Source organism: [Actinomadura] parvosata subsp. kistnae (assembly GCF_900323885.1).
Lineage (GTDB): Bacteria > Actinomycetota > Actinomycetes > Streptosporangiales > Streptosporangiaceae > Nonomuraea > Nonomuraea composti.
In genome coordinates this window covers 1-112,835 of record NZ_OOHJ01000008.1, presented here as the reverse complement: position 1 = coordinate 112,835, position 112,835 = coordinate 1, and the positions used below count along the sequence as shown (strand labels likewise).

Here is a 112,835-nt window from a genome sequence, read left to right as displayed (position 1 = left end):
TAGTTGTTGCGGATCGGCATCACCCGGTCGCCCACCCGGAACACGGTCGCCCCCGACCAGTGCTCGGGCTTGTCGTCGGCGGCCGGGTTGAGCTGGTCCTGGATCAGCCGGCCGAGCGCGGTGGCGCCCGTCTCGCCCTTGCGCATCGGGCACAGCACTTGCACCTGGTCCGGCTCGACGTTCTGCTTGCGGGGGATCGCCACCATCGCCAGGTGCGCCACCCGCCGCGCCACCTGCTCCGGGTCGTCGAGCTCCTCGAACCAGAACCCGCCGCCGCCCGGCACCGCCGGCAGCCGGCCCGCGCGGATGCGGTGGGCGGCGTCGATGATGCCGCTGCCGCCCGCCTGACGGAAGACGTGGGTGAGCTGGACGCGCGGGACGGCCGTCACGCGCAGCAGGTCGGCCAGGACGTCGCCGGGCCCGATGCTCGGGAGCTGGTCGCCGTCGCCGATGAGCAGGAGGTGGCTGCCCGGCCGGACCGCCGAGGTGAGCCGGGTCGCCAGGTGCAGGTCGAGCATGGACGCCTCGTCCACCACGATCAGGTCGGCCTGCGACGGCCGCTCGTCGAACAGCGTCTCGGGGTCGGGGTCGGGCTGCTGGGCGAGCATGCGGTGCACGGTCATCGCGGGCAGCCCGGTCAGCTCCGACAGCCGCTTGGCGGCCTTGCCGGTGGGGGCGGTGAGCGTCACCGAGCCGCCCGCCGCGCGCACGGTGGTGGCGATGGCCTTGACCGTGTGGCTCTTGCCGCACCCCGGGCCGCCGGTGATGATCGAGACGGTGCTGGTCAGCGCCATGGTGACCGCGGCCCGCTGGTCTTCGTGCAGGTCGGGGTCCTCCCGGTAGGCGCGCAGCGGCAGCGTGGAGCGGGCGTTCATGAGCGCCGTGAGCTGCGCGGTGAGCGCCACCTCCCGGCTGTGCACGTGCTTGAGGTAGGCGACCACCTGCCCCGGCTGGTCGGGCGCCGTCTCCAGGACGAGCCGCCGGTCGGCCGCCAGCGCGTCGACCATCGGCCGGATGACGTCGGAATCCTGCTCGATCAGCTCGGCCGTCTCCCTGACCAGCGTGGAGACCGGCACGTAGCAGTGGCCGTCGCGGCTGCCCGCCGCCTCCAGCCGGTCGAGCAGCGCCGCCTTGACCCGCTCGGGGCTGCGCTCGGGCACCCCCGACTGCAGCGCGATGCGGTCGGCGATGCGGAACGCGATGCCGCGCACCCGCCCGATCAGCCGGTAGGGGTCGGTGGCCAGCACCTCGTCGGCGTCGGCGCCGAACACCTGGTAGATCTTGGCGGCCAGCAGCGGGCTGACCCCGAGGCCCTGCAACGTCACCATGAGCGCGGCGATGGCCTTCTGCTCCTGCCACGCCTGCACGATCTGGCCCTGCCGCTGCGGCCCGATGTTGACGACCTCGGTGAGCCGCTCGGGCTCGCTGTCGATGACCTTGAGCGTGGCCTCGCCGAAGTGGTCGACGATCGCGTACGCCAGCCGCGGCCCGATGCCCCTGATCAGCCCCGAGCCCAGGTAGATGCGGATGGCCCGGACCGACGACGGCGTCACCCGCTCGCAGCCGGTGACCGCGTAGCGGCGGCCGTAGCGCGGATGGCGGCTCCAGTCGCCGAACAGGCGCAGCGTCTCGCCCGGCTGGATGCCGGCCAGCGCCCGGCCCGTGGCCACGAAGTCGGGCACGCCGTCGGCGCTCATGCGCGCGACGGTGTATTCGTCCTCCCGGACGTAGACGAGCTGCTCGACGGACGCCTCCACACGGGAGATCAAACCATCCGCGACCGACAAACGCCTCACATGGCCGTCGGATAGGTGCGGACTCCGCTACCGGCGGTGGCCCGCTGGACGCGGAGCACCGTACGTCTCCGGCTCCACGTCGCCCCACGGCTCGCCGTGCAGCGGGTGCACGGCCCTGGTCTCGTCCAGCCACAGGAACGCGTCGTAGCGGCGGCCCACGACCGTCGGCACGTAGTTGCCCCACCGTTCCCGGTCCGGGTGGTACACGACGCCGATCGCCCGGTGCCCCATCGGCTCGTCGTACCAGTCGGCCCGCAAGCCGGGCGGCGGCACCAGGAACAGCGCGTCCCGGCCGGGCAGCGCCTCGTGCAGCAGCGATTCCAGCGAGGCGGGCCGCGCCGGCGGCACCCGCATGACGTGGTGCTGGGCGCCCCACCGGTCGCCGGCCACGACCGTGCCGTGGTGGGTGCCGAAGCCGACGAGCACGACGTCCTCGCGGTGCCGCTCGCGGGCGAGCTGCCCGAGGTTCGTCATGCCGGCGGCGGCCATGTCGGTGGCGCGGGCGTCGCCGACGTGCGTGTTGTGCGCCCACACGACCCCCTTCGCCGGCCCCTTCGCGGGCCGGCCGGAGGCGTGGTGCTCGGCCAGCCGGTCGAGGGTGTCGGCCATGTGCACGTCCCTGATGTTCCACGACTCGGGGCCGCCGCGCACCATCGCCCGGTAGTAGCGCTCGGCGCCGGCGACCACCTCGGCGTTCTGCCGCACCCCGAACTCGTCGCCGCCCAGCGCGGCCAGCAGGTTCACCACCTCGTCCTCGCAGGTGTCCGGCACGAGCCGGGTGGCCAGGCCGTACTGCTGCGGGTCGTGGCCGTAGGACTCGAAGCAGTACAGGGCCCGCAGCACGCTGTCCATCTGCCCCGGCAGGTAGGTGGCGGCGTAACGGCGGATGGCGCGCAGCGAGTCCCAGAGGCTGTAGACGTCCAGGCCGTGGAAGCCGCACCGCTCGCCGGGCGGGCGGCCGGCGTTCCAGCCGCGCAGCCAGCGGCAGAACGCGACGACCTCCTCGTTCGCCCACATGAACGTGGGCCAGCGCTCGAAGCCGTACAGGGCGTCGTACGGGTCGGCGCCGGTCGTGACGGCGCGGTCCACCCGCTCGCAGTCGGGCCAGTCGCCCTCGACGGCGACGAAGCCGAAGCCCTTCTCGGCGATCAGCCGGCGGGTCAGCTCGGCCCGCCAGGTGTAGAAGTCGTGGGTGCCGTGGCTGGCCTCGCCGATCAGCACGAACCTGGCCTCGCCCACGCGGTCGAGCAGCGGGCCGAGGTCGCCGGGCGCGGTGAGCGGCAGCGCCGAGCGGCGCACCTCGTCGACGTTCGTCATAGGTCCTCCTCGGCCGGCAGGGACTCCTCGGGCAGGGACTCCTCGGGCAGGGGCTCCTCGGGCATCGGCTCCTCGGCCAGCGCCGCCAGGCATTCACGGGCGAGTTGCAGCTCCTCGCGTACCTGGACCACCAGCACCGGGACGGCCGCGCCTTCCGCGCTGACCGGCCCGTCGTCGGAGCGGTTGCCCAGGACCGGCGGCTCGACGCCGAGCAGGCCCAGGCGGCGGCAGACGGCCTCGCGCACCTCGGGCTGGTCCCATCCGATCTCGCCGGTGAACACGAGCGCGTCCAGGCGCCGCAGGGAGGTGGCCGCGGCGGCGATCTCGCGGCTCACGCGGTGCGCGAACACGCGCAGCGCCAGCCCGGCCGCCTCGTCGCCGTCGCGCTCGGCGGCGACCAGCTCCCGCGTGTCGCCGGACCGGCCCCTGGACAGCCCCAGCAGCCCCGACCGGCGCTCCAGCCCCTCGGCCAGCTCGTCCAGCGACAGCCGCCCCAGCAGCCACACCAGCATCCCCGGGTCCACGCTGCCCGAGCGCTTGCTCATGGGCAGCCCGTCCAGTGGCGTGAACCCCATCGAGGTGTCCACGCTGCGTCCGCCCGACACCGCGGTCACGGAGCATCCGCCGCCGAGATGGGCGAGCACGAGATCCAGCTCGTACGCCGGCCGCCCCAGCAGCTCGCAGGCCCGGTCGGCGGCCCACGCGTACGACAGGCCGTGGAAGCCGTAGCGGCGCAGGCCGTAGCGGTCGCGCCACTCGGCGGGCAGGGCGTACACGGCGGCCTCGTCGGGCAGCCCGGCGTGGAAGGCCGTGTCGGGGCAGAGCACGTGCGGCACGGCGGGAAGCTGCTCGCGGGCCGCCTCCAGCAGCGCCAGCGCGGGCGGCAGGTGCAGTGGCGCCAGGTCGGTGAGGCCGCGCAGCGCCTCGGCCGTCTCGTCGTCGGCCACCGTGGGCGCGCGCACGACGTCGCCGCCGTGCACGAGCCGGTGCGCGACCGCCCTGATGTCGCGGTCGAAGTGGCCGCCGAGGAAGGCCGACAGCTCCTCCCTGGCCGACCCGGGATCGACGGCCCGCTCGGCGTGTGCGCTGTCGATGACGCTGCCGCCCTGGACGAGGTCGAGGCGCAGGCTCGACGACCCCGCGTTGACGGTGAGTACCGCCGCCGACTCCAGCACCTGCTCGTCCATGCCCGCCCGGCTACCCCACCCGATTCCGACAAAACGGGCGGATGCTCTTTGCCGCGCTCAGGGGTTGTCTCTCCGGAAGCTCGGGTAGTCGTGCCAAATGACTATCACCTTGCAGGTGAACGGCGTGCCGCGCACGGTGGACGTGGACCCGCGGATGTCGCTGCTCGACCTGCTGCGCGAACGGCTCGGGCTCATCGGCGCGAAGAAGGGCTGCGACCACGGCCAGTGCGGCGCCTGCACGGTGCTGATCGACGGCCGGCGGGCCAACGCCTGCCTGGCGCTGGCGGTGGCGGTGGACGGCCGCGAGATCACCACCGTCGAGGGGCTGGCCACGGACGGGGAACTGCACCCGCTGCAGAGCGCGTTCATGGAGCACGACGCCTTCCAGTGCGGCTACTGCACGCCCGGCCAGCTCTGCTCGGCCGCCGGGATGCTGGGCGAGCCGGGCCCGAGCGCGGTCACCGAGGACCTGCTCGACGACCCCGACCTGACGCCCGAGGAGATCAGCGAGCGCATGAGCGGCAACCTGTGCCGGTGCGGCGCGTACGTCGGCATCGTCGCCGCGATCGGCGAGGTGGCCCGATGAGACCCTTCGAGTACGCCCGCGCCGGCAGCACCGCCGAGGCCGTCCGCCAGTTCGCCCCCGGCACCATGTACCTGGGCGGCGGCACGAACCTGGTGGACCTCATGCGGCTGGGCGTGGCCGAGCCGGAGCGGCTGGTGGACGTCAGCCGCCTGCCGCTCGACGCCGTCGAGGAGCAGGGCGATCGGGTCCGCGTCGGCGCCACCGTGCGCAACACCGACCTGGCCGCCCACCCGCTGATCCGCGCCCGCTACCCGATGCTGGCCCGCGCCGTGCTGACCGGCGCGTCCGGCCAGGTCCGCAACGTCGCCACCGTGGCCGGCAACCTGCTGCAACGCACCCGCTGCACGTACTTCCAGGACGTCACCCGGCCCTGCAACAAGCGCCGCCCCGGCTCGGGCTGCCCCGCCATCGCCGGCGACCACGGCAACCTGGCCGTGCTCGGCACCTCCGACGCCTGCGTGGCCACCCACCCCTCCGACATGGCGGTGGCGCTGGCCGCGCTGGACGCCCAGGTGCACGTCACCGGGCCGGGCGGCGACCGCATCATCCCCATGCCGGGCCTGCACCGCCTGCCCGGCGAGGAGCCCGAGCGCGACACCGTGCTCGCGCCCGGCGACCTGATCACCGCCGTCGAGCTGCCGCCCCCGCCACCCGGCGCCTCGCTCTACCGCAAGGTCCGCGAGCGGGCGTCGTTCGCGTTCGCGCTGGTGTCCATCGCCGCCGCGCTCGACGTCGGCCGGGACGGCACCGTGACGAGCTGCCGCATCGCGCTCGGCGGCGTCGCCCACGCGCCCTGGCGGGCCGAGCGCGCCGAGCGGGCCCTGATCGGCGGCCCGGCGACCGGCGAGGCGTTCCTCCAGGCGGCCGAGGCCGAGCTGGAGCAGGCCCGGCCGCTGCCGCGCAACGCCTACAAGGTGCCGCTGGCCCGCAACCTGATCGTCGCTACGCTGGAGGAGCTCGCGCCGTGAACCGCATCGAGGGCCGCGTCAAGGTCACGGGGCTGGCCACGTACGCCGCCGAGTACCCGGCCGAGAACGTCGCCTACGCCTACGCCGTGCAGGCGCAGATCGCCAAGGGCCGCGTCAAGCGCGTGGACGCCGCCGCCGCGCTGGAGCTGCCGGGCGTGCTGGCCGTGCTGTCCTGCGAGGCCGCGCCGCGCCTGCCCGAGGACGCCGATCCCGAGCTGGCCCTGTTCCAGCGCCGCGAGGTGGCCTACCGGGGGCAGATCGTGGCCGCCGTCGTGGCCGACACGTACGAGATCGCCCGCGACGCCGCCGCGCACGTGCGCGTCGACTACGACGCCGACGACCACGACGTGCGCCTGAGCGGCGACCACCCCGGCCTCTACCAGCCCGAGGTGGTCAACCCGAACTTCCCGTCCGACACCGACAAGGGCGACGTGGAGGCGGGGCTGGCCGCCGCCGCGACCACCGTGGACGTCACGTACGAGACGCCCGTCCTGCACAACAACCCGATGGAGCCGCACGCGGCGCTGGCCCTGTGGGACACCGAGGGCCGGCTGCTCGTGTACGACACGGCGCAGGGCACCAGCGGCAGCCGCGACACCATCGCGAAGACCCTGGGCCTGCCGCCGGAGCAGGTGCGCGTGGTGTCCAGGCACGTCGGCGGCGGCTTCGGGTCGAAGGGCACGACCCGGCCGCAGGCGATCCTGGCCGCGCTGGCGTCCCGGATGGTCGGCCGCCCGGTCAAGATCGCGCTGACCCGGCAGCAGATGTTCGACGTCACCGGCTACCGCACGCCCACGATCCAGCGGCTGCGGCTCGGCGTGGACGGCGACGGCCGGCTGACGGCGCTGGAGCACCTGGCGTACGAGCAGAGCTCCACCCTGGTCGAGTTCGCCGAGCAGACCGCGACGCCCACCCGCGTCATGTACGCCAGCCCCGCGCTGCGCACCGGCCACCGCCTGGTCCGGCTCGACGTGGCCACCCCGTCGTGGATGCGCGCGCCGGGGGAGTGCCCCGGCATGTACGCGCTGGAGTCCGCCATGGACGAGCTGGCCTGCGCCGCCGGTCTCGACCCCGTCGAGCTGCGTATCCGCAACGAGCCGGAGACGGAGCCGTTCAGCGGCGTGCCGTTCAGCTCCCGCAACCTCGTGGGCTGCCTGCGTGAGGGCGCCCACCGCTTCGGCTGGCGGCACCGCGACCCGCGCCCGGGCGTCACCCGCGAGGGGGAGTGGCTGGTCGGCACCGGCGTGGCCGCCTCCACCTACCCGGCCAGGCGCTCGCCGTGCCAGGCCGTGGCCACGATGCGCGACGGCGACGTCCTCGTCCAGGTGGCCGCCGCCGACATCGGCACCGGCGCGCGCACGGCGCTGACCAGGATCGCCGCGAACGCGCTCGGCATCGCGCCGGAGCGCGTGCACGTCGAGCTGGGCGACAGCGACCTGCCGCGGGCGCCGGTGGCCGGCGGCTCGGCGGGCACCGCCTCCTGGGGCACCGCCGTCGTCCGCGCCTGCGAGGAGCTGCGCCGCGACGGCAAGGAGGGCCGCGCCGACACCACCGACGAGGTCAAGGCCGACGCCGAGCTGGCCAGGCACGCCTTCGGCGCCCAGTTCGCCGAGGTGCGGGTCAGCGCGGTCACCGGCGAGGTCCGCGTGTCGCGGCTGCTGGGCGTCTTCGCCGCCGGGCACATCGTGGACGAGAAGCTGGCCAGGTCGCAGTTCCTCGGCGGCATGACGATGGGCCTGGGCATGGCGCTGATGGAGGAGACGCTCACCGACGAGGAGTTCGGCGGCTTCCTGCACCGCGACCTCGCCCAGTACCACGTGCCCGCCTGCGCCGACGCCCAGCACGTCGAGGCGGTCTGGCTGGAGGAGGAGGACGGCGAGCTCAACCCGATGGGCAGCAAGGGCATCGGCGAGATCGGCATCGTCGGCACCGCCGCCGCGATCGGCAACGCCGTCCACCACGCGACTGGCCACCGCTTCCGCGAGCTGCCGATCACACCGGCGAAGATCCTCACGGCCAGGTTTTAGCGGCGCTTTGCAAGGAAGAGGAAGTCTCTCGTGGAACGGCGGGAGGCATGGTGAAGAACGAGGTGCGGCCGGAGCAGGACCACTCACGGCGGGAACGGGAGGAGTCGCGGCAGGAGCGGGCGGATCGCAACTTCGTCGAGCTGCTCCAGGGCGCGCGCGTCGCGGTCACCGGGGTGCAGGTGCTGTTCGCGTTCCTGCTCACGGTGCCCTTCTCCTCCGGGTTCTCCCGGCTGGACCAGACGGACCGGTGGTTGTACTACGCGGCGCTGGTCAGCGCCGCGATCGCGTCGATCTGCTACATCGCGCCGACCGCGCAGCACCGCGTGCTGTTCCGGCAGGGACGCAAGGAGACGCTGGTGCACCGCTCCAACTCCTACGGCATCCTCGGCGCCCTCGCCCTGGTCGTGTCGATGACGACGTCCACGATGTTCGTCATCGACTACCTGTTCCAGGCGCCGGTGGCGTGGATCACCGCGGGCCTGCTGGCCGCGCTGGCGATGTGGACGTGGTTCGGCCAGCCGGCGATGGACCGTTCGGACCGCTCCGCCGATCAGTCCGCCGATCAGTCCTCGGAGGAGGGCAGCTCGGTGTCGTCGCCGGACGACTGACGGGTGTAGGCGGCCCGCGCCACCATGTAGGCGGCCACCGACACGGTGATCACCTGGGAGACGCCGATGAGCAGCAGCGGCCCCGCGTACCCCCAGGTGGGCCGGTGCAGCCACATCGCGAGCAGCACCAGCAGCACGCCGAGCACCTGCGGCTTCGTGCCGGCGTGCATGCGGTCGAGCGTCGTGCGGAAGCGCATCAGCCCGACCCCGGCCGACAGCGCCAGCGCCGAGCCGAGCAGCAGGCACCCGGCCGCCGCCGCGTCCAGCGCCGTCATCGCGACCTGCCTGCGAAGAACCGGGCCAGCGACACCGACCCCACGAACCCCAGCAGCGACAGCACCAGCAGGATCGGCAGGTCCGAGTAGTCGTCCCGGGCCACCGCGAACGCGCCGGCGCCGCACATCGACAGCGACGTGAACACGTCGAGCGCCACGGCCCGGTCCAGCATCGAGGGCCCGCGCGCCAGCCGGTAGAACGAGGCCGCCGCCCCGCACCACAGCAGCGCCACCGTCGCCAGGTAGACGGCCGTCATTCCAGCTCCTCCCGGTCCCGCCGGGTGCCGAACGCGCGCACGATGCGCGACTCCAGCCCGGCCACCTCCGCCCGGATCTTCGTCGTGACGTCCCCGGTCACGCCCAGCACGTGCACGACGAGCTCCCTCCGGTACGCCTCCACCACCAGCGACCCCGGCACCGTGGAGACCGCGATCATCACCAGCACGGTCATGGCCTCGGACGACGTGCGCAGCGGCACCCGCACGATCCGCGTCGGCGGCGGCCCCGGGTGCGCCACCCAGAACACGACCCGAGCCGTCGAGATCACCATGTCCCACGCGAACCACAGCAGGAACCTGACCAGGGCCAGCGGCCACACCCTGATGCCGGGGTCGAGGATGGGCAGCGGCAGCAGCCACGTCACGACCAGCCCCGTCACGAGCCCGCCGAGCACGTTGCCCGCCGTCAGGTCGCCCCACAGCGTCACCCACACCGCCGCCAGCCAGGCCACCAGCGGCAGCGGCACCCGCCGCCCGAGCAGCCGCGGCGCGAGCCGGTCCCGCTTCACGGCCGCCCGCCCAGGACGGCGGTGACGTACGGCTCGCGGGCCATCAGCTCGGCGGCCGCCCGGTGCGCCAGTGCTCCCAGCGGCCCGGCCAGCACGGTGAACGACAGCCCGAGCGCGACCAGCGCCGCCACCGACAGCGGCAGCGCCGCCGGCAGGGCGGTGGTGGTGATCGTCGGGTCCTCGCCGGTGTGCTCCTCGCTCTCCACGACCTGGCCCACCCGGTCGGGCCGGGGCGCCCGCCAGAACGCCTTGCCCCACGTCTTCGCGACCGCGTACAGGGTGAGCAGGCTCGTCACCAGCCCTCCGGCCACCAGCGTCACCGGCAGCCACCCGCCTTTCGCGAGGCCCGCCTGCACCAGCATCAGCTTGCCCAGGAAGCCCGACATGGGCGGGATGCCGGACAGGTTCATCGCGGGGACGAAGAACAGCACCGCGAGCAGCGGCGACGCCCTCATCAGCCCGCCCAGCCTGGTCACCGACGTCGTGCCGGTGCGCCGCTCCACCATCCCGCACACCAGGAACAGGCTCGTCTGCACGGTGATGTGGTGCACCACGTAGAACACCGCCCCCGCCAGCCCCGCCACCGTGGACAGCGCGACCCCGAACACCATGTACCCGATGTGGCTGACCAGCGTGAACGACAACATCCGCTTCATGTCCGTCTGCGCGACCGCGCCCAGCACCCCGGCCAGCATCGTCGCCAGCGCCACCCACATCAGCAGCGTCGAGACCGGCCCGCCGGGGAACAGCAGCGCCTCCAGCCGGATGATCGCGTACACGCCGACCTTGGTGAGCAGGCCCGCGAACACCGCCGTCGCCGGGGCGGGCGCGGTCGGGTAGGAGTCCGGCAGCCACGCCGACATGGGGAAGATCGCCGCCTTGATCGCGAACGCCAGCAGCAGCGTCAGCTCCACCAGCAGCTTCACCTGCTCCGGCAGTGTGGCGAAGCGCTCGGCGAGCTGCGCCAGCGACAGCGTCCCGGTGGCGCCGTAGGTGATGGCCAGCGCGATCAGGAACAGCATCGACGAGGCCAGCGCCATCAGCGTGTACGTGGCGCCCGCCCGGATCCGCGACTCGGTGCCGCCGAAGGTGAGCAGCACGTACGAGCCGCTCAGCAGCAGTTCGAACGCCACGAACAGGTTGAACAGGTCGCCCGACAGGAACGCGTCGGCCACCCCCGCCACCATCACCAGGAACGCCGGATGGAAGACCGCCATCGGGGCGTCGTGCTCCTGCTCGTCGTAGGCGTTGACGACCGAGTACACCATGACGCAGAACGTCACCGCCGACGACACGACCAGCACCAGCGTCGAGAGCCGGTCGGCCACCAGGCAGATGCCGATCGGCGACGGCCAGCCGCCCAGCTCGGTCACCAGCGGCCCGCCCGTGTCGGCGGCGACCATCAGCACCACCGACACGGCCAGCGAGATGCCCAGCGTGACCAGGCTGATCAGCGACTGCAGCCGCCGCAGCCGGCCGCCGATGGCCAGCTTCACCCCGGCGGCCAGCAGCGGCAGCAGCACGGGCACGCACACCAGGCTTGCCAAGGAGCCGTTCACGCGTCGTCGCCCTCCAGTTCGGGGTCCTGCGCGAGCGCCTGGCGCTCCCGCTCTTCCCTGATGGCCGTGCGCATCTGCCGGCGTGCCTCCCGCTGCCGGGCCTTCAGTTTCCTGCGCAGCTCCCGCTCCCTGGCCGCCTGCTCCGCCCGCCCCCGCCGGTGCTCCTCGCGCAGCTGCTCGATCCGCTCCGCGTTCGACAGGGCGCCGGGGTCCTCGCGCAGCCCCACCTCCTCCAGGCGGGTCTGCAGCTCCTCCTCCGATAGGCCCTCGTAACGCAGCTCGCGCATCCACTGGCCCAGCTCGTCGTGCACGCGGGAGATGCGCCGCTCCAGGTCGGCCTCCTCCAGCCGCTCCCGCTCGGCCTGCTCGGCCTCCAGCCTGGCCAGCTCGGCCCGCTGCTCGACGACCAGCCGCCGGTAGGCGTCCTGCCGGGCCCGTACGGCGTCGCCCAGCTCGCCGCGCCGCGAGCGCAGCCGCACCCGCCGGTCCTCGGTGTCGTCCTGCACCTCGTCGCTGCCGGTGAGCTGCCACGAGCGGTGCACCAGCGCCAGCAGGAACGCGGTCACCCCGAGCGTGATCACGATCGCGGTGAGCACCATGGCCTGCGGCAGCGGGTCGGCCAGGCCGGAGTTCCCCACGAAGGGCGGGCCGCCGGCGTCGCCGCCGGAGGTGACGATCAGCAGGTTCACCCCGTTGCCGAGGACGATGACGCCGGCCAGCACGCGTACCAGGCTGCGCTCCAGCATCAGCGTCACCCCGCAGGTGATGAGCACGCAGCAGGCGGCGAACGGCACCAGGGAGACGCTGCTCACTCGGCGGCCTCCTGGTCGATCTGCCGGTCCAGCTCGGCCCCGAGCGCGCGCAGCACGTCTTGGACCATGCCGACCACCGACACGTACACGCCCAGGTCGAACAGCAGCCCCGTGGACACGTGCACGTGCCCGGCCAGGGGCACGCTCACCTCCGTGGCCAGCATGTCCAGCGCCGCCCGCCCGAACAGCAGCCCGGCCAGCGCCGTGCCCGCCGACAGCGTCAGCCCGACGCCCATCAGCACGCCCGCGTGCACCGGCACCGCCGCGGCCAGCTCGTTCCTGCCGCCGGCCAGGAACCGCACGGTGATCGCCAGCCCGGCCACGATGCCGCCCGCGAAGCCGCCCCCGACGCCGCTGTGCCCGATGAACAGCAGGAACACCGACAGCGCCAGCACGGTGTGGAACGTCAGCCGGGCCGCCACCTCGAACGCCAGCGCCCGCTGCCCGCGCGGCAGCGTGGCCGCCAGCCAGTGCGTGCGCCCCTCGGGCCGGTGCCCGCCCTCGGCCCGCTCGATCGCGTACGACCGGCGCCGCAGGAACACCAGGCTCGTCACGCCCAGCGTCAGCACGATGAGCACGGCGCTCTCGCCCAGCGTGTCCCAGGCGCGGATGTCGAGGATGATGGCGCTGACGATGTTGCGGGCGCCGGCCTGCCGCGCCGCCTCGTCCATGAACGCGCCCACCGGCTCGGTGCCGCGGGCCGCCATCGCCAGCATGCCCGCCCCCGTGGCCACCACTCCGACCGCGAGCCCGAGGCCCAGCCGGAACGGGAACGCCAGCCGCCCCTTGTCGGGCTGGACCGGCAGCCGCCGCAGCACGAGCGCGAACACCACCAGGCTCAGCGTCTCGGCCAGGAACTGGGTCAGCGCCAGGTCGGGCGAGCCGTGCACGAGGAACAGCAGCGCCGTGCCGTACCCGGTCAGGCCGATGACCAGGGCCAGGAGCACGTACGCGCGGGAGAACAGCACGAGGATCGCCGCGGCCGCGAGCAGCACGGCGATGACCGGCTGCTCGGGCCGCTGCCAGGCGACGATCGGCACGTCCAGGTGCGGCCGGCCCCCGTAGATGACGGAGAACAGCCCCACGCCGACCGTCGCGAGGAGTGTCAGCGTCAGGTAATCGGGCACCGAGCCCCGCTGGATGAGGCCGGTGAGCTGGATGGCGAACCGGTCCAGCCGCCGGATCATCGCCCAGAACACCTGCCCGGAGTCCACGACGTGCAGCGCCACCCCCGCCCGCGCCACCGGCTCCCTGGCCAGGAACAGCGCCACCCCGCCCGCCAGCGCCGCCGCCGACAGCAGCAGCGGCACGGACGGGCCGCTCCAGGCCGCCAGGTGGGCGTGATAGCCCGGATCGCGGAACGTGCGCAGGTAGGGCGCCATCACGCCCTCGAACCACGGCGCCAGGGGCCCCGCCAGCAGTCCCAGGACGGCCAGCAGCGCGGCGGGCACGAACAGCACGGCCGAGACGGGGTGCGCCTCCCGCGTTCCGGCCCCCGGCTTCGGGGCGAAGGCGCCCCACAGGAACCGCAGCGTGTAGGCGGCCGTCAGCGCCGAGCCCGCCACCACCCCCGCCAGCACGAGCGGCGCGTCCAGCAGCGCCTCCAGCGCCGCCTCCTTGCCGGCGAACCCCATCAGCGGCGGCAGCCCCGCCATCGACGCCCCCGCCAGCACCGCCACCCCGCACACCCACGGCATCAGCCGCCACAGCCCGCTCAGCTCCCGCAGGTCCCGGGTGCCCGCCGCGTGATCGACGATGCCCACCACCAGGAACAACGCCGCCTTGAACAACGCGTGCGCCAGCAGCATCCCCACCCCGGCCAGCGCCGCCCCCTCGGTGCCCGCCCCGAACAGCACCACCAGGAACCCGAGCTGCCCCACCGTCCCGTACGCCAGCAGCCGCTTCAGATCGGTCTCCCGCAGCGCCCGCCACCCGCCCAGCACCATCGTCAGCACGCCCAGCGGCACCGCCACCGCCCGCCACAGCGCCAGCTCGCCGAACAGCGGCCCCAGCCGGGCCAGCAGGTACACGCCCGCCTTCACCATGGCCGCCGCGTGCAGGTACGCCGACACCGGCGTCGGCGCCGCCATCGCCGCCGGCAGCCACGTGCTGAACGGGAAGACGGCCGACTTCGACAGCGCCCCCGCCAGCACCAGCAGCACCGTGACCGGCGCCAGGTCCGCCGGGCGCAGCTGCGAGATCTGGTACGTGCCCGCCTGCTGCCCCAGCAGCACGAACCCGGCCAGCATCGCCAGGCCGCCGAACGTGGTGACCGTCAGCGCCTTCATCGCGGCCTGGCGGCTCATGCGGCTCTCCGGGTCATACCCGATGAGCAGGTAGGAGAAGACGGTGGTCAGCTCCCAGAAGACGTACAGGAGCAGCAGGTCGTCGGCGGCGACCAGGCCCAGCATGGAGCCGGCGAAGGCCACCATCGCGCCGCCGTAGCGGCCGAGCCCGTCGTCGCCGCGCGGGAAGTAGCGGGCGCTGTAGCACAGCACGAGCACGCCGACCCCGGTGACCAGCGCCATCATCAGCACGGACAGCGGGTCGGCGCGGAAGGACAGCTCCATGCCCATCGCCCAGGGGCGGCTCTCCCGCACCGGCAGCGGCTGCGCCGCCAGCCAGGCCGTGTAGCAGAGCCCGGCCGCCGGCGGCACGGCCAGCACGGCGAAGCAGGCGCGACCCAGGCGGGCGGCCAGCCAGGGAGCGCAGGCAGCCGCGACCGCGTGCAGGATCAGCAGCGACTCCATGGGCTCCTCGGGCGGACTCGGGCGGCGTCTCGCGTCGGGACGTTGACCGGAGCCGGTGGGAATTTCCGGCTACGTCCGCCCAATCTCTCCCGGGGCCGCTCCGCGCACCGCGCAGGCACGACCGTTGTTGACCCGAACGTCACCAGCCCCACACCTGCGCGAGGTGCGGGGCTGGTGAAAGGAGCGGAGCCGATCGGCCTTGCGCCTTGCCGGCGGAGGCGCCGGATCAGGCTTTGGGGCTCGGGTCAGGCTTTGGGGCTCGGGTCAGGCTTTGGGGCTCGGGTCAGGCCTTGGAGTCCGGGTCAGGCCTTGGGGTTCGGGTCAGGCTTTGGGGTTGACGTCGCGGCAGGTTCCCGGCCGCGGGGCGGTGCCCGTGATCAGGTACTGGTCCACCTTGCGGTCCAGGCAGGCCGACCCGCGGCGGTAGCCGGTGTGCCCGTCGGCGTCGCGCGTCAGCAGCACGCCGTGCTCGAGCTGCCCCGCCAGCGCCTTGGCCAGCTTGTACGGCGTCGCCGGGTCCCGCGTCGTGCCCACCACCACGATCGGCGGCGAGCCCTTCGCCCGCACCTTCTTCGGGTACCTGCTGCCCTTGACCGGCCAGTACGGGCACGGGTTCTCCGGATGGTCCACGCAGTTGATGGCCATCAGCGCCTCGAAGCTGTTGTCGTAGCGGCCGTCGGGCCGGCGCCCGTTGCCCTCGTCGGCCAGCAGCAGCAGCTTCGTGCCGTCGCCCTTGAACCCCGCCGCCAGCGCCTGGCGCAGCCTCGGCCACGTGTGGACGTCGTACATCGAGTAGTCCACGGCCGCGCTCACCACGGCCTCGGTGACCTGGCGGCCGTCGTACTCGTTGCGCAGCGGGGACCGGTCGGCGCGCGCGTACAGCTCGTCGAGCTGCTCCATGCCCGCCTCGACCGTGTGCTCGCGGAACGGGCAGCCCTTGACCCTGAAGCAGTCCTTCAGGAACGACTTCGTCGCCACCTCGAACCCGCGGTCCTGGTCGGCCACCAGGTCATCGCCGTTCTGCGAGGGGTCCTCGGCGCCGTCGAGCACCATCGAGCGGATCCGCGTCGGGAACAGGTCCGCGTAGACCGCGCCCAGGTAGGTGCCGTAGGAGAAGCCCAGGTACGTCAGCCGCCGGTCGCCCAGCGCGGCCCGCATCACGTCCATGTCACGCGCCGAGTCGGCCGTGCCCACGTGCGCCAGGAGCTCTTTCCCGGAATTCTTCGCGCAATATTTTGCGAAAGCCTGATCCCAGCTTTCCGCTTTCTTGACCTCCGCCTTGGTGTCGGGCGTGGGATCCAGCGCGAAATACGCGTCGAGATCCAGGGTACCGAAACACCGCACCGGAGACGATGCGCCGACGCCGCGCGGATCGAAACTCACGACGTCGAACCGCTTGCGGATGTCCGCCGAGACGACGTCCTTGCTCGCCTTGAGCGAATCCACGCCGGAGCCGCCGGGGCCGCCGAAATTGAGCACGATCGAGCCGATCTTCGGGCCCGTCGCGGGCAGCCGGACCATGCTGATCTTAATCCGCTTGCCGCCGGGCTTCGAATAGTCGAGCGGCACCGCCAATTTCGCGCACTCGTACCCGTTGCCGCAGCCGGACCAGGCCGGCCGCTGGCCGTAATAGGAGTCGAGCCGGCCCGGGGCAGCGGCCACCGCCGTCGCGGAGGCACCCGTGACGGCGATGAGCCCGGCCAGGACCGGCATCAGGATTTTGCTTGCACGTCGCATAGGAGAACATTCGTTGGCAATACTTGCGGCGTTCTTTATAGGCGCTGTAATAGATCGAATGCAAACCGGAATAGATCCACTGCGAGAAGCGTTTCCCAAAGGGCAGTGACGTGGGGTGACCTGTACGCCTTATCCACGGGGGAGCGAGAGCCCATGTCGCAGCAGAACCGCCCGGTTCGGGGAGACCATCCGTACGAGCAGGAGATCACCTCGACGGACGAGCACGAGGAACGCGCCGGCCGCAGCCTCATCACCACCGACCACGACGTCATCCGCCGATGGGCGGAGGAACGCCAGGCCCGCCCCTCCACGGTGCCGGGCACGGAGCATGACGGAAGGGCGGGCGTGCTCCGCTTCGACTTCCCGGGGTACGGCGGGGGCGACCTGGAGGAGATCTCCTGGGACGACTGGTTCAGGACGTTCGACGAGCGCGGCCTGAACTTCATCTACCAGGAGCACCGCAAGGACGGGAAGCCCAGCAACTTCTTCCGCCTGGAGAACCCGGACCGCGAGGACGCCTGACGCAAGCGACCGTCACCACCGGCGCCTCGGTGGTGACGGTCCCAGGGGCAGGGCGAGTGGTCAGCCGGCGTCGGACACGCGCCGCTGCACCTCGTCGGCCAGCCGGTCCAGCGACCGGTCCAGCAGCTCCCGCACCTCCTCGGCCCGGCCGCCCGACTGGGCTTCGTCCAGCAGGCTGATGTGGACCGTCACCTCGCTCGTGCCGGCGGCGGAGTCGGCCACCTGGAGCCAGCCCGAGTAGTCGGGGTGGTCACGGCCGCCCCACTCCACCCTGAGCTGGTCTTCCGAGGCGCGGAACAGGCCCTCGTGCCGGCCGTCGCCCGGCACCAGCGAGCCGTCGGCCTCCACCGTGCCGGGGCCGCTGCCGTGCACCGACAGGCCCTGGGGCAGCCAGCGGTCCATGATCTCCACGTCGGACGCGACCCCGAAGACCACCATGCTCTCCGCCGGCATCCCGCGCGTCGCCTCGAACTCCGCCATGACCGCCCCCCAGAAGGCTCTCCGGACTCCAATGCCAGCGCCGTACCCCTGTGATCTGCTCGCAAACAGCGGTCGCCGCGAGGCCGTTCCCCGCTACGGTTGCGGTGCGTGAGGTAGTCGTTACGGCGAGGGGAGAGCGGGGCGATGGCGCAGCCGCCACGGGTGCCGCCGGAGATGTTCCGGTTCACCAGCACCGAGCGGGCAGACCTGCACACCGCGGTCCTCCACGCGTTCGCCGAGGCGGGGGAGCGGCTGGAGACGGCGCCGGCGGTGGAGGAGGTGCGCGAGCGGCTGCGCGCGACCGGCTGGTACGCGCCGGTCTCCGAGCAGGACCTGGCCGCGACGCTCAAGCAGCTCGCCGGCTGGGGGCTGCTCGACGTGATCTTCGACCACGGGGGCAGCTTCGCGACCGCGGAGGAGTACGAGCGCAGGAACCTGCGCTACGCGCTGACCAGGCGCGGCGAGGCGGCCGTCGCCGGCGTGCGGCACGCCATGGCGATGCTGGCCTCCGGCGGGGCGCTGCGGGCCGCGTCGCTGGACGCCATCGCCGAGCGGCTGGAGGAGCTCGACGGGCTGCTGCGCGACCCCGACCCCGGCCGCGACCGGCGGATCTTCGCCTGCCTGCGCGAGCTGGAGGAGCACTTCGACGGGCTGCGCAGCGACGTGCGCCGCTTCAACGGCGAGCTGCAGCGGCTGCTGCGCGCCGACGGCGCGGACCTGGCGACGTTCCACGAGGTCAAGGCCGCGACGGTGGCCTACTTGCAAGAGTTCGTGACCCGGCTGGAGCAGCGTGGCGAGCGGATCGCCGCCGCGCTGGAGGCGGTGGCCGGCCACGACGTGGAGGTGCTGCGCGCCCGCGCGCTCGGCGGCGCCGACCTGCCGCGCTGGCCCGGCACCGACCACGTCGCGCCGTGGCTGGCGGCGCGGGCCGAGCGGTGGGAGGGGCTGCGGGCGTGGTTCGCGCCCGAGGACGGAAGTGAGCCGCGCGTGCGGCGGGTGCACGACGTGGCCCGGCGGGCCATCGTGTCGCTGCTGGAAGTGCTCGACCGCGTCTCCGAGGCGCGCCGCCGCTCCTCCAGCGCCGCCGCCGACTTCCGTACGCTGGCCCGCTGGTTCGCCGCCGCGCCCGGCGAGGACGACGCCCACCGGCTGTGGGACGCGGCGTTCGGGCTCGGCTCCGCCCGGCACGCGCACCTCGGGCACGCCGACGCGGAGCTCGTCCCGGCGGGCGTGCCGTGGGCGGAGGCCGCGCCGGTCGAGGTGTCGGCGCTGCTGCGCTCGCGCGGGCGCACCGAGCGGATGGGCCGCACCGGGAAGGTGCGGGACGTGGCCGCGCTGAAGGCCGCCCGCCGGGAACGCGCCGAGAAGGAACGGGCCGAGCTGGAGGCCGCCTGGGCGGCCCTGGCCACCACCGGGCCGCTGCGGCTGTCGCAGCTCGGCCAGCTCGGCCACGACACCTTCGGGCGGCTGCTCGACCTGCTGGGCCGGGCGCTGGCCGAGCGGCCCGACTCGACCGGGTTCCGGCGGGCGGTCACCTCCGACGGAAGGGTGGAGATCGTGCTGCGGGCGCCCGACGACGGCGCGGTGGCGGTGCTGCGCACCCCCGAGGGCTGGTTCCGCGGCCCGACTTCCTCATCGACGTGCGCACCCTCGGCGAGCCCTGGGCGCACGGGCGGGCGGCGGGCGCATGAGCAGGCCGGCCAACCAGCTCGTCAGGGCCGAGAAGGAAGAGATCGCGCGGGCGATCAGGACCCTGCTCGGCCGTCCCCTCATCTCCGCCCACGACGACCCCGCCGCCTTCGACCTGATCAGGAAGCGGCGGGGGCCGCTCGTGCAGTGGTTCGACTACTTCTGCGGCTGGCGGCTCATCGTCGAGCCGCGCCAGGGGTACGCGCGCCTGGTCAAGGCGGGCCCGCCCGGCCCGCGCTCGGCCACCAGGCCCGCGCGGCGGCGCCGCACCACCCGCGCCCCCTTCGACCGCCGCCGCTACACGCTGCTGTGCCTGTGCGCCGCAGAGCTGCTCGCCTCGCCGGTCACCACGATCGGGATGCTGGGCCGGCGGGTCGCGCAGGCGGCCGCGGTGGAGCCCGGCGTGCCCGCCTTCGACCCGGTCAGGAACGAGGAGCGGGCCGCGTTCGTGGACGCGCTCAAGCTGCTGGAGCACTACGGCGCCGTCACCGCCATGGACGGCGACACCGAGACCTACCTGGGCGACGAGGACGCCAAGGTGCTCTACCGGGTGGACACGACGCGGGTGATCCGGCTGCTGGCCGCGCCGGTCCCGCCCTCCAGGGTGACCGCCACCGACGGTGCCCGGGTGCTCGACGAGCTGACCGCCGAGCCCCGGTACGGCGGCGACGAGCCGACCGGCATCCAGCGCGCCCTGTGGGCCCGCCACTCCCTCATCCGCCGCCTGCTCGACGAGCCCGCCGTCCACCACGACGAGCTCACCCCCGCCCAGCGCGCCTACGCCGGCTCCCTGACCGGCCGCCGGATGCTGCGCAGGGCCGCGGAGGAGGCCGGGTTCGTGCTGGAGGAGCGGGCCGAGGGGTTCCTCCTGGTGGACCCCGACGCCATCGCCACCGACACCAGGTTCCCCGACGACGGCAGCCACGCCAAGGTGGCCGCCCTGCTCCTGCTCGACCTGCTCGTCACCGCCGGCCCCGTCACCGCCGCCCGGCTCGACGCCGAGGCCGCCCGGCTGCTGCGCCGCTTCCCCCAGTGGGCCAGGGCGTACCAGTCCGACGGTGGCGGGCCGCGCCTGGCCGCCGACGCGCTGGAGGTGCTCACGCAGTTCGGGCTGGCCCGCCGTAGCGGCGACCGGATCGCCGCCCTGCCCGCCGCGGCCCGCTACCGGGTCGGGCGCGCCGTACAGGAGGAATCGTGACAGTCACCGAGCTGGCCTTGCCGCGTGCCGCGCACGGGGTGGACGCCCGCTGGACGCCCGTCCGCGCCGGGATCGTGAACGTGTGGCGCTACTACGACGAGGTGTTCGAGTTCCACCGGGGCAGGCTGCTGCTGCGCGGGCCCAACGGCAGCGGCAAGTCCAAGGTGCTGGAGCTGCTGCTGCCGTACGTGCTGGACGCCAGCCTCAAGCCGAGCCGGCTGTCCACGTTCGGCGGCACCGAGCGCACCATGCACTGGAACCTGATGGGCGACGGCGCCTCGGGCGCCACCCGGGTCGGGTACGTGTGGCTGGAGTTCCGGCACTCCGACGGCCGCTGGTTCACCTGCGGGGCCCGGCTGCAGGCCACCGTCCACACCAAGAACGTCACCGCCGCCTACTTCACCACCGAGGCGCGCGTCGACACGCCCGACGGCATCCGGCTCACCGGCGAGGCCGGGCAGCCGCTCACCAGGGCGCAGCTCGCCGAGGAGCTGGGCACGTCCGGCGTGGTCCACGAGTCGGCGGAGTCGTACCGCACGGTGGTGCGGCAGACGCTCTACCGGGCGCTCAGCGAGCAGCGCTACGACTCGCTGCTCACCGCGCTGCGCCAGCTCCGCACGCCCAAGCTGTCCGAACGCCTCGACCCCGGGCTGCTGTCGGAGCTGCTGTCGAGCGCGTTGCCGCCGCTCGGCGAGGGCGAGATCCACGAGATCGCCGACGGGTTCGAGCGGCTCGACCGGCGGCGCGAGGAGCTGCGGCTGCTCGACCGCGACGTGGAGGAGGCCGACCGGCTCGCCGAGCGGCAGCGCGGGTACGCCCGCCGGGTGCTCGGCGCCGCCGCCGCGGCCGTCACCTCCGCCGCGCACACCCTGGAGACGCTGACCGCCGAGGTCAAGGGCAAGCGGGAAGCCCTCAAGGAGGCCGAGCGGGAGCTCGACGCGACGACCGTGCGGCTGGGGGAGGAGGAGGCGCAGGAGCTGGCCCTGGCCGCGCGCATCGACGGGCTCAAGGAGAGCGAGGCGTACCGGGCGGGCGGCGACCTGCACCGGCTGCGCGCCGAGGCCCAGGCGGCGCACGAGGTGGCGGCCCGCATGCGCGACCAGGCGGGGCGGGCGGCGCGGGCGGTGACGGCCCGCCAGGAGGCGGCCGCCCTCGCCGCCGCCGACGCCCGCGCGGCGGCGGCGCTCGCCGACCGCGCCCGCGCCGACGCCCGCCACGCCGCCGAACGCGCCGGCCTCCTCACCGCCCACGACGAGACGGAACGAGCGGCGAACCCGGAACACGCGGCGGCCTCCGAACGAGCGGGGGCGCCAGGTCGCGCGGCGCCGCCGGGACGGGCGGCGGATCCGGGTCGCGCGGCGGATCCGGGTCGCGCGGCGCCGCCGGGACGGGCGGTGCAGCCGGAGGACGGGGCGGACGGCGAGGCGGCCGTGCGGCGGGCGCGGGAGTTGTTGCGGGCCGCCGTCACCAGCCGGGCCGCCCAGATCAGGGAGGTCAGGGCGGGCGCGGCCCGGCACGACGAGGCGGTCGAGCGCCGCACCGCCGCCGAGCACGACCGCGACCAGGCCAGGGACGACCTCGCCACCGCCCAGGAGGCCCACGACCGGGCCGAGCGGCTGCGCGACGACCGGGCCCGCGACCTGGCCGCCGCCCTGGCCGACTGGGCGGCCGGCTGCACGCAGCTCCAGCTCGAACCGGCCGTGCTCGCCGGGCTGGCCGAGGACTTCGAGCGGGCCGACGAGCTGGTCTGCACCGCCCGCACGATGGCCGCGGTCGAGCTGGCCGCCCGCCAGCAGCACCTGACGGCCCTGCGGGAGCGGCTGGCGGCCGAGCGCGCCGGCCTGGCCAGGGAGCGTGACGGCCTCGACGACACCTCCGTGCCGGAGCCGCCCGCCCCGCACACCCGCGGCGCCGCCGCCCGGCGGGAACGCCCGGGCACCCCGCTGTGGCGGGCCGTCGCTTTCAGGTCGGGGCTCGACCCGGTGGCGCAGGCCGGGGTGGAGGCGGCGCTGGAGGCGTCGGGGCTGCTCGGCCTGTGGTTGCGGCCCGACGGCGGGTTCGACGCGGGGGAGCACGACGCGTTCGCCGTGGCCGCGCTGTCGCGGCCCGCCCCCGGCTACAGCCTGGCGCACGTGCTGTTCACGGAGGCGGGCTCGCCGGTCTCGGCCGACACCGTGCTGAGCGGCATCGCGTTCGCCCCGACCGCGATCGGCGTCGACCATCCGGCCGTCGTCGGCGCCGACGGATCCTGGCGGCTGGGCCCGGCGGCCGGCCGGTGGGTGAAGCCGGAGCCGTCCTACATCGGCGCCACCGCCCGTGAGCGGGCCAGGCGCCGCCGCGTCGCCGAGCTGGACGACCGCCTCGGCGAGCTGGCGGGGCGGCTCGCCGAGTGCGACCACCAGCTGGCCGTGGTGGACGCCGACCGCGACACCCTGGCCGCCGAGCTGCGGCGCAGGCCCGACCGGGGCCCGTACGCCGAGGCGGTCCAGGCGCTCGACGGCGCCGTGCGGCGGGTCGCGCTGCTGGGGGACCGGCTCAGGACCGAGGAGGGGCGGCTGCGCGAGCGCGAGCAGGACGTCACCAGGTGCCGGCGCCTCCTGAACGAGCTGGCCGGCCGGCACGCCCTGCCCGCCGCGCCGGCCGCGCTCGCCAACCTGGAGGAGGCGCTGCGCGCCGCCGAGACGGCGGGCGCCGTCTGGCACGACCGCCGCGCCGACGCCCGCGCCGCCCGCGAGCGCGCCGCCCTGGCCGCGGAGACCGCCGCCGGGTACGAGCAGCTCGCGATCGAGGCCGTCGAACGCGCCGAGGAGGCGGCGGCCGCCGCCGTCGTGCTGGCCGAGCGGCTGGCCGCGATCGAGCCGGCGGCCGGCGGCGAGCACGAGGCCCTCCTGGAGCAGCTCCAGCAGGCCCAGCACGCGCACCGCGCCTGCCGCCGCCTGATCAGGTCGGTCAACGACGACCTGGCCCGGCTCAACGCCACGCTCGGGCGGCTGCGCGGCGAGCTGGCCACCGCCGAGGACAGGCAGGCCGAGGCGGGCCGGGCGCGCGACGAGGTGTGCGGCCGCTTCCGCCGCCTGGTGGCCGGGCACCTGCCGGTGGACGCCGGGGTGCGCGTCCAGCTGCCTCCGGAGGCGGGGGCGCGGGCCGTCCTGGAGGCAGCCAAGGGGGTGGCCGGGCAGCTCGCGTCCGTCCCGTGCGAGCACAAGAACGTCAGGGAGGCCGAGGCGCGCCTGCGGGACGCCTTCCACCACGCCAGGGAGGTGCTGTCCGGGCGGGCCGACCTGGAGCTGGCGCCCGACGAGGACGTCCAGGTGCTGACCGCCACCGTGCACGGCGTGCGGGCGGGGGCGGCGGCGCTGCGCGACGCGTTGCGCGAGGAGCGCGACGAGCGGCGCCGCGCCATCACGGAGGCGGAGCGGGACCTGTTCGACCGGACGCTGGCCGGCGACACGCGGCGGCACCTGGCCGACCGCATCAGGCAGGCGAGCGCCCTGGTGGAGGGCATGAACCAGCGCCTCGAACGCGTCCGCACCGCCTCGCGGGTCGCGGTGCGCCTGGTGTGGCAGGTGGACCCGGCCCAGTCGCCCGGCACCCGCGCGGCCCGCGACCTGCTGCTGCGCGACCCGGCCGGGCTGTCGGAGTCCGACAGGGAGGCGCTGTACGCGTTCTTCAGGGACCGGGTGGAGGAGGCGCGCGCCGACGACTCCTCGGCGAGCTGGGAGGACCAGCTGATGAAGGTGCTCGACTACACGGCCTGGCACCGGTTCGTGGTGCGGCTCGACCGGGGCGACGGGCAGGGCTGGCAGGACCTGACGAGGAAGCTGCACGGAGCGCTGTCGGGCGGGGAGAAGGCGATCGCCCTGCACCTGCCGCTGTTCGCCGCCGTGGCGGCGCACTACCAGAGCGATCCCGGGTGCCCGCGGTTCATCCTGCTGGACGAGGTGTTCGTGGGGGTGGACCGGGCGAACCGGGGGCAGGTGTTCGACCTGCTGGTGGATCTGGGGCTGGACCTGGTACTGACGTCGGACCACGAGTGGTGCGAGTACCGCGAGCTGGACGGCATCGCGATCCACCAGCTCATCACGGGCGACGGCGACGACGCGGTGACGACGGCCCGTTTCGTGTGGAACGGCTACCGGACGGTCCCGGCCGAGTAAAGAGCATAAATCGATTTAAAATCATCGCTCCAATTCGCCAACCTACGCGTTGCCGTGTCGAGGCGTCAAGGGCCGATTTCCCCGGCCCGGCAAACGCTTTCCTCCGTTGACACGTTACACGCCGCCGTTTTACGTTCTGGACACCTTAAAACGTTTTGCCGAAACGTTGGCCGGAGGGCACATGAGTGAACCACCTCCCATCCTTTCGCTGCGTGACGTGAGCAAATCCTTCGGCGCCGTGCGAGCACTCCAGAACGTACGGCTCGACCTCTGGCCCGGCGAGGTCCACGGCCTGGTGGGCGAGAACGGCGCCGGCAAGTCCACCTTGGTGAAGATCCTGGCCGGCGCCCATCAGGCCGACACGGGCACGTTGACGGTGGACGGGAAGGAGCTGAGACTCACCGGCCCCGGTGACGCGCAGGCGGCGGGCATCGCGGTGATCTACCAGGAGCCCACGCTGTTCCCCGACCTGTCCGTGGCCGAGAACATCTTCATGAGCCGCCAGCCCCTGCGCTCCCTGCGCCGCATCGACGCCAGGGCCATGCGGGCCGCGACGGCCGAGCTGTTCGCCAGGCTCGGCATCCAGCTCGACCCCGACCGGCCCGCGCGCGGGCTGTCCATCGCCGACCAGCAGCTCGTGGAGATCGCCAAGGCGCTGGCGTTCGACGCGCGCATCCTGATCATGGACGAGCCGACGGCGGCGCTGTCGGGCGTGGAGGTCGAGCGGCTGTTCTCGGTGGTGGCCTCGCTGCGCGAGGCGGGCGCGGCGGTGCTGTTCATCTCCCACCGCTTCGACGAGATCTTCGCGTTGTGCCGGCGCGTCACGGTCATGCGGGACGGCCGCTGGGTCTCCACCGGGCCGGCCTCCGAGCTCACCGTCGAGGAGCTGGTCCGCCGGATGGTCGGCCGCGAGGTGTCGTCCCTCTACCCCAAGACCGCGACGGCGCCAGGGGAGGCCCGGCTGGAGGCCCGGCTGGAGGTGCGGGGGCTGACGCGGCACGGCGCCTTCACCGGCGTCTCCTTCACCCTGCACGCCGGCGAGATCGTGGCGCTGGCCGGGCTGGTCGGGGCCGGGCGCAGCGAGGTGGCCCGCGCCGTGTTCGGCGTGGACCGCTACGACGAGGGCGAGGTGCTGGCCGGCGGGAAACCGCTGCCGAAGGGTGACACGGCCGCCGCGATCGCCGCCGGGCTGGCCCTCGTCCCCGAGGACCGGCGCCAGCAGGGCCTGGTGATGGAGCTGTCCGTCGAGCGCAACGCGACCCTCACCCGGCGCTGGTCGCTGAGCCGGCTCGGGCTGCTGCTCGGCGGCGGCGAGCGGGCGGCCGCCCGCGAGTGGAGCGAGCGGCTGCGGGTCAAGACCGCCCGGCTCACCGACCCCGTCTCCACCCTGTCGGGCGGCAACCAGCAGAAGGTGGTGCTGGCCAAGTGGCTGTCCACGCAGCCGCGGGTGCTGATCGTGGACGAGCCGACGCGCGGCATCGACGTGGGCACCAAGGCCGAGGTGCACCGGCTGCTGTCGGAGCTGGCCGGGCAGGGCGTGGCGGTGCTGATGATCTCCAGCGAGCTGCCCGAGGTGCTCGGCATGGCCGACCGGGTGCTGGTGATGCACGAGGGCCGCCTGGCCGCGGAGATCCCGCGGGCGCGGGCGGACGAGGAGTCGGTCATGCTCGCCGCGACGGGCCAGCGGGGCGTCGTATGAGGGCCCGGTCGGTGCGGTGGCGCAGGGCGGCCGGCGTGCGGGGAGGCGGGCGATGACGGCGGTCGGGGTGCTCGGCGGGGCCGAGGAGCGCACCCGGCTGGTGCACCGCGTGCTGGTGATCAGGGAGCTGGGCATCGCGGTCGCGCTGGCGCTGCTGGTCGGCGTGACGGTGCTGGTCAACCCGCGCTTCCTGACCGCGCAGGGGATCAAGGACCTGCTGCTCGGCTCGACCATCCTCGCCGTGCTCGCGGTCGGCCAGAGCATCGTGGTCATCACCCGCAACGTGGACCTGTCGGTCGGCTCGGTGCTGGGCCTGTCGGCGTTCGCGACGGGCAGCCTGTTCGTGGCGAACCCGGGCCTGCCCGTGCCGCTCGCGCTGGCCGCCGGCGTGCTGCTCGGCGCGGCCTGCGGGGTGGTCAACGGCGCGCTGATCGCCGCCGCCCGCGTCCCCGCGTTGGTGGTCACGCTCGGCACCCTGTACGTCTTCCGCGGCATCGACTACACCTGGGCGACGGGCCGCCAGATCAACGCCGCCGACATGCCGCCGGGCTTCCTGCGCATGGGCAGCGCCACGGTGCTGGGCGTGCCGGTGCTCGCGTTGTTCGCCGTGGTGGTGCTGGTGGCGGCCGGCTACTACCTGCGCACGTACCGCGGCGGCCGGGAGCTGTACGCGATCGGCTCCAGCCCGCCCGCCGCCCGCCTGGCCGGCATCCCGGTCGGTAAGCGGGTGTTCGCCGCGTTCGTCGCCAGCGGCGCCCTGGCGGGCCTGGCCGGAGTCCTGTACGCGGCCCGCTTCGGCACCCTGGACGCCAACGCCGGCACCGGCTTCGAGCTGAACGTGGTGGCCGCCGTCGTGGTCGGCGGCGTGGCCATCTTCGGCGGCAGCGGCTCGGTCTACGGCGCCGCGCTCGGCGCGGTGCTGCTGACCACGATCAGCAGCGCGCTGCCGGTGCTCGGGGTGAGCCCGTTCTGGCAGCGGGCGGCCGTGGGGGCGCTGATCCTGGCCGCGATCGGCCTGGACCGGGCGCTGGCGGTCCGCCTGGCCCGGTCCCTGAGAGGAAGGAACGGCAATGGCTGAGCGCGCGACGCGGGCTCCGGGAAGGGGCGAGCGCGCGACCCGCCTGCGCGCCGTGGCCGGCTCCTGGGACGCCGTCCTGCTCGTCGCGCTGGTCCTGGTGGTCGGGGTGGGCGCGCTGGCGATCGAGGGGGTGGCCAGCCCGCGCTTCTGGCGGTTCGTCACGCTGGAGGTCATCCCGATCGCGTTGATCGCGCTGCCCATGACGCTGGTGATCGTCACCGGCGAGATCGACCTGTCGGTGGCCAGCGTGCTCGGCCTGACCTGCACGGTCATGGGCCAGCTCTGGTTGTGGGGCGTCACCTCGCTGCCGGTGCTGGTCGCCGTCGCGCTGCTGCTCGGCGCGCTGCTGGGCGCGGTGAACGGCCTGTTCGTGACCGCGTTCGGGCTGCCGTCGCTAGCGGTCACGATCGGCACGCTCGCCCTGTACCGGGGGCTGGCGTACGTGGTGCTCGGCGACCGCGCGGTGGCCGACTACCCGCCGGAGTGGACCATGGGGGCGATCGCCCCGATCCCGGGCCTGACCATCCCGTGGATGATCATCGTGGTGGCGGTGCTGGCGGTCGTGTTCGGCCTGGTGCTGCACGCCACCCCGATCGGCCGCGGCCTGTACGCGATGGGCAACAACGCCGAGGCCGCCCGCTTCACCGGCATCGACGTGGCCCGCACCAAGTTCTGGCTGTTCGTGGCCACGGGCGCGATGTCGGCGCTGGCCGGGGTGTTCTGGACGCTGCGCTACGCCAGCGCCCGCGCCGACAACGGCAACGGCCTGGAGCTGGCCGTGGTGGCGGCCGTCCTGCTGGGCGGGGTGTCCATCTTCGGCGGGCGCGGCCGGCTGGCCGGTGTGCTGGCCGCGGTCGTGCTGCTCGGCATCCTGCGCAACGCGTTGCAACTGGCCTACGTCCCGGCCAACACCCTGACCATCATCACCGGATCCCTGCTCATCGTCTCGGTCGTGGGCCCCAACGTCGCCGCCATGCTGCGCGAGCGATGGCGCCGGCGGCGGCCCGTCACCCCCCTGCCCCAGGAGTGAGGACACACCATGTCAGCGAGAATGCGAGGCGGCCGGGCGGTCGCCCTGGCGATGCTCACCGCGCTCACCCTCGCCGCCACCGGCTGCGCCAGTGCCGAGGAGCCCGCCGCCCCCGCTCAGACGGGGGCGAGCGGCGGCGCGAAGACGATCAAGGAGGGTTTGAAGATCGCCTTCCTGCCCAAGCAGGTCAACAACCCCTACTTCGACGCCTCCGACAACAAGGGCGGCAAGGTCGCGGTGGCGGAGTTCAAGGGCGTCTACAGCCAGACAGGACCGTCGGAGGCCAGCCCGTCCGCCCAGGTCTCCTACATCAACACGCTGTCGCAGCAGGGCACCGACGTGATCGTGGTCTCGGCCAACGACAAGGACGCCATCTGCGGCGCGCTGCAGGAGGCCCGCGCCGCCGGCGCGAAGGTGGTCACCTACGACTCCGACACCAACCCGTCCTGCCGGGACGCCTTCATCAACCAGGCCAGCGCGGAGGGCATCGCCGCCTCCCAGATCAAGCTGATCAGTGAGGCGGTCGGCCCGGACGGCGGGGAGATCGCGATCCTGTCCGCGACCGCGAACGCGACCAACCAGAACGCCTGGATCGCGATGATGAAGACCGAGCTGGCCAAGCCGGAGAACAGCAAACTGAAGCTGGTCGCCACCGTCTACGGCGACGACGACGACCAGAAGTCCTTCCAGGAGGCCCAGGGCCTGCTGGCCAAGTACCCGAACCTGAAGGGCATCATCTCGCCGACCACGGTCGGGGTGGCGGCGGCGGCCCGCTACTTGTCCGGCTCGGCCTACAAGGGCAAGGTGCAGCTGACCGGCCTGGGCACGCCGAACCAGATGCGCGCCTACGTCAAGGACGGCACGGTCAAGTCGTTCGCCCTGTGGAACCCGTCGGACCTGGGCTACCTGGCCGCCTACACCGGCGGCGCGCTGGCCTCCGGCCTGATCACCGGCAAGGAGGGCGACAAGTTCACCGCGGGCAAGCTGGGCGAGTACACCGTCGGCAAGGACGGCACCGTGCTGCTCGGCGACCCGTTCGTGTTCACCAAGGACAACATCGACGACTTCGACTTCTAGACAGGCGCCCCCGCCCTGGGCTCACAGCTGGTACGCCCAGGGCGGGTCGGCGCCCGCCACCGAGCAGGTCAGCGCCGACACCCGGGCCGCGAGCTCGGCCGCCGAGACGACCGTCTCCATGTCGAGCCCGTCGAGCCGGCCGCCGAGCAGCCCCTTGGCCTCCAGGGCGTGCAGCAGCCCGGCGGTGAACGCGTCGCCCGCGCCCACGGTGTCGACCACCGCCACGCGCGGCGCCGCGACCCTGGCCCGCTCGCCGTCGAGCGACACCAGCGCCCCGGCCGCGCCCAGGGTGATGACGACGAGCCGGGCCCCGGCGTCGTGCCAGCGGTCGCAGGCCCGCTCCGGCGGCACGCCGGGCAGCAGGAAGGCGAGGTCGTCGTCGCTGAGCCTGAGCACATCGGCGAACGCGCACCAGCGCTCCACCTGGTAGTCCTCGCGGGCGGCGAGGCTGGGGCGCACGTTGGGGTCGATCGAGATCGTGGCCCGCGCGGCGGCCGCCCTGGCGAACTCCTCCACGGCCGCCGCGCCCGGCTGCTTGACCAGCGCGAGCGAGCCGGTGTGCAGGCAGGAGGCGGAGCCGAGGCGGGTCTGGTCGAGCTCGGCGGGGGTCCACTGCCAGTCGGCGGTGCCGGCGGCGTAGAAGGTGTACTCGGCCCGGCCGCGCTCGTCGAGGGCGGCGACCGCCAGCGTGCTCGGCTCCCCGGCCACCACGCAGGCCGCCAGGTCGACCCCCGACGAGGACAGGTGCTCGCGGAACAGCGCGCCGAACACGTCGTGCGAGAGCCGCCCGAGGAAGCGCGCCCGCGTGCCGAGCCGCGCCAGCGCCACCGCCGTGTTCGCCGGGCCGCCGCCGGGCAGCGCCCGCAGCACCAGCTCGGCGGAGCCCGCCGCGGGCCGGTCGGTGAAGCTGTCGGCCACGCACTCGCCCAGGACGGCGATCATCTGGTCGGACCTTTCCGGTGGGGGGCGTTGACGTTTTCCGGATCGGAGTTCATCATCGCAACACAGCCGATGTCAACGATGACATATGTCAACGATGACATCGAATCCCCCCTGATAGGAACCGTCATGAATGCGAAGCTTCCGGCCGGACTGCTCGTCACCGCACTGCTGCTCGCCGGCTGCGGAGGTAACGGGCAGAGCGCCTCCTCCGCCACCCCCAAGGTCGGCCTGATCACCAAGACCGAGACCAACCCGTTCTTCGTCAAGATGAAGGAAGGCGCCCAGAAGGCGGCGCAGGCCAACGGGATGGAGCTGATGAGCGCCGCGGGCAAGTTCGACGGCGACAACGCCGCCCAGATCACCGCCATCGAGAACATGGTGGCCGCCGGCGTCAAGGGCATCCTCATCACCCCGAGCGACACCAAGGCCATCGTCCCCGCGATCAAGAAGGCCCGCGACGCGGGCGTGCTCGTCATCGCCCTCGACACCCCCACCGAGCCCCAAGACGCCACCGACGCGCTGTTCGCCACCGACAACTTCAAGGCCGGCGAGCTGATCGGCCAGTACGCCAAGGCCGCCATGGCCGGCAAACCCGCGAAGATCGCCACGCTGGACCTGGCCCCCGGCATCACCGTCGGCCAGCTCAGGCACGACGGCTTCCTCAAGGGCTTCGGCGTCGCGGCGGGCGACCCGTCCGTCGTCTGCTCCCAGGACACCCGCGGCGACCAGGCCAAGGGCCAGACCGCCATGGAGAACTGCCTGCAGAAGGCCCCCGACATCAACCTCGTCTACACCATCAACGAGCCCGCCGCGCTCGGCGCGTACACCGCGCTCAAGGCCAAGGGCCGCGAGAAGGACGTGCTGATCGTCTCCGTGGACGGCGGCTGCACCGGCACCAAGGCCGTCCAGTCCGGCCAGATCGCCGCCACCAGCCAGCAGTACCCGCTCAAGATGGCCGAGGACGGCGTCAAGGCCGTCGCCGACTTCGCCAAGAGCGGCAAGAAGGCCGCCGGCTACACCGACACCGGCGTCACCCTCATCACCGACAAGCCCGTCTCCGGGGTCGAGGCCAAGGACACCTCCTTCGGCCTGGCCAACTGCTGGGGCTGAGCATGGCCGTCATCGAAGCGCCACTGCCGCGCCGCCTCATCAGCACCCCCGTCGCCGGGCCCCTGGCCGCGCTCGTGCTGGCCTGCCTGTTCTTCGGGATCAACAGCGACCAGTTCTTCACCGGCCCCAACTTCTCGCTCATCATCCAGCAGGTCATGGTGGTCGGCACGCTGGCCATCGGGCAGACGCTGATCATCCTCACGGCGGCATCGACCTGGCCTGCGGGGCGATCATGGCGTTCGGCGGGATCGTGATGACCAAGCTGGCCGTGGACTCCGGCCTGCCGCCGCTGCTCGCCCTGACCGCCGGGCTCGCCGTCTGCGCCGCGTTCGGGCTGGTCAACGGCCTGCTGGTGACGCGGATCTCGCTGCCGCCGTTCATCGTCACGCTCGGCATGCTGAACGTGGCGTTCGCCCTCACGCACATCTACTCCAACGAGCAGACGGTGACCGAGCTGCCCGCGCTGCTCACGTTCCTCGGCCAGACCTTCCAGGTCGGGCAGACGAACGTCACCTACGGCTCGCTGCTGACGATCCTGCTGTTCCTGCTGTTCGCGTACCTGCTCGGCTCCACCGCGTGGGGCCGTCACGTGTACGCGCTCGGCAACAGCCCCGAGGTGGCCCGGCTGACCGGCATCAGGACCCGCCGGCTGACCGTCGGCGTCTACACGCTGGCCGGCCTCGTCTACGGCGTCGCAGCGCTGCTCCTGGTCTCCCGCACCGGCGTCGGCGACCCGCAGGCCGGCCAGACGGACAACCTCGACAGCATCACCGCGGTCGTGCTCGGCGGCACCAGCCTGTTCGGCGGCCGGGGCCTGGTGCTCGGCACGCTCGTCGGGGCGCTCATCGTCGGCGTCTTCCGCAACGGCCTGCAGCTCATGGGCGTCCCGTCGATCTACCAGACGCTCATCACCGGCGTCCTGGTGATCCTCGCGGTCGCCGTCGACCAGCTCTCCCGCAGGAGGATGCGATGACCACTCCCGTTCTCCAGGCGCGCGGCCTGGTCAAGAAGTACGGGCACGTGACCGCCCTCGACGGCGCCGACTTCGACCTCATGCCGGGCGAGGTGCTGGCCGTCATCGGCGACAACGGCGCCGGCAAGACCAGCCTGATCAAGGCGCTGACCGGCGCCCTGCAGCCCGACGCCGGCGAGATCCGGCTCGACGGGAAACCGGTGCGCTTCCGCGACCCCCTCGACGCCCGCCGCCACGGCATCGAGACCGTCTACCAGGACCTCGCCATCGCCGCCTCGCTCGACATCGCGACCAACATGTTCCTCGGCCGCGAGCTGCGCAAGCCCGGCCTGCTCGGCAAGGTCTTCCGGATGCTGGACAAGAAACGCATGCGCGAGGAGTCGGCCCGGCACATGGCCGAGCTGAAGATCGGGCTGCGCTCGCTGTCCCAGCCGGTCGAGTCGCTGTCGGGCGGGCAGCGGCAGGGCGTGGCCGTGGCCAGGGCCGTCGCGTGGGCCACGCACGTCGTCGTCATGGACGAGCCCACCGCGGCGCTCGGCGTCAAGGAGTCCGGCCAGGTGCTCGACCTCATCAGGCAGGTCCGCGACCGGGGCACCCCGGTCGTGCTGATCAGCCACGACATGCCGCACGTGTTCGAGATCGCCGACCGCGTGCACGTGCAGCGGCTCGGCCGCCGGGTCGCCGAGCTGAGCCCGCGCGAGCACAGCATGGCCGAGGTCGTCGCCATCATGACCGGCGCGCTCCAGGTGTCGGACGGCAAGTCCGTGGTGGCCGACCAGGACGCGGCGAAGGCCATCGGTCTCTGACCGGATGCCTGGTCTGACAAGATGTCTGGAATGCGGCGTCCGACGATGACTGATGTGGCCCGTGAGGTCGGAGTCACCGCGAAGACCGTCTCCCGGGTGCTCAACGACGACGGCCCGGTCGCCGCGGAGACCCGGCGGCGGGTCATGGAGGCGGTCCGGCGGCTGGGCTACCAGCCCAACCTCATGGCCCGCAACACCCGCGTCGGCGCCCGCGACGCCGCGATCGGCCTCGTCGTGCCCGAGCTGGGCAACCCGTTCTTCGGCACCGTCGCCGGCGGTGTCGAAGGCGCCGTGCGGGCGCGCGGGCTCACGCTCATCGTCGGCTCCTCCGACGAGACGGCCGGGCACGAGCAGGCGCTCATCGCCACGTTCCTGGCCCGCCGGGTCAGCGCCCTCATGGTCGTCCCCGCCGCCGACGGCGACCACCGCCACCTGCGGGCCGAGCGGGTGGCCGGGCTGCCGATCGTCTTCCTCGACCGGCCCGCCGCCGGGCTGACCGCCGACTGCGTGGTCAGCGCCAACCGGGAAGGTGCGCGGGCCGGCGTGGCGCACCTGATCGCGCACGGGCACCGCAGGATCGGCTTCGTCGGCGACCTGCCGGCCGCCCTCTACACGCGCAGGGAGCGGCTCCAGGGGTACCGCGACGCGCTCGACGCGGCGGGGCTGCCGTTCGACCGGGCGCTCGTGGAGACCGGGCACGACCTGGAGGCCGCCGCCCGCGCCACGCTGCGGCTGCTCGCGCTGCCCGACCCGCCCACGGCGCTGTTCGCGGGCAACAACCTCGCCTCCATGGGGGCGGTGGTCGCGCTGACGCGGGCCGGGCGCAAGGACGTGGCGCTGGTCGGGTTCGACGACCTGCCGCTGGCCGAGGCGCTCGACCCGCCGCTCACCGCCGTCGCCCAGGACCCGGCGGCGGTGGGGGCCGCGGCGGCGGGGCTGGTGCTGGCCCGCTTAGACGGCGACCGCTCCCGGGCCCGCCGTGTCACGGTGCCGACACGGCTCATCGTGCGCGGCTCGGGCGAACTGCCGCCGCGCACGATTTAGGCCGCCGCGCACGGCCTAGGGCCGTTCTGGGCCGTCCCGCACGGTTTGTTGCCATTCGGGCCGTCCCGCACGGTCCGGGGCCGTTTTGGGCCGTTCCGCACGGTCCGGGGCCGTCCGCTTGGGACGGCCCCGTTCCGCACGGCTCAGCGCTTCACCGTGAAGCGCCCGCTCAGCGGGCCCAGCTCGACGGTGTGCGGGCCCGCCGCCATCCGGCGCACGTCGAACGCGACCGTGGTGCTCCTGCCGGAGGCCAGCGGCACGCTGCGGCGCCGCACCTCCTCGCCGTCCACCACGAGCACCGCCTCGTACGAGCCGGCCCGCTCGCCCACGTTCTTCACCAGCGCCCGCACCCGCACCTCCCGGGAGCCCGAGATCTCCAGGCCGCTCACCGTGAACAGCGCCTCCGGCCCGGCCACCAGGTCGTGCACGAACACGTCGTCCCGGTGGTTGGTGTCGCCCTCGGCCAGGTTCGCCGAGCCGCTCTCGAAGGCCACGTACCGGCCGTCCTCGCTGATGGACGGCAGGCCGGCGCGGCCGTCGCCCTCCTCGCCCCGCGGGCCGGTGGACAGGCGCGTGGTGGTGCCCGCCGCGACGTCGCGGACGAACACGTCGTCGCGCCCGTTCGTGTCCCCCGCGACCAGCTCGGGGGAGTCGCTGTAGAAGGCGACCCGGCTCCCGTCGGCGGTGAGCGTCGGGGCGAAGGACATGGCGCGGGCCGGCCGGCCGCCGGTCGTCGCCGACACCAGCGCGGACTTCCCGCTGCCGAGCACCTGCACGTACAGCTCGCCGAGGCCGGCGCCGTTGGTGAAGGCCACGGCGTTCCCGCTGGCGCTTATCACCGGCCCGGTGGTCTCCTCGTCGGGGAACGGCACGGCGAGCCGCGTCAGCGTCCCCGTCTGCCGGTCCAGCACGTACGAGTCGATCACGCCGTTCGCGTCACCGGCGGTCAGGGCGTCGGCACTGCTCTGGAAGGCCACGTACCGGCCGTCGGCGCTGATCGTCGGCTCCCGCGAGTTCCCGTCCGCCTGCGCGCCGTCCCGCGTGACCGACAGCCGCCAAGTCGTGCCGGCCTGCCGGTCGCGCAGGAACACGTCGGTACGCCCGTTCGTGTCGCCCGGCACCAGGTTGGCCGCGTCGCTGTCGAAGACGGCGAACCGCCCGTCGGCGCTGAACCTCGGCGGCCCCGACGGCCCGTCGGCCGGCGTGCCGTCCGGCGCCACCGACAGCAGCTCGGTCGTCCCGGTCTGCCGGTCGTGCACGAACGCGTCCGACAGCTCGTTCGTGTCCCCGGGCACCAGGTTCGTGGCCCCGCTGTTGAAGCCGACGAACCGCCCGTCCCTGCTGACCGTCGGCGACAGCGAGAACGCGTCGGCCAGCCCGCCGCCGCTCGGCACCGACACCCGCCGGGTCTCCCGGGTGCGCCGGTCGGTGGCGAAGATGTCCAGCTCGCCGTTGGTGTCCTCGTCGTCGGTCAGGTTGGAGGCGAAGCTGGCGAACACCACCACGTTGCCGTCGCCGCTCAGCTCCGGCCACCACGCGTCGTGGTTGCCCTGGCGCCCGTCCGGCCCCAGCGACAGCCGCTCGGTGCGGGGGCGGCGCGGCAGCACGACGTCCGCGCCCGCCCTGCCCCGGCCGACCGTCACGGCCACGGGGTCCGACCTGGAGACGCCCGCCGCGTGCGCGGCCACCTGGTGGTCGCCGGCCGGCACGTCCTTGATCGTGTAGCGGCCGTTCGCGTCGGTCGTGCCCGTCAGCACGTCGGGGACGTTCAGCACGGTGACCGTCGCGCCCGGCACGCTCGCGCCGGTCGGCTCGTACGTCACCCGCCCCGAGACCGTGCTCCACCGGGTCCGCTCCAGCTCCAGCCGCACGTCCGAGAGCCGGTCGGCCCTCACCCTGAACGTCTTCGACGCCGTCACGTAGCCGAACCTGGACAGCGTCAGCGTGTGCGTCCCGGCGGGGAGCCGCAGCTCGAACCGGCCGTCCGCGTCCGTCACCGTGCCGCGCCCGTCGGCCCTGGCGACCTTGACGCCGCTCAGCGGCCGGTGGCTGCGTTCGTCGGTGACGACGCCGCGCACGCCGCTGGTCAGCGCCGCCTCCGCCACCGCGGCGTAGGCGTCGATGCGGCCCCGGCCGACGCGCGGGTTCGGGCGCGGGCCGTAGCGGTCGTCGGAGACCGACGTGCCGGCGAGGATCTCCTCGGCCGCCGCCACGGTCAGGCCGGGGCGCGCCTCCAGCATGAGCGCGACCGTGCCGGAGACGTGCGGGGTGGCCATCGAGGTGCCGTTCAGCGCGGCGTACTGGCCGCCGGGAATGGCCGACACCACGTCCACGCCGGGGGCGGAGACGTCCGGGACGACGTACTCGTCCGGCCACTCCGGCGGCGCGTCGAACCAGTCGGTGCGCTTGACCACGCCGCCGCAGGAGAAGTCCGGCACGTCGTCGTTGGCGTCGGTCGCGCCCACCGCCACGGCCTCGTACACGTTGCCGGGGCTGCCGGAGCCGCCGGGCGAGCACTCGTTGCCGATGGCGAAGGACGGGAACGCGCCCGCCCGGTAGATGTTCCTGGCCGGCTCCACCAGTTCGTCGGCGTAACCCTCGGCGCCCAGCGACATGCTGACGACGTCGGCGGGCTCGCCGGCCGGGGTGCCGTCCGCCTTGTACGGCGCCAGCGCCCACTGCATGCCGGCGATGACCTGCGCGAGCGTGCCCCGCCCGCCGGGGATGACCAGGCCGGCCATCAGCTTCGCGCCCGGTGCGACGCCGATGCGCGTGCCGGAGGCGTCGCCGCCCGCGATCGTGCCCGCCACGTGCGTGCCGTGGTAGGCGCTGTCGTGCGGCTCGCTGGCCACCGGCTTGCCGTCGGCGTCGAACTCGATCCAGCCGCCCGGCGCCTTCGGGTCGGCGGCGTCGGTGCTGACCAGCTTGCCCTTCAGGTCGGGGTGGGTGACGTCGATGCCGGTGTCGAGCACGGCCACGCGCACGCCCTTGCCCGTCAGCCCGCGCTCGTCCTGCACCCGGTCGGCGCCGATCTTGGCCAGGCCCCAGGTCGTGGCGCCGGCGAGCTTGGGCGCCGCGGCCTTGCTCGGCTCGGGGGCGGTGAGCGTGAAGTTGGGGATGATCCGCTCGACCAGGTCGAGCTCGGCCAGGGCGCCGAGCGTGCCGGACGTGGCCCGGACGAGGATCATGTTCTTCAGCCAGAACGTGTTGACCACCTGGTCGCCGCGCGAGCGCACGAACGCGGCGACCGGGTCCTGCACGGGCGCCGCGCTCTCGGCCAGCGCCGCGCGGGCCTCGGCGGCGGACTCTGCGGCAGACTTGACGGGCGGCGGCTCCTGGGCGGTGCGCAGCACGACGACCGCCTCCAGGCGGCCTCGGGCGCTGCTCATCTGTTCGACCAGCTTGGCGTCGATCTTGGGTTCGCTGCCGGGCGCGACGGTGGCGGTTTCCGCCCGCGCCGGGCTCGCGACGATCATCCCGTACGTCCCTGAGGTCATCACAACGGCGGGTAAGACGGCGGCGAGCAGGCGCCGCCCGGCGGAACGGCGGGAGGTCAGCGGCATGGGGCTCCTTCATCATCGTGGCCGCTGGGGCCGATGGTGCACCGAGAACGCTGACATCCTCCGATGTTTCCTGACAAGATCCGTTGATGACGAGTTTCAGTCACGTGACGTGAACCCGACACCCCCGGAGGCGGCGATGCTGGAGGCCATCGGACTCGGCCGTCAGGACGAGGAGGTCTACGACGCCCTCGTTCGCCGCACGCAGGCGACCGTCGCCGAGATCGTCGCCGACTGCCACCTGCCGCCCCCGTCCGCGCGGCGGGTCCTGCAGTCGTTCGTCGAGCTGGGCCTGGCCACCCGCTCGACCGGCCGGCCCGTCCGCTACGTCGCCGTCTCGCCCGACAGCGGGCTGGAGGCCATCCTGCGCCAGCGCGAGCGGGAGCTCGACGACGTGCGCGGCCACATCCGCACGCTCATGGACGTCTACCGCGCCGGCACCCGCTTCGCCCATCCTGGCGAGCTGATCGAGGTGGTCTCGGGGCGGGAGGAGGTCAACCACCGGTGGGCGCGGATGCAGCAGGACACGCGGGTGCAGATGCGCGGCTTCGACCGGCCGCCGTACGCCGCCCCGCAGGAGCACACCGAGCCGAACCCGGTCGAGCTCCAGCAGCTCCGGAACGGCGTGAAGTATCGCGTCATCTACGACACCAGCGTGCTGGAGCTGCCCGGCTGGCTCGACGACGTCATGACCGGCCTCCAGCACGGCGAGCAGGCCAGGATCGCCGCCGTCCCGATGAAGCTCGGCATCTCCGATGACCGGCTGGCGATCATCCCGCTGCTGCGGGCCGGCGACAGCGTCGTGTCGGCGTCGTACCTCATCCACCCGTCACCGCTGCTGGACGCGCTGATCGCGCTGTTCGAGGCGCTGTGGGAGCGCAGCCGGCCGGTCCGGTTCACCGCGCAGGAGCCAGGGGGAGAGCCGGGGCGGGAGCTGTCGCAGGACGAGGAGCGGCTGCTCACGTTGCTGGCCGCCGGCGCCACCGACAAGGCGGCCGGCCGGGCACTGGGGTGGAGCGAGCGGACCGTGCAGCGGCACCTCACGCGGCTGATGGGGCGGCTCGGGGTGCGGACCCGCTTCCAGCTCGCCATGGAGGCGACCCGGCGCGGCTGGATCTGACCCGCTGGACCGCTCGGGAGGTGCCGGGCTCAGGTGCAGGTGTAGCCCGACGGGAGGCTCGTGTTGCCGCTCGGGCGGGTGGCCTGGAAGCCGAACGTGGTGCTCTGGCCCGCCCCCAGCGTGCCGTTGTGCGCGGCGTTCCTGGCCGTGACGGTCTGCCCGGAGACGGTCAGCACCGCGTTCCACGAGCCCGTGACCGCGTGCCCGGCGGGCAGCGTGAACGTCACCGTCCAGCCGGAGCGCGCCGACGTGCCCGTGTTGGCGACGGTGACCGGCTGGATCACGTAACCGGTGCCCCACTGCGTCTGCGTGGTCGCCGTCGCCGTGCAGCCGCCCTGCGTGCCGCCCGTCGTGGTGGTCACCGTGACCGTGCCGGACACGGGGGACAGGTTGCCGGCCGCGTCGCGGGCCCGCACCTGGTAGCGGTAGGTGGTGCCCGCCGTCAGGCCCGTGTCGGTGTACGTGGTCGTCGCGGACGTGCCCGCCTGCGTGAACGAGCCGCCCGACGCGCCCGTGGCACGCAGCACGTCGTAGCCGGTCACGCCCACGTCGTCGGTCGAGGCGGCCCACGTCAGGGTGGTCGAGGTGGCGGTCGTGCCCGAGGCCGACGGCAGGCCGGGCGCGGTCGGCGGGGAGGTGTCGGTGCCGCCGGACGCGGGCGGGATCCGGATGATGCGGTCGTCCTGCGCCACCGGCGTGCCGCGGCCGTCGCGGTTGCTCGTCGCCACCCACAGCCACCCGTCGGGGCCGGCCGCCACCGCGCGCAGCCGCCCGTACGACGACTGCAGCTCCGCCACCGGCGTGCCCGCCCCGCCGCCGGACGTCAGCGGGACCACCCACAGCCGCTGGCCGCGCAGCGCCGCCGCGAACAGCGTGCCGTTCGCGTACGCCAGCCCGCTCGGCGACGCCTCGGCCGTCGTCCAGGTGACGATCGGGTTGCGGAAGGAGGTGTTCGAGCAGGTGCCCTCACAGGTCGGCCAGCCGTAGTTGCCGCCCGCGACGATCTGGTTGACCTCGTCCCACGTGTTCTGGCCGAACTCGGTGGCGTACATGCGGCCCTGCGCGTCCCAGGCCAGGCCCTGGACGTTGCGGTGGCCGTAGCTCCAGACGCGGGAGCCGGGGAACGGGTTGCCCGACGGGACGCCGCCCGTCGGCGTCATGCGCAGGATCTTGCCGGCCGGGCTGTCGAGGTTTTGAGCGTTGGCGGTGTTGCTCGCGTCGCCGGTGGCCACGTACAGCATGCCGTCGGGGCCGAACGCGATGCGGCCGCCGTCGTGGATCGTCGCGCTCGGCACCCCGGAGAAGATCACGGTCTGCGTCTGCGGGGCGCCGAGCTGGAACCTGACGAGGCGGTTGTCGCCGCTGGTGCTGGTGAAGTACGCGTACACCCAGCCGTCCTGCGCGTACGACGGCGAGACCGCCAGGCCCAGCAGCCCGCTCTCACCCGACGCGCTCACCCCGCTGACCGTCGCCACCTGGACCGGCGCCTGTCCGGGGCGCACCTGCATGACGCGGCCCGTGCCGCGCTCGGACACCAGCGCGCTGCCGTCGGGCAGGAACGCCATCGCCCACGGCACCTGCAGCCCCGTGACCGCCACCTCCGCCCTGGCGAAGTCGAACCCGCCCACGACCTGCGCGTGCGCCGGGGGGACGCCGAGGACGAGGGAGAGCAGGGCCAGGACCAGCACGGGGACGGCACGGGCACGCATGACACGCTCCTTGACCGGATCGGTGCCGGCACCGTAAGCACCCTCGCGACCGGATCTCAACCGGCGCCGGCCGGGCGAGCCCGGTGATCTGCGCCGACGGCCGCCGCGACGATGAAACTTTCACGGCGCGGGCGGCCAGGACGTCCGTGGCTGGCTGGGGTCAGGGGGTGCGCAGGCCCGCGAACAGGTCCTCCTCGTGGTCCGGCGCGTCCACCTTGCTCAGCACCCGCTCGAACGCCTCGTGCGAGAACGCCTGCTGCTGCGCCTCCTCCGGCATGCGCAGCAGGAAGATGTTCTCCCCCTGGCTCTCGTGCGCCCGCAGGGCCTTGAGCTTGCGCTCGGTGTAGGGGGAGACGTCGACGACGGCGGTCACCCGCTCGTCGGGGGTGCCGAAGTCGTCGGAGGGCGTGAAGTCGCCCATGTCGGCGCCGTGCTCACGCATCAGCTCGAACATGCGCTTGATCGCCGACCGGGGGATGGCGGTGTAGTAGAGCTTGTCGGGGATGCCGGTGCGCTCGGCGGCGGCCACCGTGACGCGGTGCGTCTGCACGTGGTCGGGGTGGCCGTAACCGCCGCCGCCCGTCTCGTCGTAGGTCACCACGACCTGCGGCCGGTAGTGCTCCATCAGCGCGGCCAGCCGGGCGGCGGCGGTGTCGACGGGCACGTTGGCGAACGCGTCGGGGTGGCCGTTGCCGTCCCAGCCGTCCATGCCGGAGTCGCGGTAGCCGAGCAGCTCCAGATGGTCGATGCCCAGGTGGGCGACCGACTCGCGCAGCTCGCCCAGCCGCCGCCGGGCCACCGCCTCGTCGTCGTGACCCGGCTCGCCCGGCTTGACGCCGCCCTCGCCGTCGCCCTGCTCGCCGTTGGTGCAGGTGACCAGGACCGTGCGGATGCCCTCCTCGCCGTAACGGGCGAGGATGCCGCCGGTGCTGAGACATTCGTCGTCGGGGTGCGCGTGCACGACCATCAAGGTGAGTTGCCGATCCATGTGAGCAGAAACTACCCGGCGCCTCCGACAATTCCGGGCCAGGCGCCTTCAGCAGGATCAGGCGGTCGCGGCGCGGGCGAGCTCGCCCGCTCGGGCGCGGGCCAGGGCCGCCGCCGCGCCGTCGCCGAGCGCGTCGGCCAGGGCCGCCTGCTTGAGCCAGTTGTACGGGCTGCACGGCCGCACGCCGATCCGCTCACTGATGAGCATCCTGGCGACGTCCGCCCGCCCCACGCGCAGGGCGGCCTCCAGCAGCGTGCGCTGGACGGCGTCGCGCTGCGCGTGGCTGCCGCCGAACTCGTTGACCCGGTGCCGGATCGGCAGCAGCAGCTCGACCACGCTCTCGTAGTCGCCCCGCCCGAACGCCACGATGGCCCGGCACACCGGCAGCCCCACCCGAAGCGTCATGTCGTGGTTGGTCACCCCGGGGTGCGGCTCGGCGACGTACGCTTCCCGCCCCGCGACCAGCTTCTCCGCCTCCCCGATGCGCCCGGCGCCGACGTACGACATGACCGCGTGCATGTCGTTGAAGGCGTAGAACGGCTCCGCGACCCGCTCCGGCCAGGCGTCGGCCAGCGCCCGCCAGCGTTCGTGCTGCTCGGAGCCTTCCAGGTGCAACCGCCACAGCAGCGCCGCGGCGTCGAGCAGCTCCATGCAGCCCTGCCCGGCGGCCAGCACCGCGTCGTAGATGGCGAGGACGCGGGGCACGTCGCCGGTCTCCAGCGCGTACAGGCAGTAGTGCCACCAGGTGTGGACGTTGAAGAACGTCCCGGACGACCAGTGGGGCGTGCGCGCGTCGAGGTAACGCAGCCCGTCGCCGAAGCGGCCCTGCATCTCGTACGTGTGCACCACCGCGTGGATGCCCCACACGTCGCGCGGGTTCAGCTCGACGGCCCGCAGCCCGACCTCCTCGGAGCGGTCGTAGTGGCCCGCCTCCTCCAGGCCGAAGGCGTACATGCCGAGCACGTGCCCGAAGTGCGGGTCGTCGTCGTGCCAGGCGGTCAGCGCCCCGCCGACGCGGTCGCGCAGCATACGCGCGTCGCCGGTGAAGAAGTCGATCTGGTGCCCGGCGGCCAGCGCGAGCGCGTCGCGCGGGTGCTCGGCGGTGATCCGGGCGAGCAGCGTCCCGCAGGTCAGGAAGTCGCCGCCGAGCAGCGCCCGCACGGCCGCGACGTGCGCCCGCTCGCGTGGCAGCAGCGCGGCGCCGTCGGTGCGGCGCAGGAACGCCCCGAAGCGGGCCCGCGCCGTGCGGGCGTCCTCGGCCTCGGTGGTCAGCAGCCCCAGGTACGCGCTCAGGACGTGGCCCATCGGGAAGTCGGGCGACTCGGCCAGCGCCGCGTTCGCCTCGGCGTCCACCTCGGCCCTGAAGTGCAGCAGCTCGTCGATCGCCCGGTCGTAGTGGCGCACCGCCGCGGCACTCGCGCCCGTCATCGCCAGGCCGTGCTGGTCGTGGGTCACCGCACCACTGTAACCAGCGGCACCCGCAACCAGTAGCACCCTTAACCAGCGGCATCGTCGCTGGCAGCGCCTGGTGGAGGCCTACATGCGCGATTCACGGGCACTCGGGGTGGTCTGAAAAGACCTCTCGGGAGGTAAGGGTGAATACTGCGCAACAGGCAGGACGCGAGGCCAAGGCCGCGACGCAGCGCGCGACGCGCAGCCGGCCGATGGCCGTGCTGACCCGGGTGGGCTTGGCGTGCCGCGGCGTGCTGTACGCGCTGATCGGCGTGCTGGCCCTGCAGATCGGCCTCGGTCAGGGATCGGGCGGGCAGGCCGACAAGTCGGGTGCCATCACCACGCTGGCCGAGCTGCCGTTCGGTGAAGTGTTGTTGTGGATCATGGTGGCGGGGTTCGTGGCGCTGGCGATCTGGCAGGCCACGGAGGCGTTGTTCGGCGTCGCGAAGGTGAAGGACCGGGTCGAGGCCGCCGCGCGGACCGTCGTGTACGTGCTGGTTGTCGGCACGCTGTGGAGCGTGATCACCTCCGGCCAGGCCGGCTCCGACGACCAGAAGTCGCAGGACGTGACCGGCAAGCTGCTCGACCTGCCCGGCGGCGACTGGATCGTGGGCGCGATCGGGCTCGGCCTCGTCGCGCTCGGCGTCTACTGGGTGCACCGGGGCGTCACGAAGGGCTTCAGGGAGGAGCTCGACCAGGGGCGGATGTCCCCGAAGGCCCGCATGGTCATGGACCGGCTCGGGGTCGGCGGGTACGCGGCCCGCGGGGCGATCGCCGGAATGGCCGGCATCTTCGTCGTCTACGCGGCGATCACCCACGACCCGGACAAGGCGGGCGGCATCGACAGCGCGCTGCGGCAGTTCGCCGACACCCCCGCCGGGCCCTGGCTGCTCGTGGTGGTGGCGCTGGGGTTGCTGCTGTTCGCCGGCTACTGCTTCGGCGAGTCCCGCTGGCGCCGTACCTGATCGGCCGCTAGGCGGAGCGCTTCGCGACGACGGCCCGGCCCATGGCCGGGTCGTCGCAGAACGCCCCGTCGATGCCCAGCTCGATCAGCCGCGACAGCCAGCCCATCACGTTCCCCGTCGCCCTCGGGAAGACGGGGCTGGCCGGGTCCCCGAGCCGGTAGTCGGCCGGGAGCTGCGCGTTCTCGTTCCGCACCGTCCACACGTGCACGTCCAGCCGCCTGCGGTGGGCGTCCGCGACGAGCGTGGTGGGGGCCGTCGTCGCGCCCGAGGCGTCCACCGGCACGACCCGCCGGGTGTCCACGCCGATCCCGTTCGCGTACGTCGCCACCTCGCGCAGCCCGTCCGGCCTGACCATGTCGTCGTACGTCCTGGTGCTGCCGGCCGCCACCCAGTCGTAGGGCGCGCCGCCGTACGTGATGAGCTGGATCAGCGGCAGCCGCGTCCGGCCGCGCAGCTCGCGCAGGTTCGCCGTCTCGAACGACTGGATGTACGCCTTGCGCACCCGGTACCGGTTCAGCACGTCGAGCAGCGGCTCCTCCAGCGACAGGCCGATGGAGTCGAAGTAGGTGGGGTGCTTGGTCTCCGGGTAGACGCCGACGCCGTGCGCCAGCGCCAGCTTCACGACCTCCTCGAACGTCGGGATCTCCGCCAGCCCGTCGAACGCGGTGTTGTCCGGCCGCAGGTCGGGCACCCGCTCCTTGGCGCGCAGCGTCTTCAGCTCGGCCAGCGTGAAGTCCTCGGTGAACCAGCCGGTGACGGGCCGGCCGTCCACCGTCTTGGTGGTGCGCCGGTCGGCGAACTCCGGGTGCGCGGCCACGTCCGTGGTGCCGGAGATCTCGTTCTCGTGCCGGGCGACCAGCACGTGGTCCTTGGTGGCGACGAGGTCGGGCTCGATGTAGTCGGCGCCCATCGCGATGGCGGCCTCGTACGACAGGAGCGTGTGCTCCGGCCGGTGCGCGGAGGCGCCTCTGTGTCCGATCACGATGGGGGCCTGGCCACGGCGCTCGGCCGTGGCGCTCGGGGTCTGGGTCAGCACGACCGCGACCGTACCGCCGACGAGGACCGTGGACAGCACGCTCGCGAGTAACCTGCGCATCGTCATGCGCGCACGGTAGACCTTCGAGGTGGACCGCGAGTTACGCACGAGCACACAGCGCCGGTCGGGACGGAACGGACCGCGTTCATCGGGCCGGATTCACCGGGCCGGGTTCACCGGGACGTGGCCCGGACCCGCCTCGATCATGGGCCGCGTTCACCGGGGCGCGGCCCGGACCGCCTCGATCACGCTGGTCGACAGGGCCAGCTCGGTCACCCCGGTCACCTCCAGCCCCGCCTCCCGCAGCAACGCGGTGTACTCCGACAGCGAGCGCTCCCCGCCGCCCCCGAACACGCCCAGCATCCGCATGTCCAGCTCCTTGCCCATGTGCGGGGAGTCGTCATCGGGCAGCACCATGTCCACGAACAGGACCCGCCCGCCCTCCGGGAGCACCGCCAGCACATTCTGGATGATCTTCGTGGCTTCCGGGTCGTCCCAGTTGTGGATCACGTTGGACAGCAGGTAGACGTCCCCCTCGACCGGCACGCTGGAGAAGAAGTCGCCGGTGATCACCCCGGCCCGGTCGCCCACCCCGCGCCCCGCCAGGTACGCCCTGGCCGCGGGCGCCGTGTGCGCCAGCTCGAACACCACGCCGCGCAGCCGCGGATGGGCCCGCAGGATCGTGGCCAGGATGTGCCCCTTGCCGCCGCCGACGTCCACGATGGTCCGGGCGCCGGAGAAGTCGTAGCGCTCGGCCAGCTCCTTGGCGAACGGCCTGGACCGGGCGTCCATGAACGCGTCGAACCACCCGGCCAGCTCCTTGTCCGCGGCCAGGTGCTCGTAGAGCCCGCCGTACCGGTCGGCGAACGCCTGCCGGCCCGCGCGCACGGTCTCGGCCAGCGTCATCAGCCCGTACATCATGGCCGGATCCGCCGTGGTCAGCACGCCGGCGTGCAACGACCGCGGATGGCCGGGCAGCAGGACGGCGCCGCTCTCGGTCAGCTCGTACGTGCCGGGCGAGACGGACCGCAGCAACCCGAGGCCCGCCGCCGAACGCAACACCCTGGCCAGCATTTCCGGCCGTGCCCGGCACCGCTCGCTCAGCTCGGCGACCGTACGCGGCCCGTCCTCCAGCGCCTGCGGCACCTCCAGCCGGACGACGGCGGCCAGCGCACTGAAACGCCACACACCCCGAATGAGGTCCCAGACCGGTCCCGTGGGATCGGATGCGGTGGGATCCGACATGGAATTCCTTTCGCGACAGGCGCCTCGCCCACCGGTCCCGGGCGAGCGCGCGACGTCCGGCGGCCATTCCCGAAATTCGGCTCCCCACGATTCGCGACGAATGCGCGGCCACCCCGATCACGACCCGCCTGCCGCCCGGTGAGATGCGGGGAGGTGATGAGGGAAGGCATCATGGTGACTCCTCGTGCAGGGCGCAAGCAAGGGTACTGGTGGGCTTTGCGATTTGTCATTACCGGGAATTGAAAAAGGCCGATGAAATACGGCCGGGCGCCGAAACGCGATAAAACGGCGGGGCGAAATTCGGCGGCCCGATGGTCACGCGGAATGCCGCATGCTCATCGGGCCGCCGGTGATCGAGACGCCGAAACCGGTGCTCACAGATCGGCGGCGATGATGTGCTCGATGTTGCGCTCCGCCAGCGCCGTGATCGTCACGAACGGGTTGACGGTCGTGTTGCCCGGGATCAGCGCCCCGTCGATGACGTACAGCCCCGGGTACGCGGTCAGCCGGCCGTAGTTGTCGGTGGCCTTGTTCAGCACGGCGCCCCCGAGCGGGTGGTAGGTCAGGTGGTCGCCCCAGATCTTGTAGACGCCGAACAGGTCCGTCCGGTAGATCGTGCCCTCCTTGGCGTTGATCTTGTCGAAGATGCTCTTGGCCATGTCGATCGACGGCTGCTTCCAGGCGGTCTGCCAGCTCAGCTCCACCCGGCCGGCGCTCGCGTTCCAGGAGAACCGGGCGCGGTTCGGGTTGTCGGTGATGGACAGGTAGAACGAGGCGTACGTCTCGATGCCGGTGGGCAGCGGGGCCACCTCGGCGAAGGCGCCGCCGGCCGTCCAGTTGTCGATGCCGCAGCACGGGATGGCCGACTGGAGCTTGCCCGTCGGGTCCCACAGGTGGTTGGCGCGGCCGCACATGACGTTGCCGTTGTCGCCCCAGCCCTTGCCGACCTCGCCGTTGAGCGCGGGCAGCACGCCCGTCGCCTTCAGTTTGACGAGGAGCTTGCTGGTGCCGACGCTGCCCGCGGCGAAGAACACCCGGTCGGCCGTGACCGTCTTCGTGGTGACGACGGCGCCGGTCGTGTCGATCTGCTCGATGGTGACCGTGTACGAGCCGCCCGCCGGGGCGACCGAGGTGACCCGGTGCAGAGGGGAGATGGTGACCCGGCCGGTCGCCGCGGCGCGGGCCAGGTACGTCTTCTGCAGCGACTTCTTGCCGTAATTGTTGCCGTAGAGGATCTCGCCGGCCAGCGCCGACTGGGGGACGCTGCCGGCCGCCTCCTGCTCCATGTAGTCCCAGTCGTAGACGTCCGGGACGAACACGAACGGGAAGCCGGAGCGCTGGGCGTGCTTGCGGCCGACGCGGGCGTACTGGTAGCAGGCGGTCGTCTCGAACCAGGCCGGGTCCACCGTGGCGACGCCCAGGCCGGCGTTGGCGCGCGGGTAGTAGACGCCGTACATCTCGGCGGGGTCGACGGAGGGGAGGACGGCGGGGAAGTTCTCGCGCTTCGGGGTGACCGCCATGCCGCCGTTGACGAGGGAGCCGCCGCCGACGCCGCGGCCCTGGTAGACGGTGATGCCGGCGAACTCCTCCGCGTCCAGGACGCCCGTGTGGCGGGGGATGTCGCGGTCGATGGGGAAGCCGAGGAAGTAGTTGAGCGGGGCCTTGGTGCGGGTGCGCAGCCAGTAGGAGCGGTAGTCGGGCTCGCGCGTGTTGCAGAAGATCTTGCCGTCGGCGCCGGGGGTGTCCCAGGCCTTGCCCATCTCGATCATGTGGACGTCCACGCCCGCCTGGGCGAGGCGTAGGGCGGCCACCGAGCCGCCGTACCCGGTGCCGATGACCAGGGCGGCGACGTGCGCGCCCGAGCCGATCGGGCCGGCGGAGCGAGCGCGGGCGGCGGGGGAGTGGGCGCCGAGTGCGGCGGTGCCGAGCAGGGCGCCAGTGGCGGTCAGGAAGCCGCGGCGGGAGACGTCGTCGGTGGTGCTCATGGGGCCGGCCTCACTCTCGGCTCGGGGTGGGTGCGGGGTCGCCGGACGGGCTGCGGGCGGATGACGGTGCCGAGGAGAGGGCGGGGGACGGGGCGTGCGGGAGGCGGCAGACGGTGTCCAGGCCGAGGACGTGGTTGAGCCGGCCGAAGGCCAGCCACGAGCCGATGCACATGCTCAGCTCCACGATCTCGAGCTGGCTGTAGTGCGCGCTCATCCGGCCCCAGAACTCCTCGTCGAGCCCGTGGTGGTCCAGGGTGTACCGCTCGGCGTACTCGGCGGCCAGCCGGGTGCGGGCGTCGAAGGCGCCGGTCGTGCGCCATTCGGTGACCGCGTCGGCGAAGTCGTCCTCGACCGTCTGCCCGTCCCGCTCGGTCCGCCAGTCGAGGCAGAACGCGCAGCCGTTGATCTGCGCGACCCGCAGCCTGGCGGCCTCGAACTCGCGCAGCCCGAGCGTCGTGTGCGCGTACACGGCCATGGAGTAGCGGGACGCGGCGGGCCCGATGCCGGGCACCATCTCCCCCCACACGTACGCGATCGCGTCCTTCCCCTCAGGGATGTCGATCTTCACCCGTTCCTCCTTCCGGCGTTGCCGAGCTTGCCGATGGCGGGCCGCAGCGGTACGTCGAGCGCGTCGTAGAGGCCCGGCCCCGCCTCCACGAGCCATTCGACGGCGCCCACCAGGCGGCCGGCGGCCGTCGCGTTGCCGCCGGCGGAGTGGTTGCCGTCCTCGTCGGTGGCCTGCACGGTGACCTCGATGCGCGGCCGGCCCTCGATGATCACGCGGTGCGCCCCGGCGCCACCCGGCGGGGCGGGCCAGTCGGGCGCGCACGACGGGTGGATGCGGGTGACGTGCTCCAGCACGATCCTGGGCGCCCCGCCGACGATCCCGCGCACCTCGAACCGCACCGCGCCCTGCGTGCCCGCCTCGAACGCGCCCATCGACGCGGTCTTGACGGCGGACTCCAGCGGCCGGCGCTCCACGTGCTCGCGCACGTCGTCGAGGTCGGCGCCGAGCGCCCTGGCGATGAGCCGCACCTGGCCGCCCCACACCATGGAGGGCACGGACGGCGCGAGCATCGGCGGCTCGTAGTCCATCGGCTGGCCCATGCCGACCAGGTAGCGGACCGCGTCGGGCTGGTCGTAGGTGGAGTAGTCGAAGATCTCCTGGCAGCGTACGGCGTCCACGGTCGAGGCCAGCCCGCTGACCAGCAGCGGCAGCACGTCGTTGGCCCAGCCGGGGTCGACGCCGGAGACGAACAGGGAGCCGCCGCCCTCCTCGATCGCGGCCAGCACGGGCCCGCGGATCTCGGGCGGGGCGCCGCGGTGGTCGTAGAGGGCGTACAGGGACGGGGTGACGACCACGGCGCCGGCGCGCAGCGCGCGGACCACGTCGTCCAGCGCCTCGGACGGCCGCATGTCGCCGGAGGCCGCGTACACGACCGCCCCAGGACCGGCGGCGAGCGCGGCTTCGACGTCGGCGCTCGCGGGGACGTCGAGGCGGTGGCCGAGCCCGGCCAGCTCGCCGGCGTCACGGCCGATCTTGGCGGGGTCGTGGACGAGGACGGCGGTCAGGTCGAGCCCGGGATGGGCGGCGACGGCGCGGATGGCGGCGCGGCCGACGTTGCCGGTACCCCAGACGATCGTGGACACCATGGGCGGAGCGTAGCAAGCGCTTGGTTGCGTGTGAAGGGCCCGCCGACCCGGCGTTTTCCATGGTCGAGCCGCGGCCCGCCGGACGAACCCGGCGAACCCCCCGAAGGCCGGACGGTATTAAGAAACGCCCGCAACCCCGCCGGTTGCGTAGTCACTTTCTCACTTTTCGTGGCGGATCCTGGCCGCTTCCGGCAAGCTGCTGTCACCGAACGCGGTGGACCGAGCCGGACAGGTGAGGATCATGAACATGGGTGGGCGGCATGCCGGGAATCTGCCGCCGGAGATGACCAGTCTGGTGGGCCGCCGCGAAGAACTCGCCCGGATCCGCCGGTTGTGCAGGGAATTTCGCATGGTGACGCTGACCGGGGTGGGCGGGGTCGGCAAGACCCGGCTCGCCTTGCGGGCCGCCGCCCTCATGCAGCCCGGCTACGGCGACGGCGCCTGGCTCGTCCCGCTCTCGGCGCTGGACCAGGGGGCGCTGCTGCCGTACACGATCGCCGAGGCGCTGCCGCTGGCCGACCGCACGACCCGGCCCATGATGGAGGTGCTGACCGAATACCTCATGGACCGGCACCTCCTGCTCGTCCTCGACACCTGCGAGCACCTGGTCGAGGAGGTGGCCGTCACGGCGCGCGACCTGCTCGTCGCCGCGCCCCGGCTGTCGATCCTGGCCACCAGCCGCCGCCCCCTGGGCGTGCCCGACGAGCAGGTGCTGATCATCGACCCGCTGCCCGTGCCCGACTCCGGGGGCGGCGGGCGGCAGGACGCCGTGACGCTGCTCGCCGACCGCACCGCGCAGAGCGTGCCCGGCTTCGCCGTCACCGACGGCAACCGCGCCGACCTGGCCCGCCTGTGCCGCCGCCTGGAAGGGCTGCCCCTGGCCATCGAGCTGGCCGCGGCCCGGCTGCGCGACCTGCCCGCCGCCGAGCTGTGCGAGCGGCTCGACGACCGCTTCGAGCTGCTCGGCGACAACGAGGCCGAGGTCAGCCAGGCCGACCCGCCCTGGCACCAGGCGCTGCGCACCGCCATCGGATGGAGCCACCAGCTCTGCACCCCGGAGGAGCGGCTGCTGTGGGCCCGCACGTCCGTCTTCGCCGGCAGCTTCGACGACGCCGCCGTGGCCGAGGTCTGCTCCGACGCGCTGCTGCCCGCCGCCGCCATCCCCGACCTGCTGGCCGAGCTGGTCGACAAGTCGATCCTGATCTGGTCGCCCACCGGCGGCGGCGAGCGCTACCGCATGCTCGACACCATCCGCGAGTACGGCGCCATCTGGCTGCGCGCGCTCGGCGAGCAGGACGGGCTGCGGCGCCGGCACCGCGACTTCTACCTCAAGCTCGCCCGCCGCGGCGACGCCGCCTGGCTCGGCCCCGACCAGGTCTCCTGGAACGACCGCATCAACGCCGAGCACGACAACCTGCGCACCGCGCTCGACTTCTGCCTGGCCAACTCCCGCGACCACACCGCCCTGGAGATGGCCGCCGCGCTGTGGTTCTTCTGGTACCCGTGCGGCTTCCTGCGCGAGGGCCAGCACTATCTGGAGCGCGCACTCAACCTCGACGTCGAGCCCAGCGTCGTGCGCAACCGCGCGCTGTGGGTGTGCAGCCTGACCCTCATGGTGCAGGGCGACCCCGACGCCGGCATGGCCTGGGCCGCCGAGTGCGCCGGCATCGCCGAGCAGCTCGGCGACACCGCCGCCGCGCAGGCCGCGCAGGCCATGGTGATGGCCGCGGCCACCATCAGGGGCGACCTCGCGCTCGCGCTGGCGCTGGCCGACAGCCTGCTCGCCGTGCACCGGCCCGAACGCGGCCTCACCCTGCCCACGATGCTGGCCCGGCTGGGCCAGAGCCACGTGCACACCGCGTACGGGCGGGTCGAGGACGCGGTCAAGGCGCTGGAGGAGATGTGCGCCGAGTGCGACAAGCACGGCGAGCGCTGGATGCGCGCGTACGCCGACCTGTTCCGCGCCCAGGCGGAGCTGTCGCTCGGCCGCAACGACGCCGCCCAGACCTACGCCCGCTCGGCGCTGGAGGTCAAGCACCGGCTGCACGACAGCATCGGCATCGCCCTGGCCCTCGACGTGCTGGCCTGCGCCGCCTCCGCCTCGGGGCAGCCCGAGCCGGCCGCCCGCCGGCTCGGGCTGGCCCAGCAGGTGTGGGACACGATCGGGCGCGCGCAGATCGGCATCCACGAGTGGGTCAGCGCGCGGGAGACGTGCGAACGGCAGGCGCGCGCGATGCTCGGCGACGAGGCGTACCAGGTGGCCTTCCGGGCCGGCTACGACACGATGCTCGACACCGGCATCCTGCACGCCCTGCACCCCACCCACCCGGCACCGGAGCACTAGCGGGGCGCCAGGCGGGGGATCGCCACCGGAGCGCGGCGGGAGCGCCGTCAGCGGAGTGCGGCGGGAGGGCCGTCAGCCGAGTGCGGCGGGTGCCAGGCGGGCCGCCGCCGTGAAGAGGCGGGCCTCGTCGCCCGGCCGGCACACGAGCTGCAGCCCGACCGGCAGCCCGGCCACCGTCCCGGCGGGCACGGTCAGCGCGGGCAGGCCGAGCACGTTCCACGGGCTGGTCAGGGCGAGCAGCGCCGGACGCACCGCGACGCTCCGCCCGTCCAGCTCGACCTCGCGCTGGTCGATGAGCGGCGCGGTGATCGGCACGGTCGGCATCGCGAGCACGTCATGCCGCCCGAACAGCGTCTCCACCATCCCGGCCAGCCGCCGCCGGCTCTCCAGCGCCCGCACGTACCGCCAGCCCGGCACCTCGGAGGCGGCGCGCAGCCGCTCCAGCACCTCGGCGTCGAACAGCTCGGGCGCCCGCTCCAGCCGCCCGGCGTGCACGGCGGCGGTCTCGCAGCTCTGCACGACCGTGTACGTCTCCCACACCTCCCCGGCGAACCCCTCCGGCAGCCGCACCTCCGCCGCGTCGCCGAGGAGAGCTCGCACGGCCGCCGTCACCCGGGCGTCACCGTCGAACAGCCCGGCCGGATCGACCCAGCCGACCGCCGGGCTCCCGTCGCCGGACACCTCCCCGCCCAGGCAGCGGTAGGCGATCAGGCAGTCCTCCGCGCCGCCCGCCAGCACGCCCACGTGGTCGTAGCTGGCCGACAGGGGGAACACCCCGTCCGCCGGGATCGCCCCGTACGCGGGCTTGAACCCGGCGATCCCGCACAGAGCCGCCGGGATACGCACGGACCCGCCCGTGTCGGTGCCGATCGCGAGCGGGACGATGCCCGCCGCCACGGCCGCCGCGCTGCCGCCGCTGGAGCCGCCCGACATGCGCGCCGGGTCCACGGGGTTGCGCGAGGGGCCGTTGGCGGAGCGGTCGCCGGTCGGCCCGTACGCGAACTCGTGCGTCGTCGTCTTGCCCACGATGACCGCCCCGGCCGCGCGCAGCCGCGTCACGCAGGCGGCGTCGGTGTCGGGGACGTACCGGGCGAAGTGCCGCGACCCCATTGTCGCGGGCAGCCCGGCCACCATGATCAGGTCCTTGACCGCGACCGGCAGGCCGTGCAGCGGGCCCCGGTCGGTGCCCGCCGCCAGCTCCTCGTCGGCCTGGCGCGCCGCCTTCAGCGCCCCGGCGGCGTCCACGGTGACGAAGGCGTTCAGCTCCGGGCCGAGCGCCTCGGCGGCGGCGAGCGCCCGCTCGGTCAGCGCGGTGGCGGTGACGCGCCCGTCGCGCAGGTCACGGGCGAGGCCGGTGAGGTCACGGCCGGCGAAGAAACCAGGGGAAATCGGCATGAGGTCATCATGCGGGACAAAAGGGCCCCGCCGTCATCGGGAGCGTCCCGCCGTCATCGGGAGCGCCGCGCCGTCATCAGGAGCGCCGTGCCGAGGAGGCGGAGCGCCGCGTGGAGGAGGCGCCGAGGCGGTGCGCCAGCCGGTCCAGCGCCATGTTGATCACGATGAAGATGGCCGCGATGAGGATGGCCGCCGGGATGACGTTGGAGAAGTTGGCCGCGATCCCATTCAGCCCCCTGTCCACCAGCTCGTCGTAGCCCACGATCAGGCCCAGCGCCGAGTCCTTGAGCAGCACCACGAACTGGCTGATCAGCGCCGGCAGCATGGCCTTGACCGCCTGCGGCAGCAGGACCAGCCGCATGACCTGCCCCTTGCGCATGCCCACCGCGTACGCCGCCTCCCGCTGCCCCTTGGGCAGGCTCAGCACCCCGGCCCGGATGATCTCCGCGATCACCGACCCGTTGTAGAGGGTCAGCCCGAACACGACGGCGGCGAACGCCGAGATGTTCACGCCGATGAGCACGAACGACCCGAAGAAGGCGAAGAAGATCAGCAGCAGCAGCGGCACGGACCGGAAGAACTCCACCACCATGGCCGCCGGCACCCGGATCCACCGGTGCTCCGACAGCCGGGCGACGGCGAACACGAGCCCGAACAGCGCCGCCAGCACCACCCCGGCCACGGCCGCCGCCAGCGTGCCGGCCAGGCCGGGCAGGATGAACGTGGCCCACACGTCGGCCCGCAGCAGCGGCGTCCACTTCTCCGCCGCCCACTGGTCCTTCTCGTCGAAGCGGACGTAGACGACGTACGCCACGGCCAGCAGTGCCAGCGCGACCAGGGCGGTCAGCACCCGGTTGCGGCGCACCCCGCGCGGGCCGGGCCTTTCGTACAGGTTCGCGTAAGTCACGCGCCCACCTCCAAGGGAATCACCGTGCCACCGCCAGCCGTTTCGACAGCCAGCCGAACAACAACCCCATCGGCAGGCACAGCAGCACGAACCCGGCGGCGAAGCCGAGGAAGATCTCGATGACCTGGTCGCCGTACGTCTCGATCAGCTCGCGCATCCGCACCGACGCCTCCGCGACGCCCACCACCAGGGCGATCGTGGTGTTCTTGGTCAGCGCGATGAGGATGCTGCCCAGCGGCGCCACCACCGCGCGGAACGCCTGCGGCAGCGTGATCAGCGCCAGCGTCTTGACGAACCCGAGCCCGAGCGAGCGGGCCGCCTCCGCCTGCCCCACGGGCACCGTGTTGAGGCCCGAGCGCAGCGCCTCGCACACGAACGCCGAGGTGTAGGCGGTCAGCCCGATCACGGCGAGCCAGAAGTTGTTGGTCGCGATGTCGTCCGACAGCTCCAGGCCCAGGTTCGCGCCGATGCCGAGGCCGGTGAACAGCAGCACCAGCGTCAGCGGCGTGTTGCGGGCCACGGTCACGTACACGGTCGCGGTGGCCCGCAGCGAGGCCAGGGGGGCCACCCGCATGGCGGTCAGCAGCGTGCCCAGCACCAGCGAGCCGAGCGCGCTGACCGCCGTCAGCCGCACCGTCATCCAGAAGGCGGCCAGGATGGTGCCGCCCTCGTTCAGCAGCGCTTCCATCAGTACCGCTCGAGCTGCGGGGCCTGCGGCAGGGCGAAGCCGGAGGCGCCCACGCTGGCCTGCAGCGCCTTGGTCCAGCTCCCGTCGGAGAACATCTTCTCCAGGGCGTCGTTGATCGCCTTGCGGCCGGCCGTGTCGTCCTTCTTCAGCCCGATGCCGTACTTCTCGGTGCTGAACGTCTTGCCGACCACCTTGAGCTTGCCGGTGTGCTGGGCGGCGTACCCGGCGAGGATGACGTTGTCGGTGGTGATGGCGTCGAGCTGGCCGCCGAGCACGCGGTCCACGCACGCCGAGTACGTCCGCTCCTCCTGGAGCTGCACCTCCTTGGCGTACTCCGCCTTCACCTTCTGCGCGGGCGTCGAGCCGGCCACCGAGCACAGCTTCTTGCCGTTGAGCGCCTCGGGCCCGGTCAGCGCCGTGTCGTCGGCGCGGACGAGCAGGTCCTGCCCGGCCACGAAGTACGGCCCGGCGAAGGACACCTTCTGCTTGCGGGCGTCGGTGATCGAGTACGTGGCCACCACCATGTCGACCTGGCCCTGCTCGATGAACGCCTCCCGGTTGGCCGACACGGTCTCCTTGAACGTGATGCCGCTCGGCTCGACCCCGAGCTGCTTGGCCACGTACTTGGCGACCTCCACGTCGAAGCCGGTGAAGCTGCCGTCCGGCGTGCGCAGGCCGAGGCCGGGCTGGTCGGCCTTGACGCCGATCACCAGCTTCTTGTCGTTCTTGGCCTTGTCCACTATGGAGGCGTAGCTCTCGGAGCCGCCGCCGCACCCGGAGGCGACGGCCACGACGGCGAACACGGCGAAAAGGGATCTGCCGAACATGACAACTCCTCAGTAATGAACGATCTCGGCGAGTCAGTGGGTCAGGATCTTGGCGAGGAAGGACTGGGCGCGGTCGCTGGCGGGCGCGCCGAAGAACGTGTCGGGGGTGTTCTGCTCGACGATCTCGCCGTCCGCCATGAAGACGACCCGGTCGGCCGCGCGGCGGGCGAAGCCCATCTCGTGCGTGACGACGACCATGGTCATGCCCTCGCGGGCCAGCCCCGTCATGACGTCCAGCACCTCGTTGACCATCTCCGGGTCCAGCGCCGAGGTGGGCTCGTCGAACAGGATCGCCTTCGGGTCCATGGCCAGCGCCCGGGCGATGGCCACCCGCTGCTGCTGCCCGCCGGACAACTGGGCGGGGAACTTGTCGGCCTGCCCGCCGATGCCGACCCGGTCGAGCAGCTCGCGGGCCTTGCGCACGGCCGCGTCCTTCGATCGCTTGAGCACGTGGACCTGCCCGAGGACGACGTTGTCCAGGACGGTCTTGTGCGCGAACAGGTTGAAGGACTGGAAGACCATGCCGACCTCGGCCCGCAGCCGCGCCAGCTCCTTGCCCTCAGCGGGCAGCGGCGTCCCGTCGAGGGTGATCGTGCCGGAGTCGATCGTCTCCAGCCGGTTGATCGCGCGGCACAGGGTGGACTTGCCCGCCCCGGACGGGCCGATGATCACCACGACCTCGCCCTGCCGTACGGTCAGGTTCACGTCCCTGAGCACATGGTGGTCGCCGAATCGCTTGTTGACCTGGTCCAGGACGATCAGGTCCGCCTGGGTCATGCCTCACGCTCCTCGTGTCGGTCAGCGTTGGCGTAACCGTAGGAGCCGCATGTTCCGCGAAAAGGCTTGTGATCGTTCTGCTCAGCAATTGGCCCGGGGAGGTGCCGGTTTGGCGGATTCGGAGGTGGCGCCGGAGACCCGACGGTGGCCATGTAGGCGCGGTCCCACTCGCCGTTGCACAGCCAGCGCGCGATCAGCCCGTTGAGGTAGTCGCGGAAGGCGGTGTCCTGCTTGCGCATGCCCATCCCGTACGGCTCGCGCGCGAACGGCTTGCCGACCAGCCGCAGCGTGTCGGGGTGCTGGGCGTACAGGCCGAGCAGGATGGTGTCGTCGGTGCTGACCGCGTCGACCCGCCCGGCGATCAGCGCGGGCACGCAGATGCTGTACGCGTCCACGACTGTGAGGTGGATGCCGGGCACCGTCGTCTCCAGCCGGTCGACCGAGGTGGAGCCGCGCGCCGTGCACACGGTCTTGCCCTTGAGGTCGGCGACCTGGTTGATGGTGGAGTCGCCGACCCGGACCAGCAGGTCCTGGCCGGCGTAGTAGTACGGCTCGGTGAAGGTGACCCGCTTGGCCCGGGTCGGCGTGATCGAGTAGGTGGCGATGACGAGGTCCACCACGCCCTGCTCGATGAAGTCCTCGCGCTTGCTGGAGACCGTCTCGACGAAGCGGATGTTGCGCTCGCTGCCGGTCAGGTCCTTGGCGACCAGGCGGGCCATCTCCGCGTCGAACCCGGTGATCCGCCCGCTGGCGGGATCCTTGTAACCGAAGATCGGCTGGTCGAACTTGATGCCCACGGTCAGGATGCCGCGCGCCTTGATGCGGGCCATCGTGGTGTCCTCGGGGAAGGCGTTCGCCTCGCCGCAGGCGGTGGGCAGCAGGCCGACCAGTACGGCCGCCAGCAACGCCCGCAACGCCCTCATCGGATGCGGTACCGGTGCTGGGGGCGCCCCGTCGTGCCGTACTTGGGCCGGCCCTCGACCAGCCCCCGCTCGGCCAGGTGCTCAAGGTAGCGGCGGGCGGTGGCGCGGCTGACGCCGACCTTGGCGGCCAGCTCGTCGGCCGAGGCGTCCTCGACCTCCGACAGCGCGTCGAGGACCGTCTGCTCGGTGGAGGCCGAGATGCTCTTGGGGCGGGTGCCGACGTCGAGGTGGAGCGAGCGGAAGAGGTTGTCGATCTCCTGCTGGTCGGTGAACCGGGACTCGGACTCGAGCTGTTTGACGGTGGCGGCGTAACGCAGCAGGGCCTGCTCCAGGGTGCCCGCCCTGGTCGGTTTGACCAGGTAGTTGAGTGCGCCGCGCTGGATGGCGGCGCGGACCGTGGCCGACTCCTTGCGGCCGGAGATCACGATGACGTCGGCGGGTGGCTGGTCGGGGCGGCGCAGCCGGTGCGCGACCTCCAGACCGGGCATATCAGGGAGGTGCAGATCGAGCAGCACGAGGCGGGGCGCGAACCGGCCGGCCGCGGCCAGCGCCGCGTGGCCGGTGTGGGCGATGCCCACGACTCTGAACCCGAGCACCCGGTTGACCTGCGCGTGCAGGGCCGCCGTGACGACCGGGTCGTCGTCCACGATGAGAACGGTGATGTCCCTGAGCTCAGGCATCGCCACGCTCCTCGTCATTCTGGTCGATCACTGCAGCTTAGGCGGGTTTTATTAAAAAAGATCGTCTTTTGCTCGTTCTGCTCACGGAGAACCGGCGCGCGCGCCGGTTTCCTCCTAATCTGTACCCGAGCGAGTGGGGGGAGGGACGGACGCCCGTGCGATGGTTGCTCGCGGTGACGGCCCTGTGGACGCTGCTCGGCCTGCTGCCCCTGGCGCTGCTCACCTCCTCCAGCATCTCCCTGTCGGAGAACGCGATGTTCGACGAGGTCGGCGACCGCGTCAGGACCACCGCGTCGGTCAGCAGGGTCGTGGTGGACCAGCAGATGGCCTCGCTCAAGCAGCTCGTCACGGGCTTCGCGCAGCGGCGCGAGGTGCGCGAGGCGGTGGACGAGGTCACCAGCGCCACGATGCGCGACTGGCTCGGCGAGCTGGAGCGGCTGCGCGACGGTGTCAGCGGCCTGATCGTCAACTCGCCCGAAGGCAAGATCAGAGGCGCGGAGCCGCCCAGCGTGCTCCCGCAGGACATCACGACCACCGACTGGTACCGCGCGGTGCGCGACCGGCGCCAGGCCCACGTCTCGCAGGCGTACACGCCCACCATGGTAGGGGTGTCGAGGGCCGTCGCGGTGGCCGCGCCCATCCCGAGCGCCGACGGCACCCGCATGCTCGGCATGTTCACCGTCGTCTACAGCCTCGACGCCATCCAGGAGTTCGCCGAGGAGGCCGCCGAGGCGCAGGACATCTCGCTGCTCATCACCGACGACGCCGGCGTGCTCGTCGCCGACCCGGGCAGGAAGCTGTTCGCGCTGACGTCGCTGCGCGAGGACCCCCGCGTGGACGCCGCGCTGGCCGGGCGGCGCTGGAGCGGCGAGTACCACGGCGTGGACGGCACCGTCCTGTCGGCCTCCGAGCCCATCCCCGGCATCGGCTGGACCGTCACCGCCGAGGTCTCCGCGAGCGAGGCGCTGGCCTCCGCCGACAAGCTGCGGGCCAACGTGCTCACCGTCGCGCTCCTGCTCGCCCTGCTCATCCTCATCGGGCTCGGCCTGCAGATCCACAGCACGCGGGGCCGCCGCCGCGCCCAGGCCAGCCTGTCCAGGACCGCCGCCGAGCTGGCCGTGGCCAGGGACGAGGCGATCAGCGCCTCCAGCGCCAAGTCGGAGTTCGTGGCCAAGATCAGCCACGAGATCCGCACCCCCATCAACGGCGTGCTCGGGATGAACTCCCTGCTCATGGGCACCCGGCTGGACGAGGAGCAGCGTTACTACGCCACCACCGCCCAGGAGTCGGCCCACAACGTGCTGCGCCTGCTCGACGACTTCCTCGACCTGTCCAGGATCGAGGCCGGCCACCTCCAGGTCGACGACGCGCCGTTCGACCTGCCGCGCCTGTGCGACGAGGTCGTGGCGCCGTTCGCGCCGCACGCCTACGAGCAGGGGCTCTGGCTCACGCTGCGGCTCGACGAGAACGTGCCGCGCCAGGTGTCCGGCGACCCGGCGCGCCTGCGCCAGGTGCTGACGAACCTCGTCGGCAACGCGCTGAAGTTCACCTTCCAGGGCGGCGTGGACCTGCACGTCGCGCTCGACGAGGGCGCGCCCGGCGACGAGCGGGTGGTGCTGCGCTTCGCGGTGGCCGACACCGGCATCGGGGTCGGGCCGCAGGACAGGGAGCGCGTCTTCGGCGTCTTCCGCCAGGTGGACTCGCCCATCACGCGCAGGACCGGCGGCAGCGGGCTCGGCCTGGCCATCAGCAGGCAGCTCGTCGAGCTCATGGGCGGGCACATCGGGCTCGACAGCGTCGAAGGCGTCGGCAGCCGGTTCTGGGCCACGCTGCCGATGGACGTCCTGACCTGGTCCGAGCCGGGCGCCGGGGTGCTGGAGGGGCGGCGCGCGCTGGTCGCCGACCCGCGCCCGGAGGACCGCACGCTGGCCGCGCGCTGCCTGGAGCAGGCCGGGGCCGAGGTGGAGGAGGCCAGGGACGAGGCGTCGGCGCTGGCCCGCCTGCGTGCCGCCGCCGCGGACGGGCGGCCGTACGAGCTGGCCGTGGTCGCCCTCGACCTGGGCGCGGGCTCCTTGAACGCGGGCTTCGGGAACGCGGGCTACGGGGGCGCGGGCGCCGTGGCCCCGGGGCATGCGGAGCCGGGCGGCGGGCCGCGCTCGCTCGCCGACGTCATCCTCAGCGACCCCTCGCTCCAGGCCACCAGCGTCATCGTGGTCATCACGCCGGGCCGCTCCGGGTTCGCCTGGCCGGGCGCGGCGGGGGAGCGGGCCGTGCAGTCGATCACCCGGCCGCTCAGCCGCCGCCGCCTGCTCGCCGCCGTCGAGAACGCGCTCGGCCTCGCGGAGTGCGACGGCGAGCCGCGCGAGGGCGTGCCGCCCGCCGGCCTGACGGAGGGCGCCCGCATCCTGGTGGCCGAGGACGACGAGGTCAGCCGCCAGGTGGCGATGCTCGTGCTGGGCCAGGCCGGGCACGAGGTGGACGTCGTGGACGACGGCAGGCAGGCCGTGCGCGCCGTGCTGGCCGGCCACTACGACCTGGTGTTCATGGACTGCCAGCTCCCGCTGCTCGACGGCCTGGCCGCCACGCAGGAGATCAGGGAGCGCGAGGAGAGCCACACCCCGATCATCGCGATGACCGCCGCCGCCATGCCGGACGACCGGATCCGGTGCCTGGAGGCGGGCATGGACGACCACCTGGCCAAGCCGGTCGACTGGCCGCGCGTGCTGGCCAGGATCCCGGAGTGGACGGCCTCGGCCGGGCTGCCGCCGGAGCTGGCCGGGCTGTCGCAGGAGGCGCTGGCCGACGTGGCGCGGGCGTACCTGGCGACCGCGACCCGCACGTTCGAGGAGCTGCGGCAGGCTGTGCGGGACGGCGACCAGGAGGCGGCGGCCGGGCTGGCGCACCGCCTCAAGGGCGCCTGCGCGACGGTCGGCGCGACCCGCGAGGCCGAGCTGTGCGAGCTCATCGAGGACGCGGCCCGGGCGGGGACGGCGGCCGACGGCGACCTCCTGGAGGAGCTGGGCGGGCTGCTCAACGAGGTGCCCGCGTGGATGAACGCCGCGTATTCGTGACTGAACGCGCCCTTAACACCGCAGAAATTCACCGCCGTTAGGGTGCGTGAACAGTTGTTTTCCCGTTTGGAGGGTTAATGGCGGATTTGTCCGGCGAATCGGGCAATGACGGGGTCCTCATCGACTGGACGTCCATCCGCAGGCTCGCCCGGCTCTTCGACCGGACCGGCGACGACGTGACGGCCCTGCTGCGCACCTCCTCGCCCCTCGCCACCACCTCCGACCTGGTCGGCGGCGACGACGAGGGCCGCGCGTTCGCCGAGTGGTACGCCGACGGCTACGACTCCCTCGCCGACGCCCTGCGCCGCATCGCCGACAAGAGCTTCACCTCCGCCGCCGGGCTGCGCGACTTCGACGCCCTCTGGGACTACCTGGAGCTGCAGATCATCCGTACCCTGCCGGAGATCCCCGACCTCCCCGCGCCGCCGATCCCGCAGGCCCCGCCACGGAAGGAGGGCGCCTGATGTTCGACCCCTTCCAGGCGCTGGCCTGGTTCGCCGGCGTGCACGTGCCGGCGGCCGACGTCACCAACCTGCGGGCCAGGGCCACGGCGCTGCGCGAGCTGGCCGCCGCCATCGGCACGCTCGCCCGCGACACCGGCACCGCCGTCGGCCAGGCCCGCCTGGCCAACGACAGCCGCACGGTGTCGCGCTTCGCCGACGTCTGGCCGTACGAGCTGGGCCCCCGCTACGCCGCACTCCAGGAGGAGATCGAGGACCTGGCGGCCGGCTGCGAGGAGTACGCCGAGGCCGTCGAGCGGCACCGCGAGCAGCTGCTCGTCATCGGCACCCAGCTCGCCGCCATGGCCTTCACCATGCTGTTCGGCTACGTCTACCCGGCCGCCAGGATCGCGGCCGAGCAGGCGTTCAAGTGGCTCGTGGCCAGGGCCAGGCTGGAGCGCACGATCTTCCAGAAGATCACCAAGATGATCCTGGAGCAGCGCGTCCGCAACCGCCGCGTCGGCACCTACCTCGTGCGCGAGGGCCTCGACGCGCTGGCCGACTCCGTCGTGTGGGCCGGGCTCAAGACCGGCGTGCACGCGGCCAGCTCCGCCGCCACCGGGCAGCCCATGGGCAACCTGTGGGAGTACGCGGGCAAGCACTTCGTCGCCGAGCTCGCCTACAACGGCGGCATCAAGGCGCTCAGCGACGTCAGGACGTTCTTCCCGCCGAACCGCGTCACCGAGACCGCGCTCGGCACCGGCCCGGCCGGCAAGTTCTTCCGCCGCACCCTGTCGGCCGCCACCGTCTACCCCCTGGTCGCGAGCGGGAGCCTGTCCGACGAGGGCGCCCTGCGCTCGGCACTGGCCCACGCGCCCAGGGCGTTCCTCCTCAAACGCTAGGAGCCGCCATGACGACGACACCGCCGCGCACCGGCGACCCCGAGCTCGACCACGCCCTCGCCGAGCTGGCCGCCCGCACCACCCGCCTGGAGGAGGTGAGCCGCCTGCTGAGCGAGACGACCGGGCGCGGGGAGAGCGCCGGCGGGCAGGTGGCCGTCGAGCTGTCGGCCACCGGCTCCCTGGCCGCGCTGCACCTCGACCCCCGCGCCCTGCGGCTGGGCTCCCACGGCCTGGAGGAGGCCATCACGGAGGCGTTCAGGCGGGCGGAGGAGGACGTCGCGCGCCGCTCCCACGACCTCGCCAGAACCGCCTTCGACCCCTGACGGCCCCGCGCCGCTTTACGGTTTTCCGCCATCGAGGTCGGCGGGCCGCCCCCATGGCCGCCCGCCCCGCCCCCTCCTAGCGTGAGGGAGCGTGATCAGTCTCAAGGGTTTGACCAAGAGGTACGGCGACCGGCTCGCGGTCGACGACCTCACACTGGAGCTGAGACCGGGCGCCGTCACCGGTTTCCTCGGCCCCAACGGCGCCGGGAAGTCGACCACGATGCGCCTCGTCCTCGGCCTCGACCGTCCCACCGCCGGCACCGCGCTCGTCGGCGGCGTCCCGTACCGGAAGATCAGGAACCCGCTGCGTACCGTCGGCGCGCTCCTCGACGCCCGCGCCGTCCACCCCGGCCGCAGCGGCCGGGCCCACCTGGTGGCGCTGGCCCGCAGCAACGGCATCCCGCGGCGGCGCGTGGAGGAGGTGCTGGAGACGGTGGGCATGGCGGGCGCGGCCCGCAAGCGCGCCGGGACGCTGTCGCTCGGCATGAGCCAGCGGCTCGGGATCGCCGCGGCGCTGCTGGGCGACCCCGAGGTGCTGATGTTCGACGAGCCCGTCAACGGGCTGGACCCGGACGGGGTGCGCTGGGTGCGCGGGTTCATGCGGTCGCTGGCGGCCGAGGGGCGCACCGTGTTCGTCTCCAGCCACCTCATGAGCGAGATGCAGCTCACCGCCGACCACCTCGTCGTGATCGGCAAGGGGCGGCTCATCACGGACGCGCCGCTCGCCGACGTCCTCGCGGGCAGCTCGCTGACGGCCGTGCTCGTCCGCACCCCGCACGCCGGCGACCTCGCGGCGCTGCTGCGCCGGGCCGGGATGGCGGTCGAGCGGTGCGGCGAGAACGAGCTGGAGGTCACCGGGGCCGCGATCGAGCGGGTCGGCGACCTGGCGCACGAGGCCGGGATCCGGCTGCACGAGCTGCGCGCCAAGGAGGCGTCGCTGGAGCAGGCGTACCAGGAGCTGACGTCCGGCAGCGTCGAGTACGGGGTGGGCGCGTGACGGCGACCCTGCGGCAGGCCGTCGGGGCCGAGTGGGCGAAGCTGTGGTCGGTCAGGGCCACGTGGTGGTGCCTGGCCTGCGCGTTCGCGCTCACCGTGCTGATCGCCGTCACCCTCGGCGGCGCGTCCGCGACCGACGCCCTGCGCGAGTACGACGGCGACGCCGGCGCGGCGCGGGCGGCCGGGGTGCGCGTCGTCGCCAGCGAGGCCGTGGTCTCGGCCACGTCGTTCGTGCAGTTCGCGCTGGTCGCCCTGGCCATGCTGGCGATCACCTCCGAGTACGCCTCCGGCGCCATCCGCGTCACCTTGCAGGCCACGCCCGTGCGCGGGGTGGTGCTGGCGGCCAAGGCGCTGGTGGTGGGGCCGGTGATGCTCGCGGCGGGCGTGCTGTCGGGGGCGGTGGCGACGGGGGTCGTGTACGCGGTGCTGTCGGCCGACGTGTTCGGCGGGCTCGTGGTGCTGCCCGCCGGCGACGCCGTGGCCGATCTGCTGGGCACCGGGGTGTTCTACGCGCTGGTGTCCGTGACGACGCTGGGCGTCGGGGCCGCGATGCGCAGCGCGGCGGGCACGCTGACGGTGATGTTCATGCTGCTGTTGGGGCTGCCGCTGGTGATCCTCATGACCGGGGTGCCGGCGCTGCTGGACGCCTCGCTGCGGATGCCGACGTTCGCCGGGCTGGCGTTCATGGGCAGCACGGACAACCTCACCGGCGGGCCCATGCCGTACCCGGCGGGGGAGGGGCTGCTGTGGCTGCTGATCTGGGCGGCGGCGGGCCTGGCGGCGGGCCTGGCAGTCCTGCGCCGCCGCGACGCCTGATGACCGCGCGTCCTGCGGGGCGGCTGGTGACCGCACGTCGTGGCGGGCGCCTAGACTTCACGCCCGTGTCAGGCACCCGCATCGCCCGCCTCCTGGCCGGAGTCGTTCTCGGAACGGCTCTCGGCGCGGCCGAGCTGATCTTCCTGGCCGTGGCGGCGCCCGCCGCGCTGATCCCCGCTCTGCGGCCCGCCGCCGCGCGCGGGCGCGCCCGGCTGACGGCGCTGGAGCGGGCCCGCCTGTCCCGCTGGCTCGGGCACGAGCCGGCGCGGGCCGACGGCGGGTACGCCTTCCTCGCCGCCCGCGCCGCCCTGGGGGTCCTCGGCGGCTACCTCTGGGCCAGCACCCTGTTCCTCATCGTGCTGCTGCTGGGCGGCGGCACGTGGGACCTGGTGTGGGGCGAGTCCGAGCCGGTCCCCCTGGAGCTGCCGGGAGTGAAGCTCGTCACCAGCGGCGGCGCGCTCGGCATCACGGCCGGGCTGGCCCTGCTCGGCGTGCTCATCCTCATGGTCGCGGCCGCCGCCGCGCTCGATCGCCGCCTGGCCGCGCACTTCCTCGGGCCCACCGGCGAGGAGCTGATGCGCCGGCGCATCGCCGAGCTGACCGAGACCCGTTCCGGCATCGTCAGGGCGGTGGACGACGAGCGGCGCAGGATCGAGCGCGACCTGCACGACGGCGTGCAGCAGCGCGGCGTCGCCCTGGCCATGCTGCTCGGCCGCGCCCGCCACGCGATCGGGACCGCGCCCGCAGCGCGTCAGGACGGGGTCGCCGAGCTGGTGGCGCAGGCGTACACGGAGTCGCGCCAGCTCCTCGACGAGCTGCGCAGCGTCGCCTGGCGCATCTACCCGACCGCGCTCGACGAGCTCGGCCTGCGCGCGGCCCTCGCCGGCGTGGCCGAGCGGGCGGGCCTGCCCGTCACCGTGCACGACGGCCTGACCGCCCGCCCCGCCTCCGAGATCGAGACCGCCCTGTACTTCGTGGCCCGCGAGGCCATCACCAACGCGGTCAAGCACGCCGGCGCCCATGACATCCTGGTGGTCCTGACCGAGGACGAGCGGACGGTGAGCGTGGCGATCTCAGACGACGGCGGGGGCGGCGCCGACCCGTCCGGCGGCGGCCTGTCGGGGCTGGCGCGGCGGGTGCTGGCACTCGACGGCACGTTCACCGTCGACAGCCCGCCCGGCGGCCCCACCAGGGTCACCGCGACGCTGCCGAAGGCGCCGCCGTGCGGCTGATCCTCGCCGACGACTCCGTGCTGCTGCGCGAGGGCCTGACCCGGCTGCTCGCCGACGCGGGCCACGAGGTGGTGGCCGCCGTCGGCGACGCGCCCGCGCTGCTCGACGCGGCCGAGCGGCACCGCCCCGACGTGGCCGTCATCGACGTGCGCATGCCGCCCGAGCACAAGGACGACGGGCTGCGGGCCGCGCTGGAGATCCGCGAGCGGCTGCCGGGCGTCGGCGTGCTCGTCCTGTCGCAGTACGTCGAGCCGCACTACGCCGCCAGGCTGCTGGCCGGGTCCCCGGAAGGGCTCGGCTACCTGCTGAAGGACCGGGTCTCCGAGGTGGCCGAGTTCCTCGGCTCGCTGGAGCGGGTCCGGGCGGGCGGCACGGCGTTTGACCCGGAGGTGGTGCGGCAGCTCATGGCCCGCACCACCCGTACCGACCCGCTGAGCAGGCTCAGCCCCCGCGAGGGCGAGGTGCTGCGGCACCTCGCCCAGGGGTTCGTGAACGCCGCCATCGCCGAGCGGCTGCACGTGTCGCTCAGTACGGTGGAGAAGCACGTCAACGCCATCATGGACAAGCTCGACCTGCCCCGCGACCCCGGCTACAGCCGGCGCGTGCTGGCGATCCTGCGGTACCTGGAGAGCTGAGCGCCTACGCGTTCATGGTGAACGACGGGTGCGAGACGTCGCCCCGCATCAGCCGGCCGAGGAACTCCCGCATCGACTTGCCGTCGTTGAGATGCGGGAACGGCTCGTCGGGCACGTCCACCTCCAGGAACCGGCACAGCGGCTCCCACCCCTCCCGCACGTCGAAGACCAGCAGGCGCTCCGGCGGCAGGCTCTCCTTCACGGTGGCCGTGTGCCGCTCGAACGCCGCCACGGCGGCGTCCTCGTCCACCGGCCCGTCGGCCATGGTCCTGCCGGGCCCGAACGTGGCGGCGGCGATGCGGTCGAGCACCGGCCGCATGCGTCCCATGCCCTCGAAGACGGCCCGGGACGCCGGGGGCAGGTCGGGCGCCCCGCCCTCGCCCATCATGCTCCTGGGCCCGTTGTCGATCAGCGTCATCATGCTCGCGTACCAGGCGCGCGGGTCGCGTACGGTGAGCAGGACCTTCGCCTCCGGGTACGCCTGCGCCAGCTCCCGCCAGAAGAAGGAGGCCGGCCAGTCCTGCGTCGAGCGGAACCCGTCGAACAGTTTCCCCCAATCCGCCTCGTCGCTGTCGGCCAGCCGAGCCCAGTCGTGGGAGCGGGCCGGCTCGGTCAGGATGGTGTACATGTGGAAGCAGGGTCCGAACCCGAGCCGCTCCAGTGCGGCTTTCATGGAGCTGGTTCCGGTGCGCGGAAAACCCGCGCCTATCACGGTCAGCACATCGCACCTCCAGTGGTTCTCTACCACATAGGTCGAAATAGTGCGGGAAAGTGTGACAAGCCGCCGCAGGTTGGTGGATGTGGCCGTGGGGTAAGGAGCACACTCAGCCGCACGAAGGGGAACTGCTCATGACCGTCATGCTCGCCGACGGCCGCCCGATGCCACGCCTCGGCCTCGGCACCTGGCCCATGAACGACGAAGAGGCCCGCCAGGCCGTCACCCACGCCATCTCGCTCGGCTACCGGCTCATCGACACGGCCGCCGGCTACGGCAACGAGGCCGGCGTCGGCGCCGCCGTCGCCCAGGCGTCCGTGGCCCGCGAGGAGCTGTTCGTCACCACCAAGCTGCGCGGCTCCCACCACGGCTACGACGCCGCCCTGCGCGGCTTCGAGGAGAGCCGCGCCCGCCTCGGCCTCGACTACGTCGACCTCTACCTCATCCACTGGCCGCTGCCCGGCCGCGGCCTCTACATCGACACCTGGCGCGCCTTCGTCCACCTGCGCGAGCAGGGCCTCGTACGCTCGATCGGCGTCTCCAACTTCACCCCCGAGCAGATCGAGCGGATCATCGCCGAGACCGGCGTCGCGCCCGTCGTCAACCAGGTCGAGATGCACCCCGGCTTCCCCCAGGACGAGCTGCGCGCCTGGCACGCCGGGCACGACATCGTCACCGAGTCGTGGAGCCCGCTCGGGCGCGGCTCCAAGCTGCTCGACGAGCCCGCCGTCACCGACCTGGCCGCCGCCCACGGCCGTACCCCGGCCCAGGTGGTGCTGCGCTGGCACGTCCAGATGGGCGCCGTGCCCATCCCCAAGTCGGCCGACCCCGAGCGCATGCGCCAGAACCTCGAGGTGTTCGACTTCAGCCTGTCCTCCGAGGACCTGGCCCGCCTCGAACCGCTCGCCACCGGAGGCCGCCTCGGCGGCGACCCTGACACCCACGTCGAGCTGTGAGTAGGATCACGTGTGGGAGCGCCGGCACGCGCCGGAGTGACCTCCCTTCCTGACGGCGGGCCCTCCTGGCGGCGGGCCGACGAGGGGGCGGCGATGACCGCGCACGACGACCCGTTCGAGGAGATGCTCACCGAGCTGGCCCGGCGCCGCGAGGAGTTCCGCGACCTGCGCCACGTTCCCAAGGACTTCGTCGACCGGCTGAAGCGGCTCGGCCTCTACCGCTCCTCCGCGCCCCAGCGGTTCGGCGGCGAGCCGATGCCGCCCGCCGACTTCCTGCGGCGCATCGAGCGCATCTCGGCCGTCGACGGCTCCACCGGCTGGGTCGCGAGCTTCGGCTGCGCGCTCGTCTACCTCGGCTCGCTGCCGCTCGACACCCAGGCCCGCCTGTACGCCGACGGGCCCGACGTCGTCCTCGCCGGCGGCCTGTTCCCCGTCCAGGAGGCCACCCCCACCCGGCACGGCTTCCTGCTCAACGGCCGGTGGAAGTTCGCCAGCGGCTGCGTGGCCGCCGACATCCTCGTCGTCGGCATCCCCGGCGACGACTCCACCTCCGGCAAGCCACGCGGCGCGCTGGTGCCGCCCGAGCGGCTGCGCGTCGTCCGCGACTGGGACGTCGTCGGCATGCAGGCCACCGGCTCCTTCGACCTGGTCGCCGAGGACGTCGAGGTCGCCCGCGAATGGACCTTCATCCGCGGCGGCGCCCCCGTGATCGACGAACCCCTTTACCGCTACCCCGCCATCACCTACTCCGCGCAGGCGCTCGCCGTCGTCTCCGCCGGCGTCGCCCGCGCCGCGCTCGACCTCGCCGAAGGCACCGGCGCCGGCCGGGCCGGCATCACCGGCGCCCCCAAGCTCGCCGACCGCGCCTACTACCGCGCCGGCATCGCCGAGGCCGAGGCCGCGCTCCGCTCCGCCCGCGCCTACTTCTACGAGGCCACCGGCGAGGCGTGGCAGGCCGTCACCGACGGCGGGGCGGTCAGCGACGAGCAGAACGCCCACCTGCGGCTGTCCGCCGCGCACCTCGCGCGGGTCGGGGCGGAGGTGGTCGCCAAGGTCGTCTCCCTGTCCGGCACCGCCGCCATCCACCGCGCCCACCCCCTCCCGGCCCTGTTAGGCGACGTCATGGTGGTGCAGGAGCACGCCTTCCTCAGCCCCGCCATGTACGACGCCGCCGGGGCCGTCCTCATGGGCCGCCCGCCCACGGTGCCCGCCTTCCGCTGAACCCGCGCCCGTACTGACATGAGGGCGCTGCTCACATGAGGATGGGCTGCTCACATGAGGATGGGCTGCTCACATGAGGGTGTGCTCCAGCCAGTGCTCCAGCAGCGCCCGATCGCCCGTCACCTCCACCGTCACCTCGCCCGTCACCTCGCCCGTCACCTCGCCCGTCACCTCGCCGGGCGGTCTGCGCCGTGCGAGCACCAGCATGACCTCGGTCAGCGTCCCCGACACCACCACGTCCGCCGGCCCGTTCCCGCGTTCCCACCGCAGCCCCTCGGGCAGCCGCGTGATCACCCACCCCTCCATCCCGTACGGCCGGAACGCCAGCCGCTCACCCGCCCCCCTCAGCAGGGCCAGCTTCGGCACCGCCGTCTCGGCGCGCGGATCGGCCATCAGCTCCATGCCCTCGGTGATCACCTCGGCCGCCAGGTCGCCCGCGATCCGGAACGCGGCGCCGGTCGTCAGCGCCGCGTCGCAGTGATGGATCGCCGTCTCGGACAGCATCCTGCGCACCCAGAACGCGGCCGGCACCGTCCCGAAGAACGACCACGCCTGACTTCCCTCGCCCGCCTCGCGCACCGCCCCGACCAGCTCATCGGCGCCCGCCCGCAGCCACGCGCCCCACTCGCCAGGAACGCCCGGAACACCCGGATTCGCGGCGGCCGGATCCGGCGCCGGCACCGGTCGCCCCGTGCGCACCAGCTCCGCCGCCCACCGATCGGCCAGCCCGATGTGCGCGACCAGCGTCCGCAGCCGCCACTCGGGACACGTGGGCACGACCGCCTCAGGATCGCCCCCGGCCACCGCCTGCGCGAACCCCTCCGTCTGCTCCCGCAGCCCCTCCACGAGCCGCCCGAGATCCAGCCCCGGCATCGACGTCACCCCTTTCCTGTCGGATCACGCCGCTACCGTAGGAACTCCAGTCCAGTGGAGGTTCAAGTGCCGCTGCGCGAAGAAACGCTCGGGATCGGCGAGCTGGCCCGGCTGACCGGCGTCCCCGTGCGCACCATCCGCTTCTACTGCGACGAGGGCATCATCGCGTCGGTGCGCAGCACGGGAAACCACCGCAGGTTCGACGGGGCGGCCGTGGAGCGGCTCGCCCTCATCAGGCGGCTGCGCGGCCTCGGGCTCGGCCTCGCCTCGATCGCGCAGGTGCTCACCGGCGAACGCTCCATCGCCGACGCCGTCTCCGCCGAACGGGCCGCGCTCGACGAGCGGCTGGCCGAGCTGGCCTGGCGGCGCGCCTCGCTGCGGGCCGTCGAGGAGGCCGGGCCGGGCGAGCGTACCGGCAGGCTGGAGCTGCTGGCCGCCGTCGAGGACGCCGGCGCCGCACGCGAGCGGCTGCTGCGGTTCTGGCGGCAGCAGATGGTCTCGCCCGTCTCCGACGGGGTCTACGCCGCGTTCCTGTCCATGGCCGTCCCCCAGCCGCCCGCCGACCCCACCCCGCTCCAGGTCGTCGCGTACGCCGAGCTCGTCCACCTGGCCGGCGACCGCTCGCTCACCTCCGGCCTGCGCGCCAGAGCCCTGGCCAACGCCCGCACCATCGGCGACGAGGACACCCTGATGCACGGCGTCGGCGAGGCCGTCACCCTGGCCGCCCCCTGCGTGCTCGCCGGCGACCCCCCGCGCGAGGGGCCCGAGCTCGACCGCTTCGTCGCCGCCCACGCCACGGTCCGCCGCAGCATCGACACCCCCGCCTTCCGCCGCGAGCTCCTCGGCCGCGTCGCCGCCGACCGCGACCCGCGCGTACGACGCTACTGGCGGCTGGTGGGGGAGGTGAGCGGCGAGCGCGCCACGATCGGCACCATGCTCGCCTGGCTGACCGACTCCCTCGAACGCTCCGTCACACCTTGACGATCATCTTGCCCGTGTTGCCGCCCCGCAGCATGGTCAGGAACGCCTCCACCATGCCGTCCAGTCCCTCCGCGATCGTCACGTCCGCGACGACCCGGCCGCTGCGCAGGTGCGGGAGCAGGAACTCCTCCAGCTCGGGCTGAAGATGCCTGTGCTCGCGGACGAGGAAGCCCTCCAGGCGCGCCTGCTTGCCGACGATGTCGTACAGGTTGCGCGGCGCGGGCGGCGGGGCCGCCGAGTTGTACTGGCCGACCGCGCCGCACCAGGCGATGCGCCCGCGCTCGCGCAGCACGCCGATCGCGGCCTCCAGGTGATCGCCGCCCACGTTGTCGAGATAGACGTCGATCCCGTCCGGGGCCGCGGCGGCCAGCCGCCCGGGCAGGTCGCCCGCCGTGTAGTCGATCGCCACGTCGTAACCCAGGCGGTCCGTCAGGTGCGCCGCCTTGGCGGCCGAGCCCGTGCTGCCGATGACGCGGCCCGCCCCGAGCAGCCGGGCGAGCTGACCCGCGGCGCTGCCCACCCCTCCGGCCGCCGCCGAGACGAACACCGTCTCCCCCGGAGCCAGCCGGGCGACATGCTTGAGCCCCACGTAGGCCGACAGACCCGTCCCGCCCAGCACGCTCAGGTACGCCGTCAACGGCACACCCGGCTCCTCGGGCACGACCCGCGCATCCTGCGGCCTGACCACCGCATGACTGCGCCACCCCTGCCGGTGCAGCACCACGTCCCCCACCGCCAGCCCGGGGGCCCGCGAATCGACCACCCGGCCCAGCGACCGCCCCTCCATGGGCACGCCGAGGCCGGCGAAGTCCATCAGCTCCCGCATGTACGGGTCCACCGACAGGTAGAGGTTCTCCACCAGCGCCTCACCCGGACCGGGCACCGGCGTCGGCACCTCGACGTAGACGAACTGGTCGGCACTCGGCCACCCCTGGGGCCGGGCCACTTGATGCACAACGACAGCCATGGCGGGAGAGTCAACCCGGGCGCCCGCACCGGCACCAGTGATTTAGCGTATGCCTCAATGATTACCTACCGGCTGTCCGTGCACGATCTCGCGAGCGTCCGCCGATGATCACCTACCGGCTGTCCGTGGACGACCTCGCCGGCGTCCGTTTCGCCTGCTCACCGCTGCTCGAAACGGTCACCAGCCTCTGGGCGCTGCGCCGGCCGGAACGCCACACCGTCCACCTGCCGTGGATCAGGCGGACCCGCGCCGCCCTGACCGCCCTCCCGCCGGCCGACCTCGCCGTGCTCGACAGCCTCCTCGGCCCGGAACGCGACTGGCTGCCCGACTTCCTCACCCCGCGCCCCAGCACACCGCTGCCCGACCTCGCCGACGAGCTCGACCGCCTGCGCGCCACCCCACCGGACACCGCCCTCGCCGACTTCCGCGCCGTCTACGGCCCGCACCCCCTGCCCGCCACCACGAACCCCGAGATCATCGCCGCCGTCCTGGAACGGTACTGGCGGCTGGCCATCGCCCCCCACTGGCCGCGAATGCGGGCGGTCCTGGAGGCCGACCTGCTGTACCGGGCCCGCCTCCTGACCAGGGACGGCGCCGCCGCCATGCTGCACGAACTCGACCCACGCGTCCGCTTCGCCAACGGCGAGCTACGGGTCTACGCCGGCCACGCGCTCAGCTACGACGCGACCGTGGCGGGACGCGGCCTGTGGCTGGTGCCCGCCCTATTCGTGCCCCAGACCATCGCGCCGGTCGGCCCCGACGAGCCACCCACCGTGATCTACCAGTGCCGCGGCATCGGCACCCTGTGGGAGTCACCCACCGCCCGCCCGCCGCACGCCCTCGCCGACCTGATCGGCTCCGCTCGCGCCACCCTCCTGACCACCCTGGACGGCCCCACGTCGACCACGGAACTGGCCCACCGCCACGGGGTCACCCCCGGCGCGATCTCCCAGCACCTCGCCGTACTCCGACGGGCCGGCCTGGTCTCCCGCACCCGGGCCGGCCGCCTGGTGCTGTACGCCCGCACGGAACTGGCGGACCTCCTCATGGCCGAGCACACCGGCTGACCCCCCTCTGGCCCTGCTTCCCCCACCCTGTGCCCGGTACCCGGCCTCAAGACCACGCGTGTGCAGCGACGGCGCCCGACCGGCCCGACGCGGTGCGGGATCACGCTTGGCCAGCGGGCGCGGTGGTCGGTGCCTGATCGCCTTCGGGCAGAGGGCGCCGTCGGGGGTGCAGGATCACTCCCGGCCTGCGGGCGCGATGGGCGGTGTGGCGTCACGCTTGGGCTGCGGGCGCGGTGGGCGGTGCGTGATCGCCTGCGGGGCAGGTGGGTTGCCGTCGGGGGTGCGGGATCACTCTCGGCCTGCGGGTGCGGTGGGTAGTGCGGGATCGCCTTGAGGCAGGGGGCGCCATGGGTGGCGTGGGATCACGCTTGGCCTGCTGGCGCCGTGGGTGGCGTGGGATCGCCCTCGGCCTGCGGGCGCGGTGGGTGGTGTGGCGTCACACTTGGGCCGCGGGCGCGGTGGGCGGTGCGGGATCGCCTTCGGGCAGTGGGTGCCGTAGGCGGTGCGGGATCACCCTCGGCCTGCGGGCGCAGTGGGTGCTGAGGGATCGCCTTCGGACAGCGGGTGCCGTCGGCGGTGCGGATCGCCTTCGGCCATCGAACGCCTCCCTCGGTGCAGGAGCACTGCCAGGGCGGCCAGCAGCAGCCAGGCCGACGTCATGACGACCAGCCACGTCCAGCCCGCACGGCCGTACACGAGCGCGCCCGCAGTGCCGCCCGCGCCGCTGCCCAGGTAGTAGCAGAGCGTGTACGTCCCCGCGGCCCGTCCCCTGGCGGCCGGGGGTGCGTCGGCGGTCACCCAGGCGTTGGCGATGGCGTGCGCGGCGAAGAACCCGGCGGTCAGCACCCCGAACCCGAGCGCGATCACAGGCAGCGACGGGTGCACGGTCAGCACGGCCCCCACCACCGTCACGACCAGCGCCGTGACGAGCGCCGCCGTCCGCCCCAGGCGCGCGGCCAGCCGACCGGCGGCGGCCGAGGACGCGGTCCCCATGGCGTACGAGAGGAACACCAGCGAGGCGGCGGCCGGGCTCAGCGAGATGGGCGGCGCGGCAAGCCGGAACCCGGCCGCGTTGTACAAGGCCACGAACGCCCCCATGGCCAGCGCCCCGACGGCGAACGGCGCCACCATCCCCAGCTTGCTAGCGGTGCTCTGTGTGCTAGTGACGCTCCCTGCGTGAGCGGTGTTCCCTGTGCTGATGACGCTGCTCGTGCTAGCGGTGCTCTGTGCGCTAGTGACGCTCCGTGCGCTAGCGGTGCTCTCGGCGCTAGCGACGCTCCTCGTGCTAGCGGTGCTCTCTGTGCGAGCGGTGCTCCCTGTGTAAGTCGTGCTCTCTGTGCCAGCGGTGCTCCCTGCGTGAGTCGTGCTCTCTGCGTGAGTCGTGCTCTCTGCGTGAGTCGTGCTCTCTGCGTGAGTCGTGCTTCCTGCGTGAGTCGTGCTTCCTGCGTGAGTCATGCTTCCTGCGCGAGCCGTGCTTCCTCCGCGAGCGGTGCTCCTTGTGCTAGCGACGCTCCCCACGCTAGCGGTGCTCTGTGCGCTAGCGGTGCTAGGGGTTGCTGGGCGGGGGAGGGTTGCGGTCGTGAAGAGGGCGCATGCCAGGGCCACTGCCGCCACCGCTACCAGCGCGCCGTGCCATCCCAGCGGCTCGGCGGTGAAGCCTGCGCCGAGGCGGCCGAGCATGCCGCCGACCGAGTTGCCGGCGATCATCGCTCCCACCGCCGCGGCCAGGCGGGATGTGCCGAGTTGGTCGGCCAGGTACGCCGCCGCCACCCCCGCGAAGCCGGCGATGGCCACGCCCTGCACCCCTCGCATCGCCAGGAACACAGGGAAGGACGGTGCCAGGGGCAGCAGCAGACCGAGCACTGCCGAGACCACTACCGACCAGAGGATCATCCGGCGTCGGCCCACCACGCCGGCCAGCCAGGCCAAGGGCAGGACTGCGACGGCCAGGCTGGCGGTCGCTACGCCGATCGCGAGTGAGGCGGTGCCCGGGTCGAGTCCGTACGCGGTCGCGAGTTGGGGCAGCACCGGCTGCGGGGCGTACAGGAGGGCGAAGGACGACAGCCCGGCCGCTGCAACGGCCGCGCTGACGCGCCGGGTGTCGACGGTCGGGTCGGAAGGCTGGAGAACCACCACCTCACAAACGCTAAGCAAGGCTAATAAATACGTCTAATACGTTGATGGGCGATAATTCATACCGTGATGGATGAATCCGATGACCGGCTGGCCGCGCGGCTTGCGCCGGCGCTCGCGTTGCTGGCCGCCGTGGGTGAGACCGGGCACGTGACGCGGGCGGCCGAGTTGCTCGGCATCCCGCAGCCCACCGCAAGCCGGCGCCTCGCCGCGCTGGCCGAGATCGTGGGTGCGCCGCTCGTTCTCCCGGCCGGACGGGGGATCCGGCTGACCAGGGCAGGGCGTACCCTTGCCGCGGCCTCCACCCGTGCGCTGGCCGGCATGACCGCGGCCGCCCGCGAGGTGCGGGAGGAGATCGATCCGGGCAGCGGGCGCATCGTCCTCGGGTTCCTGCACCTGCTCGGGCGGACGCTGGTGCCGTCCCTCATCGGCGGGTTCCGCGAGCGCAACCCGGGCGTCCGCTTCAGCCTGGCGCAGGGGTCGCGCCAGGACATGCTCGACGCGCTCCGCGACGGCGAGATCGACCTGGTGTTCGTGGCGCCCATGCCGCTCGACGACCCGGACCTCGTCAGCCGCCCGCTCGCCGACCAGGAGCTCGTGCTGTGCGCGCCGCCGTCCCACCGCCTCGCCCGCCGGGCTCGCGTGCGGGCCGCCGACCTGGAAGGGGAGGAGCTGGTGACGCTGGAGCACGGGTACGGGCTGCGGCAGATCACCGACGACCTGTGCGCGGCGGCGGGGTTCGAGCCGCGGATCGCGTTCGAGGGGCAGGAGTCGGAGACGGTCCGGGGGCTGGTGGCGGCCGGGCTCGGCGTGGCCGTCCTGCCGCGGTCGGATCAGCCGGTGACGGGCGGCGTGGTGGAGATCCCGCTGTCGCCGCCGCTGTTCAGGACGGTGGGGGTGAGCTGGCCGGCAGGGGAACGGCTGACGCCCGCCGCCCGCGCCTTCCGCGACCACGTCTGCTCCCACTCCACCGACCTCGGCCCCGCCTTCCGCCCGCCCCGCCACCCTGCCGCCCGGGGCGGCGGGAAGTCGCGCTAGCAGGGGTGATGCTGCGCCAGACTGGGCGCATGACACATGACGGCGATGCGGGAGTGCCGGGGTCCCTGGCGCGGGTCCTGGCGGAGGTGGCGGCTGAGCGGGCGGCGCAGGACGCGCGGTTCGGGATGCAGTTGCTGCCCGACGGCACCGGCGGTGAGGGGACGGTCCATGCTTCCGACCTGGCCAGGGATGCGACGGATGCGGCGGCCAGGGGAGGGGCGCTGACCTGGCGGCACATTCTGGCCGAGGAGGTCATGGAGGCGTTCGCCGAATCGGATCCGCACCGGCTGCGGGCGGAGCTCATCCAGGTCGCGGCCGTGGCCGTCAAATGGACCCAGGCCCTCGACCGCCGCCCGCCCCAGTCCTGAAGTGAAGTCCAGCGCCTCCCCGAAGTCCGGCGCCTCCCCGAAGTCCGGCGCCTCCCTGATGTCCAACGCCTCCCTGAAGTCCAGCGCCCCCTGATGTCGAGGTCCGGGTCCAGGTCGAGGTCCAGGTCGAGGTGCGGGTCCGGGTCAAGGTCTGCGTCCGGGTCAAGGTCAAGGTCCAGGTCCAGGTCCGGATCGAGGTCCAGGTCGAGATCGAGGTCTGGGTGCGGGGCCAGGTAAGGATTGGGGGCAGGGGCGGGGTTTGAGGTCCGGGGTCAGGTTCGGGCTGGGGGCAAGGGCGGGGTTGGGGTACGGAGTCAGGTCGGGCCGGGGGGCTGAGGTCAGGGGAGGGGTGCGGTGCCGGTCCGTTTCCGCTGTCCTCCCACGTTCTACAGAAGCTTGACGCGGTATGCGGTGGTTGTTGAACTTGAGGGATGACCGGACAGCCTGAGGTGTCCTTCGACACCGATCCCGGCAGGTACCGTCACCTCCGCCTGGAGATCGACGGGGAGATCGCCTGGATCGTGCTGGAGGTGGACGAGGGCGCCGGCATCGTCCCCGGGTACGACCTCAAGCTCAACTCCTACGACCTCGGCGTCGACATCGAGCTGCACGACGCCGTGCAGCGGCTGCGGTTCGAGCATCCGGAGGTGGGTGCGGTCGTCGTCACGGGTGCCCCGGGCGGGGTGTTCTGCGCGGGGGCGAACATTCGGATGCTCGCCCGGTCCGACCACTCCTGGAAGGTGAACTTCTGCAAGTTCACGAACGAGACGCGCAACGCCATCGAGGACGCCACCGCCCATTCCGGTCAGACGTACCTGGCGGCGATCAACGGGACGGCGGCCGGTGGCGGTTACGAGCTGGCGCTGGCCTGTGAGCGGATCATCCTCGTCGATGACGGCTCCACCACCGTGTCGCTGCCGGAGGTGCCGCTGCTGGGTGTGCTGCCGGGGACGGGTGGGCTGACCCGGCTGACGGACAAGCGCGGGGTGCGCAAGGACCTCGCCGACGTGTTCGCCACGCGCAGTGAGGGGGTGCGGGGGCGGGTGGCGGTGGAGTGGGGGCTGGTGGATGAGGTGGTGCCGCGCAGCCGGTTCGAGGAGGTGGTGCGGGTGCGGGCCCGGGAGGCGGCCGCGCGGTCGCGGCCGGCCAGGCCCGCCGGAGCGGAGCCGGTTCCCCTGCCGCCGGTGCGGAGCGAGGGTTACGTGTACGGGACGGTCGCGGCGGAGCCGGGCGAGCACGCGGTCGCGATCACGGTGCGCGGGCCGGAGGCGGGGACGAGGGCTGGTTCCTGCGGATGACGAGGGAGCTCGACGACCTGATCCTGCGGCTGCGTACGAACGAGCCCGAGCTCGGCACCTGGGTGATCAGGACGGCCGGTGACATCGACGCGGTCCTCGCGCACGAGCCCCGGGCCGGGGTGTGGCCGGATGAGGAGGTGCGGCACTTCTACAAGCGCACGCTCAAGCGCCTGGACGTCACCAGCCGCAGCCTGATCGCGCTCATCGAGCCGGGCAGTTGCTTCGCGGGCCGCTGCTGGAGCTGGCGCTGGCCTGCGACCGGCAGTACATGCTGGACGATCCCGGCCGGCCCGTCGCGATCCAGCTCTCCCGCGCGAACTTCGGTGACCACCCGATGGGCAACGGCCTGTCGCGGCTGGCGGCCCGGTTCCACGCCGAGCCGGGCCGGGTGGCGAAGCTGGAGCAGGAGGCGGGGCGGCGGATCGGGGCGGGGGAGGCGCTGGAGCTGGGGCTGGTGACGTTCGCGCCCGACGATCTCGACTGGGACGACGAGGTACGCCTGGCGCTGGAGGAACGCGCCGCGCTCAGTCCCGACGCGCTCACCGGGCTGGAGGCCAACCTGCGGTTCGCCGGCCCGGAGACCATGGAGACGAAGATCTTCGCCCGCCTCGCCGCCTGGCAGAACTGGATCTTCACCCGGCCGGGCGCGGCCGGCCCGGAGGGCGCGCTGCGACGCTACGGCACCGGCCGGCGCCCGGTCTACGACAGGAAGCGAGCCTGAGCCATGAGCAGCGGCAGGACGCCGACCCGAGGCATGAGGTGCGACAGGAAGCGAGCCTGACTCATGACGATCGACTACTCCGAGCGCATCCCCAACAACGTCGATCTCGCCGAGGACCGCAGGCTGCGCCGGGCGCTGGAGTCGTGGCAGCCGCGTTTCCTGCAATGGTGGTCGGAGATGGGCCCGGCACTGCCCACCCAGGACGTCTACCTGCGCACCGCCATAGCCGTAGGCCGCGAGGGCTGGGCGCACTTCGACCATGTGGCGCTCCCGGACTACCGCTGGGGCATCTTCCTGGCCGAGCGCGACCCGGGCCGCCGCATCGCGTTCGGGCAGAACAAGGGGCGGCCGGTGTGGCAGCAGGTGCCCGGCGAGTACCGGTCCGAGCTGCAGCGCCTCATCGTGGTCCAGGGCGACACGGAGCCGGCCAGCGTGGAGCAGCAGCGCCGTCTCGGGCTGACCGCCCCCTCCTTGTACGACCTGCGCAACCTCTTCCAGGTCAACGTGGAGGAGGGCCGCCACCTGTGGGCCATGGTCTACCTGCTGCACGCCTACTTCGGCCGGGCCGGCCGGGACGAGGCGGAGGCGCTGCTGCTGCGCAACTCGGGCAGCGAGGACGCGCCGCGCATCCTGGGCGCGTTCAACGAGGAGACGCCGGACTGGCTGTCGTTCTTCATGTTCACGTACTTCACCGACCGCGACGGCAAGTACCAGCTCGGGACGTTGAAGGAGTCGGCGTTCGACCCGCTCAGCCGGACCTGCGAGTTCATGCTGCGCGAGGAGGCGCACCACATGTTCGTGGGCACCACGGGCGTGGACCGGGTGGTGGAGCGGACGGCGCAGCTCATGCGCGAGCACGACACGGACGACATCGCACGTTACGGGGGCATCCCGCTGGACGTCGTCCAGAAGTACATCAACTTCCACTACAGCGTGAGCCTCGACCTGTTCGGCGGCGAGACCTCCACGAATGTCGCCAACTACTACACCGCCGGGCTCAAGGGGCGCTGGCAGGAGGAGCGGCGCCAGGACGACCACCTGCTCACGGAGGCGGTCGCCGTCGTGCCGCGCGTCGAGGGCGGCCGGGTGGTGGACGTCCGGCTGCCCGCGCTGACGGCGCTCAACGCCGACCTGCGCGGCGAGTACGCCGCCGACTGCGCCACCGGCCTCAACCGCTGGAACCGCATCCTCGCCGGCCACGGCCTCGACCCGAGCCTGTACCTGCCGCACGTCGGCTTCAACCGCAAGGTCGGCGCGTTCGCCGGCCACCACGTCTCCCCGGACGGCCGGGTGCTCGCCGAGGCGGAGTGGGCGGCGGCCCGCGACCGCTGGCTGCCCACGCCGGCGGACAAGGCGCACGTCCGGGCGCTGATGCGGCCCGTCCACGAGCCGGGGAAGATCGCCGCCTGGGTGGCGCCGCCCCGCAACGGGATCAACGGCCGGCCCTTCGACTACGAGTACGTCCACCTCTGACTACACGTCATTGACGGGCTGCCGATTCTGTGTAGAGGATTTGGCGACGGTTGCCCGCCTGCGGATGGGGACGGCCCATGACGTCCGAGTCGTTCAACGCCAGCGTCTTTCTCACCGACCGCCAGGTCGCGGCCGGCCGGGGCGAGCACGTCGCGATCACCGGGCCCGCCGGCGAGCTCACCTACGGCCGGCTCGCCGAGCGTGTCGCGGCGCTGGCCGCCGGGCTGCGCGGGCTGGGCGTGCGGCCGGAGGAGCGGGTCGTGCTCGTCATGTCCGACCGGCCCGAGACCGTGGTCACCATTCTCGCCGTCATGCGGATGGGCGCCGTCGCGGTGCCGGTCTCCACGATGTACGGCGGTGCCGAGCTGGGCGACCTCATCAGGGACTCGCGGGCCCGACTGGTCATCGCCACCCCCGAGTTCGGCCCGGTCACCCGCGCGGCACTGACCGGCGCCCCCGAGGTGACCCGGCTCCTGCTCGCCGACCCCGCCGACCGCGACTGGGCCGAGATCGCGGAGGGGGGAGGGCAGGCGGACGGGGCGCCGTACGAGACCTGGCGGGACTCGCCCGCCCTGTGGCTCTACACCTCCGGCACCACCGGCGCCCCCAAGGCCGCCATGCACCGCCACGGCGCCATCAGGGACGTCTACGAGACGTACGGGCGGCAGGTGCTCGGCATCCGCCCCGACGACCGCTGCCTGTCGGTGGCGCGGCTGTTCTTCGCGTACGGCATCGGCAACTCGCTGTTCTTCCCCCTGGCCGAGGGCGCCACGACGATCCTCGACCCGGCCCGCCCCACCCCGGCGGGCGTGCTGGAACGGGTCGGGCGGGAGCGGCCCACGCTCTTCTTCGCGGGCCCGACGTTCTTCGCCGCCCTGCTCGCCACGGACGCGCCGGACGACGCCTTCGCCTCGGTGCGGCTGGCCGTCTCGGCGGGCGAGGCCTTACCGGCCGAGATCCACCGCCGCTTCACGGCCCGGTTCGGGGTGGAGGTCATCGACGGGCTCGGCTCGACCGAGGCGCTGCACATCTTCATCTCCAACCGGCCCGGCGCGGTGCGCCCCGGCACGTCCGGCACCGTCGTCCCGGGCTACGAGGCGAAGATCCTCGACGATCGCGGCGCGCCCGCCGGGGTGGGGGAGCCGGGGCACCTGTATGTGCGCGGCGACTCCGTCGCCACCGGCTACTGGTGCCGGACGGCGGCCACGCGGCAGGTGTTCCAGGGGGAGTGGCTGCGGACGGGTGACATGTACGTGCGGGAGGAGGACGGCTCCTACCGGTGCCTGGGCCGCTCCCACGACATGATCAAGGCGGGCGGCATCTGGGTGTCGCCGATGGAGGTGGAGGCGCGGCTGCTCCAGCACGAGTCGGTGGGGGAGTGCGCGGTGGTGGCGTACATCGACGGTGACGGGCTGGAGAAGCCGGTGGCGTGCGTGGTGCCGGCGGCGGGGCGGGTGGTGGACGCGCGGGAGCTGATCGCGTTCTGCCGGGACGGGCTGGCCGCGTTCAAGCGGCCCCGGGAGGTGGTGGTGCTGGAGGAGCTGCCGAAGACGGCCACGGGGAAGATCCAGCGCGGGGTGGCCCGCCGCCTGGCCGCCGACCGTCTGGGCAAGGACTGACCCCGCACCACCCGCCTCGCGAGAAGGATCAGACGGAGGAGGCGCCGTAGACGGTGACGGCGAACGGCCGGGGTGAGGCCTTGTAGACCTCCTCCCCGATCCGGTTCAGCCCGTGGTGCGCGTCCAGGTACCCGTGCAGCCGGTCGGCCTCGGGCCACGGATGCACCGCCACCAGCACCCCGCCGGGCGCGAGCAGCGCGCCGAGCTGCTCGGAGGCCCGTTGCAGCCGCTCGTGCCGCCCGAGGTAGTAGAGCGTCTCGGAGCAGAACGCCAGGTCGAAGTGCGGCTCCGCGGGATGGGTCAGGATGTCGGCCTGGACGAACCGGACCCGGCCGCCCTCCTCCGGCACCCGGGCGCGGGCCCGCGCGAGGGCCCGCCCGGAGACGTCCATGCCGGTGATCTCGGCGTCGGGGTAGGCGGCCGCGAGCGTCCGGGTGAAGACGCCCTCGGCGCAGCCCACCTCGACGATCCGCCGATACGGCCGGGCCGGGACATGCTCAAGGGTGGAGCGATATTTGTCCTGCTCGTAGCTGTCGGAAGCCAGTTTCCAAGGGTCGGGGGTACGGTGCCACCAGTCGAAATAGCGCTGCAGGAGCACGCCCTGTTTCTTCGGTGACAGCAGCGACAACGTCCGGAACAAGGTGCGATGGGCAAGCTCGGGCAGACTGGGCACAGGCGGCCTCTCCGGGTCGGGGACAGGGGGTCGTCCATGACGTGAGGTGCGGTCGTCGTCAAGGGGAAATGCCCGTTGAACGAATGGACAATGCCCAATCGTGCCCGAAAACAGGACCGGAATTAGGAAATGCTGCTTCTCAGTTCGCGCTTCAGCACTTTCCCCGAGGCATTTTTAGGAAGTGATTCCAGGAAAACCACGCGTTTGGGCGTTTTGAAGGGCGCCAGCCGTTCCCGCAGGAATGCGATCAGCTCCTGCTCCGTCACCCCGCTCCCGTCGCGCAGCACGACGGCGGCGGTCACCGCCTCGATCCACTTCTCGTCCGGCACCCCGAACACCGCCGCCTCCGCCACCGCCGGATGCTGGTAGACGGCCTCCTCCACCTCCCGGCTGGCGACGTTCTCACCCCCGGTCTTGATCATGTCCTTCTTCCTGTCGACCACCGACAGGTAGCCGTCCTCGTCCATGACGCCCAGGTCGCCGCTGTGGAACCAGCCGCCACGGAACGCCTCGGCGGTCTTGTCCGGGTCGTTCCAGTAACCGAGCATGGCGTGCGGGCTGCGGTGCACGATCTCGCCGACCACGCCTGGCGGCACCGGCTCGCCCGCGTCGTCCACGATCCTGGTCTCGACGTTCAGCGCGGGCCGCCCGGCCGAGCCCAGCCGGGTCAGCTGCTCCTCCGGGCCGAGGATGGTCGCGACCGGCGCCATCTCGGTCTGGCCGTAGAAGTTGAACAGGCGCACGTCCGGCAGCCGCGTGGCGATCTCCTTGAGCACCTCCACCGGCATGATCGAGGCGCCGTAGTAGCCCTTGCGCAGCGACGACAGGTCGCGGCGGTCGAAGTCGGGGTGGCGCAGCAGCGAGATCCAGACCGTCGGCGGGCAGAACAGCTTGGTGGCCCGCTCGCCCTCGATCGTGGCCAGGATCGCCGCCGGGCTCGGGCCGGGCAGGATGATGTTGGTGGCGCCCAGGAAGATCCCCGGCGTCAGGAAGCAGTGCAGCTGCGCGCAGTGGTAGAGGGGCAGGGCGTGCACCTCGACGTCGCCGGCGCTCATCTCGCCGTCCACGACGCACGTCACGTACTGGGCGATGAGGCTGCGGCTCGACAGCGTCGCGCCCTTGGGGCGCGCCTCGGTGCCGCTGGTGTACATGAGCTGGATCGGGTCGTCGTCGGCGATCTCCACCTGCGGCTCGGAGGCGTCCTCGAAGGCCGACCACGCGGTGAACGGCTCCCACCCGTCGCGCCCGGCGCCGATCACGCCGCGCACCCGCACGTCGTCGGTGACCGCCGCCCGCGCGACCGGCAGCAGCGCCTCCTCGGCCAGGACCCCGCTCGCGCCCGAGTGCCCCAGGATGTACGCGACCTCCTCGGCCCCCAGCATGAAGTTGACCGGCACGGAGATCGCCCCCAGCCGGGCCAGCGCGAAGTACGCCACCACGAACGCGTGGTTGTTGTGGCTGAAGACGGCGAACCGGTCGCCCTTGGTGACGCCCCTGGCGGCCAGCGCGTTGGCCGTCCTGTTCACCGCGAGGTCGAGGTCGGCGTAGCTCTGCCGCAGGTCGCCGAAGACGACGGCGGTCTTGGAGGGGTGCCGGGCGGCGGTGCGCCGCAGAAGGTCACCGATGGCGTGCTGACGGATCATGCGAACACCCTTCAGAACGATGTTCGGGTGATCCTAACCCGTGAACACCGCCGCGAGGCGCCGGTAGGAGTCGAGCCGCCGGTCGAGGTCGTAGGTGTTCATGGTGACCAGCACCTCGTCGGCGCCGCTCGTCGCGACCAGGGAGCCGAGCGCCACCGCGACCTCGCGCTCCGTACCGCTGATCTTGCCCTTGAGCGCCTCGTCCAGGTACGCCCGCTCCCGCGCGGTCAGCTCCTTGCCCGCGATCTCCTCGGCGGGCTCCAGCGGCGGGAAGGAGCCGCCCGTGCGCGAGCGCACCGTGGCCCACGCCTCGGGGAGCTGCAGCAGCGCCGCCTCCTCCGCGCTCGCGCCGACCGCGACGTCCACCGCGACGATCACGTACGGCCGTGCCGCCCACGCCGACGGCCGGAACGCCGCCCGGTAGCGCGTCACGGCGTCGTGCATGCGCGGCCCGCCGCCGATCACCATCGGCAGCCCGTGCTCGGCCGCCAGGTCCGCCCCCGCCCCCATGGCCAGCGCGAACACCTGGGGCCGCAGCCCCTCGGCGGGCAGCGCGTGCACACCGGGGTGCGCGTCCTGCGTGCCGTCGAAGTACCCGAGCAGCTCGGCGAGCTGGTCGCCGAACCGGTCCGCGTCGTCCTTGCCGTGGCCGAGCGCCCTGCGGATGCCCCCGGTGAAACCCACCGAACGCCCCAGCCCCATGTCCACGCGGCCCGGATACAGCGACTCCAGCACGCCGAACTGCTCGGCCACGACCAGCGGCCGATGGTTGGGCAGCATCACGCCGCCGGTGCCCACCCTGATCCGCGACGTCGCCGCGGCGACGGCCGCCGCCAGCACGGTCGGGGCCGACCCCGCGACGCCGGGCACGCTGTGGTGCTCCGACACCCAGAACCGGTGGTAGCCCAGCTCCTCCGCCCGCCGCGCGAACTCCACGGTCTCGCGCAGCGCGGCGGCCGGGGTCGAGCCACGGCGGACGAGTGAGCGGTCGAGAATCGAGTAGGCGGTCATGTACGGGTGCAACACGCCCGCCCCCCGGATCAATCCACCGGCTCGCCGGGAACGCCCTCGTAGTGCCCGACCAGCCGCGCCAGCAGCCCGGCGTCGTGGCGCAGCGGCACGCCGCCGACCCTGCCGACCGGCATGATCCCCCACGAGTTGCAGAGGAACACCAGCTCGAAACCGGGCAGGTCGGACACCCTGACCGGGCGCCGCTCCTGCGGCACGTCGAGGTCCTGCAGCAGGCTCATCGTGACGCCGCGCAACATCGGCGCGTCCGGCCACACCAGCCGGCCGCCGGCGAACCCGCCCAGGTTCGTGATCGCGCCCTCGCTGATGAGGCCGCCGGCGGTGGTGAGCAGCGCCTCGTCGAAGCCCTCCGCGCCGGCCACGCGCAGGATGTGGGCCTGCTGGAAGCCGGACGCCTGCTTGATGTGCGGCAGGTAACGCTGGTAGACGACCGGTTTGACGTGCAGCGGCCCGGCCAGCGGGGCGTGCGGCGGGTACGCGGCGGCCACGATCCTGGGCCGGCCGCCGTGCTCCACGACGTACACGCGCACCCCGGCGTCGCGCACGCCGCCGTCGAGCACGGTCTTGATCGAGGCCAGCACCGCCGCGTCGTCGAGGCCGGTGCCGAACAGCTCGCGGTTGGCCGCCTCCAGCCGGGCGAGGTGCCGGCCGAGCCCCTTGACCCGGCGATCCCGCACCTGCATGGCGGTGAAGTGCCCGTAGCGGGCATCCAGCATGAGGCGCGCCTCGGCGCCGACCGGCTCGCCGTCCACGGCAGTGCGTCCCGTCACGGCGACCTACTTTACGTACAGGCCGATCGACCAGCGAACCGGGCGGTTCGTCCCCGCGCCCCACATCCCCGTCCGCACGGTGACTGTGACGCGCTCGCCCTGCTTCGTGCCGAGGTCGAGGCCGGCCTTCGGGAACGGGCCGCCCGTCCAGACGGGGCAGCCCTGCCGCGTCCGGCTCAGCCTGCCGTTCACCCGCACCTCGAACCACATCCGCGGGGCCAGGTCGCCCGAGCAGACCACGTCGAGGGTCATGGCGCCCCGGCCCGACAGGGTGACGGTGGCGGCGCCCGGCCACCTGCCCGACGCGCTGTCCGCCAGCCGCCCGCCGTCGAGCCGGCGGGCAGCGCCTTGACGCGCGGGGGCTCGATCGTCATGGCCGGCGGCGTCCACTCGTAGACGGCCACCTCGCGCGCGCCGCGCTCCGGCCCGCACGCCCCTTGCGGCGTGTCGCACCCCCGCTTGGCGAAGGTGAGCGTGACGTCGGCGGCGCCCTGCGGCACGTCCACCGGCAGCAGGTGCAGGCCGCTGTCGCCGCAGGAGTCCTCGCGGCCGTTGACGCGGCGGGAGTCGACGAAGACCTCCGGCATGGAGCTGAAGACGCCCTCGCACGGCGTGGCCACCTCCAGCGGGTTGCCGGAGGCCGGGACCGTGACCGATGCCCGCCCCTCGGTGAGGGTGGCCAGGCCGATCCGGCGGTACTCCGTCCCGTCCCGCGTGACGAACCGCTCGGGCAGCCCGGCGGCCGGCTGCGCCGCCGTCGGAGCCTCGCCCGGCACGAGCCCGTCCCGGCCGGGCAGCAACCCCGGCACCGGCAGCGGCTCGTCCTGGCCGGGGACCAGCAGGGCGGCCACCACGGAGGCCACCACGGCGGCCGCCAGCGCCGCCGCGCCCGCCGCCGCCCTGCGGCGCCGCCGGACCCGGCGGACGCGCGCGTGCACCTGGTCGTGGCGGTGCGGGTTCGCGGGCGCCGGGCCCTCGGCCCGCTCCCGCAGGACGTCACGCAGATCCTGGACGCTCATCGGCGCGTCTCCTTCACGATCGACTCGTCCACTCGCAGCTTCGCCAGGGCCTTGGCCGTCTGGCTCTTGACCGTGCCCTCCTGGCAGCCCAGCAGCCTGGCCACCTCGCCGACCGGCAGGTCCTCGTAGAAGCGCAGCACGATCACGGCGCGCTGCCTGGCCGGCAGCCGCCCCACGGCCCGCCACAGCTCCTCGCCGTCACGAGCCACGTCGAGGGCGGGCCGGTCCGGCAGGTCGTCGCTGGGCAGCTCCCTGCGCCAGCGCCGCCGCCACCAGGAGACGTACGTGGTGACCAGCACCCTGCGCACGTACGCCTCGGGCTCGTCGATGCCCGGCCACGCGAACCACGCCTTGGTCAGCGACTCCTGCAGCAGGTCCTCCGCCACACCCCAGTCGCGGGCCAGCAGGTACGCCGTCCGTAACAGCCGGTCCGACCTCGTCACCACGAAGTCCTGAAAAATTGCCCTATCCGCCAACTTCGGCGCTCCTCCTGTGAGAGCGGCTAGCTGACGCTAGTGACGCATCGTCGTCCCGCCCAGGTTGCCGCCCGATGAGAAGAGCCGCTGACAACGAGTCAGCGGTCAGGCGCTGCCTGCCCGCATCACCGTGTACGGCGCCAGCTCGCCCAGCCCGCGCACCGACAGCCGGTTGACCTCCCGCAGCCGGAAGGCGCGATCGCCCTCCAGCTCCTCGGCGAGCTGCGGGTCGGCCAGGATCGTTCCCGGCAGGGACAGCGCGGTCAGCCGGCTCGCCAGGTTCACCGTCGTGCCGAAGACGTCGCCCATGCGCCACACCACCGGCCCGGAGGCGAGCCCCACGCGCAGCTCCGGCATGTCCCGGCCGCGCGCGTGCGTCTCCACCAGCCGCAGCGCGATCTCCGCCGCCACGTGCGCCTTGTCGCTGACGAACAGCACCGAGTCGCCCAGCGTCTTGACCACCCGCCCGCCGGAGGACGTCACGATGTCGGCCGAGCGCCCCTCGAACCTGTCGATCAGCCGGGCCAGCTCGCTGCCGGTGATCTGCCTGCTCAGCCGGGTGAAGGCGACGAGGTCGGCGAACCCGACGGCGAGCCGTACGGAGCTCATGTCCTGCTCGGCGATGCGCCCGGCCGCGGCGGCGAGCTGGCGCTGCCAGGCGTAGACCAGCAGCCGCGCCAGGTCGGGCACCACCCGCTCGGCCCGCCTGCGCCAGGCGCGCGGCCGCTCGGCCAGCGGCACGCCCGCGGCGTCGAGCGCCTCCGCGCCCAGCTCGGCCTGCGACTCGGCGAGCCGGGTGGTGGCCCGGCCGAGCGAGCGGGCGATGAGCAGCACGTGCTCCTCGTCGTAGACGCCCGAGGTGACCATGCCGAGCAGCGTCTTGAGCGCCTCGACGTCGGAGTCGGTGAACTCGACGGCGTCGTCGGGCACGTTGGCGAACCCGAGGGCACGCCAGAAGCGCCGCGCCCGATAGACCGGCACCCCCGCCATCTCGGCGACCTGGTGACTGGTGTATCGGCGCGGCTCGCGCAGGAAGGCTTCCGTCAGCCCGCCCGCCACTGCGTCCCCGACCGTGTCTCCGACCCGGTCCCCGTCCACGTGCGCCACCCCGGCAACATAACACCCTGTGGGCCAGATCACTCCAAGAGCGCCCTCAGGGCACTCCGCTCACCTTCACCTACATACCCGGCGTAATAGTCATACATCGCCTTCCTCGACAAACGAGCGGCCAGCGGGCCGTCGCCGGCCCGGATGGCGGCGATGACCTCCTCGTGGTGGCGGATGCTGCGCCGCATCAGCTCCTCCCGGTCGGGTGCGGCGGCGATCCGGTCCGCGATGAGCTTGACCACGATCGAGCGCACCACGTCGGTGCAGATCTGGATCAGCTTGTTGCCGCCGGCCCGCGCCACCGCGTCGTGGAAGGCCACGTCGGCCGCCCCGAACGCCTCCTCGTCGGTGCCGGCGGCGGCCCGCATCGCTGCGACCGCCGCGCCCATCTCGGCCAGCTGCTCCTCGGTGCGCAGCCGCGCGGCCAGCAGCACGGCCGCCCCGTCGAGCACCATCCTGAACTGCACCAGCTCCCCGAGCGACAGCTCCGCCACCCGGGCCAGCGTGGTCATCGACTTGTGTAATGCGGCGGGCGAGAACGGCAGCACCTCCGCCCCGTTCGGATCGCCCGGCCGCGAGCGCACCAGGCCGCGCGCCTGCAGCACCCGCAGCGCCTCCCGCACGGTGGACCGGCTGACCGAGAACTGCACCATCAGCTCCCGCTCGCTGGGCAGCCGCTCGCCGGGCGAGAGCGCGCCGCTCTCGATGGCCTCCTCGACCTGCTCCACGACCCGCTCGTAAGCCCGCACGGTACGCACCGGCTCGAAGCGCGGACCACCCATCAAGCCCCCTTGACCCGAGCCGTCGCCGACTGGCAATGTGCGTAGCCTACTGGTCAGACCAGTACACTAGCCAGGAGGCTGTAGGACATGAGGCGCATCGGCATCTGGATCGCCGCCGGCGGTCTCCTGCTGGCCACGGCAGCCTGCGGAGGCAGCCCCGGAAACGGAAGCGGGAGCGGCGGCGGGGCGAAGACCCAGTCGCTGTCGGTCGGCGCGGTGGCCGAGCCCGCCAACCTCGACTTCACCTCCACCGAGGGCGCCGCGATCCCGCAGATCCTGCTCGTCAACGTCTACGAGGGCCTGGTCAAGCTCGACCAGAACGGCGAGATCGTCCCCCTGCTGGCCGAGAAGTGGGACGTCTCCGGCGACCGGAAGACCTACACCTTCACCCTGCGCAAGAACGTGAAGTTCAGCAGCGGCGCCCCGTTCACCGCCGACGACGTCGTCTTCTCGCTCGGCCGGGTCAAGACCGACTGGAAACTCAAGATCAAGACCCAGCTCGACGTCGTCGACAAGGTCGAGAAGAAGGACGACAGCACCGCCGTCGTCACGCTCAAACGCCCCAGCAACGGCTTCCTCTACGCGATGACCAGCAGGCTCGGCGCCATGTTCAGCCGCACCGGCGTCGCCGACCTGGCCAACAAGCCCGTCGGCACCGGCCCGTACGTGCTGGGCGCCTGGCGGCGCGGCGACTCCATCCGGCTCGACGCCAACCCCTCCTACTGGGGCACCAAGCCGGCGCTGTCGTCGGTCACCATGAAGTACTTCAAGGACGCCACCGCGATGAACAACGCGCTGCTGACCGGCGGCATCGACGTCATCTCCAGCGTCCAGGCGCCCGAGTCGCTGCAGCAGTTCGCCGACCCGAACCGGTTCCAGACCGTCGAGGGCACCACCAACGGCGAGGTCGTGCTGTCGATGAACAACGGCCGCCCGCCGTTCGACGACAAGAAGGTCAGGCAGGCCGTGCGGCACGCCATCGACCACAAGGCGCTGCTCGACACCGCCTGGGCCGGGCGCGGGCAGCTCATCGGCTCGATGGTGCCGCCCACCGACCCCTGGTACGAGGACCGCACCGGCGACTACCCGTACGATCCGGCCAAGGCCAAGGAACTGCTGGGCGGCAAGACGTACGCCGTCAAGATGCGCATCCCCAACCTGCCGTACGCGGTCAGCAGCGCGCAGGTCGTCAAGTCGCAGCTCGCCCAGGTGGGCATCAACGCCGAGATCGAGCCGCTGGAGTTCCCCGCGCGATGGCTGGACCAGGTGTTCAGCAAGGGCGACTACGACCTGTCCATCATCAACCACGTCGAGCCCCGCGACATGGGCATATTCGCCGACAAGTCGTACTACTTCCATTACGACAACCCCGAGTTCGGCAAGCTGCTCGCCTCCGCCGACGAGGGCACCGAGCAGCAGCAGGCCGACGACCTCAAGCAGGCCGCCAAACTGCTGTCCGACGACGCCGCGGCCGACTGGCTCTTCCTGTTCCCCAACCTGATCGTGGCGAAGAAGGGCGTCACCGGGCTGCCGAAGAACGCCATCGCGGAGTCCTTCGACTTCACCGCGCTCGCCAAGCAGTGATCCTGTACCTCGTCAAACGGCTGGCGGTGCTGCTCGCGAGCACCGTCGTGGCCGCCGTCGCGGTGTTCGCGTTCATGGCGCTGCTGCCCGGCGACCCGGCCGAGATCGCGCTCGGCGTCAACGCCACCCCCGAGGCGGTGGCCGACCTGCGCCACCGGTTCGGCACCGACCGGCCGCCCGCCGTGCAGTTCCTCGACTGGTTCGGCGGGCTCGTCCAGGGCGACTTCGGCACCTCGTACGTGACCAGCGCCCCCATCGGCCCGCAGATCTCCGACCGGCTCGGCGTCACCGCCGTGCTCGTGCTCGGCGGCATGGCCGTGGCCCTGGTGCTGGCCGTGCCGCTGGGCACGTTCGCCGCCGTGCACCACCGCGACCCCCTCGGCGCGGCGATCAGCGCGGCCAGCCAAGTCGGCATCGCGGTCCCCGCGTTCCTGGCCGGGATCCTGCTCGTGTTCGTCTTCGCCGTGCAGGCCCAGGTGCTGCCCTCCGGCGGCTACGTGCCCATCGCCGACGACCCGGGGGAGTGGCTGCGCGGCCTGCTGCTGCCGTGGCTGTCGCTCGGGCTCGTGCAGGGCGCCGTGCTCACCCGCTACGTGCGCAGCGCCGTCCTCGACGTCATGCGCGAGGACTACCTGCGCACCGCCCGCGCCAAGGGCCGCGGCCGCACCGGCGCGCTGTGGCGGCACGGGCTGCGCAACGCCTCCGTGCCCGTCGTCACCGTGCTCGGCCTGCAACTGGCCACGCTGCTCATCGGCGCTGTCGTCGTCGAGCGGGTCTTCGTCATCCCCGGGCTCGGCGACCTGCTGCTCAACGGCGTCGCCGGGCGCGACCTGCTGCTCGTCCAAGGTGTGGTGATGGTGCTGGTGGCGGCCGTCCTGCTGATCAACTTCGTGGTGGACGTGACCTACCACCTGCTCGACCCGAGGCTGCGATGAGAGGCCGGCCCAACCTGGCGCTGCTGACCGGCGGCACGCTCGTCGGGCTCGTCGTGCTCGCCGCCGCCGTCTCCTTCTTCTGGACCCCGCACGACCCCACGCTCGTGGACGCCGCCCGCAAGCTGCGCGAGCCCGGCGGCGGCTACCTGCTCGGCGCCGACAAGTTCGGCCGCGACACCTTCAGCCAGCTCATGGTCGGCGCCCGCACCACCCTGTACGTCGGCGTCGTCGCGGTCGGCATCGCCGCCGTCGTCGGCACCCCGCTCGGCGTGGTCGCCGGGATGACGCCGCGCGGCTGGCTGTCCGAGCTGATCATGCGGGTCAACGACCTCGTCTTCGCCTTCCCCGCGCTGCTGCTGGCCGTCATGCTCGGCGCCGTGTACGGGCCCGGCACGCTCACCGCGATGATCGCGATCGGGGTGGCCACCGTGCCCGCGTTCGCCCGCGTGGCCCGCGCCGCGACGCTCCAGGTCATGGTGACCGACTACATCCTGGCCGCCCGGGCCGCCGGGCGGCGCCGGCCCGCCATCGCCGTCCGGCACGTGCTGCCGAACATCGGCTCCGTGCTGATCGTGCAGGCGTCGGTGTCGTTCGCGATCGCGATCCTGGCCGAGGCGGCGCTGTCGTTCCTCGGCTTCGGCACCCGCCCGCCCATCCCGTCGTGGGGCCGGATGCTGCAGGAGTCGCAGGAGCTGCTGTTCTCCACCCCGCGCCTGGCGCTGTGGCCCGGCCTCGCGATCGCCCTGGCCGTGCTCGGCTTCAACCTCCTCGGCGACGGCCTGCGCGACCACCTCGACCCCAAGCTCAGGAGGATCCGTGCTGACGGTTGAGGGCCTGCACGTGCGCGCGGACGCCGTCGAGCTGGTCCACGACGTGTCCTTCACCATCGCGCCCGGCGAGCGGGTCGGCCTCATCGGCGAGTCCGGCTCCGGCAAGTCGCTCACCGCGCTGTCCCTCATGGGCCTGCTCCCCGAGGGCGTCACCGCCTCCGGCCGCGCCAGGCTCGGCGAGCGGGACCTGGTCGGCGTGCCGGAGAGTCGCGTCAAGGACCTGCGCGGCCGCGCCCTGTCCATGGTGTTCCAGGAGCCCATGACCGCGCTCAACCCGCTCATGCGCGTCGGCGCGCAGGTGGCCGAGGTCATGACCCTGCACGGCCGCCCCCGCCACGAGGCTCGCGAGCGGGCCGTCGAGCTGCTGGAGCGCGTGCGGCTGCCCGAGCCGGGACAGATCGCCCGCGCGTACCCGCACCAGCTCTCCGGCGGCCAGCGCCAGCGCGTCATGCTCGCCATCGCCCTGGCCAACGGCCCCGAGCTGCTCATCTGCGACGAGCCCACCACCGCGCTCGACGTCACCGTGCAGAAGCAGATGCTCGACCTGATCGCCGAGGTCGCGCCCGCGCTGCTGTTCATCACCCACGACCTGGCCGTGATCGCGTCCATGTGCGAGCGGGTCCTGGTCATGTACGGCGGCCGCGTCGTCGAGTCCGGCCCCCTCCGCGACGTCTTCACCCGCCCCCGCCACCGCTACACCCAGGGCCTGCTGGCCGCCAGCAGGCTCACCCCGCGCGGCACCCGCCTGCCCACCATCGCCGGCAGCGTCCCCCCGGCGGGCCGCTTCCCCAGCGGCTGCGTCTTCCGCAACCGCTGCCCGCACGCCACCCCCGCGTGCGAGACGACTCCCGCGCTGACAGGAGACGGCCATGCCCACGCATGCTGGCACCCCGCTGATTGAGGCCGTCTCCCTCAACCGGGTCTACCGGCGCCCCCGCACCTCACTCACCCGGCCGGGCGCCGCCGTGCACGCCCTGCGCGACGTCTCCCTGACCGTCGGGCGCGGCGAGCGCTACGGCATCGTCGGCGAGTCCGGCTCCGGCAAGTCCACCCTGCTGCGCCTGCTCTGCGCCCTCGACCAGCCCACCAGCGGCAGCATCCGCTTCGACGGCCAGGAGATCACCGGCCGGCCCGAGCGGCGGCTGCGCTTCCTGCGCGAGAACCTCCAGATCGTCTTCCAGGACCCGATGAGCTCGCTCGACCCCCGCATGCGCGTGCGCGACCTCGTCGCCGAGCCCCTGGCCGCCCTCGGCCTGCCCGCCGGCGACCGGGTGAACGAGCTGCTCGACGCCGTCGGGCTGCCCGCCGGCGCCGCCGACCGGTACCCGCACCAGTTCTCCGGCGGGCAGCGGCAGCGCATCGCCATCGCCCGCGCGCTCGCGCCCCGCCCGAAGGTGCTGGTCGCCGACGAGCCCGTCAGCGCCCTGGACGTCTCCGTACGCGGGCAGATACTCAACCTGCTGGCCGACCTCGTGGACGAGCTGGGGCTCACGCTCGTGTTCGTCTCGCACGACCTGTCCGTCGTACGGCACGTGTGCGAGACGGTCGCGGTCATGAGCAAGGGCGAGATCGTGGAGACCGGGCCCGTGGACGACGTCTGGGCCGCGCCCGCCCACCCGTACACGCGGGCGCTGCTGCAGGCCGTACCGACCCTGGAGGGACTGCTGTGATCGAAGTCGACGCCGACGGAGTGGTGGCGTTCACGCAGGCGCTGGTGCGCATCCCCAGCACCAACGACCCGGCGCGCGGCCGCTCCGAGCGGCCCGCCGCCGAGCTCGTCGAAGCGCGGATGCGCGAATGGGGGTGGGACCCCGTCGTGTACGAGGCCGCGCCCGGCCGGCCCAACGTGGTCGCCGTCGTCGAAGGCGGCGGCGGACCCGGGCCCACCCTCATGTTCGAGGGGCACACCGACGTCGTCACCGAGGGCGACCTGTCGTCCTGGACCGTCGACCCGTTCGGCGGGGAGATCCGCGACGGCAAACTGTGGGGGCGCGGCAGCGCCGACATGAAGTCCGGCCTGGCCGCCGTCCTCTACGCCACCCGCGCCCTGCAGCTCGCGGGAACGTTCCCGGGCCGGATCAAGGTGTGCGCGCTCGCCGACGAGGAAGGCCTCATGATCGGCGCCCACCACTTCGTCAACGCGGGCCTCGCCTCCGACGTCGACGGCGCCATCGTCGCCGAACCCGAAGCCGGCGAGATCTGCGCCGTCGCCAAGGGCGCCCTGCGGCTGCGCGTCGACCTCACCGGCCGCATGGCCCACGGCGCCATGCCGCAGCACGGCCGCAACCCCATCGCCGCCGCCGGCGCCCTGCTCGTCGGGCTGCGCGCGCTCCAGGAGGAGCTGCAGCGGCGGCATCCCGCGCACGAGCACCTCGGCGAGGTGTACGTCACGCCGACCGTCGTGCGGGCCGGCTCCGAGGAGCAGGTCAACGTCATCCCCGCCACCGCCTCGGTCTTCGTGGACGTACGCACCGTGCCGGGCGCCGACCACAAGGAGATCGCCGACCGCGTGGCCGCCCTCGCCACCGGCGACGGCATCTCGGCCGAGGTGACGGTGCTGGTGGACCGGCCGCCCGTGGACGTCCCCCGCACCGACCCCGTCGTCGCCGCCCTCGCCGCCGCCCACCGCGCCGTCACCGGCGAGGAGCCCGTGTACGGCGGCGTGCCCGGCACCACCGACGGGACCGTCCTGACCCACTGGGGCGGGGTGCCGTCGGTCGTGTACGGGCCCGGCGGCAAGTGGATCGCCCACCAGGCCGACGAGTACGTGGAAGTGGCGGACATCGTCCGCTGCACCCGCGTCTTCGCCGAGGCCGCCCGCCGCTTCCTGCACGGAGACCACTGATGCTCCCCGCGTGGCGGGCCGGGGCGACGAACTCGCTGGTGGACGTGGCGGGGCTACGGGTCGGGCACGCCCACCGCGTCGGCGGCGGCTACCGCACCGGCACCACCGTCGTCCTCACCCCCACCGCCGGGGCCGTGGCCGGGGTGGACGTGCGCGGCGCCGCCCCGGCACCCGCGAGACCGAGCTTCTGGACCCCCGCAACCTGGTGGAACGGGTGCACGCCGTCGTCCTGTCGGGCGGCAGCGCCTTCGGGCTCAGCGCCGCCTGCGGGGTGATGTCCCGGCTCGCGGACGCCGGCACCGGCTTCCCGGTGGCGGGCGGGGCGGTGCCGATCGTCCCGGCGGCGGTCATCTTCGACCTGGGCCGCGGCGGCACCTTCCACGCCGTCCCAGACGCCTCCCTGGGCGCCGCCGCCTACGACGCCGCCACCACCTGCACCTGCCCCGCCCCCGCACCCACCGCGCCCGCCAGCGCGCCGCCCGCGAGCGCCGCCTCCGGCAGCGCCGCGCCCGCGAGCGCCGTGCCCGGCAGTGCGCCGCCCGGCAGTGCGGCACCTGGCAGCGCGGAGTCCGGCAGCGCGGCATCCGCCAGCGTCGCGCCCGGCAGTGCGCTGCCTGGGAGCGCGGAGTCCGGCAGCGCCGCGTCCGCGAGCGCCGCGCCCGCGAGTGCGGCGTCCGGCAGCGCCGCGCCCGCGAGCGTCGCGCCCGCGAGCGTCGCGCCCGGCAGTGCGCTGCCTGGGAGCGCCGCCTCCGCGAGCGCCGCGCCTGCGAGCGCCATGCCAGGCAGCGCGGCGTCCGCCAGCGTCGCGCCCGGCAGTGCGCCGCCTGGCAGTGCGGCGTCCGGCAGCGCCGCCTCCGCGAGCGCCGCGCCTGCGAGCGCCATGCCGGGTAGTGCGGCGTCCGCCAGCGCCACGCCTGCTAGCGCCACGCATGCGAGTGCCGCGCCTGCTGGCGCCGCCTCCGCATGCGCCGTCTGCGGCTCCGGCGGTGGCGCTGCCACGGGTGGCGGTCAGCCGACCGGCGTGGCGGGTACCGCAGGAGCCTTCCCTTCTTTCCACGAAAGGACCCCGGCCCCGGACGGTGCCGTCGTGTGTCACTGGGGGCCCGCGCGGGGGTCGGTCGGGGCGGGGACCGGGGCGGTGGCGGGTGGGCTGGCCGGGGGTGTGGGGACCGCCAGTGCCGTGCTGCCCGACGGCAGCACCGTGGCCGCCCTGGCCGTGGTCAACGCCGCCGGGTCCGTCCTCGATCCGCGTGACGCGACCCTCGCGGGCGCCCGGTACGGACTGCCGGGCGAGTTCGACCACCTCCTGCCCCCGACCCCGGACGAGGCCGCGGCCTGGAACCCGGAGAAGGCGCCCTCGTTCAACACCACGATCGGGATCGTGGCCACCGACCGCACGCTCACGAAGGCGCAGTGCGGCAAGCTGGCCGCGGTCGCGCACGACGGCCTGGCCAGGGCGATCAGGCCGGCGCACACGATGACCGACGGCGACACCATCTTCGGCCTGGCCACCTGCGCCCGCCCCGCGCCCCGCCGCGACACGTTCCAGGACGTCCTGGCCGCCGCGGCGGACGTGTTCAGCCGCGCGGTGGCGGACGCCGTCCTGTCCGCCACCGGACGCCCGGATGCCCCTGCCTACCTCGACGTGTTCCCGAGCGCACTGCGGAGCCGACCATGACCTTCAAGCAGAGCTGGCCTGCCGGCCTGCCCATCGGTGACGGCTGGGTGGAGACCCCCGGCACCACCGACGTGATCTTCCCGTACGACGGCTCCACGGTGGCCGCGGCCCCGCTCGGCACGGCGGAGCTGGCCGCCACGGCCCTGGAGGAGGCGCTGGCCGTGGCCCCGGTGACGGCCGCGCTGCCGTCGCACGCCCGCCGCGCCGCCCTCATGGGCGCCCATGACGCGCTGCGCGAGCGGCGGGCGGAGTTCGAGCGGCTGCTCGTGCTGGAGACCGGCAAGCCGCTGGTGGACTGCCGGGTGGAGGTGGCGAGAACGCTCCTGACGCTCGCGACCGCCGCCGAGGAGGTGGCCCGGCTGCACGGCGAGACGGTGCCGCTCGACCTGCTGCCGTCCGGCGAGGGCCTGGTGGGGTTCTGGACGCGGCGGCCGATCGGCGTGGTCGTCGGCATCACGGGGTTCAACTATCCGCTCCTCCTCGCCGCCCACAAGATCGCCCCCGCGGTGGCGGCGGGCTGCCCGGTCATCGTCAAGCCCGCCCCGGCGACCCCGCTGGCCACCCTGTGGCTGGCGCACCTGCTCAGGGACGCGCTGCCGCCCGCCGCCGTGCAGGTCGTGACCGGCGGGGCGGAGGTCGGGCGGACGCTGGTGGAGGACCGGCGGATCGGCGCGGTGACGTTCACCGGCTCCGCCGCCACCGGCCACGCCATCGCGCGCGCCGCCGCCCCCACGAAGGTGCTGCTGGAGCTCGGCTCGAACGCGGCCCTCGTGGTCGCGGCCGACGCCGACCTGGAGGCCGCCGCCGACGCGGTCGTGCGCGGCGGCTACTACGCCTCGGGGCAGGCGTGCATCTCCGTGCAGCGGGTGCTGGTCGAGGAGCCGGTCGCGGACGCGTTCCTGCCGCTGCTGGCCGAGCGGGTCAAGAGCGTCACGGTCGGCGACCCCCGGCTGCCGGAGACCCGCGTCGCCCCGCTGATCGACGGGGCCGCGGCCGAGCGCGTGCTGGAGTGGATCGCCGCGTCCGGGGCCGAGGTGGTCGCGGGCGGGCACCGCGACGGCGCCGCCATCGCGCCGACGGTGCTGGCCGGCGTCCCCGACGGGGCCGCCGCCTGGGACGAGGAGATCTTCGGGCCCGTCGTGTGCGTGCGCCGGGTGCCGGACGTGGACGCCGCCTTCGCCGCGGTCAACAAGTCGCGGTACGGCCTGCACGCGGCGGTGTTCACCCGCTCGCTGGCCACGGCGTTCGCGGCGATCGAGCGGATCGAGGCGGGCGGGGTGGTGGTCAACGACGTGCCGGGGTTCAGGGCCGACAACATGCCGTACGGAGGGGTGAAGGACTCGGGGGCGGGACGTGAGGGGCCGCGCTTCGCGATCGAGGAGCTGACCGTCACGAGGATGGCGATCATCCGCCCGTGACGCCCCGAAGAGCCGGGTAAAGCCCCGGAGAGCCCGGTAAAGCCCGTAGAGCCCTGTGAAGCCCCGAAGGGGCCGAGGTGCCCGGAGCCCGGGGCCGCCGGGGTCAAGGAGTTTCTGAGACCCTTGCGCGGCGGCCACCGGGCCCGGGCACGGCTGCTGACCGGAACCAGCCGGTCAGATCAGGGGACGTGGGTCACATCTCGGCGCGGACCGCGCGGAGATGGTGGCGGATCACCGGGGCGCTGTCGCGCGCCAGGTCCTTCACCCACTGGGAGTGCCCGCGCCGCAGCTCCCGCTGCCCCAGCCAGAGCGCGTGCTCGTGCGACTCGGCCTGCAGCCGCAGCCAGGCGCGGTCGAACCGGTGACCGGACCTGGACAGCACCACTCGAAGGTCGTGGCGCTGCTCGGCGCTGGGGGAGCCGGGGAGGCGGACGTCGAGCCGGTCGGCGACGCCGCGCAGCCGGGCGTCCAGCTTGCGGTGGTCGCGGATCAGCCGCCAGGCCAGGCCGCGGACGTCCCGGTCATGGGACTCGCGCAGCGCCGCCTTGCCCGCCTCGATCTCGGCGAGGTTGCCGCGGTGCGCCGCCCTCAGGTACGCCGCGTCCTGGCGCGACGCGTGCAGCGCCGTCGCGCTCTGCTGCGTCGCCGTGACGCCTGCCTGGACGGGGGCCACTGCCTGGGTCTGGGCCTGGGCCGCGGCCGGGGTCATGGTCAGTGCCAGCACGGCCGCGAAGCCCGCGGGTGCTAACTTCCGTGCTGTTCTCATGGGTTCCTCCTTTCGTGGAACCCGTGCCCGCTGCCCGATTCGGCCGGAAGTATTCGGCTTAATTCGGCGGGTCGAAACGGCCGTCCACCGCGGTCCAGCCGCCGTCCACGTACAACACGGAGCCGGTCACGAAGCTCGCGGCGTCGCCGGCCAGGTAGACCACCGCCCCGGCCAGCTCGTCGGCCGTCGCCCACCGGCCGAGCGCGCTCTTGGTCGCGTACGCCGCGTACCAGCCGGGGTCGTCCCTGATCTGCCGGGTCAGCGGCGTCTCCACCACGCCGGGCGCGATGGCGTTCACCCGCACCCCGTGCGGCCCGAACTCGGCGGCGGCCGTGCGCAGGAGCTGCACCAGCCCGGCCTTCGTGGCCGAGTACACGCCCTGGCCCGGCTCGGTGACCGACGCCCTGATGGAGGCGAACCCGATGATCGAGCCGCGGCCCCGCTCCACCATGCCGGCGCCGAACGCGCGTACCAGGTCGAAGGAGGCACGCAGGTTCAGCGCGACCACCCGGTCGAACTCGTCGCCGGAGTAGTCGAGCAGCCGCTTGCGCACGTTCGTGGCCGCGGTGAACACCAGCACGTCGGCCGGCTCACTGGCGGCCAGCGCGCGCACGGCGTCCGCGTCGAGCACGTCGAGCAGCCGGGCGTCGCCGCCGCAGCCGGCGGCGGTCTCCTCGGCGGCGGGTAGGTCGCGGTCGGCGCAGACCACCGAGGCGCCGTGCGCGGCCAGCGCCAGCGCGGCCTCCCTGCCGATCCCGCTCCCCGCCCCGACCACCACGGCCCGCCGCCCGTCGAGGCGGAACAGCGCGTCATATCCCATACGACGCACCCTAACGACTGGTCCGACCAGTACACCAGCCCGACCGGCATCACGGCCCGAGGCTAGCTCGGGCGGCTGGGGCCGGCGGCTGGGGCCGGTGCAGCACATGCGGGCCGGCTCAGCACATGCGGGCCGGCTCAGCACATGCGGGCCGGCTCAGCACATGCGGGCCGGCTCAGCTCTTGCGGGCCGCCTCCCAGTCGGCGCGCAGCAGCTCGTACTCGACCTCGCCGTGCTCGGTGCCCTCGATGGGATCCGGCCAGTCCATGTGGAAGGTCCGCACGTGCCGCAGCCCGCACTTCTCCATCACCCGCCGCGACCCGAGATTCACCGCCATCGTCTGCGCGAACACCCGCCGGGCGCCCAGCTCGGCGAACGCCTTGCCGATCAGCGCGAGCGAGCCCTCGGTCGCGTACCCCTGCCCCCAGGCCGCCTTGTGCAGCCGGTAGCCCAGCTCGGGCTCATCCTCCGGCCCGCCCTCGGGCGCCCGCAGGTGGAACCAGCCGAGGAAGTCGCCCGACCGCCGCTCCAGCGCGGCGAAGAAGCCGCTCTCGATGAACCGGGGCAGGGTCTGGTCGAGGATCACTTGGCGGGGTGTGGGCTTGCCGCCGTTGAGGTACCGCATCACCTCGGGGTCGTTGTGCAGGCGGAACAGCTCGTCCGCGTCGGACTCGGCGAAGCGGCGCAGGATCAGCCGCTCGGTCTCCAGGTAGATGTGCACCCGGGGCACGTTAGTCGGCGGCGCGGGACCCCTTCGACCGGTTTTCCGCCGCCCGCCGCCCGCCGCCCGCCGGCTTCCGGGTTGCCGAAGTTTTGTAAGGCGGCTTACGATTCTTGTGTGATCAACACGGATCCGTCCGTCTACGAGGCCTTGCGCGACCGCTTCGGCGCCCCCGTCGGCGTGGAGGAGGCTCGCGCCCAGTGGGGCTCGCTCGTGCGCGCCGCCAGGAGCGGCACCACCACGCTGATCACCCGCGAGCGCTACGAGTGGGCCGCGCTGATCCCGTTGTCGGAGGTGTACGGGCTGCTCAGCGGCCTGCCGGTGGTCTCGCTCTCGACGGCGCGCGGCCGGCTCGGGGATCTCGTCCGCCAGACCGCGGGCCCGTACGACGAAGGGCCCGTGCTGCTGACCCGCCACCGCACCCCGGTCGCCGCGCTGGTCGCGGCGGTGCGGCTGCTCGACCGGCCCGCCGCCAGGCGCGGCCCGGGCGCGGACGAGCTGCTCGCCAGGGGCCACACGATCACGCTGGCCAGGGGGCCGGTGGACGGGATCACCGCCATCGCCCGCGACCGGGACGGCAACGAGGTCGCGGCCGGCTCCGGCCGTGACGCCGCCGCCGCCCTCAAGTCGCTGGCGTACTGACTTATTCGGGCTCGGCCGGCTCGACCACGGAGTCGGGGCCGGGGAACATGAGCTGCTCGTGGCCGTCGTCGAAGCGCACGAGGTACGGCGGCGCGCCGTCCTGGCCCCGCACCTCGACGATCTCGCCCTTCCTGTCTCCATGGCCGACCACGTGACCGTGGATGATCAGCAGGTCACCGACGTTCGCGTGCATGGTGGGGTTCCTCTCAGCCGGGCTCTGGCAACCTTGAGGTTCTCTCCCACCTTGCACCAGAGCGGCCGTCCCGAAAAGCGCGCCGAAGGGGTCAGCGCGTGGCCGTCGCGTGCAGGTGGCCGAGGGTGAGGGGCGGCGCGGGCGGCAGCGGCTCGGCGTGCTCGGCGCGGAAGGACTGCAGCAGGTACGCCACCAGCCGCCGCGACGCGGCCGCCGCCTCCTCCGGGCTGCCGGTGGCGGCGCCGCAGTTGGCCTTGAGCAGCAGCACCAGGTCGGCCGGCGCGAAGTCGGCGCGCAGCCGCCCGGCGGCCTTGGCCCGTGCCACCACCTCGGCCAGGCCGCGCTCGGCGCGCGCCCGCGTCCGCTCGAAGTCGACCGCCTCGGGGAACGCCGTCAGGAACGCCTCGGTGAACCCGCGGTCGGCGACCTGCATCGCGCACACCTTCTCGACCATGACGCGGAACCCCCGCCACGGGTCGGGGTCGGCCAGCGCCTCGTCCACGACGGAGGCGCACGTGGCCAGCTCGTCCCCGAACACCTCAGTGATCAGCGACTCCCGCGAGGGGAAGCGCCGGTAGAGCGTGGCCACCCCCACTCCGGCGCGCCGCGCGACGGCGGCCATGGGTACGTCGAGCCCGCGCGTGGCGAACGCCTCCCGGGCGGCGTCGAGGATGCGCTCCCGGTTGTGCCGGGCGTCCGCACGAAGCTCCATCTGAGAGGTACGACCAGGCATGTTTCTCACATTAGCGTAAATGGACGACCCCATCCGTTTAGCGCACTAGCGTCACTTTCATGAAGACGAAAGAGATGCGCGCGGCCCTGTTCGACCGGTACGGCCCCCCGGAGGTCCTGTACGTGGGCACGGTCCCCAAGCCGGCCCCCGCGCCCGGCGAGGTGCTGGTGCGCGTGCATGCCGCCAGCCTCAACGGCGGCGAGCTGCACGGCAGGGCGGGCAGGGTGCGGCCGGTGACGGAGCTGATGCAGCGCGGCTGGCCCAAGCGGATGGGGCTGGACTTCACCGGCGAGGTCGTCGCCCTGGGCGCGGGCGCGACCGGCCCGAAGGTCGGCGACCGGGTGTGGGGGGTGCTGGGCCGCACGTTCGGCAGCAACGCCGAGTATGTGGCCGTCCGCCCGCGCCGCCTGTCCCTGGCCCCGGCGGGGCTCGACCTGGTCGAGGCGGCCGCGCTGCCGGTGGGCACGACGGCGATCACGGCGCTGCGCGACAAGGCGCGGCTGCGCCCGGGCGAGCGGCTGCTGGTGCGCGGGGCGAGCGGCGGCGTGGGCGTGGTGGCGGTGCAGCTCGGCAAGGCGCTGGGCGCCCACGTCACGGCCCTGGCCGGGCCGCGCAACCTCGATCTCGTCCGCGACCTCGGCGCCGATGAGGCGTACGACTACGCGACCACGGCCCCTGCGGACCTGGGGCGGTTCGACGTCGTCATGGACACCGTCGGCACCGACCATCCGGCCTACCGCCGCCTGCTGACGCCGTCCGGGCGCATGGTGGCGATCGCCTTCGACCTCGGCCGGCCCGCCGCGTCGCTGGCCTACATCGCGGCGTCCGCCGTGCACGGGGGCCGCAGGGTGCGGGCGTTCAGCGGCGACCCGTCCCACCGGCTCTTCGCCGACCTCGCCCGGTACGTGGAACGCGGCGACCTGCGCCCGGTCGTGGACACGGTGTTCCCCCTGGAGGAGGTGGCCGAGGCGCATCGCGCGCTGGAGGCGGGCGGCGTGCGCGGCAAGATCGTGCTCCGGATCGCCTGAAAGTGCCAACAGGCGTTGACGTTCTCGGGGTGGGCCACCTAAACTCATCGCAGGATGAATTAGGAGCGATGCCCATGCGCAGAACGCCCGCAGCCGTCGTCAGCGCCACCTTCTTCGCCGCCGGCCCAGGAGTCGTCGCCGTGCTCGTGCCCTACTGGATCAGCGGCTGGCGGCTCCGCGACCCTTTTCCCGACCCGGTCATGATCCCGCTCAGGGCGCTCGGCGCCGTCCTGGTGCTCGCGGGGCTGACCGTGCTGGTCCACGCGTTCGTCAGGTTCGTGATCGAGGGGCTCGGCACGCCGATCCCGGTCGCGCCGCCCGACCGGCTCGTGGTCGGCGGGTTCTACCGCTACGTCCGCAACCCCATGTACGTCGCGATCTTCGCCGCCGTCATCGGCCAGGCCATGCTCCTCGGGGATCCCTGGCTGCTGCTCTACGCCGCCGTCCTGGTGATCCCGATCTGGTCCTTCGTCCACTGGTACGAGGAGCCGCACCTCAGGCGCAAGTTCGGCGCCGACTACGACACCTACCGGGCGCACGTGCCGGGGTGGTGGCCGCGCCTCCACCCGTACCGCGCCTGACAAAAATTGGGGCCCCATGTCGAGTCCTGTTTGACTCCCCGTGAGGAAATGTGGTCGTCTCGTGGCCAATGTTTCTGATGGGATGAAATAGACAGGTCCGGGGGAGAACGCTTCATGCCGCACGCCCTTACGCGCGTGCTCGCTTCGACGACCATCGCCGGTACGGTCCTCGTCGCCGTACCGTCCGCCGCCGGGGCACAGACCCCCGCGCCCGCCGCAGCAGTCACCGAGACAGCCACCACGTCAGCGCCCGTGCCCGCCGTGCAGGAGCCGCCGCCCGCCACCGTCACCGTGCCCCGGCGCGCCTCGCTGGCGCTGCGGCCCACCGGGGACGAGCCGGTCGGGCCGGGCGCGCCCGAGGTGACCACCCCGGCGGGGCCGGGGCTGGCCGACGAGATCACCTCGGCCGCCGCCGCCGTCCAGGAGGCCCAGGGGTTCGGCCGGCAGGCGCCCGACGTGCGCGACGTGCTGCCGGACACCTCGCAGGCCGAGCCGCTCACCCTGAGCAAGCCGCTCGCCGCGATCGCCAGGACGTTCGAGGGGCTCGGCCGGGCCGTGCCGGGGCTGACGTACCGGCTCTGCGTGCAGAGCGCGGCCGTGCCGGTCGCCTGCTCGATCCGGCAGCCGGTCGGCGTGCCCGTGGCCGCCGATGTGACCGGCGACGCCCGGCCCGACCTGGCCGCTTACCTGGTGCCGGCCGCCGTCCCTGGCGAGGGCGCGGCGGGCATCACGTTCGCCGTCAGGCGGCTCGCGAGTGAGAGCGTCAAGGCGCAGGTCTGGGCCGAGTACGACGACAAGGTGTCGGTCGGCTTCGACGGCCTGCGCCGCGGCTCGTCGCTGTCGGCGTCCGACCGGGGCACGTTCACCGTGGACCTGGCGGGCAAGCGGGTCAAGGCCGTCGTCGAGCGCAAGGAGCCAGGTGAGAGCGCCGCCGTCGTGGCCGGGCTGACCGGCCGCAGCGCCGTGAGCCTGCGCCAGACCCCGGTCACCGGCCGGCTCACCGTCGACGCCGCGCTCGGCACCCCCACCCTGAGCCTCACCGCCTCGGCTCCCGCCGAGGTGGAGGCGGTGGCCGTGACGGGCAGCCGGTTCACCAGGGCCGTGCTCGACCGCATGCCGACCCGCGCCGAGGTGCGGCTGTCGGGCGGCGAGGTGCGCTTCACCGGCCCGTCCGCCGTCTCCCACGCCCAGGTGCACGACCTGGCCTACCGCGACGGCCGCCTGTCCAGGGTGGTGGAGGCCGAGCTCGACCACGTCCCGCCGTCCTTCACCGCGAGGTACGGCACCGCCGATGGGAAGCAGACCCTCGCCGTCGCCACCGGTTCGGGCCGGGCGAAGGCGGCGCGGTTGCGGTACTACGACCGCTCCGCGGCCGGCACCGTGCTGACGGCCGAGCTCAGCGGGCTGCCCGCCGAGCTGCGCCTGGTCAACGACCTGGCCGCGCACCGCGTCACGCAGACGGCCAGCTCGCCCATCGGCCGCTTCGCCGTCGTGCTGCAACGCGGTCAGGGCGCCGTCTCCACGCCGCGCGGCGGCCACGTCACCATGATCAAGGACGGCGCCGCCCTGGGGGTCTCGGGGCTGCTGAACGGCCTGTCCGGGTTCGACGTCACGTACGGGGCCGCGCCGCACGTGCACCTGGCCGTGGCCGCGAGCGGCCGCTCGTTCGTGGGCGCCGCCAGCATCGACCGCACCCGGCTGGCCCGCATGGAGATCTCCAACACGCCCGCCACCGTGGACGTCACGCTCGACCCCGCCGCCAGGAAGGCCGTCTACCAGGCCAGCGGCACGATCGAGAAGCTGCGTGCCGCCTACACCGACCTCACGTCCGGGCCGACCGTGGACGGCACCGTGCTCGGCGTGCGCGACGACGTGAAGGCGTCGTGGGAGCTGGGGGAGCGCTCGGCCGTCAAGGTCGCCACCAGCGCCAAGCTCCAGGAAGTGCGGATTTATGCCAATAAAGCGCCCGTGACGCGCGCGACCGGCGAGGACCTGCGCGTCACCGTCAAGGGCGTGCGGAAGCGGGCCGAGCTGGTCGCCGACACCAAGGCCAGGACGCTGAGCTGGACCTCCGACGGGCCGATCGAGCGGGTGTCCGCCCTGGCCAGGGCCAAGCTCGGCGACCGGTACGCCAGGGCCGCCGCCGAGGTCACCGGCGTGCCCGCGAGGTTCGACGCCTCCTGGGACGCCGCCGCGTACCGCTTCCGCGGCCTGTCCGGGCCCGTGCGGACGGCGGCGCTGGCCTTCACCAACCACGACGGCGCCCAGGCGCCCACCGGGCCGCACCTGGCCGCCCACTACGACCAGGCCACCGGCGACCTCGACGCCAGCGTCCTGGTCAACCGGCTCTCCCACGTCGCCTTCACCCCTGCCGCGCGGGGCTTCACCGCCGACTTCCGCTCCGCCACGCAGACCCTCGCCGTGGACGCCGACGTCCGGCAGGGCGACACCCGCTTCGGGATCCTCGGCACCGTCGGGCCCGTCCCCGGGCGGCTGGCCGTCACCTCCGACGGCGGCCGGCTCACCTACTCCGGCTCCCGCCTCGACGTGCGCGCCCGCGCCTGGCTCGGCACGGCCGCCGCGCTGGACCGCATGCGTGCCGCGCCCGCCGTCGCCGGCGGCGTGTCCCTCGTGGACGGCGGCTGCGCGGCCGGATCGCCCGGCTGCGCGCCCGGCCCCTTCTGCGCGCCGCCGCGCGGCTGCTACGGGCTGCAGGGCTACCTGGACGTGACCGGCCTGCCCGACCAGGTGACGGTGGACCTGCCCGGCAGGACGTTCGCGTTCTCCGGATTCCGCCCCAAGCGGCGCAGTCTCGGGGTGTACCTGAACAGCAGCGTCCTGTCGCCCGTGCCGGTCAAGGCCAGGGCCACGCTCACCGGGCTGCCGTCCCGGATCACCAGCATGTCCGTCGGGCCGTTCGGCGTGGGGGAGGGGAACGCGGTGCGGGCCGCGTACAAGATCGAACCCGCCGCGACGCTGGGCGCACTCGACGTGCACGCCGAGGCGGGCGGGCTGCGCGGGCACGTCGCCATCGACCCCGTGCCCGCGGCGGTGAGCGTCGAGGGCACGTACGGCGCGCGGACCCGCATCCGCGTGCACAACTCCGCGGCCGTCGAGCACCTGACCGCCAAGGTCACGCTGCCCGGCAAGGGCACCGGCGAGCTGCGCTTCTCTGACGTGCCCGCCGTCTTCGGCGTGGACGCCGACGCCTCGGCCGCCGGGCTGAGCGTGCCGGCCGTCACGTACAAGGCGCTCGGCGGCGCCAGCACCCTCGATGGGCGGCTCGCCGTGGAGGGCGGCCTGGTGGACCCGTCGGGGCGGCTCGGGGACGTGGCGTTCGCCGTCAAGGACCTCGCGGCCGACACCACCGTCAGGCTCAACCCCGACCAGTCGCTCGACCTGGTCTCCCGCCCCGTGCCCACGGGCCGCATCGCCCTGCGCGCCGGGCTCCGGGTGGACGCCGTGGCGCCGCAGCGGCTCGCCGTGAGCAAGGAGGTCCCGTACACGGGCGGGTTCCTCACCTACCACGTCGGCGGCCGGTTCGGGCTCGGGAAGAGCTCGATCGAGCGGCTCTCCCTGACCATCGGCCGCGTGTCGTGGTTGCGCGTCCGGCCGGGCCGGATCCCGTTCGGCATGAAGGCGCCCGCCGCGCTCGGCTACGTCACGCCCGGCTTCGAAGGCGACTACGGCACCGTGAAAGTCACGGCCAAGGGCGTGGACCTGCGGCCCGACGTGCGGCTCGACGTCAGGCTGAGCCGCGAGGTGGGCGCCGACGCCTTCCACGAGTCCGTCCGCATCGGCCCCACGACCGCGCTCGCCCTGCGCCGCTACGACCAGCGGATGCGCCGCATCGGAGCCAGGCAGGAGGTCAAGGCGGCCGGCATCAGCCTCGCCTGCGTGACGGTGGACGCCAAGCCCGGCTTCGCCGCCGCCGGGCGCGACACCATCACGCTGCGCGGCGCCGACGGACCCCAGATGCTCTCCCTGCTGGACCCCGGCGGCCAGGTGCCCGACTACGCGGTGGACCTGCTGACGCACTTCATGAGCCCGTTCCCCGGAGCGGACTGGAAGGTGGCCGGCGCCGGCGCGGGCTCCTGCCCGGATGACCGGCGCTGATCATCCTCAATAATGGCGAAAGCGACAGAACCGTTGTGACCCACGAGAGCGAGGCACCATGTCCGCCCTGCCCACCCCGCGCACCGCCGAGCAGCGCAAGCGGGACACCCTGCACCGCCTGGAGCACGACGTGGACTGCTGGGTGGCCACCGCGGGGGCGGACGGGACGCCGTACATGGTGCCGCTGTCGTTCCTGTGGGACGGCACGGCGCTGATCCTGTCCACGGCCACGGCCAGCCCCACCGCGCGCAACCTGCTGGCCGGCGGCCGGGCGCGGATCGCGATCGGGCTGGTGCGCGACGTGGTGCTCATCGAGGGCACGGCGCGGGCCACCCCCGCCACCGAGATCCCCGCCGAGCTCGGCGACGCGTTCGCGGAGAAGGCGGGCTTCGACCCGCGCAAGGAGGCCGGCGCGTACCACTACTTCCACGTCACGCCCGTGCGGCTGCAGGCGTGGCGCGAGGCGAACGAGCTGGCCGGGCGCGACCTCATCCGCGACGGCGCCTGGACGGTCTAGCCGAAGCGCAGCACCAGGGTGGTGTGCCGCTTCTCGATGACGATCCCGTCAGGGACGTTCGTGCCGGACGGGTAGGCCTCGACGCGCAGGGTGCCCGCCTCGGGGCGGCCCGCATCGTCCCATGCCCTGACGTGGGCGGCCAGCTCCGCCGCCAGCCGCGCCCCGTCGCCCCCGTACCCTCGGGCGACCAGCGCGCCGTCGGCGGCGAGCAGCGCGACGCCGCCCGGCTCGACGAGCCCCGCCGCCATCCCGGGGCCGCGGCCGAGGTCGCCGGCCACCGCGCACCAGCGCGGCTCGTGCAGCGCCAGCCACAACGACAGCCCCATGGTGACCGTCGCCGCCGGCGCGGCCTCCTCCCGCCTGATCGTGATCTCCGCCGGTACGGTGTCCAGCGCCGCGAGCACGTCGCCGGTCTCGCGCGGCTCCGGCAGCACCAGCATGACCATCGGATCCCGGCGCACCACCGTGACGGACTCCGTCCCCGCGAACGACCCGCGCATCCGCATGAACCCGCACGGCGCCACCGACCGGCTCACCCACCGATCGCCGTCGCGCTCCATCGCCGCCGACACCTGCACGCCCCGCAGGTCCAGCGGCACCACCAGCCGCCCGCCCGGGGCGAGCTGCGCCAGCCAGGCGGGCGCGAGGTCCCACACGCCGACGGTGGCGATCAGCCGGTCGTACGGCGCCAGCTCGGGATACCCCTCGGCCCCGTCGCGGCACACCACCTCAACCCCGCTCACCCCGGCGGCGGCCAGATGCTCCCGGGCCTGCTCCACGGTGTCGGCGTCGATGTCGAGGGCCACCACGCGCCCGCCGGGCCCCACGAGGCGGGCCAGGAGCGCCGCGTTGTAGCCGGTGCCCGCGCCGATCTCCAGCACCCGGTGCCCCGGCTCCACTGCGAGCTGGCCGAGCATGGTCGCCATGATGGCCGGCTGCGAGGACGAGCTGATCGGCCGGCCGCCGTCGTCGAGCTTGGTCACGATGGGCTCGTCGCGGTAGGCCGCCTCCGGCTCCACCCCCGGCACGAACAGGTGACGCGGCACCGCCAGCATCGCCTCCGCCACCCGCTCGCCGACATCCTGGGCCTGCCTGAGCCGCGCCACCAGGGCGTGCCTCTGCGCCGCGAAGTCCATGACCCTCATTGTCGCCGGGCCCTCGCCGGGCATGGCAGCGGCCGGGAATTCTCGGTAAAGAAATCGCCGGAGAGGGTTGAGACCGAAAAGAGCGGGAAGGGCAGGCAACTCCTGTACGTCGACCGTGAGGAGGAGCCGTAGTGCTCACCCTGACAGCCAACGCAGCCCAGGCCATCCGCGACCTGACCGCGAATGCGCCCGAGCCTACCCAGAGCGGGATTCGCATCTCGTCCCAGGGAGAGGGTGCCAGCTCGCTCACCCTGACCCTGGCCACCGCCCCCGAGCCGGCGGACGCGGTGGTCGAGGCGGAAGGGGCCCGGGTCTACCTCGACCCGGTGGCTGCGACTGTGCTGGACGACAAGTCCCTGGACGCCGGTGCCGATGACCAGGGGAGCGTGTCGTTCCTGGTCACCGAGCAGACCGCTTGACGCGCGCCGCCGCGCCGGAGGATATGGGCACTCCGGCGCGGCGGCCCGCTCCCCAGCTCCCGCCCCAGCTCTCGCCCTAGCTCTCGGCCTTGCCGAGGAGCTTGTGCAGGTAACGCACCTGCTCCTCCGACTGGTAGCCGCCGCCGCCCTCGTGGTTGTTCCACGGCCAGACGGTGATCTCCTTCGGGCCCTGCCAATGGTTGTAGGCGGCGAACACCGTGGACGGCGGGCACACATCGTCCATCAGCGCCACCGAGTAGAGCGCCGGCACCGTCGCCCGGGCCGCGAAGTTCAGCCCGTCGAAGTAGGACAGCGTACGGAACACCTGCTCGGCGGCGTCCCGCCGGGTCGCGAGGAACCGCACCAGCTCCTGGTACGGGTCGCGGCCCGTGATCTCCACCGCCCGCCGGAAGTGCGACAGGAACGGCACGTCGATCAGCGCCGCCTTCACCCCCGGACGCAGCGCCGCCGTCGCCTGCGCGATCGCGCCGCCCTGGCTGCCGCCCGCCACCACCACCCGCTCGGGGTCCACGGCCGGGTGCGCCGCCGCCGCGTCCACCGCCCGCACCGCGTCGGTGAACACGCGCCGGTAGTAGTAGTCGGCCGGGTCGAGGATGCCCCTCGTCATCATGCCGGGCGCCTGCGGGCCCGAGCTGCCGTGCGGGTCGCCGGTGGTGCCGGGGCTGCCGACGTTCGCGCCGCCGTGGCCGCGCGTCTCCATCACGAACACCGCGTACCCGGCCGCCGGCCAGAGCAGATGGTCCTTCGGGAAGCCGCGCCCGCCGCTGTAGCCGATGTAGTGCACCACGCACGGCAGCGGCCCGTCCGCGCCGCGCGGCAGCAGGAACCAGCCGTTGATCCGGTGCCCGCCCCACCCGGCGAACGACACGTCGAACACGTCCACGCCGCTCAGCGGCAGGTCGTACGGGACGTACTCGGCCGCGAGGTCGAACTCCCTCGCCTCGGCCAGGGTCGCGGACCAGAAGGCGTCGAAGTCGGCGGGCTCGTCTCGGTCGGGGCGGTACTCGCGGAGTTGGTCGAGCGGCAGGTCGAACAGTGGCACAGTGGTACTCCAGCCTGTAGAAAAGGTTGCTGACATTTCACCCCATACCGCCGGAAAGCGCTATCCCGGGGTGGCTTCCGCTAAAGCCGCGAGATCTGGGTAGACGTCCGCCCGTGATCGAGCATGTCATCCAGGTTCCCCACTCCCACCTGTATCCCGGCCTCGTCCTCGACGCCCCCGCCGACGCCCACGACTTCCTCGTCCTGTTCGGCGACGAATCCGAGTCGCGCGCCCAGCTCCTGCGCGACGACGCGGGCCGGCCGGTGCTCCGGATGGGCGGCTACATGACGGCCAGGGGCACGGTCGTGGACGAACGCGTGTGGACGGTACGCGAGTCCGTGCAGCGCGGCGATCGCATCCGGCTACGCCTGGGCCGGTCACTTCCCTGACCGGGGCGCGACTCGGCCACTTCCCTGCCTGTGGCGCGACTCGTGCACTAACGTCCCCTTCGTGGCACCCAACCCGCGGCCTTCCCCCGCCGCCACCCCCTCCCGCCACCCACCCACCGCCGCCACACCGAGCCACGGGCCTCCCCTCCTGACGTCGCCCGCTCGGGACACGCCTGCGAGCTGGCCCCCGCCCGGTTGGGACGCGTTGGGGGAGACGTCTGCGACCTGGCCCCCTTGGGACGCGTTGGGCGAGGCGTCTGCGAGCTCGCCTCCGGCTGCTCGGGACGCGGCGGGCGGGACGTCTGCGCGCCTGTCCTTGCCCGCTTGGGCCGCGCCGGGCGAGGTGCACCGGCATCCGGCGCCGGCCGCCGGCAGCGCATGGGGAGAGGCCGCTTCGGGGCGGATGCCGACCGGCGATGCCAGGCCGGGCGAGCCTGCCGCGGATCGTGTGTCGCACGCCTGCGCCGGGTCGGGTGCAGCCGCTGAGCGACGGGCTTCGTCCGGTCGCGCCCCCACCGCTCCCCGCGCCGTCAGCGCCTCCGCCGCTCCCCGCGCCGCTCTCGGACGCAGGGCCGGATGCGACGCCGAGCCGGTACTGAC

Annotated in this window: 102 protein-coding genes and 2 pseudogenes (1 of these 104 running past the window's edge); 54 read left to right on the top strand and 50 right to left on the bottom strand. The window is 73.3% G+C overall.

From position 1 onward, the window contains the following. The 3 genes from recD2 to KIS93_RS08750 form a co-directional block, all read right to left on the bottom strand. Window positions 1–1,757: the 5' portion of an SF1B family DNA helicase RecD2 gene (gene recD2 / locus KIS93_RS08760; protein WP_080040564.1), read on the bottom strand. The gene continues 376 nt to the left of window position 1, outside the view; the window shows 1,757 of its 2,133 coding nt (coding positions 1–1,757); it begins with the start codon at window positions 1,755–1,757; its stop codon lies beyond the left edge, outside the window. A gap of 66 nt (window positions 1,758–1,823) precedes the next feature. Further along, window positions 1,824–3,113, bottom strand: coding sequence for an erythromycin esterase family protein (locus KIS93_RS08755; protein ID WP_080040563.1), 1,290 nt, complete (start codon window positions 3,111–3,113; stop codon window positions 1,824–1,826). Next, a complete protein-coding gene (locus KIS93_RS08750; RefSeq protein WP_080040562.1) occupies window positions 3,110–4,300 on the bottom strand; it encodes an acetate/propionate family kinase in 1,191 nt (396 codons plus the stop codon). The genes KIS93_RS08755 and KIS93_RS08750 overlap by 4 nt, the downstream gene beginning before the upstream one ends. Before the next feature lie 97 nt (window positions 4,301–4,397). Here KIS93_RS08750 and KIS93_RS08745 point away from each other — a divergent pair, with 97 nt between their 5' ends. From KIS93_RS08745 to KIS93_RS08730, 4 genes are read left to right on the top strand one after another with little or no spacing between them, the layout of a single operon-like run. Then, entirely contained in the window at window positions 4,398–4,886 is a 489-nt protein-coding gene (locus KIS93_RS08745) for a (2Fe-2S)-binding protein (RefSeq protein ID WP_080040561.1), read from the top strand. Beyond that, a complete protein-coding gene (locus tag KIS93_RS08740) occupies window positions 4,883–5,854 on the top strand; it encodes an FAD binding domain-containing protein (protein WP_080040560.1) in 972 nt (323 codons plus the stop codon). The genes KIS93_RS08745 and KIS93_RS08740 overlap by 4 nt, the downstream gene beginning before the upstream one ends. Beyond that, window positions 5,851–7,881, top strand: a complete 2,031-nt coding sequence (locus tag KIS93_RS08735; protein ID WP_080040559.1) for a xanthine dehydrogenase family protein molybdopterin-binding subunit — start codon at window positions 5,851–5,853, stop codon at window positions 7,879–7,881. Before KIS93_RS08740 ends, KIS93_RS08735 begins: the two co-directional genes overlap by 4 nt. 47 nt (window positions 7,882–7,928) lie before the next feature. After that, window positions 7,929–8,489, top strand: coding sequence for a DUF6328 family protein (locus tag KIS93_RS08730; RefSeq protein WP_080040558.1), 561 nt, complete (start codon window positions 7,929–7,931; stop codon window positions 8,487–8,489). Here KIS93_RS08730 and KIS93_RS08725 read toward each other — a convergent pair. From KIS93_RS08725 to KIS93_RS08695, 7 genes are all read right to left on the bottom strand, one after another. Next, the gene (locus KIS93_RS08725) at window positions 8,444–8,764 is read right to left on the bottom strand and encodes a cation:proton antiporter (RefSeq protein WP_080040557.1); all 321 of its coding nucleotides are present in this window, start codon (window positions 8,762–8,764) and stop codon (window positions 8,444–8,446) included. The genes KIS93_RS08730 and KIS93_RS08725 overlap by 46 nt on opposite strands. Beyond that, window positions 8,761–9,021 (bottom strand): MrpF/PhaF family protein, encoded by a 261-nt coding sequence (locus KIS93_RS08720; RefSeq protein ID WP_080040556.1) that lies wholly within the window; start codon window positions 9,019–9,021, stop codon window positions 8,761–8,763. Before KIS93_RS08720 ends, KIS93_RS08725 begins: the two co-directional genes overlap by 4 nt. Continuing rightward, window positions 9,018–9,551: a Na+/H+ antiporter subunit E gene (locus KIS93_RS08715; RefSeq protein WP_080040555.1), complete on the bottom strand. Its 534-nt coding sequence runs from the start codon at window positions 9,549–9,551 to the stop codon at window positions 9,018–9,020. Before KIS93_RS08715 ends, KIS93_RS08720 begins: the two co-directional genes overlap by 4 nt. Next, on the bottom strand, window positions 9,548–11,110 hold the full coding sequence (locus KIS93_RS08710) for a Na+/H+ antiporter subunit D (protein WP_080040554.1): 1,563 nt from the start codon (window positions 11,108–11,110) through the stop codon (window positions 9,548–9,550). Before KIS93_RS08710 ends, KIS93_RS08715 begins: the two co-directional genes overlap by 4 nt. Beyond that, window positions 11,107–11,922, bottom strand: a complete 816-nt coding sequence (locus KIS93_RS08705) for a Na(+)/H(+) antiporter subunit C (RefSeq protein WP_080040553.1) — start codon at window positions 11,920–11,922, stop codon at window positions 11,107–11,109. Before KIS93_RS08705 ends, KIS93_RS08710 begins: the two co-directional genes overlap by 4 nt. Further along, entirely contained in the window at window positions 11,919–14,672 is a 2,754-nt protein-coding gene (locus tag KIS93_RS08700) for a Na+/H+ antiporter subunit A (RefSeq protein ID WP_080040552.1), read from the bottom strand. The genes KIS93_RS08705 and KIS93_RS08700 overlap by 4 nt, the downstream gene beginning before the upstream one ends. A 321-nt stretch (window positions 14,673–14,993) precedes the next feature. Then, window positions 14,994–16,385: an alpha/beta hydrolase gene (locus KIS93_RS08695; protein ID WP_080040551.1), complete on the bottom strand. Its 1,392-nt coding sequence runs from the start codon at window positions 16,383–16,385 to the stop codon at window positions 14,994–14,996. 177 nt (window positions 16,386–16,562) lie between these two features. Here KIS93_RS08695 and KIS93_RS08690 point away from each other — a divergent pair, with 177 nt between their 5' ends. Further along, window positions 16,563–16,931: a hypothetical protein gene (locus KIS93_RS08690; RefSeq protein ID WP_080040550.1), complete on the top strand. Its 369-nt coding sequence runs from the start codon at window positions 16,563–16,565 to the stop codon at window positions 16,929–16,931. Between the two features lie 60 nt (window positions 16,932–16,991). Here KIS93_RS08690 and KIS93_RS08685 read toward each other — a convergent pair whose 3' ends face one another. After that, window positions 16,992–17,411 carry an SRPBCC family protein gene (locus KIS93_RS08685; RefSeq protein WP_080040549.1) on the bottom strand — a complete coding sequence of 140 codons (420 nt, stop codon included), beginning with the start codon at window positions 17,409–17,411 and terminating at the stop codon, window positions 16,992–16,994. A 144-nt stretch (window positions 17,412–17,555) separates the two neighbouring features. Here KIS93_RS08685 and KIS93_RS08680 point away from each other — a divergent pair. The 7 genes and pseudogenes from KIS93_RS08680 to rhaS all read left to right on the top strand — a co-directional run. Then, window positions 17,556–18,980 (top strand): annotated as a pseudogene (locus KIS93_RS08680) (TIGR02677 family protein); the annotation flags it as partial. 118 nt (window positions 18,981–19,098) lie between these two features. After that, window positions 19,099–20,298, top strand: a complete 1,200-nt coding sequence (locus tag KIS93_RS08675) for a TIGR02678 family protein (protein WP_080040548.1) — start codon at window positions 19,099–19,101, stop codon at window positions 20,296–20,298. Further along, window positions 20,295–24,455: a TIGR02680 family protein gene (locus tag KIS93_RS08670; protein WP_222107355.1), complete on the top strand. Its 4,161-nt coding sequence runs from the start codon at window positions 20,295–20,297 to the stop codon at window positions 24,453–24,455. The genes KIS93_RS08675 and KIS93_RS08670 overlap by 4 nt, the downstream gene beginning before the upstream one ends. Window positions 24,456–24,636: 181 nt before the next feature. Then, entirely contained in the window at window positions 24,637–26,154 is a 1,518-nt protein-coding gene (locus tag KIS93_RS08665) for a sugar ABC transporter ATP-binding protein (protein ID WP_080040547.1), read from the top strand. A 52-nt stretch (window positions 26,155–26,206) separates the two neighbouring features. Next, a complete protein-coding gene (locus KIS93_RS08660; protein WP_080040546.1) occupies window positions 26,207–27,232 on the top strand; it encodes an ABC transporter permease in 1,026 nt (341 codons plus the stop codon). Continuing rightward, entirely contained in the window at window positions 27,225–28,262 is a 1,038-nt protein-coding gene (locus KIS93_RS08655) for an ABC transporter permease (protein ID WP_080040545.1), read from the top strand. Before KIS93_RS08660 ends, KIS93_RS08655 begins: the two co-directional genes overlap by 8 nt. Before the next feature lie 9 nt (window positions 28,263–28,271). Beyond that, window positions 28,272–29,339 (top strand): rhamnose ABC transporter substrate-binding protein, encoded by a 1,068-nt coding sequence (gene rhaS, locus KIS93_RS08650; RefSeq protein ID WP_080040544.1) that lies wholly within the window; start codon window positions 28,272–28,274, stop codon window positions 29,337–29,339. Window positions 29,340–29,360: 21 nt separating this feature from the next. Here rhaS and KIS93_RS08645 read toward each other — a convergent pair whose 3' ends face one another. After that, a complete protein-coding gene (locus tag KIS93_RS08645) occupies window positions 29,361–30,281 on the bottom strand; it encodes a carbohydrate kinase family protein (RefSeq protein WP_080040543.1) in 921 nt (306 codons plus the stop codon). Window positions 30,282–30,407: 126 nt separating this feature from the next. On the opposite strand from KIS93_RS08645, the gene KIS93_RS08640 reads away from it, so the two are divergent. From KIS93_RS08640 to KIS93_RS08625, 5 genes are read left to right on the top strand one after another with little or no spacing between them, the layout of a single operon-like run. After that, complete coding sequence (locus tag KIS93_RS08640; RefSeq protein ID WP_186404026.1) at window positions 30,408–31,391, top strand: sugar ABC transporter substrate-binding protein; 984 nt, start codon at window positions 30,408–30,410, stop codon at window positions 31,389–31,391. 2 nt (window positions 31,392–31,393) lie between these two features. Then, window positions 31,394–31,645: a hypothetical protein gene (locus KIS93_RS63220; protein ID WP_222107354.1), complete on the top strand. Its 252-nt coding sequence runs from the start codon at window positions 31,394–31,396 to the stop codon at window positions 31,643–31,645. Next, complete coding sequence (locus KIS93_RS08635; RefSeq protein WP_222107353.1) at window positions 31,624–32,364, top strand: ABC transporter permease; 741 nt, start codon at window positions 31,624–31,626, stop codon at window positions 32,362–32,364. The genes KIS93_RS63220 and KIS93_RS08635 overlap by 22 nt, the downstream gene beginning before the upstream one ends. Beyond that, window positions 32,361–33,170 carry an ATP-binding cassette domain-containing protein gene (locus KIS93_RS08630; protein WP_080040541.1) on the top strand — a complete coding sequence of 270 codons (810 nt, stop codon included), beginning with the start codon at window positions 32,361–32,363 and terminating at the stop codon, window positions 33,168–33,170. Before KIS93_RS08635 ends, KIS93_RS08630 begins: the two co-directional genes overlap by 4 nt. A 45-nt stretch (window positions 33,171–33,215) precedes the next feature. Continuing rightward, window positions 33,216–34,214 (top strand): LacI family DNA-binding transcriptional regulator, encoded by a 999-nt coding sequence (locus tag KIS93_RS08625; protein ID WP_222107352.1) that lies wholly within the window; start codon window positions 33,216–33,218, stop codon window positions 34,212–34,214. 143 nt (window positions 34,215–34,357) lie between these two features. Here KIS93_RS08625 and KIS93_RS08620 read toward each other — a convergent pair whose 3' ends face one another. After that, entirely contained in the window at window positions 34,358–37,777 is a 3,420-nt protein-coding gene (locus KIS93_RS08620) for a S8 family serine peptidase (RefSeq protein WP_080040539.1), read from the bottom strand. A gap of 109 nt (window positions 37,778–37,886) precedes the next feature. On the opposite strand from KIS93_RS08620, the gene KIS93_RS08615 reads away from it, so the two are divergent. Further along, window positions 37,887–38,894, top strand: coding sequence for a helix-turn-helix transcriptional regulator (locus tag KIS93_RS08615; RefSeq protein WP_186404025.1), 1,008 nt, complete (start codon window positions 37,887–37,889; stop codon window positions 38,892–38,894). A gap of 29 nt (window positions 38,895–38,923) precedes the next feature. On the opposite strand, the gene KIS93_RS64840 is transcribed toward KIS93_RS08615, so the two are convergent. The 3 genes from KIS93_RS64840 to KIS93_RS08600 form a co-directional block, all read right to left on the bottom strand. Further along, window positions 38,924–40,603 carry a PQQ-dependent sugar dehydrogenase gene (locus KIS93_RS64840; RefSeq protein ID WP_186404024.1) on the bottom strand — a complete coding sequence of 560 codons (1,680 nt, stop codon included), beginning with the start codon at window positions 40,601–40,603 and terminating at the stop codon, window positions 38,924–38,926. A 160-nt stretch (window positions 40,604–40,763) separates the two neighbouring features. Continuing rightward, entirely contained in the window at window positions 40,764–41,591 is an 828-nt protein-coding gene (locus tag KIS93_RS08605) for a PIG-L family deacetylase (protein WP_080040537.1), read from the bottom strand. Between the two features lie 57 nt (window positions 41,592–41,648). Then, window positions 41,649–43,046, bottom strand: coding sequence for a tetratricopeptide repeat protein (locus KIS93_RS08600; RefSeq protein ID WP_155128024.1), 1,398 nt, complete (start codon window positions 43,044–43,046; stop codon window positions 41,649–41,651). A gap of 140 nt (window positions 43,047–43,186) precedes the next feature. On the opposite strand from KIS93_RS08600, the gene KIS93_RS08595 reads away from it, so the two are divergent. Next, window positions 43,187–44,008, top strand: coding sequence for a DUF1206 domain-containing protein (locus tag KIS93_RS08595; RefSeq protein ID WP_230466353.1), 822 nt, complete (start codon window positions 43,187–43,189; stop codon window positions 44,006–44,008). 7 nt (window positions 44,009–44,015) lie between these two features. Here the strand turns inward: KIS93_RS08595 and KIS93_RS08590 are convergent, their stop codons facing one another. From KIS93_RS08590 to KIS93_RS08570, 5 genes are all read right to left on the bottom strand, one after another. Further along, window positions 44,016–45,110 (bottom strand): glycerophosphodiester phosphodiesterase, encoded by a 1,095-nt coding sequence (locus KIS93_RS08590; RefSeq protein WP_230466352.1) that lies wholly within the window; start codon window positions 45,108–45,110, stop codon window positions 44,016–44,018. Window positions 45,111–45,260: 150 nt separating this feature from the next. Next, the gene (locus KIS93_RS08585) at window positions 45,261–46,289 is read right to left on the bottom strand and encodes a methyltransferase (protein WP_080040535.1); all 1,029 of its coding nucleotides are present in this window, start codon (window positions 46,287–46,289) and stop codon (window positions 45,261–45,263) included. A gap of 374 nt (window positions 46,290–46,663) precedes the next feature. Continuing rightward, the gene (locus KIS93_RS08580; protein ID WP_080040534.1) at window positions 46,664–48,274 is read right to left on the bottom strand and encodes a GMC oxidoreductase; all 1,611 of its coding nucleotides are present in this window, start codon (window positions 48,272–48,274) and stop codon (window positions 46,664–46,666) included. A 10-nt stretch (window positions 48,275–48,284) separates the two neighbouring features. Beyond that, window positions 48,285–48,842, bottom strand: coding sequence for a carboxymuconolactone decarboxylase family protein (locus KIS93_RS08575; RefSeq protein WP_080040533.1), 558 nt, complete (start codon window positions 48,840–48,842; stop codon window positions 48,285–48,287). Continuing rightward, window positions 48,839–49,927, bottom strand: a complete 1,089-nt coding sequence (locus tag KIS93_RS08570) for an NAD(P)H-dependent amine dehydrogenase family protein (RefSeq protein WP_080040532.1) — start codon at window positions 49,925–49,927, stop codon at window positions 48,839–48,841. Before KIS93_RS08570 ends, KIS93_RS08575 begins: the two co-directional genes overlap by 4 nt. 241 nt (window positions 49,928–50,168) lie before the next feature. On the opposite strand from KIS93_RS08570, the gene KIS93_RS08565 reads away from it, so the two are divergent. Then, window positions 50,169–52,271, top strand: a complete 2,103-nt coding sequence (locus KIS93_RS08565) for an ATP-binding protein (RefSeq protein ID WP_155128021.1) — start codon at window positions 50,169–50,171, stop codon at window positions 52,269–52,271. A 72-nt stretch (window positions 52,272–52,343) separates the two neighbouring features. Here KIS93_RS08565 and KIS93_RS08560 read toward each other — a convergent pair whose 3' ends face one another. The 7 genes from KIS93_RS08560 to KIS93_RS08530 form a co-directional block, all read right to left on the bottom strand. Further along, window positions 52,344–53,666 (bottom strand): amidase, encoded by a 1,323-nt coding sequence (locus tag KIS93_RS08560; protein WP_080040530.1) that lies wholly within the window; start codon window positions 53,664–53,666, stop codon window positions 52,344–52,346. 76 nt (window positions 53,667–53,742) lie between these two features. Then, window positions 53,743–54,573, bottom strand: coding sequence for an amino acid ABC transporter permease (locus KIS93_RS08555; protein ID WP_080040529.1), 831 nt, complete (start codon window positions 54,571–54,573; stop codon window positions 53,743–53,745). Window positions 54,574–54,592: 19 nt separating this feature from the next. Further along, entirely contained in the window at window positions 54,593–55,261 is a 669-nt protein-coding gene (locus KIS93_RS08550; protein WP_080040528.1) for an amino acid ABC transporter permease, read from the bottom strand. Then, the gene (locus KIS93_RS08545) at window positions 55,261–56,088 is read right to left on the bottom strand and encodes a glutamate ABC transporter substrate-binding protein (protein ID WP_080040527.1); all 828 of its coding nucleotides are present in this window, start codon (window positions 56,086–56,088) and stop codon (window positions 55,261–55,263) included. The genes KIS93_RS08550 and KIS93_RS08545 overlap by 1 nt, the downstream gene beginning before the upstream one ends. Window positions 56,089–56,121: 33 nt before the next feature. Next, window positions 56,122–56,865 (bottom strand): amino acid ABC transporter ATP-binding protein, encoded by a 744-nt coding sequence (locus tag KIS93_RS08540; protein WP_080040526.1) that lies wholly within the window; start codon window positions 56,863–56,865, stop codon window positions 56,122–56,124. Further along, window positions 56,862–57,788 carry a glutamate ABC transporter substrate-binding protein gene (locus tag KIS93_RS08535; RefSeq protein WP_186404022.1) on the bottom strand — a complete coding sequence of 309 codons (927 nt, stop codon included), beginning with the start codon at window positions 57,786–57,788 and terminating at the stop codon, window positions 56,862–56,864. Before KIS93_RS08535 ends, KIS93_RS08540 begins: the two co-directional genes overlap by 4 nt. Next, a complete protein-coding gene (locus tag KIS93_RS08530) occupies window positions 57,785–58,468 on the bottom strand; it encodes a response regulator (protein ID WP_080040525.1) in 684 nt (227 codons plus the stop codon). Before KIS93_RS08530 ends, KIS93_RS08535 begins: the two co-directional genes overlap by 4 nt. Before the next feature lie 155 nt (window positions 58,469–58,623). Here KIS93_RS08530 and KIS93_RS08525 point away from each other — a divergent pair, with 155 nt between their 5' ends. The 8 genes from KIS93_RS08525 (at window position 58,624) to KIS93_RS08490 (ending at window position 66,883) form a co-directional block, all read left to right on the top strand. Next, on the top strand, window positions 58,624–61,539 hold the full coding sequence (locus KIS93_RS08525) for a hybrid sensor histidine kinase/response regulator (protein WP_080040524.1): 2,916 nt from the start codon (window positions 58,624–58,626) through the stop codon (window positions 61,537–61,539). A 77-nt stretch (window positions 61,540–61,616) separates the two neighbouring features. Beyond that, window positions 61,617–62,003: a hypothetical protein gene (locus KIS93_RS08520; protein ID WP_080040523.1), complete on the top strand. Its 387-nt coding sequence runs from the start codon at window positions 61,617–61,619 to the stop codon at window positions 62,001–62,003. Further along, complete coding sequence (locus KIS93_RS08515) at window positions 62,003–62,881, top strand: WXG100-like domain-containing protein (protein ID WP_080040522.1); 879 nt, start codon at window positions 62,003–62,005, stop codon at window positions 62,879–62,881. The genes KIS93_RS08520 and KIS93_RS08515 overlap by 1 nt, the downstream gene beginning before the upstream one ends. 8 nt (window positions 62,882–62,889) lie before the next feature. Continuing rightward, complete coding sequence (locus KIS93_RS08510) at window positions 62,890–63,204, top strand: YbaB/EbfC family nucleoid-associated protein (protein ID WP_080040521.1); 315 nt, start codon at window positions 62,890–62,892, stop codon at window positions 63,202–63,204. A gap of 91 nt (window positions 63,205–63,295) precedes the next feature. Further along, window positions 63,296–64,201 carry an ATP-binding cassette domain-containing protein gene (locus KIS93_RS08505; RefSeq protein ID WP_080040520.1) on the top strand — a complete coding sequence of 302 codons (906 nt, stop codon included), beginning with the start codon at window positions 63,296–63,298 and terminating at the stop codon, window positions 64,199–64,201. After that, window positions 64,198–65,016, top strand: coding sequence for an ABC transporter (locus tag KIS93_RS08500; protein ID WP_186404021.1), 819 nt, complete (start codon window positions 64,198–64,200; stop codon window positions 65,014–65,016). Before KIS93_RS08505 ends, KIS93_RS08500 begins: the two co-directional genes overlap by 4 nt. A gap of 65 nt (window positions 65,017–65,081) precedes the next feature. Then, window positions 65,082–66,248, top strand: a complete 1,167-nt coding sequence (locus KIS93_RS08495; protein WP_230466350.1) for a sensor histidine kinase — start codon at window positions 65,082–65,084, stop codon at window positions 66,246–66,248. Continuing rightward, on the top strand, window positions 66,239–66,883 hold the full coding sequence (locus tag KIS93_RS08490) for a response regulator (protein WP_080040517.1): 645 nt from the start codon (window positions 66,239–66,241) through the stop codon (window positions 66,881–66,883). Before KIS93_RS08495 ends, KIS93_RS08490 begins: the two co-directional genes overlap by 10 nt. Before the next feature lie 4 nt (window positions 66,884–66,887). Here the strand turns inward: KIS93_RS08490 and KIS93_RS08485 are convergent, their stop codons facing one another. Further along, the gene (locus KIS93_RS08485) at window positions 66,888–67,595 is read right to left on the bottom strand and encodes a sulfotransferase family protein (RefSeq protein ID WP_329607772.1); all 708 of its coding nucleotides are present in this window, start codon (window positions 67,593–67,595) and stop codon (window positions 66,888–66,890) included. Between the two features lie 137 nt (window positions 67,596–67,732). Between KIS93_RS08485 and KIS93_RS08480 the strand changes: the two genes are divergently transcribed. Together KIS93_RS08480 and KIS93_RS08475 are read left to right on the top strand one after the other, a co-directional pair. Then, window positions 67,733–68,554 carry an aldo/keto reductase gene (locus tag KIS93_RS08480; protein ID WP_080040515.1) on the top strand — a complete coding sequence of 274 codons (822 nt, stop codon included), beginning with the start codon at window positions 67,733–67,735 and terminating at the stop codon, window positions 68,552–68,554. Window positions 68,555–68,566: 12 nt separating this feature from the next. Further along, a complete protein-coding gene (locus tag KIS93_RS08475) occupies window positions 68,567–69,775 on the top strand; it encodes an acyl-CoA dehydrogenase family protein (protein ID WP_222107351.1) in 1,209 nt (402 codons plus the stop codon). 69 nt (window positions 69,776–69,844) lie between these two features. Here KIS93_RS08475 and KIS93_RS08470 read toward each other — a convergent pair whose 3' ends face one another. Next, window positions 69,845–70,648: a maleylpyruvate isomerase family mycothiol-dependent enzyme gene (locus KIS93_RS08470; RefSeq protein ID WP_080046944.1), complete on the bottom strand. Its 804-nt coding sequence runs from the start codon at window positions 70,646–70,648 to the stop codon at window positions 69,845–69,847. Window positions 70,649–70,714: 66 nt separating this feature from the next. On the opposite strand from KIS93_RS08470, the gene KIS93_RS08465 reads away from it, so the two are divergent. After that, window positions 70,715–71,629: a MerR family transcriptional regulator gene (locus tag KIS93_RS08465; protein WP_080040513.1), complete on the top strand. Its 915-nt coding sequence runs from the start codon at window positions 70,715–70,717 to the stop codon at window positions 71,627–71,629. Here KIS93_RS08465 and KIS93_RS08460 read toward each other — a convergent pair. Further along, complete coding sequence (locus tag KIS93_RS08460; protein ID WP_080040512.1) at window positions 71,619–72,596, bottom strand: NADP-dependent oxidoreductase; 978 nt, start codon at window positions 72,594–72,596, stop codon at window positions 71,619–71,621. The genes KIS93_RS08465 and KIS93_RS08460 overlap by 11 nt on opposite strands. 104 nt (window positions 72,597–72,700) lie before the next feature. Here KIS93_RS08460 and KIS93_RS08455 point away from each other — a divergent pair, with 104 nt between their 5' ends. Beyond that, window positions 72,701–73,663: an ArsR/SmtB family transcription factor gene (locus KIS93_RS08455; protein ID WP_080040511.1), complete on the top strand. Its 963-nt coding sequence runs from the start codon at window positions 72,701–72,703 to the stop codon at window positions 73,661–73,663. A 510-nt stretch (window positions 73,664–74,173) separates the two neighbouring features. On the opposite strand, the gene KIS93_RS64835 is transcribed toward KIS93_RS08455, so the two are convergent. Beyond that, window positions 74,174–74,794 (bottom strand): MFS transporter, encoded by a 621-nt coding sequence (locus tag KIS93_RS64835; RefSeq protein ID WP_230466521.1) that lies wholly within the window; start codon window positions 74,792–74,794, stop codon window positions 74,174–74,176. 447 nt (window positions 74,795–75,241) lie between these two features. Then, window positions 75,242–75,691: pseudogene (locus tag KIS93_RS64830) on the bottom strand (MFS transporter); the annotation flags it as partial. A 174-nt stretch (window positions 75,692–75,865) separates the two neighbouring features. Between KIS93_RS64830 and KIS93_RS08445 the strand changes: the two are divergent. The 6 genes from KIS93_RS08445 (at window position 75,866) to KIS93_RS08425 (ending at window position 82,313) form a co-directional block, all read left to right on the top strand. Next, window positions 75,866–76,834: a LysR family transcriptional regulator gene (locus KIS93_RS08445; RefSeq protein WP_080040509.1), complete on the top strand. Its 969-nt coding sequence runs from the start codon at window positions 75,866–75,868 to the stop codon at window positions 76,832–76,834. A gap of 29 nt (window positions 76,835–76,863) precedes the next feature. Beyond that, window positions 76,864–77,202, top strand: a complete 339-nt coding sequence (locus tag KIS93_RS08440) for a hypothetical protein (protein WP_080046943.1) — start codon at window positions 76,864–76,866, stop codon at window positions 77,200–77,202. Between the two features lie 431 nt (window positions 77,203–77,633). Beyond that, window positions 77,634–78,500: an enoyl-CoA hydratase-related protein gene (locus tag KIS93_RS63210; RefSeq protein WP_222107350.1), complete on the top strand. Its 867-nt coding sequence runs from the start codon at window positions 77,634–77,636 to the stop codon at window positions 78,498–78,500. Window positions 78,501–78,717: 217 nt separating this feature from the next. After that, complete coding sequence (locus KIS93_RS63205) at window positions 78,718–79,221, top strand: hypothetical protein (RefSeq protein ID WP_222107349.1); 504 nt, start codon at window positions 78,718–78,720, stop codon at window positions 79,219–79,221. Window positions 79,222–79,284: 63 nt separating this feature from the next. Further along, window positions 79,285–80,694: a benzoyl-CoA 2,3-epoxidase subunit BoxB gene (gene boxB, locus KIS93_RS08430; protein WP_080040507.1), complete on the top strand. Its 1,410-nt coding sequence runs from the start codon at window positions 79,285–79,287 to the stop codon at window positions 80,692–80,694. Between the two features lie 77 nt (window positions 80,695–80,771). Then, on the top strand, window positions 80,772–82,313 hold the full coding sequence (locus KIS93_RS08425) for a benzoate-CoA ligase family protein (RefSeq protein ID WP_080040506.1): 1,542 nt from the start codon (window positions 80,772–80,774) through the stop codon (window positions 82,311–82,313). 28 nt (window positions 82,314–82,341) lie between these two features. Here the strand turns inward: KIS93_RS08425 and KIS93_RS08420 are convergent, their stop codons facing one another. The 9 genes from KIS93_RS08420 to KIS93_RS08380 form a co-directional block, all read right to left on the bottom strand. Then, complete coding sequence (locus tag KIS93_RS08420) at window positions 82,342–82,953, bottom strand: class I SAM-dependent methyltransferase (protein ID WP_186404020.1); 612 nt, start codon at window positions 82,951–82,953, stop codon at window positions 82,342–82,344. Between the two features lie 155 nt (window positions 82,954–83,108). After that, window positions 83,109–84,629: an acyl-CoA synthetase gene (locus KIS93_RS08415; protein ID WP_080040504.1), complete on the bottom strand. Its 1,521-nt coding sequence runs from the start codon at window positions 84,627–84,629 to the stop codon at window positions 83,109–83,111. A gap of 33 nt (window positions 84,630–84,662) precedes the next feature. After that, on the bottom strand, window positions 84,663–85,655 hold the full coding sequence (locus KIS93_RS08410) for an LLM class flavin-dependent oxidoreductase (protein ID WP_230466348.1): 993 nt from the start codon (window positions 85,653–85,655) through the stop codon (window positions 84,663–84,665). A gap of 14 nt (window positions 85,656–85,669) precedes the next feature. Continuing rightward, on the bottom strand, window positions 85,670–86,428 hold the full coding sequence (locus KIS93_RS08405; protein WP_155128018.1) for an aminotransferase class IV: 759 nt from the start codon (window positions 86,426–86,428) through the stop codon (window positions 85,670–85,672). Between the two features lie 6 nt (window positions 86,429–86,434). Beyond that, window positions 86,435–86,680, bottom strand: coding sequence for a hypothetical protein (locus KIS93_RS08400; RefSeq protein ID WP_186404019.1), 246 nt, complete (start codon window positions 86,678–86,680; stop codon window positions 86,435–86,437). Continuing rightward, the gene (locus KIS93_RS08395) at window positions 86,677–87,447 is read right to left on the bottom strand and encodes a hypothetical protein (protein ID WP_186404018.1); all 771 of its coding nucleotides are present in this window, start codon (window positions 87,445–87,447) and stop codon (window positions 86,677–86,679) included. The genes KIS93_RS08400 and KIS93_RS08395 overlap by 4 nt, the downstream gene beginning before the upstream one ends. Further along, window positions 87,444–87,923 carry a SigE family RNA polymerase sigma factor gene (locus tag KIS93_RS08390; protein WP_080040500.1) on the bottom strand — a complete coding sequence of 160 codons (480 nt, stop codon included), beginning with the start codon at window positions 87,921–87,923 and terminating at the stop codon, window positions 87,444–87,446. The genes KIS93_RS08395 and KIS93_RS08390 overlap by 4 nt, the downstream gene beginning before the upstream one ends. Before the next feature lie 105 nt (window positions 87,924–88,028). Next, window positions 88,029–89,030 carry an adenylate/guanylate cyclase domain-containing protein gene (locus KIS93_RS08385; protein WP_080040499.1) on the bottom strand — a complete coding sequence of 334 codons (1,002 nt, stop codon included), beginning with the start codon at window positions 89,028–89,030 and terminating at the stop codon, window positions 88,029–88,031. A 29-nt stretch (window positions 89,031–89,059) separates the two neighbouring features. Next, window positions 89,060–89,812, bottom strand: a complete 753-nt coding sequence (locus KIS93_RS08380; protein WP_080040498.1) for a FadR/GntR family transcriptional regulator — start codon at window positions 89,810–89,812, stop codon at window positions 89,060–89,062. Between the two features lie 87 nt (window positions 89,813–89,899). Between KIS93_RS08380 and KIS93_RS08375 the strand changes: the two genes are divergently transcribed. The 7 genes from KIS93_RS08375 to KIS93_RS67360 are packed head-to-tail and all read left to right on the top strand — an operon-like array spanning window position 89,900 to window position 96,281. After that, window positions 89,900–91,396 (top strand): ABC transporter substrate-binding protein, encoded by a 1,497-nt coding sequence (locus tag KIS93_RS08375; protein ID WP_080040497.1) that lies wholly within the window; start codon window positions 89,900–89,902, stop codon window positions 91,394–91,396. Continuing rightward, a complete protein-coding gene (locus KIS93_RS08370; protein ID WP_080040496.1) occupies window positions 91,393–92,331 on the top strand; it encodes an ABC transporter permease in 939 nt (312 codons plus the stop codon). The genes KIS93_RS08375 and KIS93_RS08370 overlap by 4 nt, the downstream gene beginning before the upstream one ends. Beyond that, window positions 92,328–93,161 carry an ABC transporter permease gene (locus KIS93_RS08365; protein ID WP_080040495.1) on the top strand — a complete coding sequence of 278 codons (834 nt, stop codon included), beginning with the start codon at window positions 92,328–92,330 and terminating at the stop codon, window positions 93,159–93,161. Before KIS93_RS08370 ends, KIS93_RS08365 begins: the two co-directional genes overlap by 4 nt. Further along, on the top strand, window positions 93,148–94,062 hold the full coding sequence (locus KIS93_RS08360) for an ABC transporter ATP-binding protein (protein ID WP_080040494.1): 915 nt from the start codon (window positions 93,148–93,150) through the stop codon (window positions 94,060–94,062). Before KIS93_RS08365 ends, KIS93_RS08360 begins: the two co-directional genes overlap by 14 nt. Continuing rightward, on the top strand, window positions 94,031–94,831 hold the full coding sequence (locus tag KIS93_RS08355) for an ATP-binding cassette domain-containing protein (protein WP_080040493.1): 801 nt from the start codon (window positions 94,031–94,033) through the stop codon (window positions 94,829–94,831). Before KIS93_RS08360 ends, KIS93_RS08355 begins: the two co-directional genes overlap by 32 nt. Then, window positions 94,828–96,006 (top strand): M20 family metallopeptidase, encoded by a 1,179-nt coding sequence (locus tag KIS93_RS08350; protein ID WP_080040492.1) that lies wholly within the window; start codon window positions 94,828–94,830, stop codon window positions 96,004–96,006. The genes KIS93_RS08355 and KIS93_RS08350 overlap by 4 nt, the downstream gene beginning before the upstream one ends. Continuing rightward, entirely contained in the window at window positions 96,006–96,281 is a 276-nt protein-coding gene (locus tag KIS93_RS67360) for a P1 family peptidase (protein ID WP_281261960.1), read from the top strand. Before KIS93_RS08350 ends, KIS93_RS67360 begins: the two co-directional genes overlap by 1 nt. A gap of 139 nt (window positions 96,282–96,420) precedes the next feature. Here the strand turns inward: KIS93_RS67360 and KIS93_RS68300 are convergent, their stop codons facing one another. After that, window positions 96,421–96,918, bottom strand: coding sequence for a hypothetical protein (locus KIS93_RS68300; RefSeq protein WP_230466647.1), 498 nt, complete (start codon window positions 96,916–96,918; stop codon window positions 96,421–96,423). Between KIS93_RS68300 and KIS93_RS68295 the strand changes: the two genes are divergently transcribed. Together KIS93_RS68295 and KIS93_RS08335 are read left to right on the top strand one after the other, a co-directional pair. Next, complete coding sequence (locus tag KIS93_RS68295; protein WP_268967016.1) at window positions 96,887–97,684, top strand: P1 family peptidase; 798 nt, start codon at window positions 96,887–96,889, stop codon at window positions 97,682–97,684. The two genes, KIS93_RS68300 and KIS93_RS68295, sit on opposite strands and share 32 nt — an antisense overlap. After that, the gene (locus tag KIS93_RS08335; RefSeq protein ID WP_080040490.1) at window positions 97,681–99,102 is read left to right on the top strand and encodes an aldehyde dehydrogenase family protein; all 1,422 of its coding nucleotides are present in this window, start codon (window positions 97,681–97,683) and stop codon (window positions 99,100–99,102) included. Before KIS93_RS68295 ends, KIS93_RS08335 begins: the two co-directional genes overlap by 4 nt. A gap of 193 nt (window positions 99,103–99,295) precedes the next feature. On the opposite strand, the gene KIS93_RS08330 is transcribed toward KIS93_RS08335, so the two are convergent. The 3 genes from KIS93_RS08330 to KIS93_RS08320 all read right to left on the bottom strand — a co-directional run bounded on the left by KIS93_RS08330 (window position 99,296) and on the right by KIS93_RS08320 (window position 101,409). Continuing rightward, complete coding sequence (locus KIS93_RS08330; protein ID WP_155128015.1) at window positions 99,296–99,868, bottom strand: DUF4142 domain-containing protein; 573 nt, start codon at window positions 99,866–99,868, stop codon at window positions 99,296–99,298. A 58-nt stretch (window positions 99,869–99,926) separates the two neighbouring features. After that, a complete protein-coding gene (locus KIS93_RS08325; RefSeq protein WP_080040488.1) occupies window positions 99,927–100,688 on the bottom strand; it encodes an SDR family NAD(P)-dependent oxidoreductase in 762 nt (253 codons plus the stop codon). 175 nt (window positions 100,689–100,863) lie between these two features. Then, window positions 100,864–101,409, bottom strand: coding sequence for a GNAT family N-acetyltransferase (locus KIS93_RS08320; RefSeq protein ID WP_080040487.1), 546 nt, complete (start codon window positions 101,407–101,409; stop codon window positions 100,864–100,866). Window positions 101,410–101,526: 117 nt separating this feature from the next. Between KIS93_RS08320 and KIS93_RS08315 the strand changes: the two genes are divergently transcribed. After that, window positions 101,527–102,051 carry a type II toxin-antitoxin system prevent-host-death family antitoxin gene (locus KIS93_RS08315; RefSeq protein ID WP_080040486.1) on the top strand — a complete coding sequence of 175 codons (525 nt, stop codon included), beginning with the start codon at window positions 101,527–101,529 and terminating at the stop codon, window positions 102,049–102,051. A gap of 1 nt (window position 102,052) precedes the next feature. Here the strand turns inward: KIS93_RS08315 and KIS93_RS08310 are convergent, their stop codons facing one another. Continuing rightward, window positions 102,053–102,244: a DUF1918 domain-containing protein gene (locus tag KIS93_RS08310; RefSeq protein ID WP_080040485.1), complete on the bottom strand. Its 192-nt coding sequence runs from the start codon at window positions 102,242–102,244 to the stop codon at window positions 102,053–102,055. A 91-nt stretch (window positions 102,245–102,335) separates the two neighbouring features. Continuing rightward, complete coding sequence (locus tag KIS93_RS08305; RefSeq protein WP_080040484.1) at window positions 102,336–102,956, bottom strand: TetR/AcrR family transcriptional regulator; 621 nt, start codon at window positions 102,954–102,956, stop codon at window positions 102,336–102,338. Window positions 102,957–103,036: 80 nt separating this feature from the next. On the opposite strand from KIS93_RS08305, the gene KIS93_RS08300 reads away from it, so the two are divergent. From KIS93_RS08300 to KIS93_RS08285, 4 genes are all read left to right on the top strand, one after another. Beyond that, complete coding sequence (locus KIS93_RS08300) at window positions 103,037–104,005, top strand: NAD(P)-dependent alcohol dehydrogenase (protein WP_230466346.1); 969 nt, start codon at window positions 103,037–103,039, stop codon at window positions 104,003–104,005. Window positions 104,006–104,079: 74 nt separating this feature from the next. Then, the gene (locus tag KIS93_RS08295) at window positions 104,080–104,586 is read left to right on the top strand and encodes a methyltransferase family protein (RefSeq protein WP_080046942.1); all 507 of its coding nucleotides are present in this window, start codon (window positions 104,080–104,082) and stop codon (window positions 104,584–104,586) included. A 114-nt stretch (window positions 104,587–104,700) separates the two neighbouring features. Then, window positions 104,701–108,702 carry a hypothetical protein gene (locus KIS93_RS08290; RefSeq protein ID WP_080040482.1) on the top strand — a complete coding sequence of 1,334 codons (4,002 nt, stop codon included), beginning with the start codon at window positions 104,701–104,703 and terminating at the stop codon, window positions 108,700–108,702. Between the two features lie 58 nt (window positions 108,703–108,760). Then, window positions 108,761–109,219, top strand: a complete 459-nt coding sequence (locus KIS93_RS08285) for a pyridoxamine 5'-phosphate oxidase family protein (RefSeq protein ID WP_080040481.1) — start codon at window positions 108,761–108,763, stop codon at window positions 109,217–109,219. Here KIS93_RS08285 and fxlM read toward each other — a convergent pair. Beyond that, the gene (gene fxlM / locus KIS93_RS08280) at window positions 109,216–110,355 is read right to left on the bottom strand and encodes a methyltransferase, FxLD system (RefSeq protein WP_222107347.1); all 1,140 of its coding nucleotides are present in this window, start codon (window positions 110,353–110,355) and stop codon (window positions 109,216–109,218) included. The two genes, KIS93_RS08285 and fxlM, sit on opposite strands and share 4 nt — an antisense overlap. A gap of 140 nt (window positions 110,356–110,495) precedes the next feature. Here fxlM and KIS93_RS08275 point away from each other — a divergent pair, with 140 nt between their 5' ends. Beyond that, window positions 110,496–110,783, top strand: coding sequence for a HesB/IscA family protein (locus KIS93_RS08275; protein WP_080040479.1), 288 nt, complete (start codon window positions 110,496–110,498; stop codon window positions 110,781–110,783). Window positions 110,784–110,859: 76 nt separating this feature from the next. Here the strand turns inward: KIS93_RS08275 and KIS93_RS08270 are convergent, their stop codons facing one another. Then, window positions 110,860–111,846: an acetylxylan esterase gene (locus KIS93_RS08270; RefSeq protein WP_186404017.1), complete on the bottom strand. Its 987-nt coding sequence runs from the start codon at window positions 111,844–111,846 to the stop codon at window positions 110,860–110,862. Between the two features lie 113 nt (window positions 111,847–111,959). Here KIS93_RS08270 and KIS93_RS08265 point away from each other — a divergent pair, with 113 nt between their 5' ends. After that, complete coding sequence (locus KIS93_RS08265) at window positions 111,960–112,235, top strand: hypothetical protein (protein ID WP_080040477.1); 276 nt, start codon at window positions 111,960–111,962, stop codon at window positions 112,233–112,235. Window positions 112,236–112,835 lie beyond the last annotated feature (600 nt).

Coding starts and splice junctions, on each gene's coding strand:
- KIS93_RS08755 (WP_080040563.1), bottom strand. CDS start 3,113: ATGACGAACGTCGACGAGGTGCGCCGCTCGGCGCTGCCGCTCACCGCG.
- KIS93_RS08750 (WP_080040562.1), bottom strand. CDS start 4,300: ATGGACGAGCAGGTGCTGGAGTCGGCGGCGGTACTCACCGTCAACGCG.
- KIS93_RS08745 (WP_080040561.1), top strand. CDS start 4,398: ATGACTATCACCTTGCAGGTGAACGGCGTGCCGCGCACGGTGGACGTG.
- KIS93_RS08740 (WP_080040560.1), top strand. CDS start 4,883: ATGAGACCCTTCGAGTACGCCCGCGCCGGCAGCACCGCCGAGGCCGTC.
- KIS93_RS08730 (WP_080040558.1), top strand. CDS start 7,929: ATGGTGAAGAACGAGGTGCGGCCGGAGCAGGACCACTCACGGCGGGAA.
- KIS93_RS08725 (WP_080040557.1), bottom strand. CDS start 8,764: ATGACGGCGCTGGACGCGGCGGCGGCCGGGTGCCTGCTGCTCGGCTCG.
- KIS93_RS08720 (WP_080040556.1), bottom strand. CDS start 9,021: ATGACGGCCGTCTACCTGGCGACGGTGGCGCTGCTGTGGTGCGGGGCG.
- KIS93_RS08700 (WP_080040552.1), bottom strand. CDS start 14,672: ATGGAGTCGCTGCTGATCCTGCACGCGGTCGCGGCTGCCTGCGCTCCC.
- KIS93_RS08695 (WP_080040551.1), bottom strand. CDS start 16,385: ATGCCGGTCCTGGCCGGGCTCATCGCCGTCACGGGTGCCTCCGCGACG.
- KIS93_RS08690 (WP_080040550.1), top strand. CDS start 16,563: ATGTCGCAGCAGAACCGCCCGGTTCGGGGAGACCATCCGTACGAGCAG.
- KIS93_RS08685 (WP_080040549.1), bottom strand. CDS start 17,411: ATGGCGGAGTTCGAGGCGACGCGCGGGATGCCGGCGGAGAGCATGGTG.
- KIS93_RS08675 (WP_080040548.1), top strand. CDS start 19,099: ATGAGCAGGCCGGCCAACCAGCTCGTCAGGGCCGAGAAGGAAGAGATC.
- KIS93_RS08665 (WP_080040547.1), top strand. CDS start 24,637: ATGAGTGAACCACCTCCCATCCTTTCGCTGCGTGACGTGAGCAAATCC.
- KIS93_RS08660 (WP_080040546.1), top strand. CDS start 26,207: ATGACGGCGGTCGGGGTGCTCGGCGGGGCCGAGGAGCGCACCCGGCTG.
- KIS93_RS08655 (WP_080040545.1), top strand. CDS start 27,225: ATGGCTGAGCGCGCGACGCGGGCTCCGGGAAGGGGCGAGCGCGCGACC.
- rhaS (WP_080040544.1), top strand. CDS start 28,272: ATGTCAGCGAGAATGCGAGGCGGCCGGGCGGTCGCCCTGGCGATGCTC.
- KIS93_RS08645 (WP_080040543.1), bottom strand. CDS start 30,281: ATGATCGCCGTCCTGGGCGAGTGCGTGGCCGACAGCTTCACCGACCGG.
- KIS93_RS08640 (WP_186404026.1), top strand. CDS start 30,408: ATGAATGCGAAGCTTCCGGCCGGACTGCTCGTCACCGCACTGCTGCTC.
- KIS93_RS63220 (WP_222107354.1), top strand. CDS start 31,394: ATGGCCGTCATCGAAGCGCCACTGCCGCGCCGCCTCATCAGCACCCCC.
- KIS93_RS08635 (WP_222107353.1), top strand. CDS start 31,624: ATGGCGTTCGGCGGGATCGTGATGACCAAGCTGGCCGTGGACTCCGGC.
- KIS93_RS08630 (WP_080040541.1), top strand. CDS start 32,361: ATGACCACTCCCGTTCTCCAGGCGCGCGGCCTGGTCAAGAAGTACGGG.
- KIS93_RS08625 (WP_222107352.1), top strand. CDS start 33,216: ATGACTGATGTGGCCCGTGAGGTCGGAGTCACCGCGAAGACCGTCTCC.
- KIS93_RS08620 (WP_080040539.1), bottom strand. CDS start 37,777: ATGCCGCTGACCTCCCGCCGTTCCGCCGGGCGGCGCCTGCTCGCCGCC.
- KIS93_RS64840 (WP_186404024.1), bottom strand. CDS start 40,603: ATGCGTGCCCGTGCCGTCCCCGTGCTGGTCCTGGCCCTGCTCTCCCTC.
- KIS93_RS08605 (WP_080040537.1), bottom strand. CDS start 41,591: ATGGATCGGCAACTCACCTTGATGGTCGTGCACGCGCACCCCGACGAC.
- KIS93_RS08590 (WP_230466352.1), bottom strand. CDS start 45,110: ATGACGATGCGCAGGTTACTCGCGAGCGTGCTGTCCACGGTCCTCGTC.
- KIS93_RS08585 (WP_080040535.1), bottom strand. CDS start 46,289: ATGTCGGATCCCACCGCATCCGATCCCACGGGACCGGTCTGGGACCTC.
- KIS93_RS08580 (WP_080040534.1), bottom strand. CDS start 48,274: ATGAGCACCACCGACGACGTCTCCCGCCGCGGCTTCCTGACCGCCACT.
- KIS93_RS08570 (WP_080040532.1), bottom strand. CDS start 49,927: ATGGTGTCCACGATCGTCTGGGGTACCGGCAACGTCGGCCGCGCCGCC.
- KIS93_RS08565 (WP_155128021.1), top strand. CDS start 50,169: ATGAACATGGGTGGGCGGCATGCCGGGAATCTGCCGCCGGAGATGACC.
- KIS93_RS08560 (WP_080040530.1), bottom strand. CDS start 53,666: ATGCCGATTTCCCCTGGTTTCTTCGCCGGCCGTGACCTCACCGGCCTC.
- KIS93_RS08550 (WP_080040528.1), bottom strand. CDS start 55,261: ATGGAAGCGCTGCTGAACGAGGGCGGCACCATCCTGGCCGCCTTCTGG.
- KIS93_RS08545 (WP_080040527.1), bottom strand. CDS start 56,088: ATGTTCGGCAGATCCCTTTTCGCCGTGTTCGCCGTCGTGGCCGTCGCC.
- KIS93_RS08540 (WP_080040526.1), bottom strand. CDS start 56,865: ATGACCCAGGCGGACCTGATCGTCCTGGACCAGGTCAACAAGCGATTC.
- KIS93_RS08535 (WP_186404022.1), bottom strand. CDS start 57,788: ATGAGGGCGTTGCGGGCGTTGCTGGCGGCCGTACTGGTCGGCCTGCTG.
- KIS93_RS08530 (WP_080040525.1), bottom strand. CDS start 58,468: ATGCCTGAGCTCAGGGACATCACCGTTCTCATCGTGGACGACGACCCG.
- KIS93_RS08520 (WP_080040523.1), top strand. CDS start 61,617: ATGGCGGATTTGTCCGGCGAATCGGGCAATGACGGGGTCCTCATCGAC.
- KIS93_RS08515 (WP_080040522.1), top strand. CDS start 62,003: ATGTTCGACCCCTTCCAGGCGCTGGCCTGGTTCGCCGGCGTGCACGTG.
- KIS93_RS08510 (WP_080040521.1), top strand. CDS start 62,890: ATGACGACGACACCGCCGCGCACCGGCGACCCCGAGCTCGACCACGCC.
- KIS93_RS08480 (WP_080040515.1), top strand. CDS start 67,733: ATGACCGTCATGCTCGCCGACGGCCGCCCGATGCCACGCCTCGGCCTC.
- KIS93_RS08470 (WP_080046944.1), bottom strand. CDS start 70,648: ATGCCGGGGCTGGATCTCGGGCGGCTCGTGGAGGGGCTGCGGGAGCAG.
- KIS93_RS08460 (WP_080040512.1), bottom strand. CDS start 72,596: ATGGCTGTCGTTGTGCATCAAGTGGCCCGGCCCCAGGGGTGGCCGAGT.
- KIS93_RS08455 (WP_080040511.1), top strand. CDS start 72,701: ATGATCACCTACCGGCTGTCCGTGGACGACCTCGCCGGCGTCCGTTTC.
- KIS93_RS64835 (WP_230466521.1), bottom strand. CDS start 74,794: ATGGTGGCGCCGTTCGCCGTCGGGGCGCTGGCCATGGGGGCGTTCGTG.
- KIS93_RS08445 (WP_080040509.1), top strand. CDS start 75,866: ATGGATGAATCCGATGACCGGCTGGCCGCGCGGCTTGCGCCGGCGCTC.
- KIS93_RS08440 (WP_080046943.1), top strand. CDS start 76,864: ATGACACATGACGGCGATGCGGGAGTGCCGGGGTCCCTGGCGCGGGTC.
- KIS93_RS63210 (WP_222107350.1), top strand. CDS start 77,634: ATGACCGGACAGCCTGAGGTGTCCTTCGACACCGATCCCGGCAGGTAC.
- boxB (WP_080040507.1), top strand. CDS start 79,285: ATGACGATCGACTACTCCGAGCGCATCCCCAACAACGTCGATCTCGCC.
- KIS93_RS08425 (WP_080040506.1), top strand. CDS start 80,772: ATGACGTCCGAGTCGTTCAACGCCAGCGTCTTTCTCACCGACCGCCAG.
- KIS93_RS08415 (WP_080040504.1), bottom strand. CDS start 84,629: ATGATCCGTCAGCACGCCATCGGTGACCTTCTGCGGCGCACCGCCGCC.
- KIS93_RS08400 (WP_186404019.1), bottom strand. CDS start 86,680: ATGACCCTCGACGTGGTCTGCTCGGGCGACCTGGCCCCGCGGATGTGG.
- KIS93_RS08395 (WP_186404018.1), bottom strand. CDS start 87,447: ATGAGCGTCCAGGATCTGCGTGACGTCCTGCGGGAGCGGGCCGAGGGC.
- KIS93_RS08380 (WP_080040498.1), bottom strand. CDS start 89,812: ATGGGTGGTCCGCGCTTCGAGCCGGTGCGTACCGTGCGGGCTTACGAG.
- KIS93_RS08375 (WP_080040497.1), top strand. CDS start 89,900: ATGAGGCGCATCGGCATCTGGATCGCCGCCGGCGGTCTCCTGCTGGCC.
- KIS93_RS08365 (WP_080040495.1), top strand. CDS start 92,328: ATGAGAGGCCGGCCCAACCTGGCGCTGCTGACCGGCGGCACGCTCGTC.
- KIS93_RS08355 (WP_080040493.1), top strand. CDS start 94,031: ATGCCCACGCATGCTGGCACCCCGCTGATTGAGGCCGTCTCCCTCAAC.
- KIS93_RS67360 (WP_281261960.1), top strand. CDS start 96,006: ATGCTCCCCGCGTGGCGGGCCGGGGCGACGAACTCGCTGGTGGACGTG.
- KIS93_RS68295 (WP_268967016.1), top strand. CDS start 96,887: ATGCCGGGTAGTGCGGCGTCCGCCAGCGCCACGCCTGCTAGCGCCACG.
- KIS93_RS08335 (WP_080040490.1), top strand. CDS start 97,681: ATGACCTTCAAGCAGAGCTGGCCTGCCGGCCTGCCCATCGGTGACGGC.
- KIS93_RS08330 (WP_155128015.1), bottom strand. CDS start 99,868: ATGAGAACAGCACGGAAGTTAGCACCCGCGGGCTTCGCGGCCGTGCTG.
- KIS93_RS08325 (WP_080040488.1), bottom strand. CDS start 100,688: ATGGGATATGACGCGCTGTTCCGCCTCGACGGGCGGCGGGCCGTGGTG.
- KIS93_RS08310 (WP_080040485.1), bottom strand. CDS start 102,244: ATGCACGCGAACGTCGGTGACCTGCTGATCATCCACGGTCACGTGGTC.
- KIS93_RS08305 (WP_080040484.1), bottom strand. CDS start 102,956: ATGGAGCTTCGTGCGGACGCCCGGCACAACCGGGAGCGCATCCTCGAC.
- KIS93_RS08300 (WP_230466346.1), top strand. CDS start 103,037: ATGAAGACGAAAGAGATGCGCGCGGCCCTGTTCGACCGGTACGGCCCC.
- KIS93_RS08295 (WP_080046942.1), top strand. CDS start 104,080: ATGCGCAGAACGCCCGCAGCCGTCGTCAGCGCCACCTTCTTCGCCGCC.
- KIS93_RS08290 (WP_080040482.1), top strand. CDS start 104,701: ATGCCGCACGCCCTTACGCGCGTGCTCGCTTCGACGACCATCGCCGGT.
- KIS93_RS08285 (WP_080040481.1), top strand. CDS start 108,761: ATGTCCGCCCTGCCCACCCCGCGCACCGCCGAGCAGCGCAAGCGGGAC.
- fxlM (WP_222107347.1), bottom strand. CDS start 110,355: ATGGACTTCGCGGCGCAGAGGCACGCCCTGGTGGCGCGGCTCAGGCAG.